The organism is Streptomyces sp. NPDC001858 (assembly GCF_053594615.1).
Genome location: NZ_JBSFEV010000009.1, coordinates 111,630 through 226,362, shown reverse-complemented (window position 1 = coordinate 226,362; position 114,733 = coordinate 111,630). Strand labels below are relative to the sequence as shown.

96 protein-coding genes, 2 tRNA genes and 8 pseudogenes (2 of these 106 only partly in view) are annotated in these 114,733 nt (G+C 70.7%); 39 read left to right on the top strand and 67 right to left on the bottom strand.

All coding sequences use genetic code 11. The annotated features are described in order from the left end of the window. The 4 genes and pseudogenes from ACWCPF_RS16115 to ACWCPF_RS16100 form a co-directional block, all read right to left on the bottom strand. Nucleotides 1–3,278, bottom strand: the 5' portion of a protein-coding gene (locus ACWCPF_RS16115) for a BTAD domain-containing putative transcriptional regulator (protein WP_451045640.1). It extends 67 nt beyond the left edge of the window; only the first 3,278 of its 3,345 coding nucleotides appear in the window; it begins with the start codon at nucleotides 3,276–3,278; its stop codon lies beyond the left edge, outside the window. Between the two features lie 436 nt (nucleotides 3,279–3,714). Continuing rightward, nucleotides 3,715–4,608: a glycosyltransferase family 2 protein gene (locus tag ACWCPF_RS16110; RefSeq protein ID WP_451045639.1), complete on the bottom strand. Its 894-nt coding sequence runs from the start codon at nucleotides 4,606–4,608 to the stop codon at nucleotides 3,715–3,717. Between the two features lie 223 nt (nucleotides 4,609–4,831). Then, a pseudogene (locus ACWCPF_RS16105) lies at nucleotides 4,832–5,086 on the bottom strand (hypothetical protein); the annotation flags it as partial. A gap of 3 nt (nucleotides 5,087–5,089) precedes the next feature. Further along, nucleotides 5,090–5,509: an ATP-binding protein gene (locus ACWCPF_RS16100; protein ID WP_451045638.1), complete on the bottom strand. Its 420-nt coding sequence runs from the start codon at nucleotides 5,507–5,509 to the stop codon at nucleotides 5,090–5,092. Nucleotides 5,510–5,709: 200 nt separating this feature from the next. Between ACWCPF_RS16100 and ACWCPF_RS16095 the strand changes: the two genes are divergently transcribed. The 3 genes from ACWCPF_RS16095 (at nucleotide 5,710) to ACWCPF_RS16085 (ending at nucleotide 7,019) form a co-directional block, all read left to right on the top strand. After that, on the top strand, nucleotides 5,710–6,561 hold the full coding sequence (locus ACWCPF_RS16095; RefSeq protein ID WP_451045637.1) for a helix-turn-helix domain-containing protein: 852 nt from the start codon (nucleotides 5,710–5,712) through the stop codon (nucleotides 6,559–6,561). Next, complete coding sequence (locus ACWCPF_RS16090; RefSeq protein WP_451045636.1) at nucleotides 6,561–6,767, top strand: DUF397 domain-containing protein; 207 nt, start codon at nucleotides 6,561–6,563, stop codon at nucleotides 6,765–6,767. The genes ACWCPF_RS16095 and ACWCPF_RS16090 overlap by 1 nt, the downstream gene beginning before the upstream one ends. 63 nt (nucleotides 6,768–6,830) lie before the next feature. Then, entirely contained in the window at nucleotides 6,831–7,019 is a 189-nt protein-coding gene (locus ACWCPF_RS16085; protein ID WP_451045635.1) for a DUF397 domain-containing protein, read from the top strand. 23 nt (nucleotides 7,020–7,042) lie between these two features. Here ACWCPF_RS16085 and ACWCPF_RS16080 read toward each other — a convergent pair whose 3' ends face one another. Then, nucleotides 7,043–7,387, bottom strand: a complete 345-nt coding sequence (locus ACWCPF_RS16080) for a hypothetical protein (RefSeq protein ID WP_451045634.1) — start codon at nucleotides 7,385–7,387, stop codon at nucleotides 7,043–7,045. A 78-nt stretch (nucleotides 7,388–7,465) separates the two neighbouring features. Here ACWCPF_RS16080 and ACWCPF_RS16075 point away from each other — a divergent pair, with 78 nt between their 5' ends. Further along, nucleotides 7,466–8,023, top strand: coding sequence for a hypothetical protein (locus ACWCPF_RS16075; protein WP_451045633.1), 558 nt, complete (start codon nucleotides 7,466–7,468; stop codon nucleotides 8,021–8,023). A gap of 15 nt (nucleotides 8,024–8,038) precedes the next feature. Here ACWCPF_RS16075 and ACWCPF_RS16070 read toward each other — a convergent pair. After that, nucleotides 8,039–8,149: pseudogene (locus tag ACWCPF_RS16070) on the bottom strand (IS5/IS1182 family transposase); the annotation flags it as partial. A 137-nt stretch (nucleotides 8,150–8,286) separates the two neighbouring features. Further along, nucleotides 8,287–9,180, bottom strand: coding sequence for an MHYT domain-containing protein (locus ACWCPF_RS16065; RefSeq protein WP_451045632.1), 894 nt, complete (start codon nucleotides 9,178–9,180; stop codon nucleotides 8,287–8,289). Nucleotides 9,181–9,635: 455 nt separating this feature from the next. Here ACWCPF_RS16065 and ACWCPF_RS16060 point away from each other — a divergent pair, with 455 nt between their 5' ends. Beyond that, nucleotides 9,636–10,064: a PaaI family thioesterase gene (locus ACWCPF_RS16060; protein WP_451045631.1), complete on the top strand. Its 429-nt coding sequence runs from the start codon at nucleotides 9,636–9,638 to the stop codon at nucleotides 10,062–10,064. A gap of 16 nt (nucleotides 10,065–10,080) precedes the next feature. Here the strand turns inward: ACWCPF_RS16060 and ACWCPF_RS16055 are convergent, their stop codons facing one another. The 4 genes from ACWCPF_RS16055 to ACWCPF_RS16040 form a co-directional block, all read right to left on the bottom strand. After that, entirely contained in the window at nucleotides 10,081–11,451 is a 1,371-nt protein-coding gene (locus ACWCPF_RS16055; protein WP_451045630.1) for a UDP-glucose dehydrogenase family protein, read from the bottom strand. Between the two features lie 124 nt (nucleotides 11,452–11,575). After that, entirely contained in the window at nucleotides 11,576–12,775 is a 1,200-nt protein-coding gene (locus tag ACWCPF_RS16050) for a right-handed parallel beta-helix repeat-containing protein (RefSeq protein ID WP_451045629.1), read from the bottom strand. A 63-nt stretch (nucleotides 12,776–12,838) separates the two neighbouring features. Beyond that, a complete protein-coding gene (locus tag ACWCPF_RS16045) occupies nucleotides 12,839–14,806 on the bottom strand; it encodes a right-handed parallel beta-helix repeat-containing protein (protein ID WP_451045628.1) in 1,968 nt (655 codons plus the stop codon). Beyond that, nucleotides 14,803–16,098, bottom strand: coding sequence for a glycosyltransferase family 2 protein (locus tag ACWCPF_RS16040; RefSeq protein ID WP_451045627.1), 1,296 nt, complete (start codon nucleotides 16,096–16,098; stop codon nucleotides 14,803–14,805). The genes ACWCPF_RS16045 and ACWCPF_RS16040 overlap by 4 nt, the downstream gene beginning before the upstream one ends. A gap of 611 nt (nucleotides 16,099–16,709) precedes the next feature. Here ACWCPF_RS16040 and ACWCPF_RS16035 point away from each other — a divergent pair. The 3 genes and pseudogenes from ACWCPF_RS16035 to ACWCPF_RS16025 form a co-directional block, all read left to right on the top strand. Beyond that, complete coding sequence (locus ACWCPF_RS16035; RefSeq protein ID WP_451045626.1) at nucleotides 16,710–19,769, top strand: FG-GAP-like repeat-containing protein; 3,060 nt, start codon at nucleotides 16,710–16,712, stop codon at nucleotides 19,767–19,769. Nucleotides 19,770–19,986: 217 nt separating this feature from the next. After that, nucleotides 19,987–20,433: an SsgA family sporulation/cell division regulator gene (locus ACWCPF_RS16030; RefSeq protein ID WP_451045625.1), complete on the top strand. Its 447-nt coding sequence runs from the start codon at nucleotides 19,987–19,989 to the stop codon at nucleotides 20,431–20,433. Between the two features lie 165 nt (nucleotides 20,434–20,598). Next, nucleotides 20,599–21,279: pseudogene (locus tag ACWCPF_RS16025) on the top strand (sigma-70 family RNA polymerase sigma factor); the annotation flags it as partial. Between the two features lie 142 nt (nucleotides 21,280–21,421). Here the strand turns inward: ACWCPF_RS16025 and ACWCPF_RS16020 are convergent. Further along, a complete protein-coding gene (locus tag ACWCPF_RS16020; protein WP_451045624.1) occupies nucleotides 21,422–22,294 on the bottom strand; it encodes a sigma factor in 873 nt (290 codons plus the stop codon). A 415-nt stretch (nucleotides 22,295–22,709) separates the two neighbouring features. Here ACWCPF_RS16020 and ACWCPF_RS16015 point away from each other — a divergent pair, with 415 nt between their 5' ends. Further along, nucleotides 22,710–25,460: an ATP-binding protein gene (locus tag ACWCPF_RS16015; protein ID WP_451045623.1), complete on the top strand. Its 2,751-nt coding sequence runs from the start codon at nucleotides 22,710–22,712 to the stop codon at nucleotides 25,458–25,460. A 90-nt stretch (nucleotides 25,461–25,550) separates the two neighbouring features. On the opposite strand, the gene ACWCPF_RS16010 is transcribed toward ACWCPF_RS16015, so the two are convergent. The 12 genes from ACWCPF_RS16010 to bldG form a co-directional block, all read right to left on the bottom strand. After that, a complete protein-coding gene (locus ACWCPF_RS16010; protein WP_451045622.1) occupies nucleotides 25,551–25,958 on the bottom strand; it encodes an Imm32 family immunity protein in 408 nt (135 codons plus the stop codon). A 197-nt stretch (nucleotides 25,959–26,155) separates the two neighbouring features. Then, nucleotides 26,156–26,229: transfer RNA gene (locus tag ACWCPF_RS16005), tRNA-Thr, on the bottom strand. Between the two features lie 107 nt (nucleotides 26,230–26,336). Beyond that, a complete protein-coding gene (locus ACWCPF_RS16000; RefSeq protein WP_451045621.1) occupies nucleotides 26,337–27,947 on the bottom strand; it encodes an alpha/beta hydrolase in 1,611 nt (536 codons plus the stop codon). Between the two features lie 98 nt (nucleotides 27,948–28,045). Next, a complete protein-coding gene (locus tag ACWCPF_RS15995) occupies nucleotides 28,046–29,251 on the bottom strand; it encodes a DNA polymerase III subunit delta' (protein ID WP_451045620.1) in 1,206 nt (401 codons plus the stop codon). A 152-nt stretch (nucleotides 29,252–29,403) separates the two neighbouring features. Then, nucleotides 29,404–32,661: a dTMP kinase gene (gene tmk / locus ACWCPF_RS15990; protein WP_451045619.1), complete on the bottom strand. Its 3,258-nt coding sequence runs from the start codon at nucleotides 32,659–32,661 to the stop codon at nucleotides 29,404–29,406. Between the two features lie 147 nt (nucleotides 32,662–32,808). Beyond that, complete coding sequence (gene topA, locus ACWCPF_RS15985; protein ID WP_451045618.1) at nucleotides 32,809–35,640, bottom strand: type I DNA topoisomerase; 2,832 nt, start codon at nucleotides 35,638–35,640, stop codon at nucleotides 32,809–32,811. Nucleotides 35,641–35,943: 303 nt separating this feature from the next. Further along, complete coding sequence (locus ACWCPF_RS15980) at nucleotides 35,944–36,141, bottom strand: hypothetical protein (protein WP_451045617.1); 198 nt, start codon at nucleotides 36,139–36,141, stop codon at nucleotides 35,944–35,946. 582 nt (nucleotides 36,142–36,723) lie between these two features. After that, entirely contained in the window at nucleotides 36,724–38,253 is a 1,530-nt protein-coding gene (locus ACWCPF_RS15975) for a DUF7059 domain-containing protein (RefSeq protein ID WP_451045616.1), read from the bottom strand. 307 nt (nucleotides 38,254–38,560) lie between these two features. Further along, a complete protein-coding gene (locus tag ACWCPF_RS15970) occupies nucleotides 38,561–39,166 on the bottom strand; it encodes a small secreted protein (protein WP_451045615.1) in 606 nt (201 codons plus the stop codon). Between the two features lie 194 nt (nucleotides 39,167–39,360). Next, nucleotides 39,361–41,766, bottom strand: a complete 2,406-nt coding sequence (locus ACWCPF_RS15965) for a sodium-translocating pyrophosphatase (RefSeq protein WP_451045614.1) — start codon at nucleotides 41,764–41,766, stop codon at nucleotides 39,361–39,363. A 351-nt stretch (nucleotides 41,767–42,117) separates the two neighbouring features. Beyond that, nucleotides 42,118–42,552 (bottom strand): ATP-binding protein, encoded by a 435-nt coding sequence (locus tag ACWCPF_RS15960; protein ID WP_451045613.1) that lies wholly within the window; start codon nucleotides 42,550–42,552, stop codon nucleotides 42,118–42,120. Nucleotides 42,553–42,663: 111 nt separating this feature from the next. Beyond that, nucleotides 42,664–43,005 carry an anti-sigma factor antagonist BldG gene (gene bldG / locus ACWCPF_RS15955; RefSeq protein ID WP_009189842.1) on the bottom strand — a complete coding sequence of 114 codons (342 nt, stop codon included), beginning with the start codon at nucleotides 43,003–43,005 and terminating at the stop codon, nucleotides 42,664–42,666. A gap of 81 nt (nucleotides 43,006–43,086) precedes the next feature. On the opposite strand from bldG, the gene ACWCPF_RS15950 reads away from it, so the two are divergent. Then, nucleotides 43,087–45,639, top strand: a complete 2,553-nt coding sequence (locus tag ACWCPF_RS15950; RefSeq protein ID WP_451045612.1) for a DEAD/DEAH box helicase — start codon at nucleotides 43,087–43,089, stop codon at nucleotides 45,637–45,639. 40 nt (nucleotides 45,640–45,679) lie between these two features. On the opposite strand, the pseudogene ACWCPF_RS15945 reads toward ACWCPF_RS15950, so the two are convergent. The 7 genes and pseudogenes from ACWCPF_RS15945 to ssd all read right to left on the bottom strand — a co-directional run. Continuing rightward, nucleotides 45,680–45,877 (bottom strand): annotated as a pseudogene (locus tag ACWCPF_RS15945) (Rv3654c family TadE-like protein); the annotation flags it as partial. A 101-nt stretch (nucleotides 45,878–45,978) separates the two neighbouring features. Further along, nucleotides 45,979–46,323, bottom strand: a complete 345-nt coding sequence (locus tag ACWCPF_RS15940; protein WP_451045611.1) for a TadE family type IV pilus minor pilin — start codon at nucleotides 46,321–46,323, stop codon at nucleotides 45,979–45,981. Nucleotides 46,324–46,369: 46 nt separating this feature from the next. Next, nucleotides 46,370–46,579: a DUF4244 domain-containing protein gene (locus ACWCPF_RS15935; protein ID WP_451045610.1), complete on the bottom strand. Its 210-nt coding sequence runs from the start codon at nucleotides 46,577–46,579 to the stop codon at nucleotides 46,370–46,372. A 171-nt stretch (nucleotides 46,580–46,750) separates the two neighbouring features. Next, nucleotides 46,751–47,557, bottom strand: coding sequence for a type II secretion system F family protein (locus ACWCPF_RS15930; protein ID WP_451045609.1), 807 nt, complete (start codon nucleotides 47,555–47,557; stop codon nucleotides 46,751–46,753). A gap of 73 nt (nucleotides 47,558–47,630) precedes the next feature. Further along, nucleotides 47,631–48,491, bottom strand: a complete 861-nt coding sequence (locus tag ACWCPF_RS15925) for a type II secretion system F family protein (protein ID WP_451045722.1) — start codon at nucleotides 48,489–48,491, stop codon at nucleotides 47,631–47,633. Then, on the bottom strand, nucleotides 48,484–49,746 hold the full coding sequence (locus tag ACWCPF_RS15920) for a TadA family conjugal transfer-associated ATPase (protein WP_451045608.1): 1,263 nt from the start codon (nucleotides 49,744–49,746) through the stop codon (nucleotides 48,484–48,486). The genes ACWCPF_RS15925 and ACWCPF_RS15920 overlap by 8 nt, the downstream gene beginning before the upstream one ends. Beyond that, on the bottom strand, nucleotides 49,743–50,846 hold the full coding sequence (gene ssd / locus ACWCPF_RS15915; RefSeq protein ID WP_451045607.1) for a septum site-determining protein Ssd: 1,104 nt from the start codon (nucleotides 50,844–50,846) through the stop codon (nucleotides 49,743–49,745). The genes ACWCPF_RS15920 and ssd overlap by 4 nt, the downstream gene beginning before the upstream one ends. Nucleotides 50,847–51,426: 580 nt before the next feature. On the opposite strand from ssd, the gene ACWCPF_RS15910 reads away from it, so the two are divergent. After that, nucleotides 51,427–52,263, top strand: a complete 837-nt coding sequence (locus tag ACWCPF_RS15910) for an HAD family hydrolase (protein WP_451045606.1) — start codon at nucleotides 51,427–51,429, stop codon at nucleotides 52,261–52,263. Nucleotides 52,264–52,667: 404 nt separating this feature from the next. Here ACWCPF_RS15910 and ACWCPF_RS15905 read toward each other — a convergent pair whose 3' ends face one another. Next, nucleotides 52,668–53,492 (bottom strand): oxidoreductase, encoded by an 825-nt coding sequence (locus ACWCPF_RS15905; RefSeq protein WP_451045605.1) that lies wholly within the window; start codon nucleotides 53,490–53,492, stop codon nucleotides 52,668–52,670. 101 nt (nucleotides 53,493–53,593) lie between these two features. On the opposite strand from ACWCPF_RS15905, the gene ACWCPF_RS15900 reads away from it, so the two are divergent. Next, nucleotides 53,594–54,625 carry an ATP-binding protein gene (locus ACWCPF_RS15900; RefSeq protein ID WP_451045604.1) on the top strand — a complete coding sequence of 344 codons (1,032 nt, stop codon included), beginning with the start codon at nucleotides 53,594–53,596 and terminating at the stop codon, nucleotides 54,623–54,625. Here ACWCPF_RS15900 and ACWCPF_RS15895 read toward each other — a convergent pair. Next, nucleotides 54,615–55,895 carry a hypothetical protein gene (locus ACWCPF_RS15895; protein WP_451045603.1) on the bottom strand — a complete coding sequence of 427 codons (1,281 nt, stop codon included), beginning with the start codon at nucleotides 55,893–55,895 and terminating at the stop codon, nucleotides 54,615–54,617. The genes ACWCPF_RS15900 and ACWCPF_RS15895 overlap by 11 nt on opposite strands. A gap of 333 nt (nucleotides 55,896–56,228) precedes the next feature. On the opposite strand from ACWCPF_RS15895, the gene ACWCPF_RS15890 reads away from it, so the two are divergent. Further along, nucleotides 56,229–58,952, top strand: coding sequence for a bifunctional SulP family inorganic anion transporter/carbonic anhydrase (locus tag ACWCPF_RS15890; protein ID WP_451045602.1), 2,724 nt, complete (start codon nucleotides 56,229–56,231; stop codon nucleotides 58,950–58,952). A 99-nt stretch (nucleotides 58,953–59,051) separates the two neighbouring features. On the opposite strand, the gene ACWCPF_RS15885 is transcribed toward ACWCPF_RS15890, so the two are convergent. Both ACWCPF_RS15885 and ACWCPF_RS15880 read right to left on the bottom strand, forming a co-directional pair. Beyond that, nucleotides 59,052–59,693 (bottom strand): hypothetical protein, encoded by a 642-nt coding sequence (locus ACWCPF_RS15885; RefSeq protein ID WP_451045601.1) that lies wholly within the window; start codon nucleotides 59,691–59,693, stop codon nucleotides 59,052–59,054. After that, nucleotides 59,690–60,292 (bottom strand): RNA polymerase sigma factor, encoded by a 603-nt coding sequence (locus tag ACWCPF_RS15880; protein ID WP_451045600.1) that lies wholly within the window; start codon nucleotides 60,290–60,292, stop codon nucleotides 59,690–59,692. The genes ACWCPF_RS15885 and ACWCPF_RS15880 overlap by 4 nt, the downstream gene beginning before the upstream one ends. 423 nt (nucleotides 60,293–60,715) lie before the next feature. Between ACWCPF_RS15880 and acs the strand changes: the two genes are divergently transcribed. The 5 genes from acs to ACWCPF_RS15855 all read left to right on the top strand — a co-directional run bounded on the left by acs (nucleotide 60,716) and on the right by ACWCPF_RS15855 (nucleotide 66,228). Continuing rightward, nucleotides 60,716–62,674 (top strand): acetate--CoA ligase, encoded by a 1,959-nt coding sequence (acs, locus tag ACWCPF_RS15875; RefSeq protein WP_451045599.1) that lies wholly within the window; start codon nucleotides 60,716–60,718, stop codon nucleotides 62,672–62,674. A gap of 243 nt (nucleotides 62,675–62,917) precedes the next feature. Further along, the gene (gene nhaA / locus ACWCPF_RS15870) at nucleotides 62,918–64,390 is read left to right on the top strand and encodes a Na+/H+ antiporter NhaA (protein ID WP_451045598.1); all 1,473 of its coding nucleotides are present in this window, start codon (nucleotides 62,918–62,920) and stop codon (nucleotides 64,388–64,390) included. 67 nt (nucleotides 64,391–64,457) lie between these two features. Next, nucleotides 64,458–64,946 carry a phage holin family protein gene (locus ACWCPF_RS15865; RefSeq protein WP_451045597.1) on the top strand — a complete coding sequence of 163 codons (489 nt, stop codon included), beginning with the start codon at nucleotides 64,458–64,460 and terminating at the stop codon, nucleotides 64,944–64,946. Beyond that, entirely contained in the window at nucleotides 64,943–65,905 is a 963-nt protein-coding gene (locus ACWCPF_RS15860; RefSeq protein ID WP_451045596.1) for an alpha/beta fold hydrolase, read from the top strand. The genes ACWCPF_RS15865 and ACWCPF_RS15860 overlap by 4 nt, the downstream gene beginning before the upstream one ends. 140 nt (nucleotides 65,906–66,045) lie before the next feature. Next, nucleotides 66,046–66,228 carry a hypothetical protein gene (locus ACWCPF_RS15855; protein WP_351910427.1) on the top strand — a complete coding sequence of 61 codons (183 nt, stop codon included), beginning with the start codon at nucleotides 66,046–66,048 and terminating at the stop codon, nucleotides 66,226–66,228. A gap of 97 nt (nucleotides 66,229–66,325) precedes the next feature. On the opposite strand, the gene ACWCPF_RS15850 is transcribed toward ACWCPF_RS15855, so the two are convergent. From ACWCPF_RS15850 to nth, 3 genes are all read right to left on the bottom strand, one after another. Next, the gene (locus ACWCPF_RS15850; protein ID WP_451045595.1) at nucleotides 66,326–67,525 is read right to left on the bottom strand and encodes a MarP family serine protease; all 1,200 of its coding nucleotides are present in this window, start codon (nucleotides 67,523–67,525) and stop codon (nucleotides 66,326–66,328) included. A 13-nt stretch (nucleotides 67,526–67,538) separates the two neighbouring features. Next, the gene (locus ACWCPF_RS15845; RefSeq protein ID WP_451045594.1) at nucleotides 67,539–68,234 is read right to left on the bottom strand and encodes an NUDIX hydrolase; all 696 of its coding nucleotides are present in this window, start codon (nucleotides 68,232–68,234) and stop codon (nucleotides 67,539–67,541) included. A gap of 135 nt (nucleotides 68,235–68,369) precedes the next feature. Next, nucleotides 68,370–69,278, bottom strand: coding sequence for an endonuclease III (gene nth, locus ACWCPF_RS15840; RefSeq protein ID WP_451045593.1), 909 nt, complete (start codon nucleotides 69,276–69,278; stop codon nucleotides 68,370–68,372). Nucleotides 69,279–69,607: 329 nt separating this feature from the next. Between nth and ACWCPF_RS15835 the strand changes: the two genes are divergently transcribed. Next, the gene (locus ACWCPF_RS15835; protein ID WP_020129286.1) at nucleotides 69,608–70,282 is read left to right on the top strand and encodes a Crp/Fnr family transcriptional regulator; all 675 of its coding nucleotides are present in this window, start codon (nucleotides 69,608–69,610) and stop codon (nucleotides 70,280–70,282) included. Between the two features lie 328 nt (nucleotides 70,283–70,610). On the opposite strand, the gene ACWCPF_RS15830 is transcribed toward ACWCPF_RS15835, so the two are convergent. From ACWCPF_RS15830 to ACWCPF_RS15815, 4 genes are all read right to left on the bottom strand, one after another. Beyond that, a complete protein-coding gene (locus ACWCPF_RS15830; protein WP_451045592.1) occupies nucleotides 70,611–71,498 on the bottom strand; it encodes an MBL fold metallo-hydrolase in 888 nt (295 codons plus the stop codon). Continuing rightward, nucleotides 71,495–72,430 carry an NUDIX hydrolase gene (locus tag ACWCPF_RS15825; RefSeq protein WP_451045591.1) on the bottom strand — a complete coding sequence of 312 codons (936 nt, stop codon included), beginning with the start codon at nucleotides 72,428–72,430 and terminating at the stop codon, nucleotides 71,495–71,497. Before ACWCPF_RS15825 ends, ACWCPF_RS15830 begins: the two co-directional genes overlap by 4 nt. 83 nt (nucleotides 72,431–72,513) lie before the next feature. Next, on the bottom strand, nucleotides 72,514–72,978 hold the full coding sequence (locus tag ACWCPF_RS15820) for a RidA family protein (protein ID WP_451045590.1): 465 nt from the start codon (nucleotides 72,976–72,978) through the stop codon (nucleotides 72,514–72,516). Beyond that, nucleotides 72,975–73,133: a DUF4177 domain-containing protein gene (locus tag ACWCPF_RS15815; protein WP_020129281.1), complete on the bottom strand. Its 159-nt coding sequence runs from the start codon at nucleotides 73,131–73,133 to the stop codon at nucleotides 72,975–72,977. Before ACWCPF_RS15815 ends, ACWCPF_RS15820 begins: the two co-directional genes overlap by 4 nt. Nucleotides 73,134–73,252: 119 nt before the next feature. Here ACWCPF_RS15815 and ACWCPF_RS15810 point away from each other — a divergent pair, with 119 nt between their 5' ends. After that, complete coding sequence (locus tag ACWCPF_RS15810) at nucleotides 73,253–74,230, top strand: ArsA-related P-loop ATPase (RefSeq protein WP_451045589.1); 978 nt, start codon at nucleotides 73,253–73,255, stop codon at nucleotides 74,228–74,230. Continuing rightward, complete coding sequence (locus tag ACWCPF_RS15805; protein ID WP_451045588.1) at nucleotides 74,227–75,627, top strand: ArsA family ATPase; 1,401 nt, start codon at nucleotides 74,227–74,229, stop codon at nucleotides 75,625–75,627. The genes ACWCPF_RS15810 and ACWCPF_RS15805 overlap by 4 nt, the downstream gene beginning before the upstream one ends. A gap of 80 nt (nucleotides 75,628–75,707) precedes the next feature. Here the strand turns inward: ACWCPF_RS15805 and wblA are convergent, their stop codons facing one another. Then, entirely contained in the window at nucleotides 75,708–76,046 is a 339-nt protein-coding gene (gene wblA, locus ACWCPF_RS15800) for a transcriptional regulator WblA (protein ID WP_363167142.1), read from the bottom strand. Between the two features lie 407 nt (nucleotides 76,047–76,453). Here wblA and ACWCPF_RS15795 point away from each other — a divergent pair, with 407 nt between their 5' ends. Further along, nucleotides 76,454–78,724, top strand: a complete 2,271-nt coding sequence (locus ACWCPF_RS15795) for a transglycosylase domain-containing protein (RefSeq protein ID WP_451045587.1) — start codon at nucleotides 76,454–76,456, stop codon at nucleotides 78,722–78,724. 176 nt (nucleotides 78,725–78,900) lie between these two features. Here the strand turns inward: ACWCPF_RS15795 and ACWCPF_RS15790 are convergent, their stop codons facing one another. Beyond that, a complete protein-coding gene (locus ACWCPF_RS15790; protein ID WP_451045586.1) occupies nucleotides 78,901–79,365 on the bottom strand; it encodes a GatB/YqeY domain-containing protein in 465 nt (154 codons plus the stop codon). A gap of 119 nt (nucleotides 79,366–79,484) precedes the next feature. Here ACWCPF_RS15790 and ACWCPF_RS15785 point away from each other — a divergent pair, with 119 nt between their 5' ends. The 3 genes from ACWCPF_RS15785 to ACWCPF_RS15775 all read left to right on the top strand — a co-directional run bounded on the left by ACWCPF_RS15785 (nucleotide 79,485) and on the right by ACWCPF_RS15775 (nucleotide 81,636). Continuing rightward, on the top strand, nucleotides 79,485–80,411 hold the full coding sequence (locus ACWCPF_RS15785) for a metallophosphoesterase (protein ID WP_451045585.1): 927 nt from the start codon (nucleotides 79,485–79,487) through the stop codon (nucleotides 80,409–80,411). A gap of 323 nt (nucleotides 80,412–80,734) precedes the next feature. Beyond that, complete coding sequence (locus ACWCPF_RS15780) at nucleotides 80,735–81,520, top strand: Pr6Pr family membrane protein (RefSeq protein ID WP_451045584.1); 786 nt, start codon at nucleotides 80,735–80,737, stop codon at nucleotides 81,518–81,520. A gap of 42 nt (nucleotides 81,521–81,562) precedes the next feature. Beyond that, nucleotides 81,563–81,636: transfer RNA gene (locus tag ACWCPF_RS15775), tRNA-Pro, on the top strand. Nucleotides 81,637–81,752: 116 nt separating this feature from the next. Here ACWCPF_RS15775 and ACWCPF_RS15770 read toward each other — a convergent pair. The 5 genes and pseudogenes from ACWCPF_RS15770 to ACWCPF_RS15750 form a co-directional block, all read right to left on the bottom strand. Beyond that, entirely contained in the window at nucleotides 81,753–82,922 is a 1,170-nt protein-coding gene (locus ACWCPF_RS15770) for a site-specific integrase (protein ID WP_451045583.1), read from the bottom strand. Beyond that, nucleotides 82,922–83,020: pseudogene (locus ACWCPF_RS15765) on the bottom strand (excisionase); the annotation flags it as partial. The pseudogene ACWCPF_RS15765 and the gene ACWCPF_RS15770, both read right to left, overlap by 1 nt. A 120-nt stretch (nucleotides 83,021–83,140) precedes the next feature. Next, nucleotides 83,141–83,692 (bottom strand): hypothetical protein, encoded by a 552-nt coding sequence (locus tag ACWCPF_RS15760; RefSeq protein WP_451045582.1) that lies wholly within the window; start codon nucleotides 83,690–83,692, stop codon nucleotides 83,141–83,143. A 48-nt stretch (nucleotides 83,693–83,740) separates the two neighbouring features. Further along, nucleotides 83,741–84,558: pseudogene (locus tag ACWCPF_RS15755) on the bottom strand (integrase). Beyond that, nucleotides 84,555–84,863, bottom strand: a pseudogene (locus tag ACWCPF_RS15750) (sigma-70 family RNA polymerase sigma factor); the annotation flags it as partial. The pseudogenes ACWCPF_RS15750 and ACWCPF_RS15755, both read right to left, overlap by 4 nt. A gap of 115 nt (nucleotides 84,864–84,978) precedes the next feature. Here ACWCPF_RS15750 and ACWCPF_RS15745 point away from each other — a divergent pair. Beyond that, nucleotides 84,979–85,521: a hypothetical protein gene (locus ACWCPF_RS15745; RefSeq protein WP_451045581.1), complete on the top strand. Its 543-nt coding sequence runs from the start codon at nucleotides 84,979–84,981 to the stop codon at nucleotides 85,519–85,521. Between the two features lie 405 nt (nucleotides 85,522–85,926). Here ACWCPF_RS15745 and ACWCPF_RS15740 read toward each other — a convergent pair whose 3' ends face one another. Next, on the bottom strand, nucleotides 85,927–86,103 hold the full coding sequence (locus ACWCPF_RS15740) for a hypothetical protein (protein WP_451045580.1): 177 nt from the start codon (nucleotides 86,101–86,103) through the stop codon (nucleotides 85,927–85,929). Nucleotides 86,104–87,274: 1,171 nt separating this feature from the next. On the opposite strand from ACWCPF_RS15740, the gene ACWCPF_RS15735 reads away from it, so the two are divergent. From ACWCPF_RS15735 to ACWCPF_RS15720, 4 genes are all read left to right on the top strand, one after another. Continuing rightward, the gene (locus tag ACWCPF_RS15735) at nucleotides 87,275–87,763 is read left to right on the top strand and encodes a GIY-YIG nuclease family protein (protein WP_451045579.1); all 489 of its coding nucleotides are present in this window, start codon (nucleotides 87,275–87,277) and stop codon (nucleotides 87,761–87,763) included. Nucleotides 87,764–88,147: 384 nt separating this feature from the next. After that, nucleotides 88,148–88,894, top strand: a complete 747-nt coding sequence (locus ACWCPF_RS15730; RefSeq protein WP_451045578.1) for a hypothetical protein — start codon at nucleotides 88,148–88,150, stop codon at nucleotides 88,892–88,894. A 270-nt stretch (nucleotides 88,895–89,164) separates the two neighbouring features. Beyond that, nucleotides 89,165–89,551 (top strand): hypothetical protein, encoded by a 387-nt coding sequence (locus tag ACWCPF_RS15725; RefSeq protein WP_451045577.1) that lies wholly within the window; start codon nucleotides 89,165–89,167, stop codon nucleotides 89,549–89,551. Between the two features lie 818 nt (nucleotides 89,552–90,369). Continuing rightward, the gene (locus ACWCPF_RS15720) at nucleotides 90,370–90,939 is read left to right on the top strand and encodes a hypothetical protein (protein WP_451045576.1); all 570 of its coding nucleotides are present in this window, start codon (nucleotides 90,370–90,372) and stop codon (nucleotides 90,937–90,939) included. On the opposite strand, the gene ACWCPF_RS15715 is transcribed toward ACWCPF_RS15720, so the two are convergent. After that, a complete protein-coding gene (locus ACWCPF_RS15715; RefSeq protein ID WP_451045575.1) occupies nucleotides 90,898–91,173 on the bottom strand; it encodes a hypothetical protein in 276 nt (91 codons plus the stop codon). The two genes, ACWCPF_RS15720 and ACWCPF_RS15715, sit on opposite strands and share 42 nt — an antisense overlap. Nucleotides 91,174–91,458: 285 nt before the next feature. Between ACWCPF_RS15715 and ACWCPF_RS15710 the strand changes: the two genes are divergently transcribed. From ACWCPF_RS15710 to ACWCPF_RS15690, 5 genes are all read left to right on the top strand, one after another. Then, entirely contained in the window at nucleotides 91,459–91,716 is a 258-nt protein-coding gene (locus tag ACWCPF_RS15710; protein ID WP_451045574.1) for a DUF7660 family protein, read from the top strand. Nucleotides 91,717–91,738: 22 nt separating this feature from the next. Continuing rightward, nucleotides 91,739–93,139 (top strand): DNA-binding protein, encoded by a 1,401-nt coding sequence (locus tag ACWCPF_RS15705; RefSeq protein ID WP_451045573.1) that lies wholly within the window; start codon nucleotides 91,739–91,741, stop codon nucleotides 93,137–93,139. Between the two features lie 105 nt (nucleotides 93,140–93,244). Continuing rightward, nucleotides 93,245–94,351 carry a sugar ABC transporter substrate-binding protein gene (locus ACWCPF_RS15700; RefSeq protein ID WP_451045572.1) on the top strand — a complete coding sequence of 369 codons (1,107 nt, stop codon included), beginning with the start codon at nucleotides 93,245–93,247 and terminating at the stop codon, nucleotides 94,349–94,351. 13 nt (nucleotides 94,352–94,364) lie between these two features. Beyond that, complete coding sequence (locus tag ACWCPF_RS15695; protein WP_451045571.1) at nucleotides 94,365–95,141, top strand: ATP-binding cassette domain-containing protein; 777 nt, start codon at nucleotides 94,365–94,367, stop codon at nucleotides 95,139–95,141. Next, nucleotides 95,132–96,331, top strand: a complete 1,200-nt coding sequence (locus ACWCPF_RS15690) for a sugar ABC transporter permease (protein WP_451045570.1) — start codon at nucleotides 95,132–95,134, stop codon at nucleotides 96,329–96,331. Before ACWCPF_RS15695 ends, ACWCPF_RS15690 begins: the two co-directional genes overlap by 10 nt. A 132-nt stretch (nucleotides 96,332–96,463) precedes the next feature. Here ACWCPF_RS15690 and ACWCPF_RS15685 read toward each other — a convergent pair whose 3' ends face one another. From ACWCPF_RS15685 to ACWCPF_RS15660, 6 genes are all read right to left on the bottom strand, one after another. Then, the gene (locus ACWCPF_RS15685) at nucleotides 96,464–97,630 is read right to left on the bottom strand and encodes a hypothetical protein (RefSeq protein WP_451045569.1); all 1,167 of its coding nucleotides are present in this window, start codon (nucleotides 97,628–97,630) and stop codon (nucleotides 96,464–96,466) included. Between the two features lie 292 nt (nucleotides 97,631–97,922). Further along, entirely contained in the window at nucleotides 97,923–98,498 is a 576-nt protein-coding gene (locus ACWCPF_RS15680; protein WP_451045568.1) for a hypothetical protein, read from the bottom strand. Between the two features lie 280 nt (nucleotides 98,499–98,778). Next, the gene (locus ACWCPF_RS15675; protein WP_451045567.1) at nucleotides 98,779–99,012 is read right to left on the bottom strand and encodes a hypothetical protein; all 234 of its coding nucleotides are present in this window, start codon (nucleotides 99,010–99,012) and stop codon (nucleotides 98,779–98,781) included. 74 nt (nucleotides 99,013–99,086) lie between these two features. Further along, nucleotides 99,087–99,482, bottom strand: coding sequence for a luciferase domain-containing protein (locus ACWCPF_RS15670; RefSeq protein WP_451045566.1), 396 nt, complete (start codon nucleotides 99,480–99,482; stop codon nucleotides 99,087–99,089). A 96-nt stretch (nucleotides 99,483–99,578) separates the two neighbouring features. Then, entirely contained in the window at nucleotides 99,579–100,310 is a 732-nt protein-coding gene (locus tag ACWCPF_RS15665) for a TIGR03943 family putative permease subunit (RefSeq protein WP_451045565.1), read from the bottom strand. Further along, complete coding sequence (locus ACWCPF_RS15660) at nucleotides 100,307–101,320, bottom strand: permease (RefSeq protein ID WP_451045564.1); 1,014 nt, start codon at nucleotides 101,318–101,320, stop codon at nucleotides 100,307–100,309. Before ACWCPF_RS15660 ends, ACWCPF_RS15665 begins: the two co-directional genes overlap by 4 nt. 209 nt (nucleotides 101,321–101,529) lie before the next feature. On the opposite strand from ACWCPF_RS15660, the gene ACWCPF_RS15655 reads away from it, so the two are divergent. Continuing rightward, nucleotides 101,530–103,422: an NAD-binding protein gene (locus ACWCPF_RS15655; RefSeq protein WP_451045721.1), complete on the top strand. Its 1,893-nt coding sequence runs from the start codon at nucleotides 101,530–101,532 to the stop codon at nucleotides 103,420–103,422. Between the two features lie 611 nt (nucleotides 103,423–104,033). On the opposite strand, the gene ACWCPF_RS15650 is transcribed toward ACWCPF_RS15655, so the two are convergent. Beyond that, nucleotides 104,034–105,851: a prolyl oligopeptidase family serine peptidase gene (locus tag ACWCPF_RS15650; RefSeq protein WP_451045563.1), complete on the bottom strand. Its 1,818-nt coding sequence runs from the start codon at nucleotides 105,849–105,851 to the stop codon at nucleotides 104,034–104,036. Between the two features lie 170 nt (nucleotides 105,852–106,021). Here ACWCPF_RS15650 and ACWCPF_RS15645 point away from each other — a divergent pair, with 170 nt between their 5' ends. Further along, nucleotides 106,022–106,837: an SURF1 family protein gene (locus ACWCPF_RS15645; protein ID WP_451045562.1), complete on the top strand. Its 816-nt coding sequence runs from the start codon at nucleotides 106,022–106,024 to the stop codon at nucleotides 106,835–106,837. Here the strand turns inward: ACWCPF_RS15645 and ACWCPF_RS15640 are convergent. From ACWCPF_RS15640 to ACWCPF_RS15620, 5 genes are all read right to left on the bottom strand, one after another. Beyond that, a complete protein-coding gene (locus ACWCPF_RS15640; protein ID WP_451045561.1) occupies nucleotides 106,807–107,835 on the bottom strand; it encodes a hypothetical protein in 1,029 nt (342 codons plus the stop codon). The two genes, ACWCPF_RS15645 and ACWCPF_RS15640, sit on opposite strands and share 31 nt — an antisense overlap. A 68-nt stretch (nucleotides 107,836–107,903) precedes the next feature. Beyond that, entirely contained in the window at nucleotides 107,904–108,479 is a 576-nt protein-coding gene (locus ACWCPF_RS15635; RefSeq protein WP_079664898.1) for a SigE family RNA polymerase sigma factor, read from the bottom strand. Nucleotides 108,480–108,947: 468 nt separating this feature from the next. Continuing rightward, complete coding sequence (locus ACWCPF_RS15630) at nucleotides 108,948–110,009, bottom strand: aspartate-semialdehyde dehydrogenase (RefSeq protein ID WP_451045720.1); 1,062 nt, start codon at nucleotides 110,007–110,009, stop codon at nucleotides 108,948–108,950. After that, the gene (locus ACWCPF_RS15625; protein ID WP_451045560.1) at nucleotides 110,009–111,295 is read right to left on the bottom strand and encodes an aspartate kinase; all 1,287 of its coding nucleotides are present in this window, start codon (nucleotides 111,293–111,295) and stop codon (nucleotides 110,009–110,011) included. The genes ACWCPF_RS15630 and ACWCPF_RS15625 overlap by 1 nt, the downstream gene beginning before the upstream one ends. Before the next feature lie 247 nt (nucleotides 111,296–111,542). Beyond that, a complete protein-coding gene (locus ACWCPF_RS15620; protein ID WP_451045559.1) occupies nucleotides 111,543–111,896 on the bottom strand; it encodes a hypothetical protein in 354 nt (117 codons plus the stop codon). 135 nt (nucleotides 111,897–112,031) lie between these two features. Here ACWCPF_RS15620 and ACWCPF_RS15615 point away from each other — a divergent pair. Further along, nucleotides 112,032–112,100, top strand: a pseudogene (locus tag ACWCPF_RS15615) (response regulator transcription factor); the annotation flags it as partial. A gap of 129 nt (nucleotides 112,101–112,229) precedes the next feature. On the opposite strand, the gene ACWCPF_RS15610 reads toward ACWCPF_RS15615, so the two are convergent. The 4 genes from ACWCPF_RS15610 to ACWCPF_RS15595 form a co-directional block, all read right to left on the bottom strand. Then, nucleotides 112,230–112,418: a hypothetical protein gene (locus ACWCPF_RS15610; protein ID WP_451045558.1), complete on the bottom strand. Its 189-nt coding sequence runs from the start codon at nucleotides 112,416–112,418 to the stop codon at nucleotides 112,230–112,232. Between the two features lie 153 nt (nucleotides 112,419–112,571). Beyond that, the gene (locus tag ACWCPF_RS15605; protein ID WP_451045557.1) at nucleotides 112,572–113,234 is read right to left on the bottom strand and encodes a DUF5063 domain-containing protein; all 663 of its coding nucleotides are present in this window, start codon (nucleotides 113,232–113,234) and stop codon (nucleotides 112,572–112,574) included. Next, complete coding sequence (gene recR, locus ACWCPF_RS15600; RefSeq protein ID WP_363167122.1) at nucleotides 113,227–113,826, bottom strand: recombination mediator RecR; 600 nt, start codon at nucleotides 113,824–113,826, stop codon at nucleotides 113,227–113,229. Before recR ends, ACWCPF_RS15605 begins: the two co-directional genes overlap by 8 nt. 61 nt (nucleotides 113,827–113,887) lie before the next feature. Continuing rightward, a complete protein-coding gene (locus tag ACWCPF_RS15595; RefSeq protein WP_451045556.1) occupies nucleotides 113,888–114,232 on the bottom strand; it encodes a YbaB/EbfC family nucleoid-associated protein in 345 nt (114 codons plus the stop codon). 256 nt (nucleotides 114,233–114,488) lie between these two features. On the opposite strand from ACWCPF_RS15595, the gene ACWCPF_RS15590 reads away from it, so the two are divergent. Next, on the top strand, nucleotides 114,489–114,733 hold the beginning of the coding sequence (locus ACWCPF_RS15590) for an SLATT domain-containing protein (protein ID WP_451045719.1). It continues 487 nt past the right edge of the window; the window shows 245 of its 732 coding nt (coding positions 1–245); the start codon lies at nucleotides 114,489–114,491; its stop codon lies off the right edge, out of view.

Sequence of the window (114,733 nt, the reverse complement as noted above, 5' to 3'; positions counted from 1 at the left end):
TTCTCGTCCGTCCCGTCCAGCGCGTCGAGGGCCGCCCGCCACTCCTCGCGCGCGTGCTCCCACTCCCCCTGCTCCCGCAGCAGCAGACCGTGCTGGTGCCGGGCCAGACCGCCGGTGTAGCGGTCGGCGCGGGCGTCGGCGCGGCGCAGGAGTTCGGCGCACTCCCGCAGCGCGCGGGCGGTGCCGTCCGGGCCCAGCGCGCGCAGGGCGCGGACGAGACCGAGCCGGGACTGGGACTCGCCGTGCCAGTCGCCGTGGCCGGCGGGGATGCGCAGGCTCTCCTCGAAGTGCGGGAGCGCGGCGGCCGGTTCACCGAGGGCGAGATGGGCGTAGCCGATGTTGCAGTGCGCGGAGTGCTGCACGATGACGGCGCCGATCTCGTCCCCGATGGCGAGCGAGCGGCGGTGCTGCTCGATGGCGGCCCGCGGATCGATGTGCTCGTACAGGTTGCCGAGATGGCTGTGGGTGACGGCCTCGCCGTGCCGGTCCGCCAACTGCCGCGAGTACTGCAGGCTCTGGCGCAGCGCCGCGCAGGACTCCTCGTACCGGCCGAGGCCTTCCAGCAGCAGCCCCCGGTTGTTGAGGCAGCGACGGATCCAGGAGAGCCGGTCGAGCCGCCGCCAGATGGCGAGGGCCCGGTCGTTGAGGGCGAGGGCGTCCTGCTGGCGGCCGGTCAGGAAGTGCAGGCCGGCGACATCGCCGAGCGCGTATGCCTCGGCCGCCTCGTCCCCGAGCCGACGCGCCGCCCGCAGCGCGGTCCGCCCGAGCACCTCCATCTCGGCGACGCGGCCTCTGCGCTGGAGGTAGGGGAAGAGGAGGCGGAGGAGGGTGGAGAGGATGGCGGCCACGGCCGCAGTCATGTCCCCGTCCCCGTCCTCATGGCTTGTGGTGCTGCTCTCCACCAGCGCGACGATGTTCTCCAGTTCCGTGTCGCCCCAGGCGAAGGCTTCTTCGGGGCCGGCGAAAGGGGGTACGTCCGTGACGTGTGCCGCGTGGGCGGGTGGCTGGGCGGCCGTCGGACGGCGTCGGTCGTCCTCGTCGGGGCCCGCTCCGAGGATGGCGGTGAGGGCGCGTTCGGCTACGGCGGCGTAGTGGTGGAGTGCGCGGTGGAGTGCGGTGGGCAGGGGGTCGGCGATGCCGTCCGACTCGGGGAGTTCGGGGAGTTCCGCGAGTTCACGGGCGAAGTCCCGGACCAGGTCGTGGGGGGTGTAGCGGCCGTAGGCCCGCTCCTCCAGGAGGGCGACGTCGACGAGACGGTTCAGGGCGGCCTCGGCGCGGGGTTCGTCGGTGCCGGTGAGCCCGGCGAGCAGGGCGGCTCCGTAGGCGGGGAGGTCGAGCGCGCCGATGCGGCGGAGGACGAGGGCGGCGTCCCGGTCGGCCTGGCGTCCGGAGGCGGCGAGCGCGTCGTGGGCGACGGCGAGGGAACGGCGGACGCTGAGGTCGTCGTACTCCAGATGCCACAACCTGCTTGTCGTCGCGGCGAGTTGGCCCGCCAGCGCATCCGGGGTGAGGGCGCTGCGTGCGGCGAGGCGGGCGGCGACGACGCGCAGCGCGAGCGGCAGACGTCCGGTGAGGTCGACGAGGGGGTGGGCCGCGTCCAGGTCGGCGCGCCCCGCGCCGGGACCGGAGGCCGCGCGCAGCAGGGCCGCGCTGTCCTCGCCGGACAAGGGAGCGAGCGGGAAGCGGTGGGCTCCGTCGAGGACGGTCAGGGACGAGCGGCTGGTGACGATCACCGCGCAGCCGGGGCCGGCCGGCAGCAGCGGGCGGACCTGGGCGGCGGTGGCGACGTCGTCCAGCATGAGGAGGGTCCGGGTCGGGGCGAGCAGGGTGCGCAGCAACGCGGCTGCGGCGTCCGGGTGTTCGGGGATGTTCCGGGGTTCGACACCGAGGTCACGGAGCAGGGCGACGAGCGCCTGGCCTGCGGTGAGGGGGGTCATGCCGGGGGTGGCGCCGTGCAGGTGGAGGTAGAGCTGACCATCGAAGAAACGTTCCTTCAGAGCGTGCGCGACGTGCAGGGCGAGCGCGCTTTTGCCTACGCCGGCCATGCCGCTGAGCACGACGACGGGGCAGTTGCCTTCAGGGAGGCCTGTGGGGGCGGTAGGTGGGTTGGAGCGGTTGGCCGGGTTGGCCGGGTTGGATGGGTTGGACGGGTTGGATGGGTTGGACCGGTCGGCGGTGAGGGTGTGGAGCAGGTGGTGCAGGGTTTCGCCGCGACCGGTGAAGTGGGCTGGTGGGGGCGGGAGTTGTGCGGGGAGCTGGGCCGGGTGGTGGGTGTGCCGGGAGGAGGGGTCGGACGCCGGACCCGGGGCGGGCATGGGAGACGGGGGCGGAGGTGAGGGCCGACCCTGGGGCTGGAGAGCGTCGGTCGCCGTCGAGCCGAGCACTTCCACGTGGGCCTCGCGTACGGCCGGGCCCGGTTCGATGCCGAGTTCCTCGACGAGACGGGCGCGCAGGTCGCGATGGACGGCGAGGGCCTCGGCCTGACGGCCCGTGCGGTGCAGGGCGAGCATCAGCTGACGCTGGTACGCCTCGCGCAGCGGATACTCGGCGGCCAGGGCGATCAATTCCGGAACGATGCGGGCGAACCGCGTTCCGTCGAGGCCGTCGCGTGCGCTGAGCCCGCCGGGGCCGCCGCGTCCGCCAAGAATGTCGGGGCCATCCAGTCCGCCGAGGGCGAGTTCGGCGTCGTAGCGCCACTCCAACAGCAGCAGCCGGGCCTCCCGCAGGCGGCGTACGAAGGCGTATCCGCCCAGGTCGGCCGGGAGGCCGCTGAGCGGGGCGCCTCGCCAGAGCGCGAGCGCCGCCGCGCACTCGCGCAGGACCCGTTCCCAGTTCCGGGCGGCATGCGCGCCGCGCGCCGCGGCGACGTGATCCTCGAACACGTGGACGTCGAGCTCACCCTGTTCGACCCTGAGCTGGTAGCCGGGCGGCACCGCCCGCAGCCGGTCCGGGTCGTCGAGCAGTCGGCGCAGCCTGGTCACATGGTTGTGCAGCGAGGCCTGCGCGGACGCCGGCGGCGCGCCGCCCCACAGCGCCTCCTTGAGCGACTCGACGGGGACGATCCGGCCCGCGTCGAGAAGCAGGGCGGCGAGCAGGACCCGCACTTTGGGGCTGCGGACGGTGTCGTAGGGGAGGTCACCGTCGGCCGAGATGTCGGCCGAGATGTCGACCGTGGTGTCGACCGGTACGTCGACCGGTACGTCGTCCGGTACGTCGTCCGGCGTGTACAAGACCGGTGGGCCCAGCAGTCCGAACCGCAGCCCGTGCCGCCGCCGCATCACGCCGCCCCTCGCCCTTCCGCATCCACCCGACCGCCCGGCCACCCGGTCGCCCGGTCGCCATACCGTCCGGACGGAATTCTGCCCGGACGGCATGGCGATATTCCGCCATCCTGCTACCCGGCGGTTCCCGCCCGAATCGGCCGTCGGTCTGGCCGACACCCGTGTCCGTCCGACGACTTCAGGCCAAGTGAACCCCAGTGACCAGGGACGACGCAGAGAACCGTTGGCGATATGTTAGCGATTCGTTGGCGCGATCTGATGTGATCACATCATCGGAACCGGCCCGACGGCGCGCGCGTGTCGACGCGCAACTCGGGGGAGTGTCGCCGCCACGGTCGGCTCCGGGGCGGGCGGGGTCTCAGGTCGGCGGAGGTGACCGACCCGGGGCCCCGCGCCCCGTTCTCCCCGCGCCCCCGGATGCACTGAGGGCGGATCAGATGATCGGGGGCCTGCCCAGCCGGGTCAGCTGCCACACCGTCCGCCATTTCATGGGACGGCGGGGGCCCGCCGGTTTCCGCACGCCCTCCGCGAACCCGCCGAACCAGGCCTTGAGGCCGCCGAGCGAGCGCGTGCGCAGGAGAGTGACGGCGATCCAGACGCCCAGATGGACCGGAATGAGGAGCAGCGGAAGGTTGCGCCGGACCAGCCAGACCCGGTTCCGGGCCGTGACGCGGTGGTATATGGCGTGCCGGGCGGGCGAGGTCTTGGGGTGCTGGAGCAGCAGCTCGGGCGCGTAGAGGATCTTCCAGCCCGCGTCGGTGGCGCGCCAGGCGAGGTCGGTCTCCTCGTGCGCGAAGAAGAACTCGGCGGGCCAGTCGCCGGTCTCGGCGAGCATGGCCATGCTCAGGGCGTGCCCGCCGCCGAGGAAGCCGGTGACGTACCCGCCCTGCATCGGGTCGGCGGCGCCGACGCGTGGCACGTGCCGGCGCTGGGTCTCGCCGTGCTCGTCGGCGATGCGGAAGCCGACGATGCCGAGGCGGGGGTCGGCGGCGTAGTGGTCCCGGACGCGGCGCAGGACGTCGGCGTCGACGAGGAGCCCGTCGTCGTCCAGTTCGACGACGACGTCCACGTCTCCGAACTCGCGCAGGCGGGCGAGGGCGACGTTGCGGCCGCCGGGGCAGCCGAGGTTCTCGTCGACGTCGATCGTGGTGACCTCGCCGGGCATCGCAAGGCGCTCGGCGAAGTCGGGGAGGCGACAGCCATTGCCCACGATCACGACGCGCGAAGCGGCCAGGTCCTGCTTGGCCACGGACTCCAACAGCGCGTCGACCTCTGCAGGCCGGTTGCCCATGGTCACCACGGCAACGGCGATCCTCGGCTCCACCACGTCCCTCACTTCGTCCGGCTCTCGACGGCGACCGCGTCCCTGCGGCTTCGTCGTTCACCTAGATGTTGCCTCAGGTGCGGACGTTGCTCCGTCATCCCCGTATTTTGCTTCGCTTTTGTCGGGGTTCTCCTTCTCCCGAGCAGAGGAAATGGTCGCGCAGCGCGTTCTCTGTGACATCGCCGACATGTGGTGTCCCATAGCCTGCCGACTGCTCGGTCGCGGTGAAGAGATCGTCGGCGACGGCGGCACGGACCGCGCGCTGCGACCAGATGGCGAGCTGATCGAGGTCGGTGCAGGATTCGACGCGCTCACGGACGGCGTCCGGCACGGGGATGTCACGCCATTCGAGGATCCGAAGGGTCATTTCGACCCGGTCCGCGACTCGGCCTTCCTCACGGCCTTCCTCACGGCCTTGCTCACGTACCTCCTCGGCGAGGGGGTGACGCCAGAAGTACTGCATCGCGGTCATGAGTTCCCTCCGCTACGCCGCGTTGAGTTCGCACCACACCAGTTTGCCGCGGTGTCCCATGCGGGACAGCGGCTGCCAGTGCCAGAGGTCCGAGCAGGCCCGCACCAGCGCCATGCCCCGGCCGCTCTCGGCATCCCCGAGCCCCTCCAGCCTGCGCGGCGGGTCGGGCGGCTCGGGGTCCGCGTCCCACGCGCCGATCTGCAGGACGCCGTCCCGCAGGCGGATGCGCAGACAGGCGGGGCCCTTGGTGTGCAGGACGGCGTTGGACATCAGCTCGGAGGCGAGCAGCTCCGCGGTGTCGACGAGGTGGGCGAGGCCGTGGAGCGTGAGGATCAGGCGCAGGGTGCGACGGCAGACGGTGACGGCGCGGGGGTCGGTGGGGATGTAGAGGGAGTACTCCCAGGAGTCGGGGGCGGGGCTGGTTTCGGGCATGGGTCAGCTCCAAGCGGGTGGGGGGTGGTTGGGCGCGCGGTGGCAGTGCCGCAGCCGTCATGGCAGGACGGAACGGTGCGCTTCCGCAGCGTATGCGTTGCGTCACCGACGGTAGACCTGGATTTCCAGGTTCGGCAAGCCGGTCGCGTAATCTGACCTCGAACGAGTCGCGCTCGTGGGCGCGTTGGGAGGAGTGACCGATGGGCTTGAGGCGCGAACCGACAGCACGTCAGGTGCGCTTGGCGGTCGAGCTGCGCAGGCTTCGCGAAGCGGCCGGCCTCAAAGCGCGGGAGGCAGCGGCCCTGCTCGGGGTGAGCTCAACCCAGATCAACCAGATCGAGTACGGCCAATCAGGCGTGAGCGAGAAACGGTTGCGGAGCCTGGCCGCGCATTACGCGTGCATGGACGAGGCGTTCATCGACGCCCTGGTGGTGATGGCGACCGATCGAACACGCGGCTGGTGGGAGGAGTACCGAGGCCGACTGCCCTCGGCGTTCCTGGACCTGGCCGAGCTGGAGCATCACGCCGTTCACCGATACGACGTGGAGTTCCTATACATCCCTGGACTGCTTCAGACGGAGGACTACGCCCGCGCCATCTTCTCCTACAGGGTTCCGGAACTGCCCTACGGTGACCTTGAGTTGCGCGTGCGCCACCGGATGGACCGGAAGGTCGCCATCGAGGGCGCTGACCCGATCCCCTATCAAGCGGTGATCCACGAGTCGGCGCTGCGCATCCGAGTCAGCGACCGGGCCGCTTCCCGCGTACAGCTCACTCAGCTCCTCGAACTCTCCGAAGCAGACCAAGTCACCGTACGCGTCATCCCCTTCGACCTGGACAGGTTCGCCGGTGCCGCAAGCGCGATGGTGTACGCGGGAGGGATTGTGCCCAAGCTGGATACCGCGTTGCGTGACACGCCGCACGGGACGGCCTACATGGACTCGGAGGCTCAACTCGGTGCACTTCGAACGCTTTTCCGTAAGGTGGAAGCAGCGTCACTGAACCCGAAACGTTCGCGTGACTTCATCCACAGACTGGCGAAGGAACTGTGATGCACGCTGCGACCCCCGACAACTGGCAGAAGTCGTCCTTCTCAGGCTTCGGCGACGGCAACAACTGCCTCGAACTCGCCTCCTCCCCCACCGCCCTCCACCTCCGCGAAAGCGACACCCCCACCGCCGTCCTCGCGACCACCCGGGCCCCGCTCGCCCACCTCCTGGTCGGCATACGCACCGACGCCATCGCCGCCCCGAAGTGAGACGGGAGCTCAAGAGCCATCAACCGAGCTCCCGAAGGCCTCGATGACTGTGAGGCGCGCGCTGTGACCGCTCCCGGCAACTGGCAAAAATCGTCCTTCTCCGGCGGCGGCGAAGGCAACGACTGCCTCGAACTCGCCTCCACCCCCACCACCCTCCACATCCGCGAATCCGAAGATCCGACCACCGTCCTCACCAGTACTGCCAGCCCCTTCTCGGGCCTCCTCGCAGGCATACGCGCCGGCTCGGTCTGAAGGGGCCGGGGGTCGTCCGCGCGTCAGGCCAGCTTCTTCGCCTGGGCGGTGACCAGTTCGGCCGGGAAAGCGAAGTCCCCACCGGAGACCATCGAGCCCGCGTTGGCGAACGTGAAGTGGGCGAGAGTGGCGCCTGAGCGGAAGACGACGGCCTTCCACCGGGTGTCGACGCCGACGAGCGGAGCGACAGCGGTGAACGCGACCGCTTCCTCACCGGCTGCGGGGGCGGCATCCGCGCTCGCGTAGGAGGCGAGGGTGATCACGCCGGTGTTGAGGGCGAGGGCCGCCTCCTCCGTGGTGAGGACGGCCAGAGATATGAGGGCGGAGGCCGCCAGGGCCCCGGGGTGCCGTATACCGGATCTGTTCACGAGGTGCTCTGTGCCCCGGCCCCTGCTGGATCGATAATCCGTGTCGGCGCCGACTGACCCCGTGCGAAGCTTCCGGCCATGACCTCACCCGAGCTCAGTGAACTGGACTATCTCAGGGAGATTGAGCGCCTCGCCAACCGCGTCAACGTGGCGGCATCCAACGAAGGATGGCTCTCGTTCCAGGCAGACCCGGAAGAGTCGACACCGCTCCAGCGCAGCGTGAACGCCCTTGCGCGGACTTTGCGCAGGTACCACTTTGTGGGCGATGGCTGCACGGAGGAGCACCGGCCTCTGGTCCGACTCGTCGGAGCCTCAGTGCTGAAACCCGGGGCCACGCCTGCCGGGGTGGAGGAAGGGTACGAGGAGGTGTGCTCTCGGATCGGTGTGGAGCCGAAGCCCGAGGGCTGGGCACTGTGGAACACCTGGAGCGACGGGGAACTGAAAGTAACCATGGTGGTATCTGCCGTCGAAACGACGGAGGGACTGTTGAAGAACTGGTCCCGAGGGAGGGCAGTCGACCCCGTGTCACCGCTGCCTTCCCAGATCGCTCTCATCCGTACGGGCTGGATAGGGCCCATGACGTTCTCGCCTCGGGGTGTCAGCAGGACGGGCCTCGGCGGTCAGCCGCTGACATAGTCGCTGGCTCCTCGGTCAGCGTCGGGTCCAGATGAGGATCGCGGCCAGGTGTCGCACCGACTGGTAGGCGATGGCAATCTGACCCGCTCCCATAGCCAGGCCGCGCCACTGCTCAAGGCAGCTGATTCATCATCCTGCGCCACCTTCCCCCTGCTCTACGGCGGCTGCGACGCCACTAGGGACGGCCCGCACGGCAGGGGCCCGAGACAGATCATCTCGGGCCCCGTCGGGCTTCTTCCGGCCTCAGTTCTCCGTCCTCGGTGTCACCACGAGGTGTAGCGCTGCGGCTGCTGCTGTGGTGCCGCAGGCAGTTCGGTACCGGCGCCGGTGCCCGTGCCGTACGGGGCGGGTGCCACCCGGCCGCGGTTCCGGTCGCGGCCCGGCTTGCGGTCGCGGTGCCGGGCCTGGTCTCCGGACCCCGCTTCGTCGCCCAGCATCATGTCCGGGTCGAACATGACGATCACGGCGGCGATCAGCAGGACGGCCAGCGGGGTGACGATCATGGACAGGAGGAACGACAGCAGGTCGGTGGACGACTGCGTGGACACGGACCCGCCGGTCACGTGGACGGAGACGGCTGCCATGCCCGTGTAGTGCATACCCGTCACCGCCACGCCCATGACCAGGCTCGCGCCGAGGCTCGACCACAGGCTGTGGATGGAGACCGCCGCCCACAGCGCCGCCGTGGCGGCCGCGACGGCGATGACGACGGACAGGGACACCGTCAGGGTGTCGTAGTGGAGGCCGCCGTTGGTGTGCATGGCGGCCATGCCGAGGTAGTGCATGGCCGCGACGCCGAGCCCGGTGACCGTGCCCGCTATGCCCAGGTTCACCGGCGAGCTGCCCCGGTAGCCGACGAGGAAGACGCCGACGGCCACGAAGGCGATCGCGACGGCGAGGCTGAGCAGGGTCTTCGACGTGTCGTAGCTGAGCAGAGCGCCCTGGACGCTGAACCCGATCATGGCGATGAAGTGCATGGTCCAGATGCCGCAGCCGATCGACACGGCGCCCAACGCCAGCCAACGCGCCCTGCGCTGCGGGCGCCGCAGTGATCTCGTCGTGCAGCGCAGTCCGAGCGCCGCACCGAGACAGGCCATCAGATAGGCGGCGATGGGAGTCACGGCACCGTAGTGGAAGTTGGAGACGGTGGCGTTCATGGGGGTTCCCTTCACGTGCGTGACAGCGGGCGGCACCGCGGACACGGGCGGACACGGCGGGCGGGCACGGCGGCAGAGGCGAGTACGATCGCGGTCTCTCCCCTGCCGCACGTGCAAAACCGCTCGGCCCGGCGCCCGACCCGAGCGCACGGCAGGCCTGCCGGGGAAAGCAGGCCACGGGGAGCCGTACGATCAGATCTGGCCACCTGGCCGAGTTGTGCACGATCTAATCATGTACAGCGCACACTTCCTACACATCGCTGACAGTCGTTCACCGAATCGATACTCCGCCGCAGTTCGCCCCAAATCCGCAACCCCCGACCGCCGCCGCCGACCGCCGCCCCCGGCGGCCGACATCGTCGGAGAATCGTCTGTGGTTCCTCAGCCCGGTGTTACAGACTGGCCCCGAGCCATGCATCAGGCCGCGAACACCCGCTTCTCGAAAGGCTTCCAGCGTGACGACCTCCGGGACCAGCACCCCAGCCCTCGCGGATCTCGCCGCCGCCATGCCCTTCACGGCCGGCCTGGGGATCGTCTTCGAGGAGGCCGCGGCCGACGCCGTCACCGCGACCCTGGCCTGGAAGCCCGAACTGTGCACCCTCGGCGACGTCCTGCACGGCGGAGCCCTCATGTCGCTCGCCGACTCGGCGGGGGCCGTGTGCGCGTTCCTCAACCTGCCGCCGGGCGCGGGCGGCACCACGACCCTGGAGTCGAAGACCAACCTGATGCGCCCGGTCGGTTCGGGCTCCGTGCGCGCGACCGCCCGCCCGCTGCACGTCGGCCGGACCGTGATCGTCGTACAGACCGAGCTCCGCGACGACCGGGACCGGCTGGTCGCGCAGACCACCCAGACCCAGGTCGTGTTGCAGCCCGGCCCCTCCTGAACGGTCAGGCGTGGGATCAGGGGCGGCCCAGCGCCCGGTACTCCCAGCCCGCGCCGCGCCACTGGGCGGGGTCGAGGGCGTGCCGGCCGTCGACGATCCGGCGGCGGGAGACGACCGCGCCCAGGGCGTGCGGGTCGATCTGCCGGAACTCGGACCACTCGGTGAGCAGGACGACGACGTCCGCCCCGGCGGCAGCGCCGAGCACGTCCGTGCCGTAGGTCAGATCCGGGTAGGCGCGCCGGGCGTTCTCGGTGGCCGCGGGGTCGACGACGGTCACCTGGGCGCCGGCCTGGTGCAGGGTGCGGGCGACGTCCAGCGCCGGGGCGTCGCGGATGTCGTCGGAGTTGGGCTTGAAGGCCGCGCCCAGCGCGGTCACCCGGGCGCCGGCCAGCTCGCCCCCGGCGAGTTCGCGGACCAGGTCCACCGTGCGGGCCCGGCGTCGCTGGTTGATGGCGTCGACCTCGCGCAGGAAGGCGACGGCCTGGCCGACGCCGAGCTCCTCGGCGCGGTGGCTGAAGGCCCTGATGTCCTTGGGCAGGCAGCCGCCGCCGAAGCCGAGACCGGGCTTGAGGAACCGGCCGCCGATCCGGTCGTCGTAGGCGAGCGCGGTCGCGAGACCGGTGACATCGGCGCCGGTCGCCTCGCAGACCTCCGCCATGGCGTTGATGTAGGAGATCTTGGTGGCGAGGAAGGAGTTGGCGGCGACCTTGACCAGTTCGGCGGTGGGCAGATCGGTGACGACCACCGGGGTGCCCTGGGCGATCACCGGGGCGAAGGCGGCGCGCAGCTGCTCCTCGGCCCACTCCGACTCCGTGCCGAAGACCAGGCGGTCGGGGCGCAGGGTGTCGTCCACGGCGTAGCCCTCGCGCAGGAACTCCGGGTTCCAGGCGAGTTCGACGTCCGTCCCGGCCGGCGCCGTGCGCTGGACGAGGTCCGTCAACCGGGCGGCGGTGCCCACCGGGACGGTGGACTTGCCGACCACCAGCGTGCGTCGGCGCAGGTGCTGGGCGAGTTCGCCGACCGCGCTGTCGACGTAGCGCATGTCCGCCGCGTGCGAACCCTGCTGCTGGGGCGTGCCCACGCAGACGAAGTGGACGTCGCCGAACTCGCCGGCCTCGGCGAAGCTCGTGGTGAACCGCAGCCGGCCGGTGTCGAGGGCCTTCGCGAGCAGTTCGGGCAGGCCGGGCTCGAAGAAGGGCACCTCGCCCGAGTTCAGCCGCTCGATCTTGACCGGGTCGACGTCCACGCCGAGGACGTCGAAGCCCAGGACGGCCATGCAGATGGCGTGGGTGGCGCCGAGGTAGCCGGTGCCTATGACGGTGAGGCGGGGCGCGCTCGTCCCGCTGGTGTGGATGTCGTCTCTGTGCGCGTCGTCCGAAGAGGTCACGGTGGTCTCCAGAGGTGTGTGCGGGCAGGTCGGCCCGCCGCAAGGGCCGGTGGTGGCCTGCGGAACCGATGGGGAAGAGTGGGAAAGGGTGGGAAAGGGTGGGGAAGGGTGGCGAAGGCGGTGGTCAGGAGGTGCAGTCGACGTTGGCCAGGCCCTCGGCCGCGTCGTTCGCCTTGTTGTCGCAGGTGACTTTGTTGCCGTCGGACGTGAGGTGGAAGCCGTAGCCGGGGCCGTCCACGTTGGCCGTGTTGCCCCGGAAGATGTTGCCGGTGCCCCAGCCATTGACGATCTGGTGGGTCTGGAAGCCGTCCGCGGGCGAGTGGCTCCCCGTGTTGCCCTGGAGCAGCCAGCCGTTGCCCTTCACATCGACCCAGGAGTCGTTGTTGTGGGAGCTGCTCAGCTTCGCTCCGTCGAAGGTGTTGTCGAGGACCTTGCCGTCGCTGGTGCCCTCCTTGATGTCGATGGACTCGGCGGTGGTGTCGCTGATGTGGTTGCCGAGTACGACGTTGCGGTCGCTGGTGTCCGTCTTGCAGTCGCTCACGGTGCACCAGTTGGACTTGGCGGTGCCGATGTAGATGCCCTCGCCGTACTTCTCGCGGCGCAGTCCGGTGGTGCGGACCGTGTTGCCCCGGATCATGTTGTCCGAGCTGAAGTCGCGCAGGTGGATGGCCTCGTCGCCGATCTGTTCGACGGTCAGGCCCTGGACGACGGTGCCCACCACGCCGTCCGCCATCACGCCCTTCTGCGCGTTGCGGACGGTGAAGCCGACCAGCCGCCAGTTGCTGACGTGGTTGAGGTGGAAGGCGTAGCCGTCGTCGGTGCCGCCGCCGTCGATGACCGCCGCGGCACCCCCGCACAGGAAGATCGGCTTGGCGGCCGTGCCGGAGATCTCGGCGGTGAAGTTGCCCTCGTAGGCGCCGTCGGCCAGGGAGATGCTGTCTCCGGGGCGGGCCTGGGAGAGCGCCTGCTCCAGGGTGGCTTCGTCGCTCACCTTGACGGAGGCGGTCGGGCAGGTGACCGCGGAGTCGGGCACCGAGCCGCTGGTGGCCTGCGAGGTGGGGGCCTTGGGGGTGCCCGACCGGGTGGGCAGGGCCGACGTGGGGGCTTCGGTCGAGGGCGGTTCGGTGGCCGCGGACCGGGGACCGGCGCTGGTCGCCCCGGCCGTCACCTTCGGGTCCGTCCCGCCGCCGCTCGCCACCGTGACGACGAGCGCGGCCAGGGCGAGCAGGAACGCGCCCGCGGCCAGCCAGACGGCCGGCTGCCGGGAGTGGCCGCCCTCCGGGGCGGGCGGCGGGGTCGACGGTGTGGTCGGCGTGGATGACATGGGCGGTAGCTCCGGTCCGTCCGGTCGGGGAGTCGGCATCGGCATGGGGTGGGGGGCCGGCGGTCAGCGGGGCGGGTTGCCGGCCTGGACGGACTGCGGAGTCAGGGCGCGCAGCGTGGTGGTCTCCTCGTCGTCCTTCGTGAACCAGCCGGGCTGAGACGCCTGGCGGACGGGGACCTCCCGGACGGCGCCGGCCAGCGGCCGCTTGTCGTCGTAGGGGTGGGCGCCCAGGATTCCCCGTCCGGCGTGACGGCGTCCACGGCGGCTCTGGCGCCGGCCCAGCACCGCGGAGAACAGGATGAGCAGCAGCATGCCCGTCCAGAGCAGCGTCATGGGACTGGCGTAGTGCCGGAACTTGATCCAGAAGGAACTGGTGTCGTGCCAGGCGAACGTCTGGTTCTGCTTGACGGTGATGCTGCCGTGGGCGCGCGTGGTGTCCACCGCGCTCGGGCCCACCCCCGAGATGACGTTGTACGAGACGAGGGACTTGTCGACGGCCCCGACGAGGCTGATCCCGTGGTTGGTGCCGTCCTGGACGGTGTTGCCGCGGATCTCACCGACCGAGTCCCGGACGTAGATGCCGGTGTCGGTGCTCTCGACGATGTTGCCGGTGATCGTCGCGGCGGTCACGCCGTCGCGCACCGAGATGCCCTGTCTGGACTGGCCGCTGAGGTGGTTTCCGGTGATGGCCACCTTGGTGGCGTCCTTGCGGGCCACGATGCCCATGTCGCCGCCCTCGACCCGGTTGTTCTGCACGCCGACGTCCTTGCCGCCGAAGATCTCGATGCCGTAGTGGCCGTTGTCCTTGGCGGTGCTGTCGGACACGGAGTTGGAGCCGTAGCTGCTGATGGACTCGCCCGAGGCCGACGGCCCGCTCGCGAGCGGCCGACCGCTGAGCGTGAAGCCGTTGCCGCCGTTGCCCGAGGCCGTGGAGCCGCTGATCCGGACCTGCTCGGTGGCCCGGGCCAGCACGAACCCGTCGCCGCCGTTGTCCTTGGAGACGGTCCGCTCGACCACCGCGTTGGTGACGAACCGGTGCAGGACCACACCGTGTTCCAGGCTCTTCTGCACCGTGCTGTCGCTGATGCTGACCCCGTTGGCGCCGGAGATGAACATGCCGTACGCGTTACCGGTGAGGGTGGAGTGGCCGATCTCCGCCGAGACGTACGACAGGCTGGGCACCGAGAACCGGGTGTCCGGCGTGGCCAGCGATCCGGAGGGCTGGGCCACCACGCCACCGCTGCCCGCGTCGGAGTCCGAGTCCGAGGACGCCGGCGAGTCCTTGATGTTGCCGGTGTCGGGCCGGTCGGTGCCGGTCAGGCTCAGGCCGCCGGTGCGGCCGCTCCAGAAGCCGAGGTCGCTGACGTCGGTGTAGTTCATGGAGAACTGGCCGCCGATGGCCCGGATGTAGGCCCGGCCGTCCCGCACGTCCGTGTCCGGCTGGTTCTTCTTGTCGTCCCAGGCGGTGATCCGCATGTGCGCCTGCGGGGTGCCCTCCAGGGTGAGCCGGCCGCCGAAGGACACGATGCTCACGAAACCCTTGTTGCTGCTGGCCATCCGCAGGGTCAGCCCGCCGGGGTTGGACAGCTTCAGCTTGGCCCCGGCGTTGAGATAGAGGTTCTCGGTCAGCAGGTAGGAGCCGTCCCGCTCGCGGACGAACGTCTGCGGGGCCAGTTCGAGCAGGTCCGAGACGGTGTAGGCGTTGCTGCGCTGGGTCAGGACCAGCGTGTAGCCGCTGCCGGTGTCCAGTCGGTACGGGGCCTTCCACTGACCACCCTTGAGGGGGGCGACGGCGGCGACGGCGCGGACCTGGTCCAGCCGGTGGTCCTCCGCGGCCACGAGCGCGGTCTCGTTCTCCGCATCCGTGGCGTTGACCTGCTGCTCGTCGTCCCCGTCGGCGGCGGGGGCGACGGCCGCGGAGGCGAAGAGCGCACCGGCGGCGACGGCCAGCACGACCGCTCCCCGCAGGCCGGCCAGCAGCCGGTGACGGTAGTGACGATAGTGACGGTCATGGCGGTGATGACGTGTCATGACTGCTGCACCTCCGGCCACGAGGCAGCCGTGGCGGTCCGCGTCGAGCCGGCGAGCGACGCCGAGTTCTGTCCCTCGCCACCGACGCTGTCGCTGGTGCGGGTCAGCCAGCCCTGCTTGTTCATGGTGACGAAGGCGAACAGCTTGATCGGCAGCGAGATCATGATGACGACGAGGGCCAGCACCGGCAGCAACAACACCTCCTGCGGATGTCTGCGCAGATGGGAGTAGCCGCGGATGCCGCGTCCCACGAGCAGCCAGATCAGCACCAGGACCACCCCGCGGCCGGTCAGTTCCAGGCGGCTGAAGAGCAGATAGCCGAGCGCCATGCCCATCGTGATCGGCGTCAGCAGGATCTGCAGCACGGTGATCTTGGTGACCAGCGGGACCCGCCAGAGCCAGCCCTTGTACAGAGCGGTCAGATAGCAGCGGTAGGAGTTCCGGCTCCAGCGCACCCGCTGCTTGACGAAGGCGCGGAACGAGGACGGGAACATCGACATCGCCCGCGCGGAGGACTGGTGCACGGTCTTGTAACCGGAGGCCAGCACCAGCCAGGTCAGCCGTCCGTCGTCGCCGGCGACACAGCGTCGGCCCAGGAAGAACTCGTTCTCCAGGTTCTCCAGCACGGGCTCGATCGCGGCCCGCCGATAGGCGGCCGTACGGCCGGACAGACAGGCCACCGCGCCCGCTCGGCCCATGGCCGGGACGTAGTCGTAGTAGCGAAGGTTGACCAGCCAGTCGGCGACGCGCCGCCAGACGCTGGTCCGGCGCTGGTAGACGTTCTGCTGGGTGCCGACGCCGCCGACCGCGGGGTCGACGAACGGCATCTGGACGGCGGCCAGCAGGCCCGGCTCCCAGCGGGTGTCCGAGTCCACCAGCACCACGAGTTCGCTCGTCGCGGCGCGGATGCCCACCCCCAGCGCCGACCGCTTGCCGCGATGCTCGAACGCCAGCACCCGGACCCGGGGATCCTGCACCTGCGCCAGCCGGCGCAGGACCTCCTTGTCCTCCACGTCCGGGACGATGATGACCTCGGTGGGGTCCTGTGCCAGCCAGGTGTCCAGGCAGTCCACCAGGATGTCCGCGTCCTCGCGGTACGCCGGGACCACCACCGACACGGTGGTCCGGTAGTTGTTCACCACGGGCTTGGCGAACCGGGAGAGCACCGCCCGATAGAGCCACAGCCCCCAGACGAAGACGCCGGCGAGGCCCAGCGGCATCACCTCGCGCCATGACGTCTCGGCGGTCGCCGTGACTATCCATGACCAGAAATCGTCGAAGAAGCTCGACACGAACCCAGACCCCCCAGCCGGAGCGTTGCCCAAAGATGTGGGCGAAATGTGCGATGTTCGCGGTCTACACGGCGAAATCTAGGGCCGAAACGGTCCCTCTCGGCACATGGGCAACACAAAATTCACCTGACACACCCACAAAACGTTCACAAGTCGAGCGCCTGTTCAGCGAACAACGCGCCGCCGCACCGCGCACATCAAGCCATCGCAGAGTGATCTGATTGATCGTCATATGCGATTCGCCGTACGGGATTTGGCCAAACTTCGGGTCGACCCGGCCCCCTCCCCCGCCGGCCCCGACAGTCGAGCCCGGCAGCCTTCACGGAAGCAAAGTAACTGTGACACACGTCACATCCGCTGAATCCGGGCTGGTGAACACATGTCACACGCTGCTCACCAGACCGCCATCTCGCGTAGAGCTCCTGGGCCGCCATGCGAATCACCTCGGGGCAGCGAACGTCCGCAATCCGAGGGCGCCCGCGCGACCGTGGTTTGCCATGACAATTCAGGCTCCGATTCCGGCAATTGCTGTGTACGTTCTGTGCCGAGGGCAGCGCGCGGCTGATGCGATTTGACCGATCCTGATGCCCTCTCTTCACTCTGGAGGCCGTGTGGTCCGCAGTACCCCCGCCCGTGGCGTCGTCGCCGCGCTCGCGGTCCTCGCCGTGGCCACCGGCCCCCTCCCGCTCGCCGCCCCGGCCGCAGCGGACGGAAACACCGGCGCCCCGCTCGCGGCGGAGAAGGTCTTCCAGTCGGACCGCTACGTCCCGCGCCGGGACCTCACCCACTCGGCCGGCCCGAGCGGTTATCTGCACGCCCAGGAAGGCCGTTCCGGCTACCTGTGGACGTCGTACGCCACCGGTGCGACGACCGAACTGGGCGCCCTGTCACGGGAGGCGATCCCCGGCTCCCTCGGATCGTCGTCCGACATCGTGGCCGACGTGGTCTCGCGCACCGGGAAGGTCGTCCTCAGGGACCTGTCCGCCGGCACCACCACGGACGTCGACATCACCCACGGCTCGTACTGGGCCACCTACGGCGCCCATGTGCTGACCCAGGCGCGGGACGCGGCCGGCAACCGTGTGCTGTGGCTGTACGGCGGCGACGCACCGGCCGACGGCACCCTCGTCGACGGCTGGCCGACCGGCATCACCACCGCCAACTTCACCGTGGTGGGCGGCGACAGCTCCACCGCCGTCATCAGCTACGCCCTCGACGGCGCGCGGCACCTGGCGCTGGTCGACCTGGCCGCGGCGAAGGTCACCGCCGACGTGCAAGTGGCCGTCGCGCCGACCGCGGTCGCCCTGAGCCCCGACCGGCTGGTCTGGTACGGGTTCGGCGCCGGCGCCAGGGCGCACGTCCTGGACCGTGCCGACCTGTCCGCCGCCGAGACGACCGTGCCCCTGCCCGGCACCGAGGGCGCGCCGCAGTTCGGCATCGCCGGCCGCTGGCTGGTGGTCGCCCGTTCCGTGCCGTCGTCACCCGGCAACATGGCCGACAAGTCCGGCGAGCCGCTGACGGCCGTCCCGCTCGCGGGCGGCGACGCGGTCACCCTGCTCCGGCACGCGAACACCTCGGTCACGCCGACCCCGGACGGCGGCCTGCTCGTCGTCGGCGGCGCGGACTCCGGGCACTGGGCGGTGCGCAAGGTCGCCGACACGGGCGCGGGCCTGCCGACGCTGACGGAGGTCACCGCCGTGCCGCCGGTCGCCGCCAGGATCAACCGCCTCTCCCTGGCGAACGGCACGCTGGCCACCGACGAGGCCGACGGCAGCTTCTTCCGCGCCTACTACACCCGCCCGGTCTCCGCCGACGGCACACCGGGCACACCGGTCTGGCGGACCTGGCAGCACGAGCAGACCGGCCCGTACGCCACCGGCGACGGCCGCGCGGTGGAATTCCTCCCCAATGCCGGCCCCGACGGCGAGTCGTCCGTGGGATCCATCGACCGCTCCGACACAGCGGGCTTCTTCCGCTTCCCCTCCGCCTCCGGCAGCGTCCTGGACGTCACCGGCCGCTACGCGGTCGTCAACGGCTCCTCCCCCGCCCGGCAGTACGTGGGCGACCTCGGCGTGTACACCGACCTGCGGCCCATCGTCACGCGGGCCGTCACGGCCGCCTCGGTGTGGGGAACCCAGCTGTGGACGCCGGGCGCCACCGCCGGCACGGTCACCGCCAAGGACCTCAAGACCGGCAAGGCGACCGCCACGGTGAGCACCGGCGCCCCCTGCGTCCCCAAAGAGCTTCAGGTCGTGGGCCGTTGGATCTACTGGTCGTGCGGCAGCGCGGCCGCGGCAGGCGTCTGGGACCTCACGGCGAAGAAGAACATCCCCGTCCCGTCCGGCGAGGCACTGCTCGGCGACGGCTACCTCGTACGCCACGACACCTCGGCCGGGGCGCTCCTGCTGACCGCCTTCGCCGACGGCGCCGCGACCACCCGGGAGATCGGCGACCTCGCGGCGGGCGAGGCCGGCCTGCGCGGGGTGACGTGGACGGTGGACAAGTTCGGCGGACCCGCGGCCTACGTCGACGCCGACCAGCGCGTCCACCTGGTGCCCAGCGGCGTCGCCACCCAGCCGCTCGGCGCCGTCGAGTCCGATGCGAGCGTCGCCGCCGACGCCTCGTGGTGGCAGTGGCGCGGTCTGCTGTCCAAGCCCGCCGCCTCCTGGACGGCCACGGTCACCAGCAAGGCCACGGGCCGGGTGGTCCGTACGTACTCCGGCGGCGAGGTCGACGGCACGCTCACCGCGCGCTGGGACCAGCGCGACACGGCGGGCGCACTGGTCCCCAACGGCGCCTACACCTTCACGCTGACCGCGCGGCCCGCCGACGACTCCGGCGCGCCGCTGACGCTGTCCCGCCCGGTGAGCGTGTCCACCGGGACCGCCGTACGCCACGACTTCACCAGCAGCGGCTCCAGGGCGCCCGACGGCATCGGCGACGCCTTGACGCTCTCCCCGTCCGGGGTCGTCGGCTACCGGCCGGGCAACGGCGCGGGCGGCCTCAACGCGGCGTTCTCGGCGTCCGGTTGGCCGTCCACGGTGACCCTCGTCCCGTTCGGCGACCTGAACGGCGACCGCCGCAACGACGTCCTCGTCCGGTTCGGCACCGGCGAGCTGCGGGTGTACCGGACCGTGCGCGGCCAGGCCTTCACCCCCGGCACCCCGCACGTCTCGCTCGGCACCGGCTGGAACCAGTACAACGTGCTGACGTCGCCCGGCGACATCACCGGCGACGGCCTCGCGGACCTGATCGCGCGCAAGGCGTCGACGGGTGAGCTGTTCCTCTACAAGGGCACGAGCGCGGGGAAGCTGTCGGCACGGATCCGCATCGGAACGAACTGGTCGGTCTTCAAGAAGATCGTGGGCGTCGGCGACCTCGACGGCGACGGCCGTGGCGAACTCCTCGCCCAGAACAAGGCGAACACCTTGTGGCGCTACGACGGCAACGGCGTCGGCGGCTTCAGCTCCGGGGTGAAGGTGGCCGCCGGCTGGGGCGCGTCGTACAACGTGGTCGCCGGCATCGGCGACACCACCGGCGACGGCAAGGCCGACATCATCGCCCGCGACACCTCCGGCGCCGTCTGGCGCTACTCCGGCGACGGCAAGGGATCGTTCGGCGCCCGCGTGAAGATCGCCACGGGCTGGGGAACCTACACAGGCATCTTCTGACGACTGCGGTGATCATTGTTCGGTGATCGGCGATCTCTGATCGGTGATCGGTGAATCGCCGGGCGACGTTCCCCAGCGCGACGCCGCCCTACTTAGCGTCCCGCAGTCATAAGCCGTCCCGGCCAGTCTGCCTACTGCCGAACCGCTGACCGAGCGCGGCGTAGCCGGGGTCATTTGACTGATGCTGCGGCCCTGGGCGACCACACAGAATCAAAGGGTGAGAAACGACAGCCGCAGTGTGACCGCGTGCCGGATGCCGGTGCGCATGGTCCTCGCCGAGGACGTGGTCCTGCCCATGACGCTCGATCTGCGCTACGACATCGCCGACCCGTATGCGGTGTCCATGACGTTTCACCTGTGCACGGACGACACCGTCCGGTGGGTGGTCGGCCGGGATCTCCTCCTGGCCGGACAGCACAGGCTCACCGGTGCGGGCGACGTCCAGGTCTGGCCGTCGGACCGTTCAGGCGCGGGCGAGGTGCACATCGCCCTCGCCCCGTACTCGCGACGCGAGGCGGTGACCGTGACAGCCCCGGCGCAAGGTCTCGACACCTTCCTGCGGCAGACGCTCGAACTGGTGCCCGTAGGCACCGAGGAATGCCACCTGGACATGGACGGAACCGTCCACCGACTCATGAGCGGCTCCGGCAGGCCCCGCCGATAGGGACCACCGACAGTCACCACCGACAGTCACCACCGATAGGGCCCGCGGGCACGAACACAGGCTAGGCCTGTCTCGATTTGTCATCGTACGGATCGGATTGCCCTGACTTGCGCGCTCTCTCCCCCGATGAATCCACCGCAGCAGAGCAACGGAGACCAAAGGATCATGTCCCTCGAATCGTCCGCCCCGTCCGGCGACTCCCTCGACACGGCTGTTTCCGTCTTCGTGGAGCAGCGAAGGCGGCTCTTCGGGATCGCCTATCGCATGCTCGGCAGCGTGACCGAGGCCGAGGATTTGGTCCAGGAGGTGTGGCTACGGTGGCAGACAACCGACCGCTCCGTGGTGACCAACCCGGCGGCCTTCCTGTCGAAGATCACGACCCACCTGGCCATCAACGTCGCTCAGTCGGCGCGCATGCGCCGGGAGACCTATGTCGGACCGTGGCTTCCGGAGCCCATCGACACCAGCGCCGACCCGGAGGCGGGAGCGCAGCGCGGGGAGGCCGTGGAGCTGGCTCTGCTGCTGGTGCTGGAGAGACTCAGCCCCGTCGAGCGCGCCGCGTACGTCCTGCGTGAGGCGTTCGACTACTCCTACGCCGCGATCGCCGAGATCCTCGACCTGAGTCAGGTCAACGCGCGGAAGATCGTGAGTCGGTCCCGCCGGCATCTGCTGAACGAGCCGCGGGAGGAGGTGGACGCGGCCGAGCACCGGCGTCTCTTCAGCGCCTTCGTCTCGGCGGCTCAGCATGGTGATGTCGCGGCGCTGGAAGCCCTGCTCGTCCCCGGTGCCGCGCCGCTCTCCGACGTCGACGACATGCCGGGCCGTGCCCGCGTACCCGTCGCTGGGCCGTGACCGGGGGGCCAGGCCCGTCGACCTGCCGTTCTCACACCGCCTCAGGCCCAGCCCCGGACGGCGCGCGACCGTGACGGCGTGACCCCACCGCCGTCTCCACCACCGCCGTCTCCACCGCCGTCGTCAGCTGCCGTCGTCAGCTGCCGGCCGAACGCCACGGACCACCGGGGGCGCGGTTCCAGGACCGGAGCTTGTCGGGATTGAGTGTGACCCACACCTGGGCGACCCGACCGTCGAGGACGTCCAGGCTGATCACGGCGACGACCTGTCGGCCGTATCGGGCCACGAGGCCGGTGCGGCCGTTGATGGAGTGCGTGGTCAGGCTGGTGCGCGGGTCGTCGGACAGAAGCGCCGACAGACCGTCGGCCACCGGCCCGCTGCCGTGGACCGGCCCGGTCGGCACCCGTATCTTGCCGCCCCCGTCGAAGAACGCGACGACGTCCGGGCACAACAGCGACGACAGCGCCTCGCAGTCCTGCGCGCCGCAGGCCCCCAGCACCGCCCGGGCGACCGCATCCTGCTGCTCCGGTGTCGTCGGCGGTGCGCGCCGAATCCGCAGCCACTGCCTGGCCCGGTCGGTGAGCTCTGCGATGTCCGCCTCCGTGCGGCCCACGACCGTCGCGACCGTGCCAGGAGCCCTCCCGGAGTCGAGCATGAACGACGCCCGCTCCTCCGGCGACAGCGACTTCAGCGTGTCCAGCACGATCCGGCCGGCCTCCTCCGCCACGCCGGTCGGCAGTGTCCGGTGGTGCTCCTCGTGCCCGGCAGCGCCCCGGCCGGACTGTGCGAGCCGGTTCAGACAGATGGCTCCGGCGGTCTTCGCCAGCCATGACCGGGGAACGGCGACGGTCCGACGCTCGGCGGCCGGGAGCTGGTACCACCGGAGGTAGGTCTCCTCGACGACCCGCTCCGCCGCGGCCTGGCTGCCCAGCATCCAATGCGCGACGTCCAGCAGGAACCGACGTTCCTCCAGCAGGTCCGCGATCGGCACCCCGTCGTCCCGGTCCATCCGGCATCCTCCCTCTCACACCGCCCACACCGACGCCGTCGGCCTGCGATTCCACCCGTTCGACAGGAACCTCACGGCCTTTGTGACATGGCCTTATCACGCCGGACCGATCAGCGTCCGCACCGCGGCGTCGACGAGCGACCACCGAAGTCGCCGTCGCGCAGCCGTCGCGCAGCCATCGCATCGCCGTCGCATCGCCGTCGCCGTCAGCCTTCCCCTTCATCCCGCTGAGGCTTCCTGGGGCCCGCTCGGAGTCGAGGCTGCCCGAAATCGCCGCAGACTCACCATATTTAGAGTCGTCATAGAGTCATTCGACTGATGGTTGAATCGCAGGGGTGTGCGAGAGGCCGCAGCTCACGGGTAGCGTGTGCGGTGTAATGGCTGTTATCGGAGGAAGCTCCAGATGTTGACCCCAATGCCTGCGATGATCGGCCGGGACGAGGAGCTGCGCAGGCTGCGCACGCTGCTGACGGACACGGCGGTCGGGCAGGGCAGCGCACTGCTGGTCCACGGCACCGCCGGCGTCGGCAAGTCGACTCTGCTGCGCACGATCGGCGCCGACGCTACCGACGGCGGTTTCAGGGTGCTGCGCACGTCCGGAGTGGAGACCGAGCAGTGGCTGCCGTTCGCCGCGCTGCAGCTGTTGCTGCAACCGGCCACCCGCAGCGTCAAGGACCTGCCGGTCCCGCACCGGAAGGCGCTGAGCGACGCGTTCGACGGCACGGAGAACGAGCCCCATATCTTCCGGGTCGGACTGGCCGTGCTCGAACTCCTCGCCGACGCGGCCGAGCGGCAGCCGCTCCTGCTGATCGTCGACGATCTGCAGTGGATCGACGCGTCCAGCCGGGACGTGCTCAGGTTCGTCGCACGGCGCACCCACGACCTCGCGATCCTGGTCATCGCCGCCTCCCGGATCCTTCCCCCCGACTCATATCGCCCGACCATCCAGCAGGACCTCCATCTGGAACCGCTCGGCCGGACGGCCGCCGCCGAGCTGCTCGACGCCGGCTCGCCCGACCTGCCGGCGCCGGTGCGGGCGCTCATCCTGGAGCGCGCCGCAGGCAATGCGCTGGCCCTGGTCGAGCTGCCCAAGGCGGTGCAGGGCATCCCCGCGCAGGTGGACGACCTGCCGCTGACCCAGCGGCTGGAGGCCGCGTTCGCCGCGCGCACCGACTCGGCGACCCAGGCGTGCCGCACGTTCCTCCTGGCTCTGGCCGCCGAGCCGACCGCACCGCTGAACCGGCTGCTGGACGTGTCGGGGCGCCTGTGCGGCTCGGCGGTGTCCGTGGAGGCGGTGCAGGAGGCGGTCGACGCGGGCCTGGTCACCCTGGTCGGCTTCGTCCCCGAGTTCCGGCATCCGCTGATGCGCTCGGCGATCTACACCCGCGCCACGCTCGCCGAACGGCTGGCCACCCACCGCGCCCTCGCGGCGGTGATGGCCGACATGCCCGAGCGCCGGCTCGCCCATCAGGCCGCCGCCGCGATCGGCCCGGACGAGGAACTGGCCGCCCAGCTGGAACGTTTCGCCGACGAGGCGCAGGCCCGGGGCAAGGTGGCGGCGGCCGTCCCGGCGCTGCGCCAGGCGGCCGACCTCGTCCTCGACCCGCAGCGCCGGACCGGCATCCTGGTCCGGGCCGCCGAGCTGGCCGGTGCGATCAACGACCGCGTCAACGTCCAGATGCTGCTGGACAGCGCCGACATGAGCGCGCTCGGACCGGTGGAACGGGCCCGCCTCCTGGTCGTGTCCGACAAGGCCGCGTTCGAACCGGGCGAGCCGCAGCGACGGATCCAGGACATGGTCACGGCGGCGGAAGAAGCGTTCGACGCGGGGGCCGAAGACGTCGCCGAGGACCTGCTGTGGCGTGCCTCCGCACGGTGCTTCTTCCAGGACGGCGACGCAGAGGTGCGCGCCCGGACCACAGCCGAACTGGACCGGTGGAAGCCCGATCCGGACGCCCCCCACGTGCTGATGGTGCGGGCGCTCGCCGAACCGTTCCGGCACGGGGCCGACATACTCGCGCGGCTCGACGCCCGCAGCCCGGAGCACGAGCACGGCCGGACTCCGTATTTCCTCGGCCTCAGCGCGATGGGCATCGGGGACGCCGACCGCGCCTCCCGGTACCTGGCGCTGGCGGCGACGACGTGGCGGTCGCAGGGCGCGATCGGGCTGCTCGCCCGCACCCTCGCCGCCTGCTGGACACGGCTGTACCTCGGTCAGCTCGACCAGGCTCGCGAGGAGTCCGCCGAGGGGCTGGCCATGGCCGAGGACACCGGGGAGTGGATCGTCTGGCTGGGCCTGAAGTCGACGGCCGGCATGGTGGCGGCGCTGCGCGGAGACGCCGAGGACGCAGCGCGGACGGTCCGCGAACTGCGCGCCCACAGCCTGTTCCCCGGCATGCCGTTCGCCGCCGCGATCGCGCAGCAGATCACCGGCCTGCTCGCTCTCTTCGACGGCCACGCAGCGGAGGCCTACACCATTCTCGCGCGCGCGTTCGATCCGGCGGACCCGCACTACCACTCCGAGCGTCGCTGGCTGCTCGCACCGGACCTGGTGGACGCCGCGGTGGCCGCGGGCACCCTGGAGCAGGCCCGGGAACTGCTGGTCGACCTGCCCGAGCTGGCCGAGCGACTGCCCTCGGAAATGATGGTGGCCGCGCACGCCTACACCGACGCGGTGCTGGCTCCCGACGACACCGCCGAGGAGCGCTACGCCGCGGCGCTCACCGCGCTGCCGGCCGGCTGGACGCCGGCGCGTGCCCGGCTGCACCTGCACCACGGCCGCTGGCTGCGCCGGCAACGCCGCAACGTGGACGCCCGCACCCCGCTGCGACTGGCCCGCGACGCGTTCGACCGGATCGGCGCGCAGCCCTGGGCCGAGATGGCCCGCGAGCAACTGCGCGCCACCGGCGAGTCCAGCGGCCGACGGCAGGCGAACACCCGCGAGCAGTTGTCGGCCCAGGAAATGCAGATCGCCGAGCTGGCGGCACAGGGGCTGACCAACCGGGAGATCGGCCAGCGCCTGTTCATCTCCCACCGCACCGTCGGAGCCCACCTCTACCGGATCTACCCCCGCCTGGGCATCACCAGCCGCGGCAAACTCCCCGCCGCCCTGGCCGCCCTCCACGAAGAAAACCCGCCGGCCGACGCCTCTGCCGACCCGGAATGAACGACAGCTCCGTCGCCCACCTCGCCGTCATCCCACCCAGAAGCCCCGCCACTCCCGGCGGGGCTTCTCCACCGTGAACGCATGCCCTTTTCACGGCGACATAGATGGATCTCCAGCGATGGCGACGACCACCGATCCCGACCCCTCGGCCAGATAGTCGTGTCCCGGAACATAGTCCACATGAAGATGGCCGCCCCCAGCCGCATCCGCATCCGAAGCGAAGCCTTCGATGTTGTCGGCGAGGAGAGCCAAAGCCTCCGGTCCACCTCTGATATCGAGAGATTCGCTGTCTCCGGAGGACGAGATCAGGATCTTCCCGCTGGCCAGTTGAAATCTCATCCACGACAACGACCTGCTGTAGGGGAACGGATCAGAGACCTTCTCGAGGGAGATCTCTCCCTGCCCCGTCCGCAACTCCCGCCCCAGGGCAAGCAGTTCGGAGCGGGTTCCGGAGAGCTCCAACTCCCCGGTCGAGTCCCCGCGCAAGACCTTCACCACGACGCCTCCGACTGCCGCCTACGGCTCCCCGAGCCATCGGTCGCGACGCTCATGAACTGGACTCCACCGCCACCGAACCACACCACCCTCGCCCGCCGCGCCAGGACGGGCCAGCACCCCGCCCAGCGCGACCTGGGGTCGATCAAGGAAAAGCAAAAGCCCCAGGTCACGGCGAGTGAGTCCCAGGGCTTCTACAGAGCCGCCTTCGGGATTCGAACCCGAGACCTACGCATTACGAGTGCGTTGCTCTGGCCATCTGAGCTAAGGCGGCGCGCTGTCCGCACTATGGTGCGATCAGCAACGTCGGTAAGTCTACACAGTTTCGAGGGGTGCTCCGCACCAGCTCCGGGGGCCGGGTGCGCGGGGCCGGCGGCGGGGCTATGAGCAGCGCTTTCCCTTCGTCGGAGGGGTCCCGCGGAGCAGGTACGCGTCGATCGCCGCGTCGATGCAGTCGCTGCCCCGGCCGTAGGCCGTGTGGCCGTCGCCCTCGTAGGTGAGGAGGCGGGCCGAGCTGAGCTGGGCGGCGAGGGAGCGGGCCCAGCGGTACGGCGTGGCCGGGTCGCGGGTGGTGCCGACGACGACGATCGGGGCGGCGCCCTTCGCCTCGATGCGGCGCGGCTGACCCGTGGCCCTGACCGGCCAGTACGCGCAGTTCAGGGAGGCCCAGGCGAGGCCCTCGCCGAAGACCGGGGAGGCCTTCTCGAACGACGGCAGCGCCTTCTTCACCTGATCCGGGGTGTCGAAGGCCGCGGGAAGGTCGAGGCAGTTCACGGCCGCGTTGGCGGCCATCAGGTTGGCGTAGCGGCCCTCGGCGTCCCGCTCGTAGTAGCTGTCGGAGAGGACGAGCAGGCCCGAGCCGTCGTTCTGCTTCATCGCCGAGTTCAGCGCCTCGCGCAACTGCTCCCACGTGCTCTCGTCGTACATCGCCGCGATCACGCCGGTGGTGGCGAGGGCCTCGCCGAGGCTGCGGCCGTCGGGGTCGCCGGCCGGGATCGGCCGCCGGTCGACCTTCGCGAAGAAGGCCTTGAGGTTCTCGCCGACCTTGGCGGGAGCGGTGCCCTTCCCGCCGAGCGGGCAGTCGGGCTGCCGTACGCAGTCCTTCGCGAAGGACTGGAACGCCGTCTCGAACCCGGCCGTCTGGTCCAGGTTCAGCCGGCGCGCGGGCAGCGACGGGTCCATCGCGCCGTCCAGGACGAGCCGACCCGCCCGGTCCGGGAAGAGCCCCGCGTACGTCGCCCCGAGCAGCGTCCCGTAGGACGCACCCACGTACGTGAGCTTCCCGTCGCCCAGGACCGCACGCAGGATGTCCATGTCACGGGCCGCCTCCACGGTGGAGACGTGCCGCAGCAGCCGCGCCGAGTGCGCCCCGCAGCTCTCCGCGAACTCCTTGTACGCGTCGACGAGTTCGCCGGTCTCGCGCTGGTCGTCGGGGGTGGTGTCCGTCTGCGTGTACGCGTCCATCGCGCGCCCGTCGAGGCACTCCACCGGCTCGCTGCGGGCCACGCCGCGCGGGTCGACGGCGACCATGTCGTAGCGGGCGCGGACCTCTGCGGGGTAGCCGATGCCGGCGTACTGCTGCAGGTAGGCGACCGCGGAACCGCCCGGGCCGCCCGGGTTCACCAGCAGGGAGCCGAGCCGCTTGCCCGGTCCCGTCGCCTTCTTGCGGGCGACCGCGAGCCGGACGTCGCCCGCGCCCGGCTCGGCGTAGTCGAGCGGCGCCTTCATCGTGGCGCAGTCGAAGCCGGGGACACCGCAGTCGCGCCAGCTCAGCTTCTGCCCGTAGTACGGCGAGAGCGCCGACGGCGTGGCCTGCGGCAGCGCGGCGAGCGCCGCCATCGCCGTCGAACCGGCGGAGCTCGACGACGCCTCGGCGGAGCAGCCGGAGACGAGGCAGCCGGAGACGAGCAGCGCGGCGAGCGACAGGAAAGCGACGCCGGTACGCGACCTGCGAGACCGGTGGGACCTGCGGAGAGAACGCCTGGTGTGCATCAAGCGAGCGTAACTCTGCGCAACGACATGAACGCCGTCCGTACCGGAAGTGCCACGGACGAGCGACCCCGTCAACCCACGGGCATCGACGTCACCCGTCACCCCGCTCTGAGGGCCATCGTCATCGCCTCGACCGCCAGCAGCGGGGCCACATTGCGGTCGAGGGCCTGTCTGCACGCGGCGATGGCCTCGATGCGGCGGAGAGTGGCCTCGGGGCTGCCGCCGCGGGCGAGCCGCTCCAGCGCGTCCTCGGCGTCCGTGTTGGCGAGGGCGATGCGGGAGCCGAGCTGGAGGGCGAGGACGTCGCGGTAGAAGGCGGTCAGGTCGGTCAGCGCAAGGTCGAGGCTGTCGCGCTGCGTACGCGTGCGCCGGCGCTTCTGCATGTCCTCCAGGTCCTTCATCACGCCCGCCGTGCCGCGCGGCATCCGGCCGCCCTGGACCGCGCCCAGCGCCGTCTTCAGCTCCTCGGTCTCCTTGCCGTCCCGCTCCTCCGCGAGCTGCCGGGCGTCCTCGGTGGCCGCGTCGACCAGCTCCTGGGCCGCTCTGAGGCAGCCGCCGACGTCGTCGACGCGCAGGGGCAGCTTCAGCACGGCCGCGCGGCGCTCGCGCGCGGCGGGGTCGGTGGCCAGGCGTCGGGCCCGGTCGACGTGCCCCTGCGTGGCCCGGGCGGCGGCCGCGGCGACGGCCGGCTCGATGCCCTCGCGCCGTACGAGCATGTCGGCGACGGCGTCCACCGAGGGCGTGCGCAGGTTCAGGTGCCGGCAGCGGGAGCGGATCGTCGGCAGCACGTCCTCCAGGGAGGGCGCGCAGAGCAGCCACACCGTGCGCGGGGCGGGCTCCTCGACCGCCTTCAGGACGGCGTTGGCCGACTTCTCGTTCAGCCGCTCGGCGTCCTCCACGAGGATGATCTGCCAACGGCCCGTGGCGGGCGAGGTGTACGACTTGCGGACCGTGTCCCGCATGTCCTCGGCGAGGATCTGCGAACCGACCGCGGCGACGGTGCTGACGTCCGCGTGCGTGCCGATGAGCGCCGTATGGCAGCCGTCGCAGAACCCGCAGCCCGGGACGCCGCCGAGCGCCCGGTCCGGGCTCACGCACTGCAGGGCGGCGGCGAAGGCGCGCGCCACCTGGCTGCGGCCGGCGCCGGGCGGGCCGGTGAACAGCCAGGCGTGCGTCATCTTCGACGCCTCCGGCGGCGGGGTGCCGGAGGTGGCCGCGGTGACGAGCGCATCGGCGTCCCGAGCGGCAGCGGCCAGCTGCCCACTCACCTTCTCCTGCCCGACGAGGTCGTCCCACACGGTCATGCGTCACGCCGCCCTTTCGTCACGTTTCGCGCTGCGGGTTCCATTGTGCGCGGAGCCACTGACAATCGGGCCATTGCCCGTTGCCCATTGCCCCCTGGCCTTCTGGCCCTCTGGCCTTCCGGCCCTCTGGTCGGGAACCCCCGCCAGGCCGCTCAGCCGCGCCCGCCCCGACCGTGGCCCTCGTCGTGCTCGTCCTCGTCCCCGCCGCGCGGGCCCAGGAGCTCGTCCGCCAGCGACGGCAGATCGTCCAGCGGGGTCTCCTCGGCCCAGTCCGGCCGCGGCCGGACTGGGCCGGGCGCCCCGGCCTCGTCGACCTGCGGCAGCTCGCGCGTACGGTCGGCGCTCCCGCCCTGTTCGTCCCAGCGGTCCACCCCGTCCCGCCCGTCCTGCCCGTCCTGGCCGTTCCGCTCGTCGCGGAAGTAGCCCGGCGGCACCCGGTCCAAGGGGTCCTCGTCCCGGACCGGAGGCAGTACGGCCGTCTCCTCCTCGGGGCTCTGCGCGCGTACCGGCGGCAGCACCGCCGTCTCGTCCGCGGCGCCCGCCGGCAGCGGAGGCTGCGGCAGCTCCGCCGTCACCTCGGCGTCGGCCGAGGGCTGCTCGGGGTCCTTGTCCATCCGGATCCGTGGCTCCTTGTCCATCCGGATCCGTGGCAGCACGGCCGTCTCGTCCACCGACGCGACCGGTGCGACCGGCGCGGTCTGCGGAGTCACGACCGGCGTCGGCACGGTGGTCGCCTCCGCGGGCGCGGCCACCGGAGTCGAGGCCGCCGTGGGGCGGGGGGCCGGCCTCGGGCCGACCTGCGCCGCGGCAGCGGCCTGCTCCGCCGCGCGCCGGGCCTGCTCGGCCCGCACCAACGCCTCCTCGGCCTTCTGCTGCTTCTCCAGGCGCCGGGCCTCGGCCTCGGCGCGCAGCCGGGCCTCCTCCTCGGCCTGCCTGCGACGCCGCTCCTCCTCCGCCTTGCGGCGGACCTCCTCCTCGGCGCGGGCTTTCTCCTCCGCGAGGAGCCGGACCCGCTCCTCCTCGGCACGCCTGCGTGCCTCCTCGGCGCGCAGCCGCGCCTCCTCGGCCTGCCGTTCGGCCTCGCGCCGCTGCGCCTCCTCCAGCTCGCGCCGCTTGCGCTCCTCCTCCTCGGCACGCAGCTTGGCGAGTTGCTCCTCGCGCTCGCGCTCCAGGCGCTCCTCCTCCGCCTTGCGGGCGGCCTCTTCCTCGGCCTTGCGGCGGGCCTCCTCCTCGGCCTTCTTGCGCGCCTCCTCCTGGGCCTTGATCTCGGCCTCGGACAGGGGCAGCAGCTGGTCGAGCCGGTGCCGGACGACGGCCGTGACGGCCTCGGGCTCCTGGGCCGCGTCGACGACCAGATAGCGGCCCGCGTCGGCGGCGGCGAGGGTGAGGAAACCGGAGCGCACGCGTGCGTGGAACTCCGCGGGCTCCGACTCCAGCCGGTCCGGCGCCTCCGTGAAGCGCTCACGGGCGGCCTCCGGGGAGACGTCCAGCAGGACCGTGAGATGCGGCACCAGGCCGTTCGTCGCCCAGCGGGAGATCCGCGCGATCTCGGTCGGGGACAGGTCGCGGCCCGCGCCCTGGTAGGCCACGGACGAGTCGACGTACCGGTCGGTGATCACCACCGCGCCGCGCTCCAGGGCGGGCCGTACGACCGTGTCGACGTGCTCCGCGCGGTCCGCCGCGTACAGCAGCGCCTCCGCGCGGTGCGAGAGCCCGGCGCTGGACACGTCCAGCAGGATCGAGCGCAGCCGCTTGCCCACGGGAGTGGCCCCCGGCTCGCGCGTCAGGACGACCTCGTGACCCTTCGCCCTGATCCACTCGGCGAGCGCCTCGGCCTGGGTGGACTTGCCGGCGCCGTCACCGCCCTCCAGGGCGATGAAGAAACCGGTCCCGGCCCGGGCCGTCACCGGGTCGTCACCGCCCAGCAGCGCGTCCCGCAGATCCTGCCGCAGGGGCACGCCGGAGCGGTCGTCGACCTTGGCGAGCACCAGGGCGGCCACCGGCAGCAGCAGCGCCCCGACCAGCATCAGGGTGAACGCGGCGCCGCCGTGCGCGAACACGAACTTGCCGTTCTCCAGCCGGTGCGGGCCGATGAGCGCCGCGACCAGCGGGGCGATCACCGCGCCCAGCGCCACCATCACCCGCACGACCGCGTGCAGATGCTCCGTGGTGCGCGTCCTGCGGTGCTCCTCGGTCTCCTGGTCGAGCAGCGCGTGCCCGGTGTTGGCGGCGACGCCCGCGCCGACGCCCGCCAGGGCCACGATCAGAAGCACGCTGGTGACGTCCGGGACCAGCCCGGCGGCCAGCAGCGCCACGCCGGTGAAGGCGATGGCCAGCGCGAGCAGTCGGCGCCGCGACAGCGACACCAGCACCTTCGGCGCGGTACGGACGCCGACGACGACCCCGCCGGTCAGCCCGAGCACGAGCAGCCCGTACAGCACCGGGCCGCCGCCCAGGTCCTTGGCGTGCAGCACGGCCACGGCGACGGAGGCGGCGATCGCCCCGGCGACGGCGGCGCAGGCGAGGACCAGCAGCGGGATCGCACCCGTGCGGCCCGCCTCGACACCGGTGGCGGTCCTGGGACGGCGCAGTCCTTCGAGCGGCGACCGCGCGCGCGGGGCGCGCACGGCGGGCAGCTCCAGGAACGTCACGATGGACAGCGATCCGGCGAAGAGCCCGCCGGCGACGTACGAGGCGAGGGCCGCCTGGTGCTGGCCGAACCAGTCGATCCCGGCGCCCAGAAGATTGTTGAACAATGCCGCGGCGACCAGCGTGGCCGCGCCCAGCGGGATCGCCACGAAGCCGGTGCGCAGCGACAGCCGGCGCAGGGCGTCCATGTGGTCCGGCAGCGGCCGCACGGTCGCGCCCTCCAGGGGCGGGGCGGGCAGCAGGGTCGGGGCCGCGCTCTCGCGGGCGACCGTCCAGAACCGTTCGGCGACTCCGGTCACGAACACGGTGACGAGCAGCAGGGCCAGTGCGTCGTCCGGCGTCCAGTCGATCCACAGGGGCGCGACGATCAGCAGCGCGGCGCGCAGCCCGTCCGCGCCGACCATGGTCCAGCGGCGGTCGAGCGGGCCGTCCGGCGAGGTCAGCGACGTCAGCGGGCCGAGCAGGACGGCGCCGAAGAGCACGGTGGCCAGAATGCGCACCCCGAAGACGATCGCCACGGCGAACGCCACGCCCCGGTAGCCGCCTCCGAAGGAGCCCTCGGCGATGGCCGTCTGGAGGACGAGGAGGACGAACACCAGGAGTGCGAGGGCGTCTCCCACACCGCTCACCAGCTGCGCGCTCCAGAGCCGCTTGAGCTGCGGCTCACGCAACAGTGCGCGCACTGCGCGCTCGCGGGAGTCCGCCACCAGGGCGTCGTCCGGGGCCGGGTGGTGGGCCGTTGGCTGCTCGGCTCGCGTCATGCTTTCAGCCTATCGGCCGCGACTGACAGCCTGTGGCCGCCGTCCGCACGTACGACCGCCCCGACACCAAAGTGATGCCGGGGCGTTCGTTCGGCGAACCCGCCGTGAAGGAACCGTGTCCGACGGGTCAGTCGTCCGACGGAGACGTCAGTCGTCCGACGGAGACGCTGCGGCCTTCTTGGCGACTGTCTTCTTCGCGACCGTCTTCTTCGCGGTCGTCGTCTTGGCGGCGGTCTTCTTGGCCGCCGTCTTCTTCGCCGGGGCGGCCTTCTTCGCCGTCGTCGCCTTCTTCGCGGGCGCCCTCTTGGCCGTCTTCTTGGCCGGCGTCTTGGCGCGCTTCTCCGCGAGCAGCTCGTAGCCGCGCTCCGGGGTGATCTCCTCGACGCTGTCGCCGGAGCGCAGGGTCGCGTTGCTCTCGCCGTCGGTGACGTACGGCCCGAAGCGGCCGTCCTTGACGACGACCGGCTTTCCGCTGACCGGGTCCGTGCCCAGCTCCTTCAGCGGCGGCTTGGCGGCGGCCCGGCCCCGCTGCTTGGGCTGGGAGTAGATCTCCAGCGCCTCTTCGAGGGTGATCGTGAAGAGCTGGTCCTCGGTCTGCAGCGACCGCGAGTCCGTGCCCTTCTTCAGGTACGGGCCGTAGCGGCCGTTCTGCGCGGTGATCTCCACGCCTTCGGCGTCCTTGCCGACGACCCTGGGCAGGGACATCAGCTTGAGGGCCTCCGCCAGCGTCACCGTGTCCGGCGACATCGACTTGAACAGCGAGGCTGTACGCGGCTTGACGGCGTTCTTGCCGGTCTTCGGGGTGCCCTCGGGGAGCACCTCGGTGACGTACGGGCCGTAGCGGCCGTCCCTGGCGATGATCTGGTGGCCGGACTCCGGGTCGGCGCCCAGCTCGAAGTCGCCGCTCGGCTTGGCGAGCAGCTCCTCGGAGAGCTCGACGGACAGCTCGTCGGGCGCGAGGTCGTCGGGGATGTCCGCGCGCTGGTGGCCCTCGGAGTCCTTCTCGCCGCGCTCGATGTAGGGGCCGTAGCGGCCGACCCGCAGCACGATGCCGTTGCCCACGGGGAACGACGACACCTCGCGGGCGTCGATCGCGCCCAGGTCGGTCACCAGCTCCTTGAGGCCGCCGAGGTGGTCCCCGTCGCCGTTGCCGGCGTCGGCGGCGGAGGTGCTGTCCGGCGTCGTCTCGCCGAAGTAGAACCGCTTGAGCCACGGCACGGACTGCGCCTCACCGCGCGCGATGCGGTCGAGGTCGTCCTCCATCTTGGCGGTGAAGTCGTAGTCGACGAGCCGCCCGAAGTGCTTCTCCAGGAGGTTGACCACGGCGAAGGACAGGAAGGACGGGACGAGCGCCGTGCCCTTCTTGAAGACGTAGCCGCGGTCGAGGATCGTGCCGATGATCGACGCGTACGTCGACGGGCGGCCGATCTCGCGCTCTTCGAGCTCCTTGACCAGGCTGGCCTCGGTGTAGCGGGCCGGGGGCTTGGTGGCGTGCCCGTCGACCGTGATCTCCTCGGCGGACAGCGCGTCGCCCTCGCCGACCTGGGGCAGGCGGCGCTCGCGGTCGTCCAGCTCGGCGTTCGGGTCGTCGGCGCCTTCGACGTAGGCCTTGAGGAAGCCGTGGAAGGTGATCGTCTTGCCGGAGGCGCTGAACTCGACGTCCCGGCCGTCGGCGGCCGCGCCGGCGATCTTCACCGTGACGCTGTTGCCGACCGCATCCTTCATCTGGGAGGCGACCGTCCGCTTCCAGATCAGCTCGTAGAGCTTGAATTGGTCGCCGGTCAGTCCGGTCTCGGCAGGCGTGCGGAAACGATCACCCGAGGGGCGGATCGCCTCGTGCGCCTCCTGCGCGTTCTTGACCTTCCCGGCGTACGTCCGCGGCTGGGCCGGCAGGTAGTCGGCGCCGTACAGCTGCGTGACCTGGGCGCGGGCGGCGGTGATCGCCGTCTCGCTCAGCGTCGTGGAGTCGGTACGCATGTAGGTGATGAAGCCGTTCTCGTACAGCTTCTGCGCCACCTGCATGGTGGCCTTCGCGCCGAAGCCGAGCTTGCGGCTCGCCTCCTGCTGCAGCGTCGTCGTACGGAACGGGGCGTACGGCGAGCGGCGGTAGGGCTTGGACTCGACGGAGCGGACGGCGAACCGCGTGTTCTCCAGGGCGGCGGCCAGGGCGCGGGCGTTCGCCTCGTCGAGGTGGAGGATGTTCGCGCTCTTGAGTTGTCCCACCGAGTCGAAGTCGCGGCCCTGCGCGACTCGCCTGCCGTCGACGGCCTGAAGGCGGGCGACCAGCGACGACGGGTCCGACGGGTCACCGGCTCGGCCGGTCGAGAAAGTGCCCGTCAGGTCCCAGTACTCAGCAGAACGAAACGCGATGCGCTCGCGTTCCCGCTCGACGACGAGCCGGGTGGCGACGGACTGGACGCGGCCGGCCGACAGGCGCGGCATGACCTTCTTCCACAGGACCGGCGAGACCTCGTAGCCGTAGAGGCGGTCGAGGATGCGGCGGGTCTCCTGGGCGTCGACGAGCTTCTGGTTGAGCTGGCGCGGGTTGGCGACGGCGGCCTGGATCGCGGCCTTGGTGATCTCATGGAAGACCATCCGCTTGACCGGGACCTTGGGCTTCAGCACCTCCTGGAGGTGCCATGCGATGGCCTCGCCCTCGCGGTCCTCATCGGTGGCGAGGAAGAGCTCGTCGGAGTCCCGCAGCAGGTCCTTGAGCTTCTTGACCTGCGCCCTTTTGTCGGCGTTGACGACATAGATCGGCTGGAAGTCGTGTTCGACGTCCACTCCGAGGCGGCGGACCTCACCCGTGTACTGGTCCGGCACCTCCGCGGCGCCGTTGGGAAGGTCGCGGATGTGCCCGACGCTGGCCTCGACGATGTAGCCGGGGCCGAGGTAACCCTTGATCGTCTTCGCCTTGGCAGGCGACTCGACGATCACGAGTCGGCGGCCGCCCTTCGCGGTCTCGCTGGTCGGGGACAACTTCGCTCTTCTCTCCGGTCGACTCTGGGGCCTCCCCAGGCCTTGCTCCCGGGGTCGGGTCATGGTGACGCTGCGGAGTGTGACGGTACATCCCGCCCCCGTGTCAAACGGGAAAAGCCCGCAACGGCCACTCGAACGGTAACCCGACTACCGCCATTCCTGCCGCCCGGAGTACCGACCGGCCCTTTTCCGTACGACCGGAACGCGTCCTCTCTTTTATCGCCGCGACCACGCTCACGCGGCTCGCACCGGGGGCCGAGGGGATCCTCGAACATGCCCCCGGAGGTGGCCTTGAAGGCGGATTCAGAGGCGGGTGAAGCACCACGCCCCGGCGGCCAGGGCGACGACAGCGGCCAAGGTCGCGAGGGTCGCCGATGCGACGGGGCTCACACCTTGCGCCACAGGTTCACGCTGTCGCACCCGGACCCCGGTCCACACCAGCAGCGCGGCCCCGAACAGCGCGAACACGACTCCCGCGAAGATCGCCGGCCCAGTCTCCATGATCGTCCCCGCCCCTTTTCTCCACGCGCGGCCTTGGCCCCGGGAGGCTGTCACGCGCGGGCGGCACCCCGGCGAACCCGAGGTTAACGCCGGGACTACGGGCGGGGGCAGGAGGCGCGACGAGCCGTGGATCGCGACGCCGGACGGCCCGGACCGCCCGGACGGCCCGGACCAGCCGGCCCGGCAAGGCGCGGCGGGCCGGACCCGCGAGGTACGGCGGGCCGGACCGGCGGTGCGGCGAGGCGGGCCGGACCGGCGGTGCGGGGCGAGGACGTGCGGGGCACGCGGGGCGTGGGACCGGCAGTGCGGGGCGGAGGACCAGCGATGCGGGACGCAGGACCAACCCGCGCGGGCGCAGGGCCAGCGGCGCGGGGCGCAGGACCGGCCGTGCGGGCCGCAGGGCCAGCGGTGCGGGACGCAGGACCAACCCGCGCGGGGGCGCAGGGCCAGCCGCGCGGGGACTCAGGACCGTCCGCGCGGGGCGCGGGTGGCGTGGTCCGCACGGGAACCGGCGCGATGCCTTTCCGGAACGCGGCACGATGCTTTCCGGTCACTCTCCCCGTTCTCGCCGTTCTCGCCGGATCACTCCGCCGGTTCGAGGAACCCCTGCTCCACCAACAGACGGATCTGGGCCGGAGTGCGGTCCCGCAACAACACCGGGTCCTCGCCGACCAGTTGGGCGATCGCGTCGAGAATGCGGCCGGCGCTCAGCGAGCCGTCGCACACGCCGGCGAAGCCCGCGCCGACCGTGTCCACCTTGGTGGCCCGCCGCATGCCGCGGTGCTGGCGCAGCACGACGTGCTCCGGGTCGTCGGCTCCGGGCAGCCCGACCTGCTCCTGGACGACCTCCGTGACCAGCCGGAAGCGCCCGGCGAGCAGCGCCGCGTCGTCGTGCACGCGCAGGTAGTCGAGCCGCTCGAAGTGCGCCAGGATCGTGTCGCCGAGCGGTTGTTCGACCGAGTGCGGCCACTCCTCGACCGTGACCACGGGCTCCGCGGCCGCCGTCCTGCGCAACGTGATCCAGCCGAAGCCGACGGCCTTCACCTTGCGCGCCTCGAACTCGTCCAGCCATGCGTCGTAGTGCGCCTGGTACTCGGTCGGGTCGCCCCGGTGGTCACCGGCGTCCCTCAGCCAGAGTTCGGCGTACTGCGTGACGTCCTGCACCTCGCGCTGCACGATCCACGCGTCGCATCCGCGCGGCACCCACGACCTGAGCCTGTCCTGCCAGTCCTCCCCCTCCACGTGCTGCCAGTTGGCGAGGAACTGCGCGAACCCGCCCTCGCCCAGCCGCTCCCCCGCCCCCTGAACGAGCGAGCGGCACAGATCGTCCCCGCCCATCCCGCCGTCCCGGTAGGTCAGCCGGGCGCCCGGCGAGATCACGAACGGCGGGTTCGAGACGATGAGGTCGTACTTCTCGTCGTCCCGGACCGGTTCGAACAGCGAGCCCTCGCGCAGCTCGGCGGCCGGGGCTCCGGACAGCGCGAGGGTGAGCGCGGTGATGTGCAGCGCGCGCGGGTTGAGGTCGGTCGCCGTCACACGCGTGGCGTGCTGGGCGGCGTGCAGCGCCTGGATGCCGGAACCGGTGCCGAGATCGAGGGCGGCGGAGACGGGCCTGCGGACGGTGATGCCGGCGAGGGTCGTCGACGCGCCGCCGACGCCGAGGACGACGCCTTCGTCGTTGCTGCCGATGCCGCCCGCGCCGCCGACCGCGCACCCCAGGTCGGACACGATGAACCAGTCCTCGCCGTCCGGGCCGCCGTACGGCCGTACGTCCACGGCCGCGGCCACCTCGTCCGGGCCGGCGGGAAGCAGCCAGCCACTCTCCACGCACGCGCGTAGGGGCAGAAACTCCTCCACGCGTGCGTGCGGCACCGGCTGCTGGAGCAGGAAGAGGCGGACGAGCGTCTCCAGCGGGGTGTCCCCGCGGGTCGCGCGCAGCGCGGGCACGGTCTCGCTGCGGGCCAGCGCCGCGTAGGCGGGGGCGCCGAGCAGCTCCAGGAGACCGTCCGCGGTGAAGGAGGCCGCGAGCAGCGCCTCGCGCAGCCGGGCGGCGACGTCGGGGCGGTCGGCGGAGGGCAGGGGGGAGCGGGTGGCGTTACTCACGCCCCCCATTGTCTCCCGTTACCCCTCGGGTGTCTGCGGCACCGCCCGGGTCGCCCCGCCCCGGAGGGGATGCCCCGGACTTCTCCCGGAGCGGCCCAGAGCTTGCCCTGTGCGGCGCGGAGCTTGCCCGTAGCAGCCCGGTGCTTGCCCAGAGCTTGCGCGAACCGGCCCGGAGCTTGCCCCGGAGCAGCCCGGGGCGACCCGGACCGGCCGGGGGTAACCCGGACAAGCCGGGGGCGACCCGAACCAGCCGGGGGCGACCCGGCGCATCCCGAAGCGGCCCGGAGCGGCCCTGAGCACCCCGGGCGACGCGGCTTCAGCTCGTCGTCGCGCGGGCCGAGGCGGAGGCGGCCACCTTCTTGCAGCTCTCCTGGCCGGCCATGGCGTTCTTGACGTCGCCCTGCTCGAGGTTCTTCAGCGCGGTGTTGCCGCTCTTGCTGAGCGTGCCGAGCTGGGTGGCGATCTCCTGCAGGCCGTCGGCGAACTTCGCCTGGTCCTTCGTGTCCAGCGCGTCGACCTGCTTCTTCAGGCCGGCGTAGGAGGTCGAGAGGGTGGTGAGCGCCGCGACGGCGTCCTTCTGCTTCTTCTCGCCGTCGTCGATCCCGGGCGGGGCCCCGGCCGTCTGGACGGCCTGCGCGAGCGCCTTGTACGCGTCGGACATGTCCTGGAACGCCTGCGAGTCCGTCTTCTGGACGTTCGCCGGGGCGTTGTTGTCCGTGGCGGCCTGCTTGATCGCGTCGTTGGCGGCGTCGACCTTGGCGTCCTGGGCGGGCAGCGCGTCGCAGACCTGCTTGGCCCAGGCGTCGAGCTCCTTGTTGCCGTCGTCGCCGCTGCTGCTGCATCCGGACAGCGCCAGTACCAGTACCGCACCGCCGGACAGTACGGCCGCGAGCTTCTTGTTCACCGGTTTGGTCCCTTCCATGGCCCTCGGCCCCGGAACATACACGCCAACCGGGCGACAACCCCAGAACGAATGTCCGCTATAGGGACTATTGAAGCCATTTGCACCAAGAGAGAGAAGGCTCACGGCTCGGGCACACCCGCAACACAGCGGGCGGGCGACGCGTCAACACGCGCCGTCCGCCCGCCCTTTGAGCTGGGCACCGTCGAGCAGGTCTACGAAACCACCGCCGGATCGGCCGACTTGGCCGAGGTGTCGGCGTTGTCTTCGTCACCCACGGCGATGCCGCGCCGTTTGGAGACATAGACCGCGACGACGATGACGGCGAGCGCGAGAAGCGCGATCAGGATCCGCGCACCGATGCTCTTGTCCTCGCCGTAACTGAAGTTGATCACGGCCGGCGCGATGAGCAGCGCCACCAGGTTCATGACCTTGAGCAGCGGGTTGATCGCGGGACCGGCGGTGTCCTTGAACGGGTCGCCGACCGTGTCGCCGATCACCGTGGCCGCGTGCGCCTCGCTGCCCTTGCCGCCGTGATGGCCGTCCTCGACGAGTTTCTTGGCGTTGTCCCACGCGCCGCCGGAGTTGGCCAGGAACACCGCCATCAGCGTGCCCGAGCCGATCGCGCCCGCCAGGAACGCGCCGAGCGCGCCCACGCCGAGGGTGAACCCGACGAAGATCGGCGCCAGCACGGCCAGCAACCCGGGGGTCGCGAGTTCGCGCAGGGCGTCCCTGGTGCAGATGTCGACGACCTTGCCGTACTCCGGCTCCTCGCTGTAGTCCATGATCCCCGGGTGCTCGCGGAACTGCCGTCGCACCTCGAACACCACGGAACCCGCCGATCGCGACACCGCGTTGATCGCCAGCCCCGAGAAGAGGAAGACGACCGCCGCGCCCGCGATCAGCCCGACGAGGTTGTTGGGCTGCGAGATGTCCATCATCAGGCTCATCGGCGCGCCCTCCCCGGAGAGCTTCTCGCCCACGTCCTGCGCACCCGTGGTGATCGCGTCCCGGTACGACCCGAAGAGCGCCGACGCCGCCAGGACGGCGGTGGCGATGGCGATGCCCTTGGTGATGGCCTTGGTCGTGTTGCCGACGGCGTCGAGGTTGGTGAGCACCTGCGCGCCCGCGCCCTGGACGTCACCGGACATCTCCGCGATGCCCTGCGCGTTGTCGGAGACCGGCCCGAAGGTGTCCATCGCGACGATCACACCGACCGTGGTGAGCAGACCGGTGCCGGCCAGCGCCACCGCGAACAGCGCCAGCATGATCGACGTACCGCCGAGCAGGAACGCCCCGTACACCCCAAGGCCGATCAACAGGGCGGTGTAGACGGCCGATTCGAGCCCGACGGAGATACCGGCGAGGACGACGGTGGCGGGGCCCGTCAGCGACGACTTGCCGATGTCACGCACCGGCCGGCGCGTGGTCTCGGTGAAGTAGCCCGTCAACTGCTGGATGACGGCGGCCAGAAGAATGCCGATCGCCACCGCGACGAGGGCCAGGATGCGCGGGTCGCCGCTCTTGCCCTGGATCGCCGCGTCGGTGACGCCGTCGAGGTCGGCGTACTTGGCGGGGAGATAGAGGAACACGGCCACCGCGACCAGCACGAGCGAGATCACCGCGGAGATGAAGAAGCCCCGGTTGATCGCGGACATGCCACTGCGGTCGGTGCGGCGCGGGGCGACCGCGAAGATCCCGACCATGGCCGTGAGCACGCCGATCGCGGGGACGAGCAGCGGGAAGGCGAGCCCGGCGTCGCCGAAGGCCGCCTTACCGAGGATCAGCGCGGCGACCAGGGTCACGGCGTACGACTCGAACAGGTCGGCCGCCATGCCCGCGCAGTCGCCGACGTTGTCGCCCACGTTGTCGGCGATGGTCGCGGCATTGCGCGGATCGTCCTCCGGAATGCCCTGCTCGACCTTGCCGACCAGGTCGGCGCCGACGTCGGCGGCCTTGGTGAAGATGCCGCCGCCGACCCTCATGAACATGGCGATGAGGGCCGCGCCCAGCCCGAAGCCCTCCAGCACCTTCGGCGCGTCGGCCGCGTAGGCCAGCACCACGCACGCGGCGCCGAGCAGACCGAGACCCACCGTGAACATGCCGACGACGCCGCCGGTACGGAAAGCGATCTTCATTGCTTTGTGCGAGACGGCGGTGAGATCCTTTTCCGGTTCGCCTTCTGCCGGAGTCGCTTCCCGGGCCGCCGCGGCGACGCGCACATTACTGCGCACGGCGAGCCACATGCCGATATAGCCGGTGGCTGCCGAGAACGCGGCGCCGATCAAGAAGAACACCGATCGTCCGGCGCGCTGGTTCCAGTCGTCCGCGGGCAGCAGCAGGAGCAGGAAGAACACGACCACGGCGAATACGGCGAGTGTGCGCAGTTGCCTGGCCAGATAGGCGTTGGCGCCTTCCTGGATGGCCGCTGCGATCTTCTTCATGCTGTCGGTGCCCTCGCCCGCCGCGAGCACCTGGCGCAGTAGCACGCCCGCGACCACGAGCGCGGCAAGCGCCACGACCGCGATGACCACCACGAGCAGGCGGTTGCCGTCGGTCAGCACTGCGGCTGCGAAGGTTGTGGAGTGGTCCAACCGATGAGGGGTAGAAAGCCCCGCCATTCGTCCTCCTTGACGCTTGGGCTGAGCTCAAGATGTGGACGGATTGTAGGTACCGGAACCTGATCAAAACAGTGTGCGGCAAACGGAATTCGCCTTCGCATGCGAAACCCCCATGATCCCGCATGATCCTGAATGATCCAGCACGGTAATGGCTTCAAGGCATTGTCGTTCGTGAATTGATTCACGATATTCGCGGCAAGATTCACTGCGCCGCGATTCCAAGATCCAGGGAATCCCAGGATTCCAAGATTCATTTCACGGAACCACTGTAAGCGCGGTCGTCGAGGTCCGCACATGCCGAAGGGCCCTACGAGGTAGGGCCCTTCGGGTGAGTGAGTCGCGCGGCTCGGGTCAGGACAGCGCCGCCGTCGCCGATGTGCTCGGCCAGGTCATGCGGATCAGTCCGCCGTGCTCGCCGGCGGTGACCTCCACGTCGTCGACGAGGCCGCTGATGACCGCGAGGCCCATTTCGTCCTCCTCGGCGTCCGCGTCGGCCTCGGCGCCGGAGCCGGGCGCCCGGTCACCGGGCGCCGAACGTGGCGCCTCGTCGCCGACCTCGATGGAGAACTGTTTCTCCTCCTCGATCAGCAGGACCTTCACCGGCGCGGAGATACCGCCCGTCTGGTGCAGTCCGACGGCGCGGGTGCAGGCCTCGCCGACGGCGAGCCTCACCTCGTCGAGGACGGCCTCGTCCACTCCGGCCCTGCGCGCAACCGCTGCCGCCACCAGTCGGGCGGTCCTGACGTGCTCGGGCAGCGCGCTGAAGCGGAGTTCAACGGTGGCCATGCGTCCCCCTCGGAACTACGGGCGTGCTGTCGGGGGGCCGGGCCGCCGAGCCCGGTCCCCCTACTTTGTTCAACCAGCCGTGCCGGGCCGCGCGGGCCCGGGACGGGGTGGTCAGTCGGTGGCAGCGACCGCTTCGTCGACCGAGGTGTGGATCGGAAACACCTTGGTCAGACCGGTGATGCGGAAGATCTTCAAAATACGCTCCTGGTTGCAGACCAGGCGGAGCGAGCCCTCATGGGCACGCACCCGCTTCAGGCCGCCGACCAGCACGCCGAGCCCGGTGGAGTCGAGGAAGTCCACGCCCTCCATGTCAACGACGAGGTGGAAATTCCCGTCGTTCACCAGCTCGACCAGCTGCTCGCGCAACTTGGGCGCGGTATATACGTCGATTTCGCCACCGACCTCGACGACCGTACGATCGCCGACGGTACGGGTCGACAGAGACAGGTCCACGGATCCTCCAGCACCTTGCTATCGAGCGGTCGCCCCTCGGAACACCTGGGCAGGAGTCCCCGGGACGGTACGCCAGCCGCGATGGCATTCAATCACTTACCGGCAGGCGTGCACGACGCCTTGGCCCCATTGTCCGTCACGCCAGTGACACACTCGGTGCCGATGGCCAAGAATCACCGATCCGATCGCCCCTTGCCCGAGGCCGCGCCCCGGCTGTCTCCGGGCGCGCTCCTGGACCGGCTCGCCCCGGGACCGAGCCGGGCATCGCGCATCACTCATACGGAGCACTTGCCCCCGCGCGAGGGTCGCCATGCCGTCTGGCCGGACCGGATTCGTTCCGAGGTCATCGCGGCCGTGCAGGCCCGCGGCATCGAACACCCCTGGACCCACCAGGCCCGGGCCGCCGAGCACGCGCTGGACGGCGATTCGGTGGTCGTCGCCACGGGCACCGCATCCGGCAAGTCGCTGGCGTACCTGATGCCCGTCCTCTCGGCCCTCCTGGACGGCTCGGAGGCCCCCAACGGCCGTGGGGCGACCACCCTGTACCTGGCCCCCACCAAGGCCCTGGCGGCCGATCAGTGCCGCTCTGTGAAGGAACTTTCACAACCTCTGGGCAACTCCGTGCGGCCGGCGGTGTACGACGGCGACACCCCGTTCGAAGAACGGGAGTGGATCCGCCAGTACGCCAACTACGTCCTCACCAACCCGGACATGCTGCATCGGGGCATCCTGCCGTCCCACCCCCGCTGGTCCTCCTTCCTGAAGTCCCTCAAGTACGTCGTCATCGACGAGTGCCACACGTATCGCGGCGTGTTCGGCTCCCATGTCGCCCAGGTGCTGCGCCGTCTGCGCAGGCTGTGCGCCCGCTACGGCGCCTCCCCGGTCTTCCTGCTGGCCTCCGCGACGGCCGCGGAGCCCTCGGTGGCCGCGCGCCGCCTCACCGGCCTCCCGGTGGTCGAGGTCGCCGACGACGCCTCGCCCCGCGGCGAACTGGTGTTCGCACTCTGGGAGCCCCCGCTCACCGAGCTGGTGGGCGAGAAGGGCGCACCCGTCCGGCGTACCGCCACCGCCGAGACCGCCGACCTGCTGACCGACCTCGCCGTCCAGGGCGTACGCACCGTCGCCTTCGTCCGCTCCCGGCGCGGCGCCGAGCTGATCTCGGTGATCGCCCAGGAACGCCTCGCCGAGGTCGACCGCTCGCTCGCCCGGCGTGTCGCGGCCTACCGCGGCGGCTACCTCCCCGAGGAACGCCGCGCCCTGGAGCAGGCCCTGCACTCCGGCGAACTCCTCGGCCTCGCCGCGACCACCGCCCTGGAGCTCGGCATCGACGTCTCCGGCCTCGACGCCGTCCTGATCGCCGGCTACCCGGGCACGCGCGCGTCCCTGTGGCAGCAGGCCGGCCGGGCGGGCCGGTCCGGACAGGGCGCGCTGGCCGTGCTGATCGCCCGGGACGACCCGCTGGACACCTTCCTCGTCCACCACCCCGAGGCGCTGTTCGACCGCCCGGTGGAATCGACGGTCCTCGACCCCGACAACCCCTACGTGCTCGCCCCGCACCTGTGCGCGGCCGCCGCCGAACTCCCGCTGACCGAGGCGGACCTCGCCCTCTTCGGCCCCGAGACCGAGGGCCTGCTGCCGCAGTTGGAGGCCGCGAAGCTGCTGCGCCGCCGGACCAAGGCCTGGCACTGGACCCGCCGGGAACGCGCCGCCGACCTCACGGACATCCGCGGCGAGGGCGGCCGACCGGTCCAGGTCGTCGAGGCCGGAACGGGCCGGCTGCTCGGCACGGTCGACGCGGGCGCCGCCCACACCACCGTCCACGAGGGCGCCGTCCACCTCCACCAGGGCCGCACGTATCTCGTGCGTTCCCTGGACCTGGAGGACTCCGTCGCCCTCGTCGAGCAGGCCGACCCGCCGTACTCGACGGTCGCCCGCGACACGACGTCGATCTCCGTCCTGGAGACTGACGTCGAAATCCCCTGGGGCCAGGGCCGGTTGTGCTACGGCTCGGTCGAAGTAACCAACCAGGTCGTCTCCTTCCTGCGTCGACGTGTCATCACCGGTGAAGTCCTGGGCGAGTCGAAGCTCGACCTCCCTCCTCGGACGCTACGCACGCGTGCCGTGTGGTGGACGGTCACCGAGGACCAGCTGGACGCCGCCCGGATCAACCCCGAGATCCTCGGCGGGGCCCTGCACGCCGCCGAACACGCCTCGATCGGCATGCTGCCCCTCTTCGCGACCTGCGACCGCTGGGACATCGGCGGCGTGTCGGTCCCGCTGCACCCCGACACGCTCCTCCCGACGGTCTTCGTCTACGACGGCCATCCCGGCGGCGCCGGCTTCGCGGAGCGCGCCTTCCACACGGCCCGCTCCTGGCTGACGGCCACCCGGCAGGCCATCGCCTCCTGCGAGTGCGACGCCGGCTGTCCGTCCTGCATCCAGTCCCCCAAGTGCGGCAACGGCAACGACCCGCTGCACAAGAGGGGCGCGGTACGCCTGCTCACGGAACTCCTACGGGAGGCCCCTGAGGAGAAGCCCGAGGAGCGGGTGGACGGGGCGGCGGGGACCCCTGAGGCAGAGGGGACCCCTGAGGCGGGTGGGGCGCCGCATCCGCCGGGCCCGCCCGCGCCCTGACCTCGGCTGCGAACAGACCCCGCCCCGAAGCCGCCGTCACGTCCGAGATCTCGCCGACGACGGCGCACCGCACCAGTCGCGCGCCCTGCGCCCGAGCCACCCGTTCGGCCCGCGCGCAGGCCAGCGCACCGCCGTCGAACCAGTGGTCGGCTGCGGCCAGCGCCGCGAGGTCCGCGCCGCCCGCAGCACGGTGGCGGACCGCCACCGCCTGCCCGAGGGCGAGCACGACGCCGAACACCACACACAGCACGGCGATCGCACCGAGGCTCCAGACGGTCGCGGAGCCACGATCGGCCTCCCCGCGGCGCGCTCGCCCTCCGCTTCCGAAGACGCGGCCCCTCACGGCCCTGCCTCCGCACCGGCCGTCCCCACGGCCTCCTCCGCCGCGGCAACGGCCTCCTCCCGCACCTCGAAGGGCAGCCCGCGCAGCACGGGCGGCTTCGCCACGACGACCACACGGACCTGGTCCCCCTCCCGGCGGACCGTCACCTCCGCCCCGCGCGGCGCCGTCGCACGGGCCACCTGGAGGACCGTGTCGGCCGGATCCTGCCGGGCCGCCGCCCGGGCGCCGGTCCTGGCCGCGTCCACGCACTGGATCTGCGCCGCCATGACGAGCAGCCCCCAGACCAGCGTCATCGCGAACGCCACCAGCACCGGCAGCACCACGGCCGACTCCGCCGTCACGAACCCCCGGTCCCCGCCGCACACCCACCGGCGAGCGCGCCGAGGCTCACGCCCCCGCACTGAGTGCTCGCTTCACAAGTGCCTGCAGTTGAGCGCCGACCACGTCGCTCGTCACCACCTGATGGAGCAGCACGGCGAAACCGACGGCCGCCACGATCCCCATCGCGTACTCGGACGTCACCATCCCCGCGTCCCTCCGCGCCACACGCGCCCGGCACATCACAGCACGCAGCCGCGCCCATACCACCTTGCACATTTCAACCCCCGTGAGATTCAGCCCTGTTGGACTGGTTAGTTCTCTTAGTTCTTTTAGTTCTGTTGGACCTGTTGGATCTGTTGGACCTGTTTGGATGTTTCGGTTCTGTTGATCACTTGCCGTTCGCGCGCTCCCGCCCCCGCTTCCAAGGCGTGCGCACTCATCGCTGTCTCATCGCCCGCCCTCTCCCATCACCCCGCCCGCGAGCCCGATGACGATCGGCAGTACGCCGACCGCGATGAAGGCGGGCAGGAAGCAGAGCCCCACGGGCGCGGTGACCATGACGGCCGCCCGCCGGGCCCGAGCCGTCGCGGCCCGCGTCCACTCGGCACGGGTGTCGGCGGCGAGCCGGGCGACCGGTCCGGCCGCCGGCAGTCCCGAGACGTCCGCCCGCTCCAGCAACCGGGCCAGGGCCGCCGCGCCCGGCATCGACGCCAACCTCCGCCACGCGGTGGCCGGTTCGCCGCCCAGGCGTACCTCGGCAGCGCCCCGCGCCAGCGCCTCCCCGACGGGACCCGCGAGCGCCTCGCCCACGGCCTGCGCCGCGATCACCGGTCCGGCGCCGGCCGCGATGCACGCGGCCAGCAGGTCGGCGGCCAGGGGGAGTTGCCGTGCGGCGAGCCGGGCGTCGGCCTCGCTCACCACGCCGGCCCCCGCCTCCGCCTCCGCCCTCGCACGCTGCCGGCTTCGCCACCGTCCCAGCCCCACCGCCCCAGCCAGCCCCAGTACGAGACCGGCGACGCCGCCGACCACCACCCATCCGGCGCCCGCCACCAAGGCCTCCGGCAGCCACCGCCGCATGGCATCCCGCACACCGGACCGCCGGACGTCCGGTTCCGTCCCCGTGGCCAGCAGCTCGGCCAGCCGACGTCGGGCCCTGCGGTCGCGTCGGTCGGTCGCCAGCGACCGCGCCAGCCACCAGAGGATCGAGAGGATCCCCACCGTCGCCCCCAGCCTGTGGACAACTTCCACGCTCATGCCGCCTCCCTCCATGTCACCCACCGCTCATCGCCGCCGCCGTCCACAGCGACCACTGCCTGCTTCGCCCGCTTCACGTCGCCTCCGCGTTGCGCACGATCCGCAGGGCCCACCACGTCCCAAGGCCCTCCAGGACCCCGCCGACGAGCAGACAGCCCAGCCCTGCCCCGGTGTGCAGCAGGACGTGCAGCGGGTCGGCGCCGAGCCCCGCGCCCAGCAGGAGGCCGAGGACCGGCAGGCCGGCGAGCATCACCACCGTGGTGCGAGGGCCCGCCAACTGGGCTCGCAGGTCGGCCCGTTGGTCGCGTTCCGCGCGCAACGCCGCTTCGAGACGGTCGAGTCCGGCCGCGAGACCCGCGCCCTGGTCCACGGCGACGCGCCAGCAGGCGGCGAGTCCCAGCAGTCCGTCGGCCCCCGGCTGCCGTGCGGCGACCGCGAGAGCCTTGGGCACGTCCCCGCCGAACCGCGCCGCCGCCAACACCGAGGGCTGCGCCTCACCCAGTCCTCCGGAGTCCCGCGCGGCCCGCTGCAAGGCGTCCCCGGGTTGTCGGCCGGAAAGCACCTCCCCGGCCAGCGACGCGCAGAGCGCGATCACCGCGTCCCCCCGGCGCTCCCCCGCCCGCCGAGCGTCGGCGGCCCGCCGGGCCCGGCGCAGCAGAGGCACTCCGGCCGCCCCCGCGACGACCGGCAGCACCGAGCCGCCCAGCAGCGCCAGGACCAGTCCGGCGACCGGCGCCCACCACTCGGGCTTCCACCGTGCCCGGAGCCTGCGCATCTCCTCGGCCGGCTGCCACCACGGCGGAGGGCCGCAGTCGACGACGCCGCCTCCGGCGAGCAGCAGCTGCGCCCGCCTGGCGCCTGAGTACGGTCCGCCCAGCAGCCAGGCGGCCGCCCCGGCGCAGGCCACGGCCGCGGCCATCGGCACCTCACCCATCACACCCACCCAGCCCTTCGTACCCGCCGTCCCCTTTTGCCCCGCCGTCCTCTTCGGCCCCGCCGTCCTCATCAACCCCGTCGCCGCGCAGCAGCTCCCTCAGCCGCTCCCAGCCCCGTTCGCGGACGAACGCGTCCGCCCGCCGGCGCAGCGCCGGCACCGTCCGCACCAGCCCGGACGGGTCCCGCTCCAACACGTGCACCTCGGCGATCCGCCGCCGCCCGGCCGGGTCGCGTACGAGGTGCAGGACCACCGACAGGGCGGCCGCCAACTGGCTGTGCAGCGCGGCCCGGTCGAGACCGGCCGCCGTGCCGAGCGCCTCCAGCCGGGCGGGGACGTCCGATGCGGCATTGGCGTGGACCGTGCCGCAGCCGCCCTCGTGGCCCGTGTTGAGGGCGGCCAGTAGGTCGACGACCTCGCGCCCGCGCACCTCGCCGACGACGAGTCGGTCCGGCCGCATCCGCAGGGCCTGTCGCACCAGGTCCTCCAGCGTCACGAGGCCCGCGCCCTCCTGGTTGGCGGGTCTGGTCTCCAGCCGGACCACGTGCGGGTGATCCGGTCGCAGCTCCGCCGAGTCCTCCGCGAGCACGATCCGCTCCCCCGGCCCGACCATGCCGAGCAGTGCGCTCAGCAGAGTCGTCTTGCCCGTGCCCGTACCGCCGCTGACCAGGAAGGACAGCCGCGCCCGCATCAGGGCCCGCAGTACCTGGTCGCCGCCCGGCGGAACCGTGCCGGCGGCCACCAGTTCGTCGAGTGTGAACGCGCGGGGCCGTACGACGCGCAGCGACAGGCAGGTGGAGCCGACGGCGACCGGGGGCAGCACCGCGTGCAGTCGCGTCCCGTCGGGCAGCCGGGCGTCGACCCAGGGCCGGGCGTCGTCCAGGCGCCGTCCGGCCACCGCGGCCAGGCGTTGGGCGAGCCGCCGCACGGCCGCCGCGTCCGGAAAGGAGACCTCGGTCAGCTCCAGGCCGCCGCCCCGGTCGACCCAGACCCGGTCCGGCGCCGACACCAGCACGTCGGTGACCCGGGGGTCGGTGAGCAGGGGCTCCAGCGGCCCGCTGCCGATCAGCTCGGACCGAAGGTGTTCGGCCGCGCCGAGGATCTCCGCGTCCCCGAGGACCCGCCCCTGTTCGCGCAGGGCCTGCGCCACGCGCGCGGGCGTCGGTTCCGCCCCGCTGTCGGCGAGCCACTGCCGTACGCCGTCGAGCAACGCCCCGCTGCCCCGCGCCCGTTCGAGCCCGGACGGCGTGCTCATGAGCCACCCGCCTCGGTCAGCGCGCGCTCCCAGAACTGCTTGCAGAAGCGGGCGAGCGGCCCGCGCGCGGTCGCGCCCGGCGGTGCCTTGCCGCCGTCCGGGCGCAGCAGCCCCGACTCGACGGGCACCTCGCCGGCCAGCGGCAGCCCGAGCAGCCTGGCCACCTCGGTGTCGTCGAGGCCGGGTGCGTAGGGGCCGCGTACCGCCACGCGCAGGTCGCGCAGCACCATGCCGACGGCGGAGGCCACGCGCCCGCCCGCCGCGACGGCACGCAGTTCGGCGGGGACCACGAGGAGTCCGAGGTCGAGTTGGGCGAGGACCTCGGCGACTCCGTCGTCGATGCGGCGTGGCAGGTCGACGACGACCGTGCCGCCCCGCCGCCGGGCCGCCGCGAGCACCGCGCGTACCGCCTGGGGCGCGATGGCGACGCAGTCGCCCCGGTCCCAGCTGAGCACCCGCAGCGAGTGCAGCCTGGGCAGCGACTCCTCCAGAGCGCTGCCGCCGACCCGGCCGCGCGAGGCGGCGAAAGCGGGCCAGCGCAGGCCCTCCGTGCTCTCACCGCCGAGGAGGACGTCGAGTCCGCCGCCCAGTGGATCGGCGTCCACCAGGAGGGTGCGCAGTCCTTCGCGCGCGGAGGTGACGGCGAGGGCGCACGCGAGCGTGGACGCTCCGGCGCCGCCCCGGCCGCCGATCACGCCGACGGTGAGTGCGGGCCGTCCGACGCCTTCCGCGACGTCGGCGATGCGGTCGACGAGCCACTGTTCGCCGTCGGGCAGCATCAGGACGTGGTCGGCGCCGATCTCCACGGCTCGCTGCCACACCCCGGAGTCGTCCTGGTCCCGTCCGACGAGGACCACTCCGCGTCGGCGGGCGGCTCCGCGCACTCGGCGTGCCGCGTCGTCACCGACCAGGACGAGGGGCGCGGACTCCCAGCTGCCCCGGCGCTCCGGCACCGAGTGGTGCACCTCCGGTGTGGCGCCGGCCGCGGCGCACAGGCGCAGCAGGTCGTCGAGGAGTGCCGCGTCCTCCGTGACGATCAGTGGTTTTCCCGGCCGCCTGCCGGCGGTGGGCGGCGGGTCGTGTGTGACGGCTCCGGTCATGTTTTCCATCCCCCTTCGCTGCGGGTCGCGCAGTCCCTGCGGCCCCGCGATTCCCAGACCTGTGGAGAACCGGCATCCGGTCCCCATATGAACGGCCGTCGGAAACCGGCCGTGGACGCCCGGCAAACGGAACCGGTCATGTGAAGTCGGCCCGAGCGGACGCGTTGGAATCACGGTGCAGCGAACCCGGAAATCGTGTGGATCTTGGTGGAAAACTGTGGACGAGTGGGGGGTTGTGAATATCGCCGTCACCCATACCGGTGACCGCCGCACCACCCGTGTGCGACTCCCGCAGAGCAGTCCGATGGCTACGCACGGTGACGGAGGGCGGGCATGCAAAAGAGGCGGCCGCGGCCGCCTCGATGCGGCTCACTGCCGCGTACAGAACAGAAAAACCCACCCGGACATGCGACGACCCCCGCCGGGGGGGAGAGCGGGGGTCGTCTCCACGGCCGACTCGGGGGGGGGAGGAGCCGGACCGCGTTAGCACGGTCGCGAACGATCCGTGACTTCCATGGTGTACCCGAGAGCCCTCTCAGGCAAACCCACGCGCCCACCTTACGCCGAATGGGCTGCCCCTATGCTCTTGGTTGTGGAAAACCACTCCTTGCCCCGCACAGCGGCCTTCTTTGACCTGGACAAGACGGTCATTGCGAAGTCGAGCACGCTCACCTTCAGCAAGTCCTTCTACCAAGGCGGGCTGATCAACCGCAGGGCGGCCTTGCGGACCGCGTATGCCCAGTTCGTCTTCCTCGTCGGCGGTATGGACCACGACCAGATGGAGCGGACCCGCGAGTACCTGTCCGCCCTCGTGCGCGGCTGGAACGTCCAACAGGTGAAGGAGATCGTCGCGGAGACGCTGCACGATCTGATCGACCCGCTGATCTACGACGAGGCCGCCTCGCTGATCGAGGAGCATCACACCGCCGGCCGGGACGTCGTCATCGTGTCGACGTCGGGTGCGGAGGTCGTCGAGCCGATCGGCGAACTGCTCGGCGCGGACCGGGTCGTCGCCACGCGCATGGTCGTGGGCGAGGACGGCTGCTTCACCGGCGAGGTGGAGTACTACGCGTACGGTCCGACGAAGGCGGAGGCGATCAGGGAGCTGGCCGAGTCCGAGGGGTACGACCTCTCGCGCTGCTACGCCTACAGCGACTCCGCGACCGACCTGCCGATGCTGCAGGCGGTAGGGCATCCGCACGCGGTGAACCCCGACCGGGCGCTGCGGCGCGAGGCCATGGCGCGCGGGTGGCCGATTCTGGACTTCCACCGCCCGGTGCGTCTCAAGCAACGGATTCCCACGTTCTCCGTACCGCCCCGCCCGGCGCTCGTGGCGGCCGCGGCCATAGGTGCGGCGGCAGCCACCGCGGGCCTTGTCTGGTACGCGAGTCGTCGCCGCGCGGCGGCGACCACCTGAGCGACCGCTGTCCTTTTCAAACCCTTTTGGGAGCAAAAGCAAAGAACTGCTGCCAGCACTTCCGCTGGCTGCGGACCTGGAGTACAAAGGACTTAACGGCCCGCGAGACCAAGGACATCCGAGAGGATCACCTTAATAACGCATTTGGCCCCACGGACCGCGCATGAACACTGGGCACCCACGCGACGTCGACCCGTCGATTACGGGCCAGCCGCACCAGGTCACGGGCGAAGTTCCCGGCCTGATGGGCAATATATCGAGGACGCTTGGTAACCGGGTGAACATGCCAGCGGCGGTACGAGAACTCGTACCGCCGCAACCCTTTTGCAAGGCCCCCGCGCGGGGGCCTTTTTCGTGCCCGCTCCCCTCCACAGGCCTCCCGCGCGCCCACACGCGTGTGGGCGTTACGCCGCCCCGCGCTGCAGCGCCTCGCACACCGCCGTCGACTCACGGGCGCCCAGCTCGACGGCCCTGCCGCAGTGGGCGATCCAGGCCGCCATGCCGTCCGGGGTGCCGGACGCGTAACCCTCCAGGGCCGCCAGATAGGCCGCGCGGCCCAGCTCCGCATGCCCCGTCTCGGCCGGGCAGACCGACTTGGGGTCGAGGCCGCTGCCGATGAGGACGATGCGCTGGGCGGCCCGCGCGACCAGACCGTTGTGGGAGGTGAAGGGGCGCAGCGCCAGAAGCTCGCCGTGGACGACGGCAGCCGTCACCAGAGCGGGCGCGGAGCCCCCGGCGATGATCAACTGGGACAGCCCCTCCAGGCGGCCGGCCAGTTCGGCGGCGCTCGGCAGCGGCAGCTCGATCAGGGGCTCGTCCACCGTCTCGCCGGGCTGCCGCGGACGTCCGACCTCGTCATTGTCGCTCGCCGCGGCCACCAGGTGCAGGCGCGCCAGCACGCGCAGGGGCGACTGCCGCCAGATGGACAGCAGCTGACCGGCCTCGGCGGTCAGCCGGAGAGCGGCGCCCATGATCCGCGCCTCGCCGTCGACTCCGAAGTCGCTGCGGCGCCGCACCTCTTCCAACGCCCAGTCCGCGCCGGACAGCGCCGCGGAGCCGCGGGCGCCGCGCAGGGCCGCCTCGGCGGTGATCTCGGTGCTGCGGCGACGCATGACCCGGTGCCCGTAGACCCGGTCCACGGCCTTGCGCACGGACTCCACGGACTCGGCCACACCGGGCAACGAGCCCAGGGCCGCAAGCGGATCGGCGGACGCGCCTGTCGTACTCATGAGTACGACCCTACGCAACCGATGCGCGAGCCCCACGAAGGAGTGGTCTTCTTCACGGACGCCTGTCACATACAGACATGTCGACACTACGCTTACTGAACATGAAAATTGCTTTCGTCGGGAAGGGCGGCAGCGGCAAGACCACCCTGTCCTCCCTGTTCATCCGCCGGCTCGCCGCCGACGGCGCGCCCGTGATCGCCGTCGACGCCGACATCAACCAGCACCTGGGGCCCGCACTCGGCCTCGACGAGGCGGAGGCCGCCGAACTGCCCGCGATGGGCGACCGGCTGCCGCTGATCAAGAACTACCTGCGAGGCGCCAACCCCCGCATCGCCTCCGCCGAGACGATGATCAAGACGACGCCGCCCGGCGAGGGCTCCCGGCTGCTGCGGGTGCGCGAGGACAACCCGGTGTACGAAGCCTGCGCCCGGCCGGTGGAACTCGACGGTGGCGCCGTCCGTTTGATGGTCACGGGACCCTTCACGGACGCCGACCTGGGGGTCTCCTGCTACCACTCCAAGACGGGAGCGGTGGAGCTGTGCCTGAACCACCTGGTGGACGGGCGGGACGAGTACGTCGTGGTCGACATGACCGCCGGCTCGGACTCCTTCGCCTCCGGCATGTTCACCCGTTTCGACATCACGTTCCTCGTCGCCGAGCCGACCCGGAAGGGGGTCTCCGTCTATCGCCAGTACAAGGAGTACGCCCACGACTTCGGCGTCGAGCTGAAGGTCGTCGGCAACAAGGTGCAGGGCCAGGACGACGTCGACTTCCTCCGCGCCGAAGTCGGGGACGACCTGCTGGTGACGGTCGGGCACTCGGACTGGGTGCGCGCCATGGAGAAGGGCCGGCCGCCCCGGTTCGAGCTCCTGGAGGACACCAACCGCCACGCCCTGCGCCTGCTGCGGACGACCGTCGACTCGGCGTACGACAGGCGTGACCGGGAGCGCTACACACAGCAGATGGTGCACTTCCACCTGAAGAACGCCGAGGCCTGGGGCAACGAGCGCACCGGGGCCGACCTGGCGGCGCAGATCGACCCCCACTTCGTCCTCGGGGAGGGACTCCTCGCGGAGAGCGTCCTCAGGGAAGGCGTCCGCGAGGAAGGAGTCACAGCCTCCGTTACTGCCTGACCGCCGGGGCTCCGGGCACTCCCTTCGGGGCCGGGGCGGGGCCGCCGGAGAGGAAGGACGCCCAGCCCTGCTTGGGGGCCTCGCCAACCTCCAGGCTGCGCAGCTTGGCCAGGGTCTGCGGGTCCTGGGCATCCAGCCAGTCCGCCAACTGCCGGAAGGACACACAGCGCACGTCGGGCTTGTTGCAGACGTGCTCGACGACCTCCTCGACGGCGCGCATATAGGTGCCGCCGTTCCAGGACTCGAAGTGATTGCCGATGATCAGCGGCGCGCGGTTGCCGTCATAGGCCCGGTCGAAGCCCATGAGCAGCCCGTCACGCATCTGGTCGCCCCAGAACTCGAACTTGGCCGGGTTGCCCTGGGTCCTGGTGCCGGACTGGTTGACCATGAAGTTGTAGTCCATGGTCAACTGCTCGTAGGTGTGGCCGGGGAAGGGCACGAGCTGCATCGACAGGTCCCACAGGCCCTGCTTCTTCCCGGGCCAGACCTGGTTGTTGACGCCGCTGGTGTCATAGCGGAAGCCCAACTCACGGGCCGCCTTGGTGAAGTTGGCCTGCCCTTCGAGGCAGGGGGTCCGGGCGCCGATGAGTTCCTTGTCGTAGTCGAAGGGCAGCGGGGCGGCCTTCTTCAGACCGGTGTTGGTCTTCCAGGTCTTCACGAACTGCTTGGCCTGGTCGATCTCGTCCTTCCACTCCTCGACCGACCACTCGCCGACGCCGCCGTTCTTCCCGCAGAAGTGGCCGTTGAAGTGGGTGCCGACCTCGTTGCCCTCCAGCCACGCCAGACGCAGTTGTTTCGCGGTCTCGGCGATGCCCTGCTCGTCGTTGAAGCCGATGTCGGAGCGGCCCGGCGAGTGCTGCGGCGGCTTGTACAGGTCGGCCTTGTCCTCGGGCAGCATGTACACGCCGCTGAGGAAGTACGTCATCGTCGCGCGGTTGGCCTTGGCCACCTTGCGGAAGTGGGAGAACAGCCTCTGGCTGTCCTCGCCCGCGCCGTCCCACGAGAAGATCACGAACTGCGGTGGCTTCTGGCCCGGCTTCAGGCGCTCGGGCCGGGGCAGATGGGGCTGCGCTCCGGTGTACGCGGTGGAGCCGTCGCCGATCAGCCGGACCAGACTCTTGGGTGCCGGGGCCGGCTTCGCCTTCTGCGGACCCGACTCCCCCGCCTGGGCACCATGGGAACCGCCGGTTCCCGTCGCGCAACCGGCTAGCGATGCGGCGACAGCCGCGGCGGCCACTGCGCCGACGGCGATCCTCTGGGTGGCGACCATGTTCCGCCCACCTTCTTCCTTCTCTCGGCCAACGCCGACGAGGGCGTTCTCTGGTGACGCGCCGGGACGAGCCGACGGCGCCGTCAAGGTCGCATGGGACCGAGAAATGGATTAATACGACAAGCCGATAAAAAGCCCACTTCACTCTTGGGAATGATTAGCTGCCCCATTTGCCACATAAATCCATGCTTGACCTTTACTCTGCATTACGATCTGTTTACCGAGTGTTGATTTCATCCCGCCGCTGCACGCCGTGACTCACGGCCGCGACCGCCCCGCCTCAGCCGGGGACCCCTGTTCCGCGACCGCGCCGCCCCGGAGGAGACGGGAAAAATGGCCGCCTGCGTCCCCACCCGCACCGCCCGCTCGACGCGTACCGAGCGCGTCCACCGACCCCAGAGCCCCCCACCGACCCAGAACCGCCCCTTCCGTATCGCGGGCGCCGACGTGTCCGCCTCGATCGCGGTCTTCCTGATCGCCCTGCCCCTGTCCCTCGGCATCGCCCTCGCCACCGGCGCGCCCCTGCGGGCCGGCCTCGTCGCCGCCGCCGTGGGCGGGATCGTCGCCGGCTGGGTCGGCGGATCTCCGCTGCAGGTCAGCGGCCCCGCGGCGGGACTGACGGTCGTCACCGCCGACCTCATCCACCGCTACGGCTGGCGGACCACCTGCGCCATCACCGTCCTCGCCGGCCTGGCCCAACTGGGCCTCGGCTGCCTGCACGTGGCGCGCAACGCCCTCGCCGTCAGCCCGGCCATCGTGCACGGCATGCTGGCCGGCATCGGCGTCACCATCGCCGTCGCCCAGCTGCACATCGTCCTCGGCGGCAACCCGCAGAGCTCCGTCCTGGCCAACCTCCGAGCTCTGCCCGCCCAGTTGGCCGGGCTGCGGCCCGCGGCCGTGGCCGTCAGCGCACTGACCCTGACCCTGCTGCTGCTCTGGCCGCGCATTCCCGGCCGGGTGGGTCGCGTGCTGCACAAGGTGCCCGCGGCGCTCGTCGCCGTCACGGGCGCCACCGCGATCGCCGCGCTGGCCGGCCTCTCCGTGCCCAAGGTCGACCTGCCGTCCTGGAGCAGTCACGCGCTGGCCGGACTGCCGGAGGGGCCGGTGCTCGGGCTGGTCGCCGCCGTCCTCACCACCACGCTGGTGTGCAGTGTGCAGTCGCTGCTGGGCGCCGTCGCCGTGGACAAGCTGATCTCCTCGCGCCCCGCCCTGCTCGGCTCCCGCTCCGCCCGGGTCGGCCGCTCCGACCTGGATCGCGAACTGCTGGGTCAGGGCGCGGCCAACATCGTCTCCGGCGCACTCGGCGGACTGCCCGTGGCGGGCGTGGCCGTGCGCAGTTCGGCGAATGTCCAAGCCGGTGCCGTGAGTCGGAACTCCACGATGCTGCACGGCGTTCTCGTAGTAGTCGCCGCGCTGCTGATGGTCCCGATCCTGGATCTCATCCCCCTCGCCGCACTCGCCGCCCTGGTGATGGCCGTCGGCATCCAGATGGTGTCCCTGCACCACATTCGCACGGTGACGCGCCACCGAGAGGTGCTGGTGTACGCCGTCACCACCCTCGGCGTGGTGTTCCTCGGCGTCCTGGAGGGCGTGGTGCTCGGCATCGCCGTGGCCGTCGCCGTCGCCCTGCACCGCCTCGCCCGCACCCGCATCACGCACCACGAAAGGGAAGGAGTCCATCACGTACACGTACGAGGCCAGTTGACGTTCCTCGCCGTGCCGCGGCTCAGCCGCATCCTGCATCACGTGCCCCAAGGCACCCATGTCGTCGTCGAGCTGGACGGTTCCTTCATGGACCACGCGGCATACGAATCCTTGCAGGACTGGCAGCGGACACACCGTGCGCAGGGCGGCTCCGTCGAACTGACCGGCCGCCGCTCGGGAACGGGACTCGACGACAGAGCCGGCGCCCACGCCGAGGAGAGCGAGTCGACCGCTCCCCGAGGCCTCGATTCCACACGCACCGCAGACGTCCCGATCGCCGACTGCCGCTGCCGTCCCTGGACGCCCTGGCGCAACCACCAGTGCGAGGTGCCACGGGAGACGACGGCGACCCGTGGGACGGCCGGCACGACGAACTCGACCGACGAGGCGGCCACCTCCCGCGCGACGCACACCGCCCGCATGGCCCGTACCGCCCGCACGACCCTGACCGCACTGACGGAACGGCCGGCCAAGAGAAGGGAGCCGAAGGAAACCACGGAAATCAAGGAAGCCGCGGAGACGACGAAGACGACCGCAGCGACTGCAACGGGCGCGACGACCGCAGCGACCGCTTCGACCGCGACGACCGCGACGACCGCGACGGCGGAAAGCACGCACCCCACCGCGCCCGGGCGGTCCATGGAGCCGAGTGGGCATCAACTGATGCGGGGCATCACCGCGTTCCAGCGCAACACCGCGCCGCTGGTCCGGGGTGAGCTGGCGCGGCTGGCCCGGGAGGGACAGCGGCCCACCCAGCTCTTCCTCACCTGTGCCGACTCACGGCTGGTCACCTCGATGATCACCTCCAGTGGTCCCGGCGACCTGTTCGTGGTGCGCAACGTGGGCAACCTGGTGCCGCCACCCGGCGAGGAGAGCGGGGACGACTCGGTGGCGGCCGCGATCGAGTACGCGGTGGACGTGCTGGAGGTGCGCTCCATCACGGTGTGCGGGCACTCCGGGTGCGGAGCCATGCAGGCGCTGCTCAACTCCGACCCCGGTGGCGACCGGACACCCCTGAAGCGCTGGCTGCGGCACGGGGTGCCGAGCCTGGAGCGGATGGGCGACGACAGCCGCTCCCTGGCCAGGCTGGCCGGTCGGGCACCCGCCAACCCGGTCGAGCAGCTCTGTCTGACCAACGTGGTCCAGCAGTTGGAACATCTGCGGGCGCACGAGCCGGTGGCCCGCGCCCTGCGGGCCGGCGTGCTGGAGCTGCACGGGCTGTACTTCCACGTGGGCGAGGCCCAGGCCTACCTGCTCACCGAGCCGGACAGAGGCGACCACGTCGGTGACAGCGACGCCGACGCCGACGGCGGGGTGTTCGACCACGTGGGAGCGGCGGACGTGTCCACGTGAGCCCGGCTCCGGTGTGCGGCCCGTCGGGGCGGGTCGCACACCGGAGCGGTCATCTGTGCGGACTTGGCAGGCTCGGCGGGTTTCGCGCCGGAGCCGCGGTTACGGCAGCGGCGCCGGCACCGGTACGCAGGGCAGGATCTTGCCCTTGACCGCGTAGACGATCCCGCTCGCCGTGATATTGGAGTGTTCGGAAATGTCCCAGTTCTCAAAGGCCAGGGTGTCTCCACGGTGGAGGGTGAACACCCAGCGCCCCGAACCGTCGGAGAGCCGCGAATCGGAGGAAGACGAATCGGTGGCAGAGGATCCCTCTCCCCTCTTCCCGATCTGATACATGAACGCCTGCACGCCCAGGCGGAGTTCACCGCGGTGCCGCGCGCAGTATTGGTCGGCAGGCAGATTCTGGATGTCGACCTCGACGCCGTACGCGTCCAGACGTTCAGCCAGTTCGCGCTGGGCCTCGCGGTCCAGGGTCATGTCACGGATGGAGAGCGTGACGGTGCCGTCCTTGTTCCGCTCCACCGCGTATGCGGGTGAGTCGGCCGGGGAACCCAGGATCAGGGCCAGGGCCAGCCCTGCCACCGCGCAGGCCGCGGCAGCCAGGACGAGCCGGCGGCCCGTCATCGAACGGCTGCGGGCAGGCGATGCCTGCGGTGCGAGTTCCTCGGCCGAGGAGGAACGCCGCTCGACCTCCCTCTGCAGCTCCGCCAGCAGCCGGTCTTCGAACGTCGTTCGGGTGCTCATGCCTCTCCTCCGGTTCCTTCGATGACGTATGACAGGGATGTGGCGGATGTAGGGGACTTGGCGGATGTAGGGGACCCGGGGGATGTGCCGGGCCGGTCCTTGGCCGGCGGACATGTCTCGGCCCGCAGGGCCTTGCGGGCCCGGTGCAGGCGGACCCGCGCAGTGACCTGGCGGATGCCGAGCGCGGCGGCTGCCTCGGTGACGGTGAGCTGGTCGACCGCGATGAGTTCGAGGACGGCGCGTTCGCCCTCCGGGAGCCGTTGCATGGCGGCGAGGGCGCGGCGGCCCGGGCTCTCGGCCTCGAGCTTGTCCTCGAGGCGGGCGATGTCGTCGGGCTCCAGCAGCCGGCGTCCGGAGATGCGCAGGTCGCGTTGCACCTCACGGGCGACTCGACGCCGTTCGGAGGAGACGACGTTGCGGGCGATGCCGTAGAGCCAGGCCGTCTCGCTGCCCAACCCCGGTCGATAGGTGTGGGCGGAGTCCAGTACGGCGACGAAGATCTCGGCGGTGAGATCGGCGGCCGTGTGGGGATCCGCGACTCGCCGGGCCACGAAAGAGGTGACCGCGCCCACGTGTCGTCGGTAGAACGCTTCGAACAACCGTGGGTCGCCTGCCGCCGCAGCCGGCCCGCCGCGTATCCGCTCCTGCCGCTCCTGCCGCTGCTGCCGCCCCTGCCGATCCCACGAGTCCCTCCGATCCCGCTGTTCCCTCCGCGCTCTCCCCTCCCTCCGTCCCACCCGGTCCACCCGTTCCGCCGCGTCCATGCATGTCCCCTCTCGTCAGTGACACTTCACCTGTGCTTGGGCGGAGATGTGAAAGGCGTTACATGGGCTGAACTCCGTTCGCCTCGGGTCCGTGGGTACGGATGACCCCTGGGTCGGCCCCAGGCCCTCCCCGTTTCGAAACAGGAGCTCGACAGGTCTAAACCAATTTTCCATCCGCCCTTGTCACCGGCCCCCCGGGTCTGATGAGCTGTGGCCTGGGACACAACGGACACGGACACCCTTCGAAAGGGAGATGTCGTGAGCAACGAGAGCCTGGCCAACCTGCTCAAGGAAGAGCGCAGGTTCGCGCCGCCCGCCGACCTGGCGGCGAACGCCAACGTCACGGCGGAGGCGTACGAGCAGGCCAAGGCTGACAGGCTCGGCTTCTGGGCCGAGCAGGCCCGCCGGCTGGCCTGGGCCAAGGAGCCGACCGAGACGCTGGACTGGTCGAACCCGCCGTTCGCGAAGTGGTTCAAGGACGGCGAACTCAACGTCGCCTACAACTGCGTGGACCGGCACGTGGAGGCCGGGCACGGCGACCGGGTCGCCATCCAGTTCGAGGGCGAGCCCGGCGACAGCCGCGCCATCACCTACGCCGAGCTCAAGGACGAGGTGTCGAAGGCTGCAGGCGCCCTGCTGGAGTTGGGGGTTCGCAAGGGCGACCGGGTCGCCGTCTACATGCCGATGATCCCCGAGACGGCGGTCGCGATGCTGGCGTGTGCCCGGATCGGCGCCGCGCACTCCGTCGTCTTCGGCGGCTTCTCGGCGGACGCGCTGGCCACCCGGATCCAGGACGCCGACGCGCGGGTCGTCATCACGTCCGACGGCGGCTACCGGCGCGGCAAGCCGTCCGCGCTGAAGCCGGCCGTCGACGACGCGATCGCCAAGGCCGGCAACGTCGAGCATGTGCTCGTGGTGCGGCGCACCGGCCAGGAGGTCGCCTGGGACGACAGCCGGGACGTGTGGTGGCACGAGATCGTCGAGCGGCAGTCGACCGAGCACACGCCCGAGGCGTTCGAGGCCGAGCACCCGCTGTTCATCCTCTACACCTCCGGCACCACGGGTAAGCCCAAGGGCATCCTGCACACCTCCGGCGGCTACCTCACGCAGGCCGCGTACACCCACCACGCGGTCTTCGACCTCAAGCCGGAGACCGACGTCTACTGGTGCACGGCGGACGTCGGCTGGGTCACCGGCCACTCGTACATCGTCTACGGGCCGTTGGCCAACGGTGCGACGCAGGTCATGTACGAGGGCACGCCCGACACCCCGCACCAGGGCCGCTTCTGGGAGATCGTCCAGAAGTACGGCGTGACGATCCTGTACACGGCGCCGACGGCGATCCGTACGTTCATGAAGTGGGGCGACGACATCCCCGCGAAGTTCGACCTGTCCTCGCTCCGCGTCCTCGGCTCGGTCGGCGAGCCGATCAACCCCGAGGCGTGGATCTGGTACCGCAAGCACATCGGCGGCGACCGGACCCCGATCGTCGACACCTGGTGGCAGACCGAGACCGGCGCGATGATGATCTCGCCGCTGCCGGGCGTGACGCAGACCAAGCCCGGTTCCGCGCAGACCCCGCTGCCCGGCATCTCCGCGACCGTCGTCGACGACGAGGCGAACGAGGTGCCGAACGGCGGCGGTGGCTATCTGGTCCTGACCGAGCCGTGGCCGTCCATGCTGCGCACCATCTGGGGCGACGACCAGCGGTTCCTCGACACGTACTGGTCGCGTTTCGAGGGCCGGTACTTCGCCGGCGACGGCGCCAAGAAGGACGACGACGGCGACATCTGGCTGCTCGGCCGCGTCGACGACGTCATGCTCGTGTCGGGCCACAACATCTCCACCACGGAGGTCGAATCGGCCCTCGTCTCCCACCCGTCCGTCGCCGAGGCGGCCGTCGTGGGCGCGGCGGACGAGACGACCGGGCAGGCCATCGTCGCCTTCGTCATCCTGCGCGGCACGGCGAACGCCGAGGACGAGAACCTCGTCGACGACCTGCGCAACCATGTGAGCGCGACACTCGGCCCGATCGCCAAGCCCAAGCGGATCCTGCCGGTGGCCGAGCTGCCGAAGACCCGCTCCGGCAAGATCATGCGCCGCCTGCTGCGGGACGTCGCGGAGAACCGTCAGCTCGGAGACGTCACCACCCTGACGGATTCGACCGTTATGACACTTATCCAGGCAAAGCTCCCGGCCGCCTCCAGCGAAGACTGAGCCAGGACCGAGCCTGGACCGAGCCAGGACCGCACAAGATCTGAAGGGCACCCGGCGGCACGCGCGCCGGGTGCCTTTTTCATTCCGTGCCCTTTTCATGCCGCGCCCTCTTCGCGCCTACCGTAGGGATCACCGGATCCCTCCCCGCGCACTCCCCATATATCTTAGGTAAACTAAGCAAAGGTGCGCCGGGAAGTCTGGTCGGCATGTGCTCCGTCCTGCCCACCGACCGGAGGTCCACCCGTGACCGCGCCCCGCACCATCCGCCCCCGCAAGGTCTTCGGACGGCTGTCCCTGCCCGAGCGGAACTTCGTCGCGGAGGCGCTGCGCACCGAGACCGTCGGCGGCGTGCTGCTGCTGATCGCCGCCGTGGCCGCGCTGACCTGGGCGAACGTACCCGCGCTGCACGACAGCTACGAGAGCGTCAGCCACTTCCACCTCGGTCCCGAGGCCCTCGGACTGCACCTGTCGGTCGCGCACTGGGCGGCGGACGGACTGCTCGCGGTCTTCTTCTTCGTCGCCGGCATCGAACTCAAGCGCGAACTGGTCGCCGGCGACCTCAAGGACCCCAAGGCCGCCGCGCTGCCCGTGGTGGCCGCGCTCTGCGGGATGGCCGTACCGGCGCTCGTCTACACGCTCACCAATCTCACCGGCGGCGGCTCCCTGGGCGGTTGGGCCGTGCCCACGGCCACCGACATCGCCTTCGCGCTGGCCGTGCTCGCCGTCATCGGCACCGCCCTGCCGAGCGCGCTGCGCGCCTTCCTGCTCACGCTCGCCGTCGTGGACGACCTGTTCGCGATCCTGATCATCGCGGTGTTCTTCACCGACACCATCGACTTCGCGGCGCTGGGCGGCGCGGTGCTCGGGCTCGTCGTCTTCTGGCTGCTGCTGCGCAAGGGCGTGCGCGGCTGGTACGTGTACGTGCCGCTCGCGGTCGTCATCTGGGCGCTGATGTACAACAGCGGCGTCCACGCCACGATCGCCGGGGTCGCGATGGGCCTGATGCTGCGCTGCGCCACGCGCGACGGCGAGGAGCACTCGCCCGGGGAGCGCATCGAGCACCTCGTGCGCCCCCTGTCCGCGGGCCTCGCGGTGCCCCTGTTCGCCCTGTTCAGCGCCGGTGTCACGATCTCGGACGGCACCCTCGGGGACGTGTTCACCCGACCGGAGACCCTGGGCGTCGTCCTCGGGCTCGTCGTCGGCAAGACGATCGGCATCTTCGGCGGCACCTGGCTGGCCGTCCGCTTCACCCGGGCCTCGCTCAGCGACGACCTCGCCTGGGCGGACGTCTTCGCCGTCGCGTCCCTCGCCGGCATCGGCTTCACCGTGTCGCTGCTGATCGGCGAGCTCGCCTTCGCGGGCGACGCGGCCCTGACCGACGAGGTCAAGGCGGCCGTCCTGCTGGGCTCGCTCATCGCGGCGACCCTGGCGACCGTCCTGCTCAAACTGCGCAACGCCCGGTACCGCCGAATGTGGGACGCCGAGGAGCGCGACGACGACCTCGACGGCATCCCCGACGTCTACGAGCAGGACGACCCCGCATACCACCTGCGCATGGCGGACATCTACGACAACAAGGCCGCCGAACACCGCCGTCGAGCCGCCGAGATCGCCGAGCGCGACACTCGGCAGGACACTCGACGGCAGGCCGACGCACGCCACGGGCTTGCCGAAGTGGCGGACGGGGCGGGCGAGGAGCCCGACCGTCCGGCATGATCTGACGGGACGGTACAAAAGAACCCAAGCAGCAGCTACAAACAGCAGCAACAAGAGGGAGAACGCGATGAGCGCACCCGACGGCAGCCCGGTCGGCGCCGAACGCAGCATCGGCCAGCTGTTCGCCTCGGCGACGACCGAATTGTCCGCGCTGGTGCACGACGAGATCGCGCTGGCGAAGGCCCAACTGAAGCAGGACGTCAAGCGCGGCGCCGTCAGCGGCGGGGCGTTCTCGGTGGCCGGCGGGGTCCTGTTGTTCTCCCTGCCGATGCTCAACTTCGCGCTGGCGTACGGCATTCGGACCTGGAGCGACTGGAACCTCGCGATCTGCTTCCTGCTGTCGTTCGCGGCGAACGTGCTCATCGCGCTGGTCCTCGCGCTGATCGGCGTGTTCTTCGCGAAGAAGGCGCAGAAGAGCAAGGGCCCGCAGAAGGTCGCGGCGTCCGTGAAGGAGACGGCGGGGGTCCTGCAGAAGGCCAAGCCGCACCCGCGGCCCGAGCTCCCGCAGGACCGGGTCCCGGAGGCCATCGAGGCTGTGGCACGCTCGTCGTCATGACGGACCCCGCGATTCCTCCGGCCCAGCCCGCTTCGGTGCCCGCTTCGGTGGTACGGCCGGACGCCGTCTGCGGCGTCAAGGTCACCCACCGCGAGGTCGCCGCGAACGGCGCGCGTTTCCACATCGCGGAGCTGGGCGACGGCCCGCTGGTCATGCTCGTCCACGGCTTCCCGCAGTTCTGGTGGACCTGGCGGCACCAACTGGTGGCCCTGGCCGACGCGGGCTTCCGGGCCGTCGCGATGGACCTGCGGGGCGTGGGCGGCAGCGACCGTACGCCGCGCGGCTACGACCCGGCCAACCTCGCCCTCGACATCACCGGCGTGATCCGCTCCCTCGGCGAACCGGACGCCGCGCTGGTCGGCCATGACCTGGGCGGCTATCTGGCCTGGACTGCGGCCGTGATGCGCCCCAAGCTGGTCCGCAGGCTCGCCGTCTCGTCGATGCCGCATCCCCGGCGCTGGCGCTCGGCGATGCTCGCCGACGTCCGCCAGACGACCGCGAGCTCGCACATCTGGGGGTTCCAGCGGCCGTGGATCCCCGAGCGGCAGCTCACCGCCGACGACGGCGAGCTGGTGGGCCGGCTGATCCGGGACTGGTCCGGCCCGCGGCCGCCGGAGGACGAGGCCGTGGAGACGTACCGGCGGGCGATGTGCATCCCCTCCACCGCACACTGCGCCGTCGAGCCCTACCGGTGGCTGGTGCGGTCGTTGGCCCGTCCGGACGGCGTCCAGTTCTACCGGCGGATGAAGCGACCCGTGCGGGTGCCCACGCTGCATCTGCACGGCTCCCTCGATCCGGTGCTGCGCACCCGCAGCGCGGCCGGCTCCGGCGAGTACGTCGAAGCGCCGTACCGCTGGCGTCTGTTCGACGGACTCGGCCACTTCCCGCACGAGGAGGATCCGGTCGCTTTCTCCACCGAACTTGTCAATTGGCTGAAGGATCCCGAACCCGATCGGTGACCGCGCCATCGCGCCCGGTATCCGGTCCTGAACACCGGTCCTGAACACCTGTACTACGAACAGCCAAATGCCCGCCGCATAGGCCAATTGGCGGCCCCGAGGGCGGTTATCGACCTTGGGGCAGGGGCAGACGTCGGGGTATGGGCTGGACGCACGACTACAGTGACGCAGCACGCAACCGCCGCTCGGCCAGTGGCCTGAGCCCCCACCGACGAGGTGGCGACCCGCAACTGGCGGGCTCCGACCTCCGGGTGGGCATTCCGCGCATCCTGCGCCGCCGAGCCCGCTGGGTCTCGGTCCGACTGCGTCACCCTCGAGGCTGACGGCCCGACCGGCTCACGACCCGACGGGACGACGACCTGATCAGCCTTCGATCTGATCAGCTGACGGCATGACCGCTCCGGTCCCGGCGATTCACGGCTACAGGGCGCAACTGTCGCTGTCCACCTGCTGGCCGGCGGTCCGCCCGGCGGCGATGTCCTGCTGGATCTCGTCCGCGGTGAGGGCGTAGCCGGTGTTGGAGTCGTCGAGGGACTTCGCGAAGACCACGCCGTACACCTTGCCGTCCGAGGTGAGCAGCGGGCCTCCGGAGTTGCCCTGACGGACGGTCGCGTACAGCGAGTACACATCACGGCGCACGGTGCCGCGGTGGTAGATGTCCGGGCCGTTCGCCGTGATGCGGCCGCGTACGCGCGCGGCACGCACGTCGTACGCCCCGTTCTCCGGGAAGCCGGCCACGATCGCGTCGTCGCCGCTCGCCGCGTCGTCGGTGGTGAACTTCAGCACGGGCGCGTCCAGCTCCGGCACGTCCAGGACGGCGATGTCGCGCCGCCAGTCGTACAGGACGACCGTGGCGTCGTACTTGCGGCCCTCGCCGCCTATCTGGACGGTGGGCTCGTCGACGCCGCCCACGACGTGCGCGTTGGTCATCACACGGCGCTCGTCGAAGACGAAGCCGGTGCCCTCCAGGACCTTGCCGCAGCTCTCCGCGGTCCCCATGACCTTGACGATGGAGCGCTGCGCGCGCGTGGCCACCGCACTGTTCGCGAGGGCCGGGTCGGGCGGCTGGACATCGGTGATCGGCTCGTTGGCGAACGGGCTGAACACCTGCGGGAAGCCGTTCTGCGCGAGGACGGAGGAGAAGTCCGCGAACCAGGTGTCGGCCTGGTCGGGCAGCGCCTCGGACACCCCGTGCAGCACCTTGGAGCTACGGACCTCCTTGCCCAGCGTGGGCAGGGTGGTGCCGGCCAGGGCGGACCCGATCAGCCACGCGACCAGCAGCATCGCCACGACGTTGACCAGCGCGCCGCCCGTCGCGTCCAGCGCGCGGGCCGGGGACCAGGTGATGTACCGGCGCAGCTTGTTGCCGAGGTGGGTGGTGAGCGCCTGGCCGACCGAGGCGCACACGATCACGACGATCACCGCGACGACGGCGGCCGTGGTGCTCACCTCGGAGTTGTCGGTCAGCGCGTCCCAGATCACGGGCAGCAGATAGACGGCTACAAGACCGCCGCCCAGGAAGCCGATCACCGACAGGATGCCGACGACGAAGCCCTGGCGGTAGCCCACGACCGCGAACCAGAGGGCCGCGACCAGCAACAGGATGTCCAGCACATTCACGAGCGACACCCTGTCATGACCGCCAGTCGAGCGGGACCTGCTTCTCACGGTCCCAGGGGTGCTCCCAGCCCGCGAAGTGCAGCAGGCGGTCGATCACCCCGGCCGTGAAACCCCACACGAGGGCCGATTCGACCAGAAATGCCGGTCCGCGATGGCCGCTGGGGTGGGCGGTCATGACCCGGTTGTCGGGGTCCGTGAGATCCACCACGGGAACCGTGAACACACGGGCCGTCTCACCGGGGTCGACGACTCCCACCGGGCTCGGCTCGCGCCACCAGCCCAGGACCGGGGTGACGACGAAGCCGCTGACCGGGATGTACAGCTTGGGCAGCACCCCGAAGAGCTGGACGCCGGACGGATCGAGCCCGGTCTCCTCCTCGGCCTCGCGCAGCGCGGCCCGCAGCGGCCCGTCACCCTGCGGGTCGCCGTCCACCGGGTCCAGGGCGCCGCCCGGGAAGGAGGGCTGGCCGGCGTGGGAGCGCAGCGAGCTCGCACGCTCCATGAGCAACAGTTCGGGGCCGCGCTCGCCCTCGCCGAACAGGATCAGGACGGCGGACTGGCGCCCCGCGCCGTTCTCCGGGGGCAGGAAGCGGCTGAGCTGGAGCGGCTCGACCGTGTCCGCGGCGTGCACCACCGGGTCCAGCCAGCCGGGCAGGCCCTCTTTACTGAGCGTCACCGGACCGCCCTGCGTATTGCTCGCGCGTGTCATCGCCACACCACCCCCCGTTCTGCCGATTCAACGCCCGAATACCACCTGATCGTTCCGCGAACCGCTCCCCGGCCGCCCTGACCGCCCCCGCCGGACCTGTCGGCCGCCCCGCGCGGGCCGTCGTCAGCGCTTCCGTCATCCGGCCCCCAGCGGCGGGGCGGGTCTGCCGCCGGCGTCCAGGTAGGACTGGGGCGGGTTCAGGCGCTGGCCGGGGAAGCCGCCCTTCTCGTACTTGAGCAGCTTCTTCGCCTTCTCCGGGTCCGTCTCGCCCTCGCCGTAGGCCGGGCAGAGCGGGGCGATGGGGCAGGCGCCGCAGGCGGGCTTGCGCGCGTGACAGATGCGGCGGCCGTGGAAGATCACATGGTGCGAGAGCATGGTCCACTCGCTCTTGGGGAAGAGCGCGCCGACGGCGGCCTCGATCTTGTCGGGCTCGGTCGCCGCCGTCCACTTCCAGCGCCGTACGAGCCGCTGGAAGTGCGTGTCCACGGTGATCCCGGGCCGGCCGAACGCGTTCCCCAACACCACGAAGGCGGTCTTGCGGCCGACGCCGGGCAGCTTCACCAGGTCCTCCAGCCGACCGGGGACCTCACCGCCGAACTCCTCCACCAGCGCCTTGGAGAGCCCTATCACCGACTTGGTCTTGGCGCGGAAGAAACCGGTGGGGCGCAGGATCTCCTCGACCTGCTCCGGGTCGGCGGCGGCCAGGTCCTCGGGGGTGGGGTACTTGGCGAAGAGGGCGGGGGTCGTCTGGTTCACCCGGAGGTCGGTGGTCTGGGCGGACAGGACCGTGGCGACGACCAGCTGGAAGGGGTTCTCGAAGTCCAGCTCGGGGTGCGCGTAGGGGTAGATCTCGGCGAGTTCGCGATTGATCCGGCGAGCACGGCGGACCAGCGCGGTATGCGACTCGGACTTCACCGCAGCGACCTTCGCGCCGACGGCCTTCTTGGCGGCGGGCCTCTTCGCGGCAGCCTTGTCGGGATCGACATCGGCGACGGCCTTGTTGGCGGCGGCCTTCTCGGTATCGGCCGCTTTTTTCGCAGGCATCTCGTTCGTCACCTTTGCCGTTTTCCTACTACCGCCGGAGCCCTGTTCGCCCACAGCGGAAACGCGACGTACAACCACCCGGCCAGCCCCCTCGGCCTGTGCTCTCACCGGCGATTTGGACACCCGGCCAGCCTAAAGCCCGGCACCGACATCCGCCCCGGACCCTGAAGATCAGCCCCCAATTGGACCCCTGCCGCTTACCTCGGGACATGTGTGCGGCATCCTTGTGACAGATCACACTGTTTGGACCGTCCGGCAAGATGGGGAACACGGTCCCCTGGTAAGCAGGGGAGCAAGATCCCTTGAGCAGGTCGAATAGGAGAGAACTCGTGGACGACGTCCTGCGGCGCAACCCGCTCTTCGCGGCACTCGACGACGAGCAGGCCGCAGAACTGCGCGCCTCCATGAGCGAGGTGACCCTGGCCCGTGGCGACTCCCTGTTCCACGAGGGCGACCCGGGAGACCGGCTCTACGTCGTCACCGAGGGCAAGGTCAAGCTCCACCGCACCTCCCCCGACGGCCGGGAGAACATGCTGGCCGTGGTGGGCCCCAGCGAGCTCATCGGAGAGCTGTCGCTGTTCGACCCGGGCCCGCGTACCGCGACGGCCACCGCCCTCACCGAGGTCAAGCTCCTCGGCCTCGGCCACGGCGACCTCCAGCCCTGGCTGAACGCCCGCCCCGAGGTCGCCACGGCCCTGCTGCGCGCCGTCGCCCGCCGTCTGCGCAAGACCAACGACGCGATGTCCGACCTGGTCTTCTCGGACGTCCCCGGCCGCGTGGCCCGCGCCCTGCTGGACCTCTCGCGCCGCTTCGGCGTCCAGTCCGAAGAGGGCATCCACGTCGTCCACGACCTGACGCAGGAGGAGCTGGCCCAGCTCGTCGGCGCGTCGCGCGAGACCGTGAACAAGGCGCTGGCGGACTTCGCCCAGCGCGGGTGGCTCCGCCTGGAGGCACGCGCGGTCATCCTGCTGGACGTGGAGCGACTGGCCAAGCGGTCCCGCTGACGCTCGGTCTCGGCCGTACGGCGCGTAGGGGACGGTCCCGTCCCGGAGGTCCGCCCCTGGCGTCCCCGGGGGCTGCGCCCCCAGACCCCCCCCTTCGGCCCTGAACGGGCCTCGTCCTCAAACGCCGGACGGGCTGGAATGTGCACAGGCCGCCTGTCGCTGAAACGATTCCCCTCCGCGATCTCAGGCCTAAGCGGGCCGGGCGAAGTCGGCTGCGGTTCGGCAGCGCCCCTTTAGGGGCGCGGGGAACTGCGCGACCAGCCACGACGGGGCCGCAGCAAAACGACGGCACATCGCGGCGCGTCCAGCGGAGCGCTCCGCGGAGCGCCTAGAGCCCGCGGAACCTGGCGGACCCGCCGGATCCGCCGAGCCCGCCGGACATGTCCTGGATGAGCCCGTGCTCCGTCAGGTACTCGAGTTGCGCCCTGACCGAGAGCTCCGCCGCCGGCCACAGGGAGCGGTCGACGTCGGCGTACACGTGCGCGACGACCTCGGCCGGCGTGCGGTAGCCGTCCTCGACGGCCGTCTCGACCTGGGCGAGACGGTGGGCGCGGTGGGCGAGGTAGAACTCGACGGCGCCCTGGGCGTCCTCCAGGACCGGTCCATGGCCCGGCAGGACGGTGTGGACGCCGTCGTCGACCGTGAGGGACCTCAGCCGCCGCAGGGAGTCCAGATAGTCGCCCAGCCGGCCGTCGGGGTGCGCGACGACGGTCGTGCCGCGGCCGAGGATCGTGTCGCCGGTCAGGACCGCCCGGTCGGCCGGGAGGTGGAAGCAGAGCGAGTCCGCGGTGTGGCCCGGCGTCGGCACGACCCGCAGCTCCAGACCGCCGACCGTGATCACGTCCCCGGCGCCCAGGCCCTCGTCGCCCAGCCGCAGCGCCGGGTCCAGGGCCCGCACCTTCGTCCCGGTCAGCCCGGCGAAGCGGACGGCGCCCTCGGCGTGGTCGGGGTGCCCGTGCGTCAGCAGGGTCAGGGCGACGCGCTTGCCGGCCTGCTCGGCGGCGTCGACGACCGCGCGCAGATGAGTGTCGTCCAGCGGGCCCGGGTCGATCACGACGGCGAGGTCGGAGTCGGGCTCGGCGACGATCCAGGTGTTCGTGCCGTCCAGGGTCATCGCGGAGGCGTTCGGCGCGAGGACGTTGACCGCGCGGGAGGTGGCGGGCCCCGAGAGGACCCCGCCTCGCGGCTGGCCGGGGAGGGCGGCTGCGTCGGTCATACGGGTCCCCCCGGGGTCGTCTCGATGGGCTCGACGGCCTCGACCGTCCCGGCGGCTGTCCCACCTGTCCCGACCGTCCCGACCGGGATGTGTTTGGTGAACTCGTCATGGCCCGGCCAGGACAGCACGACCTCGTCCTCCTCCAGTCGGGCCTGCGCCAGGACGGGGGTCAGGTCGAGGCCGGGGGCCGCGGTGAGCGCGTCCGCGGCGGTGGCGTACGGGGCGAGCGCGCGCAGGGTCGCGATGGTCGGCGGCATCATCAGCAGCTCGCCCTTGTCGTACGAGGCGGCCGCGTCCGTCGGACGGATCCACACCGTGCGGTCGGCCTCGGTGGAGGCGTTGCGGGTGCGCTGGCCCGCGGGGAGCGCGGCCACGAAGAACCAGGTGTCGTAGCGGCGCGACTCGAACTCCGGGGTGATCCAGCGCGTCCAGGCGCCGAGCAGATCGGAGCGCAGGACCAGGCCGCGACGGTCGAGGAACTCGGCGAAGGACAGGTCCCGGGCGGCCACCGCGGCCCGGTCGGCCTCCCAGTCGGGGCCCGTGGTGTCGCCGACGACCGAGTCGGGGGTCGGCCCCGCGAGCAGGACGCCGGCCTCCTCGTAGGTCTCGCGCACGGCCGCGCAGACGATCGCCTGGGCGGCCGTCTCGTCGACGCCGAGCCGCTCGGCCCACCACGCACGCGTGGGGCCCGCCCAGCGGACGTGCCGGTCGTCGTCGCGTGGGTCGACGCCGCCGCCCGGATACGCGTACGCGCCTCCGGCGAAGGCCATGGAGGCGCGTCTGCGCAGCATGTGGACGACGGGGCCGCTGTCGGTGTCCTTCAGGAGCATGACGGTGGCCGCGCGCTTCGGGGCGACCGGGGTGAGCGTGCCGTCCGCCAGCGCGCGGATGCGTTCCGGCCAGTCCCGGGGAAACCACTGCCCATTAGCCATGGGCGCGAGGCTATCCCCTGGTGCGCGAATGTTCGAGAGGTCCCCGAGGTCAGAGCGCGCCCAAGGGCTCCCCGGCGGTACTCCTACGGGAGGAGCTCCACCTGGATCTCGACCTCCACCGGCGCGTCCAGCGGCAGCACCGCGACGCCCACCGCGCTGCGCGCGTGCACGCCCTTGTCGCCGAGAACCTCGCCGAGCAGCTCGCTCGCGCCGTTCAGGACGCCCGGCTGGCCGGTGAAGTCCGCGGCCGACGCCACGAAGCCGACGACCTTCACCACGCGCGCGATGCGGTCCAGATCGCCCGCGACCGACTTGACGGCGGCCAGGGCGTTCAGCGCGCAGGTGCGGGCCAGCTCCTTGGCCTCCTCGGCGGTGACCTCGGCCCCGACCTTGCCGGTGACCGGCAGTTTCCCGTCCACCATGGGCAGCTGGCCGGCCGTGTACACGTACGGGCCGGACTGTACGGCGGGCTGGTAGGCGGCCAGCGGCGGCACGACCGCCGGGAGGGTCAGCCCCAGCTCGGCGAGCCTCGCCTCGACCGCACTCACGCCTTGGCCCGCTTCAGGTAGGCGACGAGCTGCTCCGGGTTGTTCGGCCCGGGCACGACCTGGACGAGCTCCCAGCCGTCCTCGCCCCAGGTGTCCAGAATCTGCTTCGTGGCGTGGACGAGCAGCGGCACGGTTGCGTATTCCCACTTGGTCATGGGCCGACTGTATCCGCTGTCGCCCGGGGGCCTGTTCCACAGGCCATGTGGCCGATTGCCGCCCCCGTTGTCCACAGCCTCCCGATTGCCTCGGGCGCCGACTGGTTACGCTCGAAGACGTGAGCAGGCTCCAGGTCGTCAGCGGAAAGGGCGGGACCGGAAAGACGACGGTCGCCGCGGCACTCGCGCTTGCCCTCGCCACGGCGGGGAAGCGGACGCTTCTCGTCGAGGTGGAGGGCCGGCAGGGCATCGCACAGCTCTTCGAGACGGAGGCGTTGCCCTATGAGGAACGCAAGATCGCCGTCGCCTCGGGGGGCGGTGAGGTGTACGCGCTGGCCATCGACCCCGAACTGGCCCTTCTGGACTACCTCCAGATGTTCTACAAGCTGGGCAGCGCCGGACGGGCCCTGAAGAAGCTCGGCGCCATCGACTTCGCCACCACCGTCGCGCCCGGCCTGAGGGATGTGCTCCTGACCGGCAAGGCGTGCGAGGCGGTCCGGCGCAAGGACAAGAACGGGCGGTTCGTGTACGACTACGTCGTCATGGACGCCCCGCCCACAGGCCGTGTCACCCGCTTCCTGAACGTCAACGACGAGGTCGCCGGGCTGGCCAGGATCGGCCCCATACACAATCAGGCGCAGGCCGTGATGCGGGTGCTGAAGTCGGCGGAGACGGCCGTGCACCTGGTGACGCTGCTGGAGGAGATGCCCGTCCAGGAGACCGCCGACGGCATCGCCGAGTTGCGGGCGGCGAAACTGCCGGTGGGGCGGATCATCGTCAACATGGTGCGGCCCGAGGTGCTGGACGAGGACGGGCTGGAACTCGCACGGACCGTGACGCGTTCTTCTGTCGCCCGGTCGTTGTCCGCCGCCGGGCTCGGCGGGGCGCGGCGCGGCGGGCGCGCCGAGCGGCTGGTGGATCCGCTCCTTCGGCAGGCCGAGGAGTACGGCGAGCGGTATGCGCTGGAGCACGAGCAGCGCGCGGTCCTGGGCGAGCTGGACCTGCCGTTGCACGAACTTCCGTTGCTCGCCGAGGGCTTGGACCTCGCGGGCCTGTACCAGCTCGCCAAGGAACTGCGGAAGCAGGGGATCGCATGAGTCCGGACCAGGCCGACCACCAGGCCGACCGCCAGGGAAGCACCCGTCGCCGGCTCTCCCCCGCGCCCGTCCTCGACCTCGATCCGCTGCTCGACGATCCGGCGACCCGCATCGTGGTCTGCTGCGGCTCGGGGGGCGTCGGCAAGACGACCACGGCGGCGGCGCTGGGCCTGAGGGCGGCCGAGCGCGGCCGCAAGGTGGTGGTCCTCACCATCGACCCGGCCCGTCGGCTCGCGCAGTCCATGGGCATCGACTCCCTGGACAACACCCCGCGTCGCGTCAAGGGCGTCGACGGGTCCGGCGAACTCCACGCGATGATGCTCGACATGAAGCGCACCTTCGACGAGATCGTCGAGGCGCACGCGGACGGCGAGCGGGCGGCCGCGATCCTGGGCAACCCCTTCTACCAGTCGCTCTCGGCGGGCTTCGCGGGCACGCAGGAGTACATGGCGATGGAGAAGCTCGGGCAGCTACGCGCGCGTGAGGAGTGGGATCTGATCGTCGTCGACACCCCGCCGTCGCGTTCGGCGCTGGACTTCCTGGACGCGCCCAAGCGGCTCGGTTCGTTCCTGGACGGCAAGCTGATCCGCGTCCTGCTCGCGCCCGCCAAGGTCGGCGGACGGGCGGGGATGAAGTTCCTGAACGTCGGGATGTCGATGATGACGGGCGCACTCGGCAAGCTGCTCGGCGGCCAGCTGCTGAAGGACGTGCAGACGTTCGTGGCGGCGATGGACTCCATGTTCGGCGGCTTTCGCACGCGCGCGGACGCCACGTACAAGCTGCTCCAGGCGCCCGGCACGGCGTTCCTGGTGGTGGCGGCTCCCGAGCGGGACGCGTTGCGGGAGGCCGCGTACTTCGTGGAGCGGCTGGCCGCCGAGGACATGCCGCTGGCCGGCCTGGTGCTCAACCGCGTCCATGGCAGCGGCGCCGCCCAGCTGTCCGCCGAACGCGCGCTCGCCGCTGCGGAAAATCTTGAAGAGCCCGGCATTGTCGATCAGGACGGCGGGAAAGCTGGACTTCGTAACTCTCCCGACTCGTACGACAGTTCAGAACCTCCCGCACCCGACCCGGAGACACTCGACCCGCAGGCACTCGATCCTGCGGCACCCGATCCGGAGCACGACGCCCCCGACGACGCGGACCGGACCGTGGACGACCTCACCGCAAGCCTGTTGAAACTGCATGCGGAACGTATGCATCTGCTCTCTCGCGAGCAGCGCACACGTGACCGCTTCACCGCGCTCCACCCCGAGGTGGCCGTGGCCGAAGTGGCCGCACTGCCCGGCGATGTGCATGACCTCACGGGGCTGCGGGACATCGGAAACCGGCTCGCGGCCAACCGGCCGGAGCTGCCCGAAGTCGCCGACGTCGCGGTTGCCGAGGCTCCCGACGCCTGACCTCCGACGACGCCTGACCTCCGAGCCGAGGTCTCCTCGGCTCAGGCTTCAGCTCACGTCGAACTCACGTCGAGCTCACGTCAGCTCACCGCCGCGAAGTTCTCGTACATCTGGTCGTCGTCGAGCGGCAGGATGCCCGCCCCACGCTCGTACTCCGAACGCGCCGTCTCCAGGAGCCGGCGCCATGAGGTCACCGTCGGCCGCCTGCGCAGCAGTGCGCGGCGCTCACGCTCCGTCATGCCTCCCCACACGCCGAACTCGACGCGGTTGTCGAGCGCGTCGGCCAGGCATTCGGTGCGTACCGGGCATCCGGTGCACACCGCCTTGGCCCTGTTCTGCGCTGCTCCCTGAACGAACAGTTCATCCGGATCGGTAGTGCGGCAGGCAGCCTGCGCACTCCAGTCGGTTACCCAGCCCATACCGGCGCCGTCCTCTCCCGAATCGAGGCTCCCCCACGGCGGCAGCGGCATATTCACCGCCGCCAGTTGAGGACGTTACGGAAGGTGGGCACAGCGCAACACCCCCTTCGGGCCCAATCTTGAATGGCCCGAACGGACTATGCGTAAGCGGCAGATCACCCGGGGGAGTGAGCCCGCGACATACATGACTTTCCCGGCAAACGGGACAGTTCAGTTGAGTCACAACGGACGCCGTGTGACACACAAGGCGGATTCGGACACGCACCCACCAAAAAAGTTGGGGAACGACCGGAACGATTCGGGGTCGCCGGACGTATTGATACGTAGCCCTGCTGCTGTGACAGTTGAGAGCAGCTTAGGCCAAGGCATTGACGTGTGTCCGGCGAATCAGAACGTAGGCTGCCCCCATGCCAAAAAAGCGCTCGGGCGGTGGTCTGTCGCCAACGCAGCAGGCCGCCAAGTTCCTCGGTGTCAGTGTGCTCGCAGGAGCGGTGCTGGCCGGTATCGCCCTGCCCGCCTTCGGCGCGCTGGGCCTCGCCGCCAAGGGGTCGGTGGAGTCGTTCGACGAACTCCCGGCCAACCTCAAGACACCGCCGCTGAGCCAGCGCACCACGATCCTCGACTCCGAGGGCGGTCAGATCGCCACGGTCTTCTCCCGTGACCGCACGGTGGTCGACCTCAAGAACATCTCGCCGTACATGCAGAAGGCGATCGTCGCCATCGAGGACTCGCGCTTCTACGAGCACGGCGCGGTCGACCTGAAGGGCATCCTGCGCGCGCTCAACAAGAACGTGCAGAGCAGCGGGGTCGCCCAGGGCGCGTCGACGCTCACCCAGCAGTACGTGAAGAACGTCTTCGTGGAAGAGGCCGGCGACGACCCGACGAAGGTCCAGCAGGCCATCGAGCAGACCATCGGCCGCAAGATCAAGGAGCTGAAGTACGCGATCCAGGTCGAGGAGGAGCTCGGCAAGAAGAAGATCCTCGAGAACTACCTGAACATCACGTTCTTCGGCGAGCAGGCCTACGGCGTCGAGACGGCCGCCCAGCGCTACTTCTCCACGCACGCCAAGGACCTCACCCTCCCCCAGGCAGCGCTGCTGGCCGGCCTCGTCCAGTCGCCCAGCCGCTACAACCCCATCAACGACGAGACCGAGGCCACCAAGCGCCGTAACGTCGTGCTGCAGCGCATGGCCGAGGTCGGCGACATCACCGAGGCCGAGGCCGCAACGGCGCAGAAGGCCCCGCTGGGTCTGAAGGTCAAGAAGCCGAAGAACGGCTGCATCACCGCCGTCCAGGGCGCGAGCTTCTTCTGCAAGTACGTGGAGCGCGTCTTCCTCAGCGACCCGGTCTTCGGCAAGACCAAGGAGGCCCGGGCGAAGGTCTGGAACCAGGGCGGTCTGACGATCCGGACCACGCTCGAGCCGCAGTCCCAGAAGTCCGTCCAGGACTCGCTCAAGGATCACGTCTACCAGTCGGACAAGGTCGCCGCGGCCGCCACGCTCGTCGAGCCCGGCAGCGGCAAGATCCTCGGCATGGGCCAGTCGAAGCCGTACGGCTACGGCAAGAACGAGACCGAGTACAACTACTCGGTCAACTCCGACATGGGCGGCTCGAACTACGGCTTCCCGACCGGTTCGACCTTCAAGCCCTTCGTGGCCGCGGCCGCGCTGGAGGAGGGCCGCCCGGCGAACCAGTCCTACCCGGCGCCGTACCAGATGTCGTACCCGGCCACGGTCCAGACGTGCAGCAGCAAGCCGTGGACCAACGAGGGCAAAGACACGCTGGAGAACGAGAGCGAGTCCGAGAAGGGCCCGTACCAGCTGAAGAAAGCCATGGAGCTTTCGGTCAACACCTACTTCGTGCAGATGCTGGCCGACATCGGCATGTGCCCCGTGGTGAAGATGACCGACAAGCTGGGCGTCGTCCAGGGCAACGGCGACAAGGTGCCCCAGGTGCCCTCGTCGATGACCCTCGGCTCCACCGGCCTCTCGCCGCTGACGATGGCCACCGCCTACGCGGCCTTCGCCAGCCGGGGCATGTACTGCACCCCGATCGCCATCGAGTCGATCACCCAGACCGTGGGCGGCGCGAAGAAGTCGCTGGAGGTGCCGAAGTCGACCTGCTCGCGCGCCATGAGCGAGAAGACCGCGGACACCATCAACACCCTGCTGAGCGGCGTGGTCGACTCCGGTACGGGCCAGCAGGCCGGTCTGTCCGGCGGTCGCGACAACGCCGGTAAGACGGGTACGACGGACTCCCGCAAGAACGCCTGGTTCGTCGGCTACACCCCGAACCTCTCGGGCGCCGTCTGGGTCGGCAGCGCCACCCAGAAGGTCGAGATGAACAACATCACGATCGGCGGCGTCTACCACTCCCAGGTCTACGGCGGCGACACCCCCGGCCCGATCTGGCGGGACGCCATGACCGGCGCGCTCGAGGGCAAGGAATCCCCGTCCTTCAACCTCGTCAACATCCCGAACCCGCCGCCCGTCAAGAAGCCCGACGACGGCAACAGCGACGAGGACGACGACAACGGGGACAACGACGACGGCTTCCTGAGCGGCCTGCTCACCAACGGCGGCACGACGGGCGACACGTCGTCGACCGGCGGCAACGACGGCGGCACCTTCTTCCAGGGCCAGACCAACGGAAACGGCAACGGCGGCGGACGCGGCTGAGTACAACTGACTACGACTGAGTACAACCGACTACGACTGACTACGGCCTCTGCCTCTCGTACGGAGAGGCAGAGGCCGTAGTCGTACGCGTGGTGCTCGCGATACGTGTGGTGCCCGTGGCACTGATGGCGCTGATGGCACTGATGGTGCTGGTCGTACGGGGAGCGGAGTCGAGGTCAGCCCGCGAGCCGCTTCTTGACGACGGCGGCGACGCGGCCGCCCTCGGCCAGACCGGCCACCTTCGGGTTCACGATCTTCATGACGGCGCCCATGGCCCGCGGCCCCTCGGCGCCGGCCGCCTTCGCCTCCTGGACGGCCTGGGCGACGATGTCGTCCAGCTCTTCGTCGCTGAGCTGCTTGGGCAGGTACGTGGCGAGGAGCTCGCCCTCGGCCTTCTCCCGCTCGGCGCTCTCGGCGCGACCACCCTGCGCGAAGGCGTCGGCGGCCTCGCGGCGCTTCTTCGCCTCCTTGGTGATCACCTTGAGGACCTCGTCGTCGGAGAGCTCGCGCTTCGTCGTGCCCGCGACCTCCTCCTTGGTGATCGCGGTGAGCGTCAGCCGGAGCGTCGAGGAGCGGAGCTCGTCGCGCTCCCTGATTGCGGCGTTGAGGTCTTCCTGCAGCTTCGACTTGAGCGTGGTCATGGGTTTGATTGTCGCAGGTGCGGGCCGCCGGACGCCCGTTCATTTAAGGGGCCGCAGGGGAACGGCACTTGAGGGGCGGTGCGGGAGGAGATGTCGGCGGCGTCTGACACGATGGACGTATGCGCGCGCGATATGGAGTACCTCTGTCCCTGGCGGCGGCCGGCGCCGCCGGTCTGGTGTACGCGGCGGGTTTCGAGGCCCGCTCCTTCCGGCTGCGGCGGGTGACGGTCCCCGTCCTCCCTGCCGGCATGCAGCCCCTGCGCGTGTTGCAGGTCTCGGACATCCACATGGTCGGCGATCAGCGCAAGAAGCAGCGCTGGCTGCGCTCGCTGGCCGGACTGCGCCCCGACTTCGTGATCAACACGGGCGACAACCTGTCCGACCCGGAGGGCGTGCCCGAGGTACTGGACGCGCTCGGCCCGCTGATGGAGTTCCCGGGCGCGTACGTCTTCGGCTCGAACGACTACTACGGCCCGAAGCTGCGCAATCCCGCGCGGTATCTCTTCGAGAAGGCCCAGGGCCGCCACGGCCTCAACGGCAACGCGCCCGCGGTGGACGTCGTCCACAACCCGTGGGAGGACCTGCGCGACGGCTTCGACGCGGCGGGCTGGCTGAACCTGACCAACACCCGGGGCGTGTTGAAGGTCGAGGGCGTGTCGGTGGAACTGACCGGCCTGGACGACCCTCACATCAAGCGTGACCGCTACGCACAGGTGGCCGGCGGCCCGTCGGCGTCGTCCGACTTCTCGATGGGCGTCGTGCACGCGCCGTACCTGCGCGTCCTGGACTCGTTCACGGCCGACGACTACCCCTTGATCCTGGCCGGCCACACGCATGGCGGCCAGCTCTGCATCCCCTTCTACGGCGCCCTGGTCACCAACTGCGACCTGGACACGGACCGGGTGAAGGGCCTGTCGACGCACACGGCTGAGGGCCGTACGTCCTACCTGCACGTATCAGCAGGCTGCGGCACGAACCGCTACACCCCGGTGAGGTTCGCCTGCCCACCAGAGGTCACGCTACTGACACTGGTGGGGAGGGAGTAGGGGAGCGCGCCGGGGGGTGGGCGTGCCTGGCGGAGGGGCGTCCCTGGCGGATGGGGGCGCCTGCCAGGTGAGGGGTGCGTGCCGGGTGGGCGCGCCTGCCAAGTGAGGGGGGTGCCTGCCGGGTGGGGCGGTGCTTGCCCGGGTGGGCGGGCCTGCCGCGTGCGGGTGGCCCGGGTGGGCGGGCCTGCCGCGTGCGGGTGCCTGCCCGGATGGGGGGCCAGCCCTGGTGGGTGGTGACTGCCGGGTGGGAGGTGCGAGCGCACCCGTCCCCCGAACGGTCCACCCATATCGCCCGTTTCGTCACGCTTGCCTAGCGTGAGGGCATGACCGCGCCGATACCCAGGGACATCCCGGATCTCCCCGCGATTCCGCGGACCCACGCGCTGCTGCTCTCCTCCGTCCCCGCCTCGGCGGTGGTGGCCCCAGCACGCCGCCGACTGGCCGCCGCCCTCCGCCTGCTGCTGGCCGGCACGGCGGCCGCGGGCGTGACACTGGCCCTCCTGCTCGGCAGCCCGTTGCGGGTCATGAGCCACTTCGCGATCCAGGCCAACATCCTGCTGGCCCTGGTCACGCTGCTGTCCGCGCGCCGCGCGTGGACGGCCCGCCGCCCCCTCCCCGCCGCGCTGACCGGTGCGGCGCTGCTTTACGCGATGATCACCGGCCTGGTGTACCACCTGCTCCTGGCGGATGCGGCCACGCCGTACTCGGTGACCGGCACGACGACCGCCCCCACCGGCTGGCACCTGGTCGCCACGCACCTCCTCCAGACCGTGACACCGGTGGCCGCCGTCCTGGACTGGCTGCTACTGACCGCCCCGGGCTGTCTGCGCCTGCGCCGGGCCGCGACGTGGATGCTCTACCCGGTGATCTACCTGGCGTTCTGTCTCACCCGCGCTTGGCTGATCCACGCGGGCGCACCGGGCCGCTACCTCTACCCCTTCCTCGACGCTGAGGCCCACGGCTACAAGCACGCGCTCGCCAACGCGCTCCTCCTCGGCCTCTCCTTCTACGCGCTCGCGGTGCTCCTCGTGGCCCTCGACCACGTCCGCCCCAACCTGATCAGCCACCGGGTCAAAACCGGATTTCGTCTCCAGCCACCGGTGGGCTAAAGTAAACGACGTCGCCGCGACAAGCACCACAAGCAGCGACATCGGGGTGTAGCGCAGCTTGGCAGCGCGCTTCGTTCGGGACGAAGAGGTCGTGGGTTCAAATCCCGCCACCCCGACAGCTAAATAGCAGTTCAGAGGGCCCTTACCGAATCGGTAAGGGCCCTCTGGCGTTGCTGCGTGTCTAACTGCGTGACTATGGATTCGTGCGTGCTCGACTGCGTGACTACGACAGCTACGGCCGCCGCGGATCGGTGCCGAAGATACCGTCCATAGCGACGGAGCCAGTCTGGATGACGGGCCGGATCTGCTTCCGGTAGACCTCCTCCGTCACAGCCGTCCCAGAGTGCCCGACGAGCCGCGAAATCACTTCCAGCGGCACGCCACGGTCAGACAGCAGCGACACGAAGCTGTGCCGGAGCTCCCGCGGCGTCCACTCGTCGGCGTCGATCCCGTCGACGTTTTTGAGCGCCTGGCGGAAGGCGCGGCGGACGTCGGCGGCGTCAAGCGGCCTGCCCACGGCAGAGGAGAAGACGAGCCCGCGTTCCTCCCACTTCTCGTCAGCGGCGAGCCGATCCCAGCCCTGATCTTCGAATTGCTGCCAGAGAGCATCGACGCAGCGCGCCGGCAGAGCGAGCGTGCGCTGGGACTTCCGGGTCTTGGTGTCCCCGCTCTTTCGGACCGAGCGCCACACCGCGATATGCGGAGGCTGCGGCGGGTCGGCATCCGGCTTGCCCTTGAGGAAGACGTGGTCCCAGGTAAGCGCCCGGAGTTCCTCGGTCCGGGCCCCGGTCAGCAGCGCAAGGACGATGTACGCGTGCATCGAGGTGCGCTCAGCGCCCTTGAGTACGGCATCGGCCTGGGCAAAGGTGAGCGCCTTCGACGGCCGCCCGGCCTGGCCCTGGGGCACCGAGCACAGCTCGACGACGTTGCGCTTCACCTTGTCCCGCGCCATGGCTCGCTTGACCGCGCGGTTCAGGTAGGAGTGGATCGACTGGAGGGTGCGGGTGCTGAGCGTCTTCGCCTTGGTGGCCAGCCAGCGGTCTACGTCCTCCGCGCTGAGGTCGCGAAGCTTGCGAGCACCAAGCGACGGGATGACGTGCTTCTCACTCAGGAGTGTGGTCGTTGCGAGGGTGCTGGAGTCGAGGCCTGCCAGGCCGTAGGCGAGCCAGTCATTCACCGCGTCCTTGACTGTGTAGTTGGTCGGCGCGATGGCGAGGCCGTCTTCGTGGTCACGCAGTACCTCTTTGAGCTTGTTCCTCGCCTCCGTCTTGGCCTTGCCACTCCCCCGCTTGACGATCCGCTTGCCGCTCGGGTCGAAACCCAGGTTCGCCGTCGCGATCCACCGCTGTCTGTTCTCGTCCCAGTGCAGGCCGCCGTCACCGCGGCTACGACGCAAAGTCATCAGGCGGCACGCTCCATCTCTTCAGCGATGAAGGCACCCAGGGCAGAGGCGGGAATGCGTCGGCAACGGCCGATGGTGACCGAGGGCAGCCGCCGCGTACTACGCGCGAGTCCCCAGGCGTGCCATTACGCGACATGGCAGCGGACTAGGCGGTGCCTCCGGGCGGCTCGACGAAGGGAGTGGCGCTTCCCGCGGGCAGGGCCGACGGGAGATGGCGGTCAGGGCCGCCAGCGAGGCGCTTCATCGTCCGGTGTGTCCGGGCTGGCGAAGTGGAAGGGGACGGAGAGGTAAGCCGCCAGGTCTCCACCGGCTCTTTCGGCCGCCACCGCTGCCGGGTGGCGCCCCTCGAACTTCTCGTCTTCTCCGAGGTGCCGTTCGGCCATGGCCCATGGAATGAAGGCCAGTGTGTGCTCGTCGGCGGGGTCGGCGGTGATGGCCAGCAGCCTCACGAACCAGTCGTGGACAGTGTCGCCGTCCCAGACCGCTTCGATCGCCACGATGCGGCCGAAGATCCCGGCAGCGCGCCGGACCAAGGACTCCCGGTCGAGGGGAGTGTCCGGGGCGCGGGCTATCCGGTCGCCGTAGTGTGCGTACCTGTCGCTGACGATGGCCTGAGCGGTGCCGACCCCGATGTCGTCGGCGACCAAGCCGATGTCGACGACTACGCGGATCGCCGCCATCAGTGAATCCTGGAGAACGTACCCGTCAATCTGATTGCGGATCCCTGCGGGCAACCCCTCCCACCATTCGGTTCGAGCCCGCTTGTTCATCTGTGACGACCTCCCGTAGTCATGCCGCTCAGGACAGCTTGAGTGCCCTCACAGCACCCAGTGAAGGACCGTAGCGTCATCCCATGCCTTGCCCCGCGGCCAGCGACGACCGTCGGGGTCGCCGCCCTCCGCTTCCCGAACGTGGCGGATCAGTTCATCCGGCCCGGACGAGTTGAGAACGCTCAGCGTCGTTTCCCAGGTGGCGAGTTCGAAGGAGTCGACGAGGCGCGTCGCGCCGTCGCTCAGCAGCGTCACGGACGCCAGAGTGTCGAGCGGCACCGCCCCGGCGAGGGCGTGTTCGGCCGCTTGCGGATCCGGGCCGGCGATCCAGAAGCCGCCCGGCCGGTTACGGAGCCCCGTCAGGGAGTCGCAGTAGGCAGCCACGGCGGCAGCGTGTTCAGGTGAACCGGTGGGAAGTTCGTCGACCGGACCGCGAAGTCGTTTGCCGACCTCGTCCAGGCGCTGGTCAGTGATGGCAGTCGTCTTCCCGTCCTGGTCGGCCAGGAGAAGCGTCGAGTCGCCGAGCACGAGGTATTCCAGAGCTCCCGCATCAGCTCGGACGGCGACGACCGTACTGGTCGGACTGGCCCGATATGACAGATCGCAACTGTCCTCATGCAGCGACCGGACAGCTCGGATCGAGTCAGCCATGCACTCAGCAAGCGGCCGGACGGGGTGCCCTGTGATGGTGCTCAGCAGCAGCCCGCCCAGCGTCGAGGAGAACCAGGCGATGCCGTGCGTGCACCCGGTATCGGCCCCAGCGACGCCGGCCCCATCCAGCAATACGGCGCCCCGGCAGTTGCCGCGGCGAAGTCCTCGTTCGCCTGGCCGGGTTCGGCGGACAGTGAGGCGAGAGCGACGTTCACGCCGTCGTCTCCTCATCGTGCCTGTAGAGGGGGGTGAGCAGTTCGACGGACTGCGGTTCGCCGGTCTCGGGGTCGTACTCGACGCCTACCAGCGTGGAGAAGCGGTGCTCTCCCACCTGGCCCCACAGCGTGCTCAGGTCGGAGGCGAGCAGCTGGACGACGCCGAGGAGTCCTTCGGTGTGGATACTGGCGATGGCGAGCACCGAGCCGTTGCCGTCCGGGCGGGGCAGCCGGCCGAGGTATCCGACATCGAACGGGCGGTTCGTGTCGGTGTCCAGTCCCGCGCGGTACACCGTCCCGGTGCGCAAAGGAGAACGCACCGTCTATCTGCTCATGGTCCAGGCTGTAGGACGCCCGTGGCTCTAGGTCATACAGGGCAAACAATTCGTTAATGAAGCCCTCAAAATCACGGCCCCGCTGGTGAACATCGGTGGCCCCGTGCATCGCGATGAAGCGTTGCTTCAGGTCCTCATGGGCCTCGGTAAACGCTCGTCCATCCTGGGCTTTCCGTGCACTCTCGGCGATGCTGGCCGCGTGAGCTTCATGCTCAGCGATGACCTCACGTTGCTTGGCCGTCCAACGCTTCAACTCGGCTACGGCTGCTACTGCCTTGGCCACCATGATCTCACTGTCGGGCTGCGAGTTCAGGTTTGGGAATGTCTCCATGTCGGCGATGTCGAGCATGAGCGCCACTGTCAGATCGAGGTACCGGGCTTCGTTGGCCCGCAGGAGACTGACCAACTGGCCCGACACTTCGCGTTTGGTGGCCGCGAAGTCCATCCGCGCCAGCAGCTCGCTGTGATCCCTCAGCATGGCCCTGACGTACATCTCGAAGGGTTTCTTGTTCCAAAAGATCGCACTCAGCGCCTCGACCAGAGCAAGGTAGGCGCTTGGGTTCATCGACTTACGTGCGCTGGACTGCATCGTCCCCCTCCTCGACCGGCCACTGCGACCACACAGTGACTGACCAATCACGGTACTGCGCCACCGTCTGGTGATCTGCATATACGACAGTGATTAAGGGTTGCGGGACAGGGCCCGTGCCATACGTGCGCCAGATCGTGCGGGAAACCACGGGGAACACCGGGCAACCAGTCGACGCCCGCCAAGCGCCGACATCGCTTCGCCGCAGGTCAGCCGGGGAGAAGGCCCCAGATACCTTTAGCTTCCCAAGCTGAGAGCTCCCGCCGTCGTCACGGGCCAGCCGTGGCCACTTGCTCTGGTCGACGACACGCCCCGATAACGTAGCTGAGGTCAGTGGGGGTGCAGCGAGACACACGCGCGCCTGATCGGTCGGCGCACCCACCGTCGTGGCTGACTGTCGTCGGCTGAGGTACAGGCACGGCACCGACGCTTCCCCAGCTCTGTTCAGTGCGAAGGCGTGAAGCCGGCGGACTGGTCGAGGTGAAACGCGGAGCCCGGAATAGTCGAAGTCCATCCCTGGCGCAGGGCAAGCCGAACGGCCGCGGCAACGTCGGAGGGCAGCACGGATTCGGCCTCGCGACCGATCCAGTTGCTCGGATGCGGGTGGTCGGTGGTGACCACGAGCGTTTTCCCTGGGGTATCCGCATGCTCGACCGCGAAAGTGCACGGCGACCAGGCCAAACCCTGGAAGTACGTGGGTCTGCCTCACAGCCGCCAGCGGTAGATCGTGCCGTCGACAACAATCCGTCGTGATCCCTTGCGGACCAGTGCCATGACACCTCCTCGACGCCGAGGATGCTAGCGAGCCCGGCCCGCCGTCCGTCTCATTCAGCAGCGTTCACGGTCGTTCAGACGAGACCCCGAGCCGCCTCCGCCGCGATGGCGGTCCGCTCATGAACGCAGGTGAACTCCCCCGCACACAGCCCACCACCACAGTTGGAAGGCGTGTTGGGGGATGCGGGAGCGCCAGACACGACGACCTGTAGCAGCCGCGTCAGGCTCTGAGGAGTTGCCGCCAATGTCGGCAAAGAAGCTCACCACAGCCCGTTGCTGCGCTAGAAGTCTTCCGTGCGTAGTCTCCTGCAAAGGCTCGTCGAGAGCCGCGCATGGCGGGTTGCTCGGGTGGTGGCCTACTCCCTGGCAGGTCTTATCGGCGTGGGGATCTTCGTCGTCCTGCCGGTCACAGCCCAACTCAGTGGGTGGAACGATGATGACGAGGATCCGCCCTTCAGTTCTGGGACACCGTCCGCCACGTACACGCCAGTTCACTGGACGTATCAGGGCTACGAGTGCGCAGACGGGTGGCCGTCAGACTCCATCGGCCGGCAAGGAGCTTGTAGCCATCACGGAGGCGTCATCTCCATATTTGAAGGAGACGACGGAACAGTCCTCAGGTGCGGAGACGACGAGCACGCGCCTCGCCCAGACGAACAACAGCAGCAGATCGAAGACTATGGGCGCGTGGTCTGCGTGTTCAGGTGACACCAGGTTCTAACGCGGGTGACCACGGCCGCACCACAAGCGCACCAGATCGAGCGGGGAGCAGCGGGGAACCACGGTGAAAGCCGAGGCCGACAGGGCAGCGGCCAAGCTGCTCGCCCAGGTCAGGGCCCAAACAAGCCCCAAATGACCGCAGCTTTCCAAGCTGATGTCACGCAGCTGCGCAGGCCAAGGATGTTCTGTCAGCGTCGACCAGTAGCCTGCGACGATCAGTCGTGGCACGTCTGGAGGGTTCGTGGAAGCTACCGCTCTCGTCAGTCCCGGCCGGTTGTGGTCGGCGCAGGAGGTCTTGGTGCGTCCGAGCCCTGTCCCGGCGGCGGCAGGGGTCTACGGGTTGCACTTCAAGCAGCCGCCCCACCCGGACCTGGACGCTGGGCGCCTGCTCTACGTCGGGATAGCCCCGCGGTACATGGCGAATCGGACCAGCACGCAGAACCTGCGTAAGCGGGTGCGCTACCACTACCGGGGCAACGCGGCCGGCTCGACGCTGCGGCTCACCCTCGGATGTCTGCTCGGACTCGATCTGCGCCGCGTGGGCAGCGGCAAGCGGATGACCTTTGGCAAGGTCGGCGAAGCAAAGCTCAGCCAGTGGATGGCGGACAACGCGCGGGTGTCTTGGATCGAGCAGAGCGAACCGTGGGACCTGGAGTCGCAGCTCATCTCCCAACTCGACCTCCCGCTGAACCTCGACCAGAACCGCCACAACACGTTTCACAGTCGCTTGAAGGAGCTACGGGCCCAAGCACGCCAGCGAGCGCGGGAGTTGCCCATCAGCTCGTAGGCCCTCAGATGGGCAACGGGCCGCTGTCTGGGCCGTCCCTGGGCCGTCCGAGGTTGCTCGACAGTGGCCAATGACGACCAATGGCGACGACCAGGCGCGGGCGGTCACCGTTCCTGAGCAGGGAACGCAGGTCACCAAGATCCCCGGCAAGACCCAGGGCAAGAAGAAGTGACACGCACTGATCAAGCCCCCTGCCCCGGGTTTTCCGTCGGTAGGGGGCTTGTCGCTGTGCTGGAGCCGTCTCTGGGGCCTCAGCTGCTTGGTTGGGCCGTCACACGGCAAGACCAAACGACTGAGCGATAAAGCAGCGGCCTGTGGCAGGACCGCAGACCGAGTGACTGGTCTGGAAGGGGATGGCGTCAGAAGTCTGGTTAGGTTTGGCCCGTGACCCACAGTCGTTCCCATGCCAGGGCGCCCCGCGAGCCTGACTTGCCGCCCTACCAGGTTGTCCTGGCGGAGACCGACTGGGGTTCGCTCCAGACGGCTTTCGGGTCCGGTGAGGACCTTCCCAAGGTTCTGACGCAACTTTTGGAGCCCGATCCCAAGGCCCAGGTCACCACCTTGTGGGAGCTGGGTGAGCTGGTCGGCCACCAAAACACCATCTACGAAGCCACCGCCCCCACCGTCATGTACGTCGCCGGCATCCTCACCCACCCGGCGGCCATGACGCGACGGCCCTATCGCGACAGCCCCATCCGCGCGACGTTGTTGGGCTGGCTGGCTTCCACGCTTCACGACGCCTCCGACGAGATCGTCGCCCGCAGCGAGGAGTACTTCCCCGGCTTCCTCACCCGCAGCACCACCATGGCGGCCTTCCGGGACCTGCGCCCGATGCTCTATAGGGCCGTCGCGCCCTTCCTGCATGACAGCCACGAGGATGTGCGTGAAGCCGCCGTCATCGCCGCGCTCCTCCTCGCCGAACACCCCGCGCTCGCCGAGCACCGTGCTCACCTCGCCGTGCACGCGCGCCGCATCCTGGACACCAGCAGCAACGACCCCAACCGTCGCGTCGCGTGGAGGGCCCTCGAAGCATGGGGCCACAATCCGCCCGGCCCGGAGCCTCTTTCGGAGGAGGCCGAGAACCGGGGGCCGCACAGCGATGGCCGCGGTGATCTCGAACCTCCCTTCTGACCGATACGCGCACGGCACACCTGCGGACCATGGCAGCAGGTGAGAGACACACCGCCCCAAGGTCGCGCGTGCCACATCCGTGCCAGAACGGGCGGGGAACCACGGGGAACGGCGGGGACCAGGCCACCGATCAGCCAGGCTCCGCGCCCACTCCGCCGCAGGTCGGCCAAGCCGCTTCCCGCCGAGAACCCAACCTTCCCAAGCTGATGTCCCACCAAAGCAACGGGAGTCGGCTGGGGCAGGCCAGCCGCCGTCATGGACGATGACCGAATGCATTACTTCAACGGGACAGGCTGGATCGCGATCTTCACCGGTACTGAGACGATGATCGCTCGGGCCAGGGACGTAGATGCCTGGGACGAGGCAAAGGGCGTTGCCTTGGTGGTCGATCCTCAGCGCGGTACCCGCCGCCCTGTAACGGACTACCCGGACTTCTCTCATCTAGAGCCCGCAGACCAAGTAGTGGCCGCCATACCCGGAGGGGGCTGGCGCGCGTTTTGGAAGGATGAGGGACCCGACAACGGGCCGTTGACCGAGCAAGTGCTTGCATGGCTGATCACTGCCAAGGGACGCGCCACCCCGATCACCGTCGACGCGCACGGGGATGTGGACGACGCCGAGAGCGCTGATCGCCTCATCCCGCCCGGGGAGGAGTGAAGGTCCCCACCACATGCGTGTCTAACTGCGTGACAACGCCGACGAACAACAGCGGACGCACGCGGACGCCAGCGGCCCATCAGCGCACGTGAGAGCCGCACCAGCTCAAGGCAGCATCCCCACTCAAGTTGCTTCGGGACGAAGAGGTCGTGGGTTCAAATCCCGCCACCCCGACAGAGGAACACCAGGTCAGGTCAGGTGCTGAGAGATCAGCGCCGGGCCTGATTTGCTTTGTGGCCCTGTTTGGGAGCCAACTGGGTGTGATCTTCGGGATCCGGCTCCCGGGTGGCTCCCCGAGAGGGGCCTTTTCCAACTCCTCCCAGCGCGGTGTGCGCCTCGCGCCCTGATGAATCGTGTGCCGGGGAGACCTGAGACGGTACGACGATCGCCATGCACCCTTGGTCTCCGTTAAATGACCGGCGGCTCGCACTCCTCGCCCGCGTCGGGGGTGGTACCGACCCCGTCGCTTCTGACAGTCCCGAGCTCGCCGTCACGGCTCGTGTGCTCAGGGACCGGGGCTTGGTGACCATGCCCGGGAAGTAAGGAGGGTGGCAGGCGGAGATCACTGACGCGGGTCGCTATTACCTGGAGCACGGTCATCATCCTGACGTCCGGAGTTGGCTCCACGTACGCCTCGCGTTGCAGCGACTGAAGCCGATGTGCCGGTTGCCGCTAGCCCTCAGCAGGATGCCGATCCCCCGCCGAGACGAAGTCCGCGCCAATGCGTGACGTGACTGGAGCTGCTGATCAGCGAGAACTCGGGTTACCGCTACAGCTACGGCTGGAAGAAGGAATGGGGCGACACGGCCAAGAAGCCGTTGGAGGAGCAGATCGGCTCAATCTTCCGGGCGTTGAAGGCACGCGCGGAGGATCAGGAGCGGGAGCGGCTGGAACGGGAGGCCGAGCAGCGGCGTCTGCGAAAGGAGCGGGCGCGGCAGGAGGTCGAGCTTTGGCGGCTGGAGGCGGAGCGGGAGGAGCTTGAGCGGCGGGAGTGGGAGGCGGTGGTAAGTGCGGGTTCGGGCAAGGCGGTTCACGCGGTGCGGGCCGAGCACTTCGGCATGGCCCTTGAGCTGTGGCGGGCTGCCGGTGAGATCCGGGCGTTCGGTGCCGCGCTGGATGAAGTCGCCGCCGCGTCGGAAGACGTGCTCGAAGCTGAGCGGCTGCGTGCGTGGTCGGCATGGGGAACACGGAGGCCGATCAGCTCGACCCCACGACGAACGTCAAGGGCCTGGGAGAAGCCTCCGGCTCAGCCGGCGCCCCCCAAGCCGGAGACAGACCCGTGGCGCGGCGTCATCGACGCACGTCAGGATCAAGGGTGGGTGGCGATATGGACGCCAACGTCGCGCTCAATGGTGGAGGGCGATGACACCCTGCCCGCGATCATGTAGGGCCTTGACCGCCCGGATGACCTCGGCTCGCAGGGCGACCAACTCGTCGTAGCGGTCGGCCTTGTCTTCGCCGCACCACGCCCGGACGCTTCGCAGGACAGCTGCCTGCGCGTCCAGTTTTCGGTCGTCCCGCCAACTGTAGGAGTACCAGGAGGGCTGGGCACGCTCCTGCTCGATGCCCTGCTGCTTGCGGTCCACCTTCGGGGGGATCTCGTCGGCGAGGCGGCCGGCCACCCGGCCAAGCAGATGCCATTGCGGTTCTCGTACACCATGGCGTCGCCGCGGAGTTCGGTGATGTCGACACCGATGAGCGGTGCAGTTTCGTCGAGTCGGCTCAGTTCCAGAACTCCCGCGTCCGCCACCGTTCGGCGCAGGCGAAGCCTGTTTTTCGGGCGGCCGAACCCGAGGATCATGCGGGCTGCCTCGGACGTGGCGGGATGCCTTGACCACCGCCGACTCCGCCGCATCGTCGGCTCGAAACGTGTCGGCATCCGCCCACGGTGCGACAAAATCATGGCCATGACGAGTCTCCTGGCGCCCGACGATCACATCGACGACCGTGAGGCCTTCGTCGCCTTCCTGGCGCGTCTTCGCGCAGACCATGCGGCCCATGGCCAGCAGTGGGAGAACACAACGCTGAGCAGCTTCCTGGAAGCGCTGGAAGCCTGGACCGCTTCGTCTCCCTCGTTGTACCGAAACCTCGGGCGGGACCTGCCGATCGAAGGTGACTGGACGTTCTTCGCCCGTGCTCTGGCCGCCGCTACGATCTACGAATAGCCCTGCCCGGGGAGGGGAAGCAGTGGATCATCTTTTCGCTGTTGTGGGACCGTCGGCGACGCCGATCTCGCCTACCGGGCTGGCTGCGGAGGGGCTGCTCGAACGGCGGGATCTGCAGGAGTGGGTGATCGCCAATCCTCAGGTCCTGGGTGAGTCGGTGCTGGTGATCACCGCGGAGTTCGACCGGTGGGCCGATACGGACGGTGTGCCCGCACGGGACCGGCTGGACGTGCTCGGGCTGGACGCCACCGGGCGCCTCGTGGTGGTCGAGTTGAAGCGGGGCACGGCAGATCGGGATGTTCATCTCCAGGCGATCACTTACGCCGCCCTGGTGTCCCGGTTCGACCTGGACACCTTGGCGCAGGCGCACCGCGACTTCCTGGCCGGCAGGGGGCAGGCCGTCGGACTCGACGCGTGCAGGCAGCGCCTGCTCGACCATGTGGACGGGGAGTGGAGTCCGGAACTGCTCCAGCGTCCCCGTCAGGTGATCATCGCCGCCGACTTCCCCAAGCAGGTGACCCACACCGTGGTATGGCTGTCGGAGATGAACCTCGACATCGACCTCGTCCAGGTGGGCTTGTGGAAGGTGGAAGGCCACCTGGTCGTCGGCTTCACCAAGGTCTATCCGACGGCGGAGGTGGAGGAGTTCACCCTCGCCCCGGCCCGGGTCGAGGCCAAGGCCGCCGCCCGCAAGCTGGAGGAGCGCTCCCGGGCCCGCAACGCCGCTCACGTCCTCGTCGCCGCCGGTCTGTTGCCGGACGGGACCAGGCTGCGGCTGACGCCGCGGCACGGCGCTCCGCAGTCCATCCGCGAGGCCATCCTCGCCTGGGCGGGTGAGGACGACCGGCGGGCGACGGCCGTCTGGAACAACAACGCCGCCAAGCCTCTTGTCTGGGGCGTCGACGGCATGCCGTACACGCCGACCGGGCTGGCCAACCACATCTTCAAGAGTGTGACCGGGCGGACGCCTGACGGGATCCAGGGCACGACCTGGTGGGACGTCGACACCGACGCCGTCCCGCACCCGGTCGATCCCGATGAATGGGCGGCGTTGGCCGGAGCCAGCCTCGCCGATCTGGCCAAGCAGCTCAGCGGCGCCCGTAGGGACTGGACGAGCCTGCACGCCCTGCTGGAGGCCGTCCCGCCCGGGCGGTGGACGACCTACGGCGACGTGGCGTCCGTCATCGGCAGCCACGCGGTTCCGGTCGGCACCCACCTGGCCACGTGCGGTCAGTGCCCCAACGCATGGCGGGTCCTCACCGCATCCGGTCGGGTCAGCGCGGGCTTCCAGTGGACCGATCCGACCCGCACGGACGCACCCGCGGCCGTCCTGGCGAGCGAGGGGGTCCGCTTCAACGGTGGAGCCGCCGTTCCGGAAGCCCGTCTGTCGCCGGAGGCGCTCCGGAGTCTGATCGACGGCTGACCGCGGCGGGACAGGGGCGCGAATGCTTTGTGGTGGCCGCTTCGGCGCGGGGGCTGGTGAGCGCCTACTATGGGGTAATACGGGATAGATTCTGAGGAATCGATGATGGGTCTTGGTGCCAGGTTTCCGGTGGTGAAGCGTGGGTTCCTTGCCCGTGGGGCCGTGGCGATCGTGGTTGCCGGCGGGCTGGCTCTGGCTGGGTGCGGGGGTGACGGGGGGCGCGGGGACGGACGTCTTGTCGTGGGGGTGCTGATGCCCGGGGGTGGGGCCTCTCGGTTCGGGCAGTTCGATCGGCCGCTCATCGAAGCGAAGGTGAAGGAACTGTGTCCCGAGTGTCCTGTCGTCGTCGCCGCCACGCCTGATCCGGCGGTGCAGCGCCAGCAGCTCGAGGCCATGATCGTCAGGGATGTGGACGTTCTGATCATCGCCGCCGTCGATCCCCAGTTGCTGCATCCGTCGGTCGAGGCCGCTCATCGGGCCGGGATTCCCGTCGTCGCCTATGACCGGCTCGCTGAGGGGGCCATCTCCGGGTATGTGACGTTCGACGGCGCCACGGTCGGGCGGCTTCAGGGGGAAGCGCTGCTCACGGCCATGGGCCAGCGGTCGCGGGGGCGGCAGATCGTCATGATGAACGGGGCCACCACCGATCCCAACGCCGGCTGGTTCAAGCGCGGCTCGCTCTCCGTCCTCGACGGCAAGGTGAAGATCGACAAGTCCTACGACACCGCCGGGTGGCGGCCCGAGAACGCCTTCGTGAACATGAAGGGGGCCATCGCCGCCCTGGGCGCCGAGAACATCGACGGGGTCCTCGCCGCCAACGACAGCCTCGCCGGGGCCGTCATCTCCGCTCTCAACGCCACCGAGGTCAGGCCGCTGCCGCCGGTCACCGGGCAGGACGCCGACCTCCCGGCCGTGCAGCGGATCGTCAGGGGCGATCAGTACATGACCGTCTACAAGCCCTACAAGCCAGCGGCCGACGCCGCCGTCGAGATGGCCGTCGCCCTCGGGCGCGGGGAGTCGGTCGCGTCCATCGCCACCGGGACCGTCGACAACAGCACCACCGAGGACATCCCGGCCGTGCTCCTTCCGTCCGTCTCCGTGACCGTCGGGAACATCAAGGACACGCTCGTCAAGGATGGTATGTACAGCATTGATGAGATTTGCACTCCTAAGCTGCGATCTGCGTGTGAGGACGCAGGACTGATCCGGTGAGGAGGTGGCCTCCGTGCCTCAGCCCCTGCTCGCGTTGCGCGGCGTCTCGAAGCGGTTCGCCGCCGTCCAGGCGCTGGTGGACGTCGAGCTGGAGATCAGAGCCGGGGAGGTGGTCGCCCTGGTGGGCGACAACGCCGCCGGCAAGTCCACGCTGGTCAAGGTGATCTCGGGGGTCGGTCCCGCCGACAGGGGCGTCATCGAGTGGCAGGGCAGCGCGATCCAGATCAAACGGCCGCAGGACGCCCAGGGGCTGGGCATCGCGACCGTCTACCAGGACCTCGCGATGTGCGACAACCTCGACGTCGTCGGCAATCTCTTCCTCGGGCGGGAGATCCACCGGTTCGGCATCCTCGACGAGGTCGAGATGGAGCGGCACACGAACGAACTGCTGCACACCCTGTCCATCCGGATTCCCGATGTGCGGGCGCCGGTCGCCTCGCTCTCCGGCGGTCAGCGGCAGGCCGTCGCCATCACGCGCTCGCTGCTCGGCACGCCCCGGCTGCTGTTGCTGGACGAGCCCACCGCCTCGCTGGGCGTCGAGCAGACCAGTCAGCTCCTCGACCTGATCGAGACGCTGCGCGACCGGGGCCTCGGGATCCTGCTGATCAGCCACAACATGGGCGACATCAAGGCCGTCGCCGACCGGGTGGCCGTCCTGCGCCTCGGCCGCAACAACGGGCTCTTCGACGTGAACACGACCTCCCAGGAACAGATCATCTCCTCCGTCACCGGCGCGGCGGACAACGCCGTCGGCCACCGTTCGACCCGCCCGGAGGAGACGTGGCCGTGAGGGAGACGCCGCTGGCGGAGTACTTCGGCGCTGTGCGCCGGCGGCTGCACGAACGGGATCTCGGCCAGGCGCCCGTTCTGCTCGGTCTGGTCGTGACCTGGGCGGTCTTCCAGGGGCTCAACGACAACTTCCTCTCGCCGCGCAATCTGTCCGTCCTGAGCGTGGACATCGTCGGGACGGGCATGATCGCGGTCGGCATCGTGTTCGTGCTGCTGATCGGTGAGATCGATCTGTCGGTGGGGTCGCTCGCCGGGCTGGCCGGCGCCATGTTCGCGGCGCTGAACGTGAACCTCGGAATGGCCGAATGGCTCGCGGTCCTCATCGCCGTGGCCGCCGGTGCGGCCGCCGGGAGCGTCCAAGGGTTCTTCTTCGCCAAGATCGGGGTGCCCGCGTTCGTGGTGACGCTGGCGGGGCTGCTGGCCTGGAACGGCCTGATGCTCTTCCTGCTGGGGACGGAGAGCACCATCGCCTTCAGCGAGGAGGGGCTGGTCGCGACGCTGACCAGCCACTACTTCAGCGCCGCGGTCGTCACGTACGGGGTGGCGGCGCTGGGGACGGTCGCGTACCTCCTCGTCTCCTTCCACGACCGACGGCGGCGCGGCACCGCCGGGATGCCGCACCGGGCCGTGCGCGAGATCTGGGCGCGCACGGCGCTGCTCGCGGTGATCACGTTCGCCGTCGTCTATGTGCTGGGACGGTTCGAGGGGCTGCCGCTGGCGCTCCTCATCTTCATCGGGGTGATCGTCGCCACGGACCTCTTTCTGCGCCGCACGCCCTACGGCCGGCAGGTCCTCGCCCTGGGCGGCGGGGTGGAGGCGGCGCGGCGGGCGGGCGTGCATGTGGCGCGGGTGCGGATCGCGGTGTTCGTCGTGTCGGGGGGGCTGGCCGCGATCGGCGGCCTGTTCGTGGCGTCCCGGCTGACGTCCGCGAGCTCGGTGCCGGGGTCCGGCATGCTGCTGATCAACGCGATCGCCGCCGCCATCATCGGCGGCACGAGCCTGTTCGGCGGGCGGGGCTCGACCTGGTCCGCGCTGCTGGGGGTGCTGATCATCCAGTCGATCGCCTCGGGGATGGCGCTGCTCGGGGTCGAGCCGCCGGTGCAGTTCATGATCACGGGCGGGGTGCTGCTTGCCGCGGTGGCCTTCGATTCGCTGGCACGACGCGCGGCGGAGGCACGGGGGCGGGTCTGAGGGTCGTCCCGTCCCCGTGGGCCCCATCCGCTGAGCGCTCCGCTGGAAGTGCCGCGATGTGCCGTCGTTTCGCTGCGGCGGCGTCGTGGCTGGTCGCGCAGTTCCCCGCGCCCCTTGAAGCTCAGCCGGGTCTCAGTGGGCTGCTCCGTCCGGTTCGTCTGCTGCTGACGGGTGGACGTATCTGCCGCGGTCGAACGGGGTGAACCAGTCGCCGATCGCCAGGGGCGGGAGGGTCAGGGAAGAGACCGCCAGCGGAGGGACCGCCAGGGGAAGGGCTCCCAGAGCGGGCGCTTCCACGGTGTCCTCGTCGATGCCGTCCGGCGCGTCTTCGTACAGCCAGTCGTAGAGCCAGTCGTGGTCCAGGTCCTCGAACACGCTGCCGGCGAACGCGTCGAGGGCGGCCGAGACATCGTCGTCGAGGAGCTCGTACAGCTCCAGGGTCATGGTCGCCTGGCCGAGCAGGAACCTCAGGGCGAGTCCCTCGGCGACGCAGCTGAGGCGCTGGAAGCTTCCGTCGGTGAAGCGGGTGGTCATGGCGATCACCGTGACCAGGAAGCGGCGGGCGAACCGGGCGTCGTACTGGAGGGCGTAGCGGTCGGGGAGGCGTTCCAGGTGCCAGAGGGGGCCTTCGCACTCGGCGACGGTGGCGTCCTCCTGGGTCAGCACCTGTACGTCCTCGAACAGTTCGTCCACGAGGGAGTCGGTCGCGTGGACGAGGGCGCCGGCGGCGAGTCGGGCGCTCTCGGTCGGGACGGCGTCGTCGAGCACGCCGAACACGGACGGCGGGAAGGAGCGGAGTTCGTCCGCCAGGCTCAGCATCCGGACGCGGGCGGCCTCGGCCTTCGCCCCGGCCGCGTAGCGCTCCGCGACGCCGTCGGTCGCCGGGACCTCGCTGTGCCGGGCCTTGCGGACGGCGGGGTCGTCGGGCGGCGCGTCGGGGCCGTCGGCCGCGTCGAGGCTCTCCCTGGCCAGATCCTGGTGCAGTTCGACCTCGCACCGCTCGATCTTCCAGTCGGCCAGCAGCTCCGTGCGCTCCAACAGCTCGTCGACCAGCGCCTGCACCGAGTCCTCGGCGAACTCCAGGGCCGGCGCGTCCACGATCACCTTCAGCAGGGCTCCGCCGGAGTAGACGGCCACGATCGTGTCGAGAAGTTCGACCTCCACGCCGTCGGGCCCTTCGACGGCCCTGACGGACTCGAATCCGTCCTCGATGAGCGCCACCGCGCCGGCGCGCTGGAGCGGGTCCATCTCCGGAGTGCCCTCCGGGATGCTGATGTCCACGGTCACTACGTACGTCACGGGTCCGAGCCTCGCAGGAAGGGGCCGCTCTGCGCGAGGGGATGGATCGAGGTTCGCCTGTTGGAAAGCTCCTGGCTATGCGGACGGTGAGCGGGAGGTCAGCGGAGGGTGCGCACACCCCGGGATGTTGCAGTGATCCCGATCACAACGGGAGAGGAGCTGTGCCGTCCACTCCCGTCGGACCAGCAAGGCTTGTTAGCTTTGGCCATAGCCCGGTCGCTGGTGCATCCCCCGTCACCAGCGATCGGGCGTTCGCCTGCCCAGGAGCGGAGCGCTCGGGCCCTGCGGTCGTTCAGCCGGCGCTGTCCGGTGCGGGGCCGACGGTCCGGCCCAGCCAGTGGGCGACCCGGCGCAGCGTGGTCTCGTCGACCTGGTCGACCAGGGCCTGGACGGCCGCCTCGTCGTCCGGGGTGAGGTCGTAGAGGCCGGCCTTGCCGAGGCCCGCCATGAGGACCTGCTGGCGGCGGTCCTGCATCCGTTCCGCGAGCTTGGCGTGGCCCTGGGGGGCGCCCTTGGGGGCCTCGGCGGGCGGCGGGGACGCGGGCGCCTGGGATGCGGTCTCCGGCCCGGAGACCGCCGGGTCGAAGCGCTCCCACTCCGCGCCCTCCCCCGCCTCCCCTGCGCCCCCTGCTTTCCCGTCCGTCGCGGCCTTCGGGCCCCACAGGACGACGTCCACCTCGTCGCCGCGGGCCCGTTTGACCTGGGTCATCTCGCCGATCGCGTACAGGACGGGCGTGCGGTCGGGGGAATCGGCGGCCTGTCGCCAGGTCGCCGAGGGCGCGTCGTAGAACATCGCCACCCAGCGGGGCGCCCCCGTCGGCTGCGGGCTCGGGGAAGGACGGGTCGAACCGGTCGAACGGGTCTCCATGGCGCTCACCCCTTCTGCGTCGGCTTCGGTCCGACGACGATATCTGACGGGCCGTCAGCTATCCAGGGGCGGCAGCACGCTCCCGACAAGGGGCCGGCGCGGGTCGGGCGAAGTCGGCAGCGCCCCAAAGGGGCGCGGGGAACTGCGCGACCAGCCACGACGGCCGCCGCAGCGGAACGACGGCAGATCGCGGCACCTCCAGCGGAGCGCTGCTTCGCCGCCGCCGCGATTGCCGCGCGGGCCCGGGCCCGGAAGGCCTCCAGCTTGTCCACCGACTCGGTCAGGTGCGGGACCGCAGCAGGTCGGCCGCGGCCTGGACGAGGTTGATCGGCTGCAGCGTGATCATGACGTCCGACGGCGAGTCGACGGCCGGGATGGCGAGGCGGCCCGAGCAGCCGATGTGCACGGACAGCACGGTGCCGGTGTCGCAGGCCGCCTGGAGGGCCATCGGGATGAAGCGCCCGGGGTAGGCCCCGCACCACTCGTCGATGTGCCAGTCGTTGTAGGCGCACACGAGGGCGAGCGAGAAGTCGGAGTCCTCGGTGGCGAAGAGCCTGGCCGAGAAGCCGGGGAAGGACGGGAGGAGATTCAGGCGCCGCCCGCGCTGTCGCGGGCGAGGGCTGCTTCTCGGTGGTCGTTGCAGACCGGGAGGGGGGCGTCGTCGGCGACCGGGTAGCGCTGGTGGGCCTGGAGGGCGGCGCTGACCAGCGTCATGAGCAGGTCGATGTCCGTCTCGCACTCCAGATGGACGGTCACCCACGGCGAGCCGGGGAGCAGCCGGATGGCGCTGGAGTGCCTCAGATCCTTCTCGAACCGACGGATCGCCTTGGCGGTGAGATGCAGGTCGACACTCCGGTCGGAGTGGAAGTGCGCGATCTCGACCCCGCCCGAGCGCAACGCCCGGCCGGTGCCGCAGCTGGGCCGGCCCTCCGCAAGGTCCGGCCAGATCGCCAATCGTGTCAAGGCACGCGAGGCCGCCGTCATGACCCCATCATGGGGCGATCACCGCCCGGCCACCAGAGGTTGAGGAAGGCTTAACCGGGCTGTATCGCGGAGAGTTCCCCCTCCCTTCCCCTCCCTTCAGTTGTTCCAGGACTCGTCGTAGGGGTCGCGGGGGGTCTTGGTGGGCCTGGCCTCGGTGACCTCGATGAACGGGATCGGGCCGTCGTTGACCGGGTCGCGGGTGGTGCGGGGGGTGTAGGTGCCGGTGACGGTGAGCCAGGTGTCCGGTTGGAGGACCGGGGGAATCGCGCCGGTCAGGCCGACCTTGACCGGCTGGGCGTCGGCGGCGCAGCAGTTGAGGGCCATCCGGATCAGGTACGGCGTGCCGTCGCGGTCCAGTGCCACGAAGCCGGTGAGTTCGACCTCGCGGCCGGTGAGCGTGCGGCCGCGGTCGTACACGGCTCGGCCCGCGTAGTCGACGACGCTCAGCGGCAGCGGATCCGTCGCGGGGAGGGCGGGGTACGCGAGGGGCTCCTGGAGGGCCGTGCCGGTGCGGGTCGCGCTGTACGAGCCCAGGGCCGGCGGGGCGACCAGGATCAGCGCCAGGAGCGGGAGGATCAGCAGCCAGGAGACCCGGGGTTCGGGGTGCGGGGCGTGTCCGGCGGCGTCCTCCTGCCGCTGCTCCGGCTTGGTGCGTTTGCGTTCGTACCAGGCCGTCGCCAGCGCCGTCAGGATCAGGATCGCGCAGGCCGCCAGCAGCAGGGGGCGCAGGCCCGCCTTGACGTAGCGGAGGTAGAGGTCGGTGGTGCCGGCGTGCAGCAGGGCCGCGCCGAGGAGGAAGAGGACGGCCGCCTGGGACTGTCGGTTCACAGGAGTATCCATCCCGTCAGCAGCGCCGACGTGATCGCCAGCAGGAAGGTCGCCGGGGCGAAGCGCAGGGCGAAGCCCCGGCCGAAGGTGCCCGCCTGCATGGCGAACAGCTTGAGGTCGATCATCGGGCCGACCACCAGGAAGGCGAGCCGGGCCGTGAGGGAGAACTGGGTCAGGGAGGCGGCGACGAACGCGTCCGCCTCCGAGCAGATGGAGAGGATCACCGCGAGGAGGGCGAGGGTCAGCACGGCGACCGCCGGGTTGTCCGCCGCCGTGCGCAGCCAGCTCTCCGGGGCGACGGCCTTCAGCGTCGCCGCCGCCATCGCGCCGACGACGAGGAAGCCGCCCGCGTGCATCACGTCGTGCCGGACGGAGTCCCAGAACGCCGCCCCCTTCGTCCCGCCCTCGTGCGGCGCGTGCTCGGGAAGGCGCAGCCAGTCCGTGCGGCCCAGCCGCTGCCACAGCCAGCCCATCCCGCACGCCGCGAGCAGACTGGCCACGAAGCGGGCCAACACCATCTCCGGGTTGCGGGGGAAGGCGACGGCCGTCGCCGTCAGCACGATCGGGTTGATCGCCGGCGCGGAGAGCAGGAAGGCGAGGGCCGCGGCCGGGGTGACGCCCCGGCGGACCAGCGCGCCGGCCACCGGGACCGACGCGCATTCGCAGCCGGGCAGCACCGCGCCGGCCATCCCCGCGACGGGCACGGCGAGCGCCGGACGGGAGGGGAGCGCGCGGGCGAAGAAGGACGGCGGCACGTAGACGGCGATCGCCGCCGACAGCAGGACCCCGAGGACGAGGAACGGCAGCGCCTGGACCACGACCGCCACGAACACCGTCGTCCAGCTCTGCATCACCGGGGCGGACAGCGCGCGGCGGATCGGGCCCTGCAACAGCACCAGGAGAAGCAGGACCATGGTCAGGACCAGCGGGGAGGTGAGGAGTCGGGGCTCCTCCGGCGTCCGCTCCAGCGAGGGGCGCACGTCCGGCGGCGTCGGCTCGGTGATGGCCACGGGTCGCTCCCTGTTGCCTGTTGCTCGCATTCGCTCCCCTTTCATACGGAAGATCCGCACGGGGTGTTCACCGCCGCCACGGTCATCCGAGCGACCTCGTGGAACCTCCGTCGAACCTCCGTGGAACCTTCCGTCCCGGTGAGGCAGTCTTCTCCCTCGTGGGGAGCGTTCCGAATCAGGGTCAGCCGCCGGGCGCCGCCGGCGCGCACATGGTCGTCTGCGGCGACGACGGTCTCGCGCACCGCCTCGCCGCCGAACTGCGCGGCGTCTACGAGGAACAGGTCACCCTCGTCGTGCCGCCCACCGAGCGAACGGTACGGCCGCCGGTCGTCGGGCGGGCCAGGGCCGTCTCGGCGGCGCTGCTGGACCGCGTGGTGAGCGCCGCCGTCAGCCGGGCCGCGGGCGCCGGCCCGCCCGTCGCCCCGAGCGAACCCGTGGGCGGGCAGCGGACGTTGGAGGCCGACGAGGCCACCGAGGCGGTGCTCGCCGAGGCGGGCGTGGAGCGGGCCGCCGCGCTGGCGCTCGTCTACGAGGACGACGAGACCAACATCCGCGCCGCGCTCACCGCCCGCCGGCTCAACCCCCGGCTGCGGCTCGTCCTGCGGCTGTACAACCGGCGGTTGGGCCAGCACATCGAGGAACTCCTCGACCAGGCCGCCGCGTTGGTCGACGCCGGGTACTCCGGCGGCGAGGCCTCGACCACCGTCCTGTCCGACGCCGACACCGCCGCTCCCGCGCTGGCCGCGACCGCCGTCGCCGGCACCACCAAGGTCGTCCAGACGGACGGGCTGCTGCTGCGGGCCGTCGAACGGCCGCCGCCCGGCCCCGGGGAGGGCGGGGAGAACGGGGAGCCGGGGCGTGCCACGCTCGCGCTGCTGTCCGCGACCGGCGGCGACCCGGCGTTCGCGGACGGTTCCGAGGCCAGCGGCGAGCAGGGGCCGCTGCTGCTGCCCGACGCGGCGGCGGTGCGGGAGGCGGCCGCGTCCGGCCGGCGCGGTTCCGTCGTCCTGGAGCAGGTCGCCTACTCGGCCGGGCCCGCGCTGCCCGCCGGGCGCGGGGTCGGGGTCGTCGCGCCGTTCGTGTCGCTGTTCTCGCGGCGGCTGCGGTGGTCCCTGGCCGGGCTGGTGGGCGCGGTGTTCGCGCTGGCGGTGGCGTTGTGGCTGGTGACCGGGGTCCATCCGCTGGGGGCGCTGTATCTGACCCTGCTGGATCTGTTCGCGATCAACGACCCGGCGGTCGGGGCCACCACCGAGCGGCAGGTCCTGCAACTGCTCTCCGGGCTGGTCGGGTTGCTGCTGCTGCCGGTGCTGCTGGCGGCGGTCCTGGAGGCGCTCGGCACGTTCCGCGGAGCCGGGGCGTTGCGCCGGCCGCCGCGGGGGCTCGGCGGGCATGTGGTGCTGCTCGGGCTGGGGAAGATCGGCACGCGGGTGCTGACCCGGCTGCGTGAGCTGAACATCCCCGTGGTGTGCGTCGAGGCCGGGCCCGAGGCGCGCGGGGTCGCGGTGGCGCGGCGGCTGCGGGTGCCGGTGGTGCTGGGGGACGTCACGCAGGAGGGGGTGCTGGAGGCCGCGAAGATCCACCGCGCGCATGCGCTGCTCGCGGTGACCAGCTCCGACACGACGAATCTGGAGGCCGCGTTGTACGCGCGGTCGCTGCGGCCCGATCTGCGGGTGGTGCTGCGGCTGTACGACGACGACTTCGCGACCGCCGTGTACCGCACCCTGCGCGCCGCGCATCCGCAGGCGCTGACCCGCAGCCGGAGCGTGTCGCATCTCGCGGCGCCGTCGTTCGCCGGGGCGATGATGGGGCGGCAGATCCTGGGGGCGATTCCGGTGGAGCGGCGGGTGCTGCTGTTCGCCGCGCTGGCGGTCGGCGAGCATGCGCAGCTGGAGGGGAAGACGGTCGGGGAGGCGTTCCGGGCGGGGTACTGGCGGGTGTTGGCGCTGGACGCGAAGGGGGACGGGCCGGCCGAGTCGGCGCTGGTGTGGGATCTGCCCGACACGTATGTCCTGCGGGGCGAGGACCGGGTGGTGCTGGCCGCGACGCGGCGCGGGCTGGCGGAACTGCTGCGGCGACGGCGGCGTGGGGGTTCGTTCGCGTAAGCGCAGAGCGCTCCGCTGGGTGCCGCGGTGTGCCGCCGTCGTTGCGCCGCGGCGCCGTTGTGGCCGGTCGCGCAGTTCCCCGCGCCCCTTCAGGGCGCTGCCGCTCGCCCGGTCTGGTCAGGTCTGCGGACCCCCGCGACGGCGCCGTCGTTCGCCGCGGCGCCGTCGGGGCTGGTCGCGCAGTTCCCCGCGCCCCTTCAGGGCGCTGCCGCCCGCCCGGCCTGCTCAGGTCTGCGGACCCCCGCGACGGCGCCGTCGTTGCGCTGCGGCACCGTCGTGGCCGGTCGCGCAGTTCCCCGCGCCCCTTTGGGGCGCTGCCGCTCGCCCGGTCTGCTCAGGTCTGCGGACCCCCGCGACGGCGCCGTCGTTGCGCTGCGGCGCCGTCGTGGCCGGTCGCGCAGTTCCCCGCGCCCCTTCAGGGCGCTGCCGTGCCGCTGCCGACCTCGCCCGGCCTGCTCAGGCCCCGAACCCCCGCGACAGCGACGCAGAGGTTCGGCAGCCTGAGCCCTGCGCTCGAAGTGCCGCGATGCGCCGTCGTTCCGCTGCGGCGCCGTCGGGGCTGGTCGCGCAGTTCCCCGCGCCCCTTTGGGGCGCTGCCGATCGCCGGTCGGTTACGGCTTGAGGTGGCGTTCTGCGAATTCCAGTTCCAGGCGGACCTGCTTGATTCGCTCGTCGACCACCAGGGAGCCGTGGCCCGCGTCGTAGCGGTACACCTCGTGCACCGCGCGCCGCTCCTCCAGGCGCTCGACGTAGTTGTCGATCTGGCGGATGGGGCAGCGGGGGTCGTTGACCCCGGCCGAGATGTAGACGGGGGCGCGCACCTTGTCGACGTACGTCAGCGGGGACGAGGCCTCGAAGCGCTCCGGGACCTCCTCGGGGGTGCCGCCGAGCAGCGTGCGGTCCATCGCCTTCAGGGCCTCCATCTCGTCGTGGTAGGCCGTGACGTAGTCGGCGACGGGGACGGCGGCGATGCCGACGGTCCACGCGTCGGGCTGCAGGCCGAGGCCGAGGAGGGTGAGGTAGCCGCCCCAGGAGCCGCCGGTGAGGATCAGACGGGAGGGGTCGGACAGGCCCGAGCTCACCGCCCACTCGCGGACCGCCTCGATGTCCTCCAGCTCGATCAGGCCCACCCGGTGCTTCAGGGCGTCCGTCCAGGCCCGGCCGTAGCCCGTGGAGCCGCGGTAGTTGACGCGGACCACCGCGTACCCGTGGTCCACCCAGGCGGCGGGGGCGGCGGCGAAGGAGTCGCTGTCGTGCCAGGTCGGGCCGCCGTGGATGTCGAAGACGGTGGGGAGCGGGCCGGTGGCGCCCGCGGGCTTCTGCACCAGGGCGTGGATGCGGCCGCCCGGGCCCTCGACCCACACGTCCCGCACCGGGACCGAGCCCGGGGACTTCATGCCGGGCGGGTCCAGGACCACGGCGCCGGTCGTCGAGCGGACCGCCGGCGGCTGCTCGGAGGACGACCACAGGTACTCCACGCTGCCGTCCGGCCGGGCCGTCGCCCCGGAGACCGTGCCCGGCGGGGTCGGGATGCTCTCCAGCTTCCCGCTCGCCAGGTCGTAGCGGAACAGTTCGCTGCGCGCCTCGAAGCTGTGCACGACGAGCAGGCCCGAGCCGTCCGGGTACCACTCGGCGCTGACGTCGCCCGGCAGGTCCAGCGACAGGTCCGTCTGCGAACCCGTGGCGACGTCCCACACCAGGGGCTCCCAGCGGCCGCGGCGCTGGTGGCCGATGAGCAGCCGGGCGTCGCCGTCGACCGGGGCGAAGCCGAGCACCTCCAGGCCCAGCTCCTTCGTGCCGCCCAGGGTGTCGTCCAGGTCGGCGACCGTCGTGCCGTCCGGGCGCAGGACGCGCAGCGCGGAGTGCATCGCGTCGCCGTGCTCGGTGTGTTCGAGGGCGATGAGCGAGCCGTCGTGGGAGAGGTCGCCCACGCCGGCCGACTCGCGGTGCCGGTACAGCTCGAAGGGGGGTTCGCCGGCCCGCGCCACATGGATCGTGGTGCCCTCCTCGTCGGTCGAGCGGCCGACGATCGCCGTGCGGCCGTCGCGGCCGAGGGCCAGGCCGGCCGGGTAGGAGGGGTCGAGGCCGGGGGTGGCCGGCTCGTTCGCGCCACCGTCGAAGGGCTGGCGGCGCCAGACGCCGAACTCGTCGCCGTCCTTGTCGTCGAACCACCAGATCCATGCGCCGTCCGGGGAGAGCACGCCGTCCGTCGTGCCGTTGGCCCGGTCGGTCGCCTGGCGCTGGACGCCCGTGGCGCGGTCCCAGGCGTACAGCTCGTACGTTCCCGTCGCGTTGGACACGAACAGGGAGCGGTCCGGCGCGTCCTCCGCCCAGTCGGGCAGCGACACCCTCGGCGCCCGGAAGCGCTTCTCCCAGTCCGGCATGTCCTCGTACTGCTCGGGTGCGGCCGACCCGTTGCTCTCAGTCATGACCCCATACTGCCCGCCCGGACCCCTGTTGCGACGCCAAGGCCCCCAGGCTGTGGATAACTTCCCACCACCTTCGCACCGACTGCCCACCGATGAGCCGCGCGCCCGCCGCACTCGGGTGCCTCACCCCGCGGGTCGGCGGCCGACGCCCGCCCCGTACCGTGGGGGGCGTGTACCGGTTCCTGCTGACGCCCCGCTGGTGGGGGATCAACGTCTTCGTGCTGCTGGCCATCCCCTTCTGCCTGTTCATGGGGTCCTGGCAGCTGAGCCGGTTCGAGACGCGGGTGGACGACCACAGGGACGCGAAGGAACAGGCCGAGTCCGCCCGGACCGACCCCGCGCGACCGCTGGCCGAGCTGCTGCCCGTGGACAAGGCGACCTCCGGCAAGCAGGCCGTCGCCACCGGGCGCTACGGCAAGCAGCTGCTCGTGCCGGACCGGGAGATCGACGGCCGGTCCGGCTACTACGTGCTGACGCTGCTGAGCACGGACGGCGGCAAGGCGCTGCCCGTCGTGCGCGGCTGGCTGCCCGGGACCGCCGACGCCGCGAAGGCCCCGGCGCCGCCGGCCGGCGAGGTCACCGTCACCGGCGCGCTCCAGGCCTCCGAGCAGCCCGGCGACAACGGGGTGAGCGGCCAAGGCGGCCTGCCGGCCGGGCAGACCGCGGCGATCAGCGCCGCGTCGCTGGTCAACCTGGTGCCGGAAGACCTCTACGACGCCTGGGTCACGCTGGACACCGCCGACCCGGGAATGACGGCGGTGCCCGCGAAGGCGGCGTCCGACACGGGGCTGGACCTGAAGGCGTTCCAGAACCTGGGCTACACCGGCGAGTGGTTCGTCTTCGCCGGGTTCGTGGTGTTCATGTGGTTCCGGCTGCTGCGCCGCGAGGTGGAGTTCGCCCGGGACGCGGAGCTCGGCATCCTCCCGGAGGCGGACGACGAGAGCGCCGCGGTGGTTCAGGACGAGGCCAGCACGCCCGTCCGGTAGATCGTCCCCGCGCAGGCGTCGGACACCGTCGCGCTCTCCGTGGGGACGCCGCCGTCGGCCGTGTACGTGACCACGACGCTGCCGTCGGCCGTGCCGTCCTCGGTGAGCAGCTGGGTCGAGGTGCCGGAGGTGGTCTCGCCGGAGGCGCCGGACTGCTCGGTCGGGGTCGGCGAGGGGGAGGCCGAACCGCCGCTGTCGCCGCCGGTGCCGCCCGTGGTGGGGCAGCCCTCGGCGGCGGGCACCCAGGCGAACTTCACCTCGTAGGCGGAGCCCGGGGCGAGCACGTGCTGGGAGACGTAGAGGGAGGGGTCGGGCAGACCGGCCGCCGCGTCCCCGGAGACGTGTTCCAGCACGGTGATCTTCGTGGCGTCGGCCGCGCCCTGGGCGTCGTACGTCACGGAGGCGGCGCCGCCGACGGTACAGGTGGCGGCGGAGGAGTTCTGGACGCGGAAGGCGCCGTAGACGATGCCCGCCGAGTCGGCGACGTCGACCGTGGGGTCGCCGGCGGTGAGCTGGGTCGGCTCGCAGGGCGCCGCGCCGGCCGCGGACGCGGAGGTGGGGCCGGCCCCGCTGGAGGCGGTGCCCGCGGACTCCTTGTCCTGGCCGGGGTCGGTGGCGCCGCCCTTGCCCTGGTCATCGGTCTTGCCGGAGGAGTCGCCGACCTTGCCCGAGGAGCCGCCGTCGGGGTTCTTGCCCTGATCCACGCCTCCCTGCGCCTGTGAGGCCTGGCCGGCGATGGAAGGGTTGGCTTCGGAGCCGCCCGCGTTGGAGACATGGAGCACGGCGGGGACGGCGGTGGCGAGGAAGAGGGCCGCGGCCGCCATGCCGACGGCCGCCTGCCGCTTGCGGGCCCGCCGGACGGGGACGGCCCGCCGCAGATGGTCCAGCGTGCCGTCGCGGGGCTCCATCTCCTGGACGACGTCGTGCAGCATCCGGCGCAGTGCCAGCTCGTCCGAGTCGAGCCCTTCGGGGCCCTGATCGTCGAGGTGGTGGTTCACGGTTGAGTTCCCAGCGTGCGATTCGTCACTGTCGTGGCTCCTGCTGGAGCCCTGCCCGGCTTCCTCGCTCACGCCGGCGCCTCCATGGCTATGCGCAGGGCGGCGATGCCGCGCGAGCCGTAGGCCTTGACCGAGCCCAGCGAGATGCCGAGCGTCTCGGCGACCTGCGCCTCGGTCATGTCCGCGAAGTAGCGCAGCACGAGGACCTCGCGCTGGCGGCGCTGCAGGCCCTTCATCGCCTTGATGAGGGAGTCGCGCTCCAGCTGGTCGTAGGCGCCCTCCTCCGCGCTGGCCATGTCCGGCATCGGCTTGGAGAGCAGCTTCAGGCCGAGGATGCGGCGGCGCAGCGCGGAACGGGAGAGGTTGACGACCGTCTGGCGCAGATAGGCCAGGGTCTTCTCCGGGTCGCGGACGCGTTTGCGGGCGGAGTGGACGCGGATGAACGCCTCCTGGACGACGTCCTCGCAGGAGGCGGTGTCGTCGAGGAGGAGGGCGGCGAGGCCGAGGAGCGAGCGGTAGTGCGCCCGGTAGGTCTCGGTGAGGTGATCGACGGTGGTTCCGGCCGCCACGGCTTCTTCGACGCCGTCACGCTGACTGGGGATGCGGGCGGGCCGCGCTGCGGGCATCGGCGCAATCACCGGCATGCCGCCGGACGCGCCGGCCGTACGGGGCCGGAGGGCGCCGCGCGGCGGCCGGAGGGCCGCGCCGAGGGGCGCCACGGTGAGTTCGAGTACCTCTGCCACGCCAGTTGGACACACTTCCCCCCGTAGGGGTTGTACGCGTCCGGCAGCACTTTTGCGTCGACCAAGGTCACGCGCACCCGTCTCATGTGTCCCGCTCTTCCCCTGTATCCCATATGAAGGGCGTCCCCACGCCCACACACACGTCTGCGGCCACCCCCGAGGGGTGCCCGCAAAGACGCTCCCCGCCCTGCGCACGGTTGCGTAGAAGCGGGGAGGAAAATCTTCGGATGCCAAAGGTGTCCGATACAAGTGCTTCGGACCGTCGACCGGCTCACATTGTGTGCTGATTCTACTGACCCGTCAGGCTCTGGCCAGCACTTTTTCCGGTGGAAGACGCCTCGAAGCGCCATCAGGCACTGTGGCGGCGCCTCACCGCGACAGCTCGGCCGCCACCAGCTCCGCGATCTGGGCGGTGTTGAGGGCGGCGCCCTTGCGCAGGTTGTCCCCGCACACGAACAGTTCGAGCGCCGTCGGGTCGTCCAGGGCCCGCCGCACCCGGCCCACCCAGGTCGGGTCGGTGCCGACCACATCGGCGGGGGTGGGGAACTCCCCCGCCGCCGGGTTGTCGAAGAGGACGACCCCGGGGGCCGTCGCGAGGATCTCGCGGGCGCCGTCGACGGTGACCACGTCCTGGAAGCGGGCGTGGACGGTCAGGGAGTGCGTGGTGACGACCGGGACCCGGACGCAGGTCACGGCCACCGGCAGCTTGGGCAGCCCGAGGATCTTGCGGGATTCGTCCCGCACCTTCATCTCCTCCGACGACCAGCCGTCCTCGCGCAGCGACCCGGCCCAGGGGACGACGTTCAGCGCGACCGGCTCCGGGAACGGCCCGGTGTTGTCGCCGACGGCCCGGCGCACATCCCCCGGGCTGGTGCCCAGCTCGGTGCCGGCGACCAGCGCGATCTGCTGGCGCAGCGTCTCCACCCCGGCCCGCCCGGCCCCGCTCACCGCCTGGTACGAGGAGACCACCAGCTCGCGCAGCCCGTACTCGGCGTGCAGCGCGCCCAGGGCGACGATCATCGACAGGGTCGTGCAGTTGGGGTTGGCGACGATGCCGCGCGGCCGGGTCCGCACCGCGTGCGGATTGACCTCGGGGACGACCAGCGGCACCTGCGGATCCATCCGGAAGGCGCCGGAGTTGTCCACGACGACCACGCCCTTGGCGGCGGCGATCGGCGCCCACTGCGCTGCGACCTCGTCGGGCACGTCGAACATCGCGACGTCGACCCCGTCGAAGACCTCCTCCGCCAGGGCGAGAACTTCGACCTCCTCGCCGCGCACGGCCAGCTTGCGGCCGGCCGAGCGCGGTGAGGCGACAAGCCGTATCTCGCCCCAGACGTCGGCCCGCTGGGACAGGATCCGCAGCATGACCGTGCCGACCGCCCCGGTCGCCCCCACGACCGCGAGCGTCGGTCGGCGCGTCCCCGAGATCAACGCCCGGTGCCCCCGTAGACGACCGCTTCGTCGCTGTCGGAGTCCAGCCCGAAGGCGCTGTGCACGGCGCGCACGGCCTCGTTGACGTCGTCGGCGCGGGTCACGACCGAGATGCGGATCTCGGAGGTCGAGATGAGCTCGATGTTGACGCCCGCGTCGGCCAGGGCCTTGAAGAAGTCGGCCGTGACGCCCGGGTTGGTCTTCATCCCGGCGCCGACCAGGGAGATCTTGCCGATCTGGTCGTCGTAGCGCAGCGATTCGAAGCCGATGCCGGACCGGTTCTTCTCCAGGGCGTCGATGGCCTTGCGGCCCTCGGCCTTGGGGAGGGTGAAGGAGATGTCCGTCAGACCGGTGGACGCCGCGGACACGTTCTGCACGATCATGTCGATGTTGATCTCGGCGTCGGCGATCGTGCGGAAGATCACGGCGGCCTCGCCCGGCTTGTCCGGCACGCCGACGACCGTGACCTTGGCCTCGGAGGTGTCGTGCGCGACACCGGAGATGATGGCCTGCTCCACCGGCTTGTCCCCTTGCTGAATCTGTCGGGTCGGCTCACTGCTCACCCACGTGCCCTGGAGCCCGCTGAAGCTGGACCGGACGTGGATCGGGATGTTGTAGCGGCGGGCGTACTCCACACAGCGGTGGAGCAGGACCTTGGAGCCGGAGGCCGCGAGCTCCAGCATGTCCTCGAAGGAGATCCAGTCGATCTTCTTCGCCTTCGTCACCACGCGCGGGTCGGCGGTGAACACGCCGTCCACGTCGGTGTAGATCTCGCAGACCTCGGCGTCGAGCGCGGCGGCCAGGGCGACGGCCGTCGTGTCGGAGCCGCCGCGGCCCAGCGTGGTGATGTCCTTCTTGTCCTGGCTGACACCCTGGAACCCGGCGACGATGGCGATGTTGCCCTCGTCCAGCGCGGTCCGGATGCGGCCCGGCGTGACGTCGATGATCCGGGCTTTGTTGTGGACCGAGTCGGTGATGACGCCTGCCTGGCTGCCGGTGAACGACTGGGCGCTGTGGCCCAGGTTTTTGATCGCCATCGCCAGCAGGGCCATGGAGATCCGCTCTCCGGCGGTCAGCAGCATGTCGAATTCCCGGCCGCTGGGCATCGGTGACACCTGCTCGGCGAGATCGATCAGCTCGTCCGTCGTGTCGCCCATCGCGGAAACGACGACGACCACCTGGTGGCCGTTCTTCTTCGCTTCCACGATCCGCTTGGCGACGCGCTTGATGCCCTCGGCATCGGCTACGGAGGAGCCTCCGTACTTCTGCACGACAAGGCCCACGTGCGCTCCTCGCTCAGTTTGTCTCTTTCCGCACATACGCCCTTGTACTGCGGTCGGCTCAGTCTAACGAGCGCCCGCATTCCACCCCCCGAGTACCGCATCGTGAGATGTGCCGGACGCCCGCTCGGGATCTCCCTTCCCCCTGAACCGGAAGTGATAGCTGTGAATTAAGTTTCAAGCAATATGAGAGGGATTCCAACCTGGGTGGGTTGAGGTTCACGGGTGTTCGAACGGCTGGTGGCCGTTGTCACCCCTCCGGCACCGGCTGTTCGCCGGGGGCGGGGAATCCCGCCCTGTCCTGCCGCGACGTGACGGGGACGTCCTCGACCCGGCCCGGCGCCTTGTGCCCGGTGCGCTGCCGGAGCAGGCCCCAGCCCTGGGCGAGGATGCCGTCTGCGTGGTACTCGGGCACGCGATCGGCGCCGATGACACGGAAACCCTCATGCTTGAACTTCTTGCGCCAGGTCGGCTCACCGAACCCGGGTGCGGGCCCACGGCCCGGCCTCCAGTGCGCATGCTGCTCCACGGCAAGGTTCCACACGAACCGCGCGTGCGCGCAGTGCAGCAGCATCCGCCGCTCCCGCCCGCCCGTCGGGTACATCCGAAACCCCGCAGCCCACCCTCGACATCTCGGACGACTACGCAGGAGCGCCCTCACCGCGATCCGGCTACCCCTGCCCCCGGGAACGGGCATTCACCCCCGCCCCAAAGGACCGGGCACCCTGCCCTAAGCCAGGTGGAAGACGACGAGCCGGTCGCCGAGTCGCTGCGGCGCGGACTGAAGCGCTACGGCTTCGCAGTCGACCCCGTCATTGCAACTCCTGTGCAGCTGGCGTCTGTTGGGATGACTCAAGACTCGCTTCGGGCCGGTTAGGGCCCGTGCAGCCGCCGTACAGGGGACGTACAACGCCCCGCCAATTCTGCGGCCGGCCACTCAGGCGGACGCCCGCTTCCCGCGGTCCCGGACCAGGCTGACGCCCGCCCCGAGGGAGACGACCCCCATGCCAACGGCCGTCAGCACGCCCTGCGACCCGTCGACCACGAAGGGGGCGACGGCGGCGACCGCGAGGTTGAACAGGAAGAGGAACCACAGGACGGGGCGGGAGGAGAGCAGGGACTTCATGGCGTGGCGTTCCTTAGCGTCGAAAGTGCTCGGCGGGTTTCGCTGACGAGATCAACGATCCCGTCTCCGACCTGCACAAACGAGGGAGCCCACTCCCGACCCGAGGGTGTAGACAGCTACACCACGCCGCCCCTGACGGGGGATCGCGCCGGCTCAGTTGGCCGGGCGTACGCCGAGGCGGTCGCCGATCTCCTCCGCCATGACCCGGCCCGCCTCGAACTCGAGGGTCTCGTCGCCGAGCGGGGTCTGGTCGGTGTCGAGGCCGTCCAGCTCCTCCAGCGGCTGGTTCAGGCGGACGTGCGCGAGCACCGAGTGCAGGGCGCGCAGGGTCGCCGAGGCCGTGGCGCCCCAGTTGGAGAAGTAGGAGAACTGCCACCACCACAGGGCCTCGGTGGTGCGGCCCGCGCGGTAGTGGACCATGCCGTGGCGCAGGTCGGCGATGACGTCGGCGAGGTCGTCGGAGATCCGGGCCGGCACGGGCGCCTTGCGCGGCTCGTACGGGTCGAAGACCTCCGAGTAGACGTCCACCGGCTCCAGCAGACGGGCCAGGTTCTCCCGGAGTTCGTCCGCGTCCGGCTCGAAGCCCGGGTCGGGCTCGTAGCGCTCGTCCGGGAGGATGTCCTCGTGCGCGCCCAGGCGGCCCCCGGCCAGGAGCAGCTGGGAGACCTCCAGGAGGAGGAAGGGGACCGCCGAGCCCGGCTCGTCGCCCTTGGCCACCTCCGTGACGGCTACCAGGAAGCTCTCGACCTGGTCCGCGATCTGGACCGCGAAGTCGTCCGGGCTCTGGCCGGTCGCGTGCAGCGTGGCGTCAGACATCTAGGAGTCGTCTCCCCTCGAAGGCGCGGCCGAGGGTGACCTCGTCCGCGTATTCCAGGTCGCCACCCACCGGGAGGCCGCTGGCCAGGCGGGTGACCTTCAGGCCCATGGGCTTGATCATGCGGGCGAGGTAGGTGGCGGTCGCCTCGCCCTCCAGGTTCGGATCGGTGGCCAGGATCAGCTCCGTGACCGTGCCGTCGGCCAACCGCGCGAGGAGTTCCCGTATCCGCAGGTCGTCGGGGCCGACTCCCTCGATGGGGCTGATCGCGCCGCCGAGGACGTGGTACCGGCCGCGGAACTCGCGCGTGCGCTCGACCGCGACGACGTCCTTGGGCTCCTCCACGACACAGATGACGGAAGGATCCCGGCGGGCGTCGCGGCAGATGCCGCACAGTTCCTCCTGGGCCACATTGCCGCAGGTCGCGCAGAAGCGGACCTTGGCCTTGACCTCCATCAGGCACTGCGCGAGCCGCCGTACGTCCGTCGGTTCCGCCTGCAGGATGTGGAAGGCGATCCGCTGCGCGCTCTTGGGACCGACGCCGGGCAGCCGCCCGAGCTCGTCGATGAGGTCCTGGACCACGCCTTCGTACAACGGACTGCCGTCCTTCCTGAGGGTTCCTTGCCGTACGTACGGTAGTTGGCCGGGGCCGGTCTTAGAAAGGCAGTCCCGGGATACCGCTGCCGCCGCCCAGGCCCTGGGCCAGCGGGCCGAGCTTCTGCTGCTGGAGCGTCTGCGCGTTCTCGTTGGCCGCGTGGACGGCCGCGACGATCAGGTCGGCGAGGGTCTCGGTGTCGTCGGGGTCCACCGCCTTCGGGTCGATCTGCAGGGCGCGCAGTTCGCCGGAGCCGGTCACCGTGGCCTTGACCAGGCCGCCGCCCGCCTGTCCGTCGACCTCCGTGTTCGCCAGCTCCTCCTGGGCGCGGGCCAGATCCTGCTGCATCTTCTGGGCCTGCTGAAGCAGCTGCTGCATATTGGGCTGGCCGCCACCGGGAATCACGAATCGGCTCCTGTCTGCCTTCTTGTCGCTGTCTGCCACTGAGCCTACGTGCTCCATCAGCCCGTCGCCCTGTCACTCTTTCGAGTGAGCCACTTCGCTGTCCTATACCTGATCAAGGCATCATTCCGGGCGGAAAAGCAGTGAAAGCTGCCTCTTCGCCACCCATTGGGCGGTAGTAAGAGTCCGGCACATCAGCATCAGACGTTACGCGGAGTGACCGAGTCAGTAGGGAGTGCGGGTGGGTCAGCAGCCGGAGATGCAGCCCGAGGGTCCGCCTCAGGACGGGCGGGGCGAGGGCGCGGCCGGGCTGCGGCCGGGCGACCTGACCGGGCGGGCGTTCCCGCTCGGGGACTGGGGCGAGCCCGCCGAGCGGCTCGACGAGCTGTACCGGTGGGTGGAGCGCGGGGCGCTGGAGACCGCCGCCTGGTACCTCGCCGACCGGGTGTGGAAGCGGCGCGGCGCGCGCGTGCTGCGCACCGGGGCGGCGGCGGGGGCGGTGTG

Coding starts and splice junctions, on each gene's coding strand:
- ACWCPF_RS16100 (WP_451045638.1), bottom strand. CDS start 5,509: ATGCCCGAAACCAGCCCCGCCCCCGACTCCTGGGAGTACTCCCTCTAC.
- ACWCPF_RS16095 (WP_451045637.1), top strand. CDS start 5,710: ATGGGCTTGAGGCGCGAACCGACAGCACGTCAGGTGCGCTTGGCGGTC.
- ACWCPF_RS16090 (WP_451045636.1), top strand. CDS start 6,561: ATGCACGCTGCGACCCCCGACAACTGGCAGAAGTCGTCCTTCTCAGGC.
- ACWCPF_RS16075 (WP_451045633.1), top strand. CDS start 7,466: ATGACCTCACCCGAGCTCAGTGAACTGGACTATCTCAGGGAGATTGAG.
- ACWCPF_RS16065 (WP_451045632.1), bottom strand. CDS start 9,180: ATGAACGCCACCGTCTCCAACTTCCACTACGGTGCCGTGACTCCCATC.
- ACWCPF_RS16050 (WP_451045629.1), bottom strand. CDS start 12,775: ATGTCATCCACGCCGACCACACCGTCGACCCCGCCGCCCGCCCCGGAG.
- ACWCPF_RS16045 (WP_451045628.1), bottom strand. CDS start 14,806: ATGACACGTCATCACCGCCATGACCGTCACTATCGTCACTACCGTCAC.
- ACWCPF_RS16020 (WP_451045624.1), bottom strand. CDS start 22,294: ATGGACCGGGACGACGGGGTGCCGATCGCGGACCTGCTGGAGGAACGT.
- ACWCPF_RS16015 (WP_451045623.1), top strand. CDS start 22,710: ATGCCTGCGATGATCGGCCGGGACGAGGAGCTGCGCAGGCTGCGCACG.
- ACWCPF_RS16000 (WP_451045621.1), bottom strand. CDS start 27,947: ATGCACACCAGGCGTTCTCTCCGCAGGTCCCACCGGTCTCGCAGGTCG.
- ACWCPF_RS15995 (WP_451045620.1), bottom strand. CDS start 29,251: ATGACCGTGTGGGACGACCTCGTCGGGCAGGAGAAGGTGAGTGGGCAG.
- tmk (WP_451045619.1), bottom strand. CDS start 32,661: ATGACGCGAGCCGAGCAGCCAACGGCCCACCACCCGGCCCCGGACGAC.
- ACWCPF_RS15980 (WP_451045617.1), bottom strand. CDS start 36,141: ATGGAGACTGGGCCGGCGATCTTCGCGGGAGTCGTGTTCGCGCTGTTC.
- ACWCPF_RS15975 (WP_451045616.1), bottom strand. CDS start 38,253: ATGGGGGGCGTGAGTAACGCCACCCGCTCCCCCCTGCCCTCCGCCGAC.
- ACWCPF_RS15970 (WP_451045615.1), bottom strand. CDS start 39,166: ATGGAAGGGACCAAACCGGTGAACAAGAAGCTCGCGGCCGTACTGTCC.
- ACWCPF_RS15965 (WP_451045614.1), bottom strand. CDS start 41,766: ATGGCGGGGCTTTCTACCCCTCATCGGTTGGACCACTCCACAACCTTC.
- ACWCPF_RS15960 (WP_451045613.1), bottom strand. CDS start 42,552: ATGGCCACCGTTGAACTCCGCTTCAGCGCGCTGCCCGAGCACGTCAGG.
- ACWCPF_RS15950 (WP_451045612.1), top strand. CDS start 43,087: ATGGCATTCAATCACTTACCGGCAGGCGTGCACGACGCCTTGGCCCCA.
- ACWCPF_RS15935 (WP_451045610.1), bottom strand. CDS start 46,579: ATGTGCAAGGTGGTATGGGCGCGGCTGCGTGCTGTGATGTGCCGGGCG.
- ACWCPF_RS15930 (WP_451045609.1), bottom strand. CDS start 47,557: ATGAGCGTGGAAGTTGTCCACAGGCTGGGGGCGACGGTGGGGATCCTC.
- ACWCPF_RS15925 (WP_451045722.1), bottom strand. CDS start 48,491: ATGGGTGAGGTGCCGATGGCCGCGGCCGTGGCCTGCGCCGGGGCGGCC.
- ACWCPF_RS15920 (WP_451045608.1), bottom strand. CDS start 49,746: ATGAGCACGCCGTCCGGGCTCGAACGGGCGCGGGGCAGCGGGGCGTTG.
- ssd (WP_451045607.1), bottom strand. CDS start 50,846: ATGACCGGAGCCGTCACACACGACCCGCCGCCCACCGCCGGCAGGCGG.
- ACWCPF_RS15910 (WP_451045606.1), top strand. CDS start 51,427: ATGCTCTTGGTTGTGGAAAACCACTCCTTGCCCCGCACAGCGGCCTTC.
- ACWCPF_RS15905 (WP_451045605.1), bottom strand. CDS start 53,492: ATGAGTACGACAGGCGCGTCCGCCGATCCGCTTGCGGCCCTGGGCTCG.
- ACWCPF_RS15900 (WP_451045604.1), top strand. CDS start 53,594: ATGAAAATTGCTTTCGTCGGGAAGGGCGGCAGCGGCAAGACCACCCTG.
- ACWCPF_RS15895 (WP_451045603.1), bottom strand. CDS start 55,895: ATGGTCGCCACCCAGAGGATCGCCGTCGGCGCAGTGGCCGCCGCGGCT.
- ACWCPF_RS15890 (WP_451045602.1), top strand. CDS start 56,229: ATGGCCGCCTGCGTCCCCACCCGCACCGCCCGCTCGACGCGTACCGAG.
- ACWCPF_RS15885 (WP_451045601.1), bottom strand. CDS start 59,693: ATGAGCACCCGAACGACGTTCGAAGACCGGCTGCTGGCGGAGCTGCAG.
- ACWCPF_RS15865 (WP_451045597.1), top strand. CDS start 64,458: ATGAGCGCACCCGACGGCAGCCCGGTCGGCGCCGAACGCAGCATCGGC.
- ACWCPF_RS15860 (WP_451045596.1), top strand. CDS start 64,943: ATGACGGACCCCGCGATTCCTCCGGCCCAGCCCGCTTCGGTGCCCGCT.
- ACWCPF_RS15855 (WP_351910427.1), top strand. CDS start 66,046: ATGGGCTGGACGCACGACTACAGTGACGCAGCACGCAACCGCCGCTCG.
- ACWCPF_RS15845 (WP_451045594.1), bottom strand. CDS start 68,234: ATGACACGCGCGAGCAATACGCAGGGCGGTCCGGTGACGCTCAGTAAA.
- nth (WP_451045593.1), bottom strand. CDS start 69,278: ATGCCTGCGAAAAAAGCGGCCGATACCGAGAAGGCCGCCGCCAACAAG.
- ACWCPF_RS15830 (WP_451045592.1), bottom strand. CDS start 71,498: ATGACCGACGCAGCCGCCCTCCCCGGCCAGCCGCGAGGCGGGGTCCTC.
- ACWCPF_RS15825 (WP_451045591.1), bottom strand. CDS start 72,430: ATGGCTAATGGGCAGTGGTTTCCCCGGGACTGGCCGGAACGCATCCGC.
- ACWCPF_RS15815 (WP_020129281.1), bottom strand. CDS start 73,133: ATGACCAAGTGGGAATACGCAACCGTGCCGCTGCTCGTCCACGCCACG.
- ACWCPF_RS15805 (WP_451045588.1), top strand. CDS start 74,227: ATGAGTCCGGACCAGGCCGACCACCAGGCCGACCGCCAGGGAAGCACC.
- wblA (WP_363167142.1), bottom strand. CDS start 76,046: ATGGGCTGGGTAACCGACTGGAGTGCGCAGGCTGCCTGCCGCACTACC.
- ACWCPF_RS15795 (WP_451045587.1), top strand. CDS start 76,454: ATGCCAAAAAAGCGCTCGGGCGGTGGTCTGTCGCCAACGCAGCAGGCC.
- ACWCPF_RS15790 (WP_451045586.1), bottom strand. CDS start 79,365: ATGACCACGCTCAAGTCGAAGCTGCAGGAAGACCTCAACGCCGCAATC.
- ACWCPF_RS15785 (WP_451045585.1), top strand. CDS start 79,485: ATGCGCGCGCGATATGGAGTACCTCTGTCCCTGGCGGCGGCCGGCGCC.
- ACWCPF_RS15780 (WP_451045584.1), top strand. CDS start 80,735: ATGACCGCGCCGATACCCAGGGACATCCCGGATCTCCCCGCGATTCCG.
- ACWCPF_RS15770 (WP_451045583.1), bottom strand. CDS start 82,922: ATGACTTTGCGTCGTAGCCGCGGTGACGGCGGCCTGCACTGGGACGAG.
- ACWCPF_RS15760 (WP_451045582.1), bottom strand. CDS start 83,692: ATGAACAAGCGGGCTCGAACCGAATGGTGGGAGGGGTTGCCCGCAGGG.
- ACWCPF_RS15725 (WP_451045577.1), top strand. CDS start 89,165: ATGCATTACTTCAACGGGACAGGCTGGATCGCGATCTTCACCGGTACT.
- ACWCPF_RS15710 (WP_451045574.1), top strand. CDS start 91,459: ATGACGAGTCTCCTGGCGCCCGACGATCACATCGACGACCGTGAGGCC.
- ACWCPF_RS15700 (WP_451045572.1), top strand. CDS start 93,245: ATGGGTCTTGGTGCCAGGTTTCCGGTGGTGAAGCGTGGGTTCCTTGCC.
- ACWCPF_RS15680 (WP_451045568.1), bottom strand. CDS start 98,498: ATGGAGACCCGTTCGACCGGTTCGACCCGTCCTTCCCCGAGCCCGCAG.
- ACWCPF_RS15670 (WP_451045566.1), bottom strand. CDS start 99,482: ATGACGGCGGCCTCGCGTGCCTTGACACGATTGGCGATCTGGCCGGAC.
- ACWCPF_RS15655 (WP_451045721.1), top strand. CDS start 101,530: ATGGTCGTCTGCGGCGACGACGGTCTCGCGCACCGCCTCGCCGCCGAA.
- ACWCPF_RS15650 (WP_451045563.1), bottom strand. CDS start 105,851: ATGACTGAGAGCAACGGGTCGGCCGCACCCGAGCAGTACGAGGACATG.
- ACWCPF_RS15635 (WP_079664898.1), bottom strand. CDS start 108,479: ATGCCGGTGATTGCGCCGATGCCCGCAGCGCGGCCCGCCCGCATCCCC.
- ACWCPF_RS15620 (WP_451045559.1), bottom strand. CDS start 111,896: ATGTACCCGACGGGCGGGCGGGAGCGGCGGATGCTGCTGCACTGCGCG.
- ACWCPF_RS15610 (WP_451045558.1), bottom strand. CDS start 112,418: ATGAAGTCCCTGCTCTCCTCCCGCCCCGTCCTGTGGTTCCTCTTCCTG.
- ACWCPF_RS15605 (WP_451045557.1), bottom strand. CDS start 113,234: ATGTCTGACGCCACGCTGCACGCGACCGGCCAGAGCCCGGACGACTTC.